Source organism: Hymenobacter cheonanensis (assembly GCF_030581075.1).
Classification (GTDB): Bacteria; Bacteroidota; Bacteroidia; order Cytophagales; family Hymenobacteraceae; genus Hymenobacter.
This window is the reverse complement of the sequence record NZ_JAUQSW010000002.1, coordinates 56,005-171,347: the sequence shown is the minus strand read 5'-3', so window position 1 is coordinate 171,347 and position 115,343 is coordinate 56,005. Positions and strand designations below refer to the sequence as shown.

At 63.9% G+C, this 115,343-nt stretch carries 78 protein-coding genes, 2 tRNA genes and 2 riboswitches (2 of these 82 only partly in view); of the genes, 23 read left to right on the top strand and 57 right to left on the bottom strand.

All coding sequences use genetic code 11. From position 1 onward, the window contains the following. The 3 genes from Q5H89_RS04315 to Q5H89_RS04305 form a co-directional block, all read right to left on the bottom strand. Nucleotides 1-525 carry the 5' portion of an efflux RND transporter periplasmic adaptor subunit gene (locus tag Q5H89_RS04315; protein ID WP_305018072.1) on the bottom strand. Its footprint begins 399 nt before the window's first position, so only the first 525 of its 924 coding nucleotides appear in the window; the start codon lies at nucleotides 523-525; its stop codon lies off the left edge, out of view. A gap of 182 nt (nucleotides 526-707) precedes the next feature. After that, nucleotides 708-2,030 carry a TolC family protein gene (locus Q5H89_RS04310; RefSeq protein WP_305018071.1) on the bottom strand — a complete coding sequence of 441 codons (1,323 nt, stop codon included), beginning with the start codon at nucleotides 2,028-2,030 and terminating at the stop codon, nucleotides 708-710. Nucleotides 2,031-2,117: 87 nt separating this feature from the next. Beyond that, entirely contained in the window at nucleotides 2,118-2,549 is a 432-nt protein-coding gene (locus Q5H89_RS04305; RefSeq protein WP_305018070.1) for a hypothetical protein, read from the bottom strand. A gap of 185 nt (nucleotides 2,550-2,734) precedes the next feature. Between Q5H89_RS04305 and Q5H89_RS04300 the strand changes: the two genes are divergently transcribed. Both Q5H89_RS04300 and Q5H89_RS04295 read left to right on the top strand, forming a co-directional pair. Next, nucleotides 2,735-3,502 carry a COG4705 family protein gene (locus tag Q5H89_RS04300; protein ID WP_305018069.1) on the top strand — a complete coding sequence of 256 codons (768 nt, stop codon included), beginning with the start codon at nucleotides 2,735-2,737 and terminating at the stop codon, nucleotides 3,500-3,502. A 20-nt stretch (nucleotides 3,503-3,522) separates the two neighbouring features. Next, nucleotides 3,523-4,551: a YncE family protein gene (locus Q5H89_RS04295; protein ID WP_305018068.1), complete on the top strand. Its 1,029-nt coding sequence runs from the start codon at nucleotides 3,523-3,525 to the stop codon at nucleotides 4,549-4,551. A gap of 32 nt (nucleotides 4,552-4,583) precedes the next feature. On the opposite strand, the gene Q5H89_RS04290 is transcribed toward Q5H89_RS04295, so the two are convergent. Together Q5H89_RS04290 and Q5H89_RS23235 are read right to left on the bottom strand one after the other, a co-directional pair. After that, nucleotides 4,584-4,784: a hypothetical protein gene (locus tag Q5H89_RS04290; RefSeq protein ID WP_305018067.1), complete on the bottom strand. Its 201-nt coding sequence runs from the start codon at nucleotides 4,782-4,784 to the stop codon at nucleotides 4,584-4,586. A 37-nt stretch (nucleotides 4,785-4,821) separates the two neighbouring features. Beyond that, nucleotides 4,822-5,196, bottom strand: coding sequence for a transposase (locus Q5H89_RS23235; protein ID WP_369810642.1), 375 nt, complete (start codon nucleotides 5,194-5,196; stop codon nucleotides 4,822-4,824). Between the two features lie 248 nt (nucleotides 5,197-5,444). On the opposite strand from Q5H89_RS23235, the gene Q5H89_RS04285 reads away from it, so the two are divergent. After that, complete coding sequence (locus Q5H89_RS04285) at nucleotides 5,445-8,186, top strand: bifunctional YncE family protein/alkaline phosphatase family protein (protein WP_305018066.1); 2,742 nt, start codon at nucleotides 5,445-5,447, stop codon at nucleotides 8,184-8,186. A gap of 110 nt (nucleotides 8,187-8,296) precedes the next feature. On the opposite strand, the gene Q5H89_RS04280 is transcribed toward Q5H89_RS04285, so the two are convergent. The 7 genes from Q5H89_RS04280 to Q5H89_RS04250 all read right to left on the bottom strand — a co-directional run bounded on the left by Q5H89_RS04280 (nucleotide 8,297) and on the right by Q5H89_RS04250 (nucleotide 27,156). Next, nucleotides 8,297-8,722 (bottom strand): energy transducer TonB, encoded by a 426-nt coding sequence (locus Q5H89_RS04280; protein WP_305018065.1) that lies wholly within the window; start codon nucleotides 8,720-8,722, stop codon nucleotides 8,297-8,299. 93 nt (nucleotides 8,723-8,815) lie between these two features. After that, the gene (locus Q5H89_RS04275) at nucleotides 8,816-9,646 is read right to left on the bottom strand and encodes a tyrosine-protein phosphatase (RefSeq protein ID WP_305018064.1); all 831 of its coding nucleotides are present in this window, start codon (nucleotides 9,644-9,646) and stop codon (nucleotides 8,816-8,818) included. A gap of 82 nt (nucleotides 9,647-9,728) precedes the next feature. Continuing rightward, the gene (locus Q5H89_RS04270; protein WP_305018063.1) at nucleotides 9,729-11,312 is read right to left on the bottom strand and encodes a SusD/RagB family nutrient-binding outer membrane lipoprotein; all 1,584 of its coding nucleotides are present in this window, start codon (nucleotides 11,310-11,312) and stop codon (nucleotides 9,729-9,731) included. Then, the gene (locus Q5H89_RS04265; RefSeq protein ID WP_305018062.1) at nucleotides 11,313-14,657 is read right to left on the bottom strand and encodes a SusC/RagA family TonB-linked outer membrane protein; all 3,345 of its coding nucleotides are present in this window, start codon (nucleotides 14,655-14,657) and stop codon (nucleotides 11,313-11,315) included. A gap of 1,170 nt (nucleotides 14,658-15,827) precedes the next feature. Continuing rightward, entirely contained in the window at nucleotides 15,828-22,883 is a 7,056-nt protein-coding gene (locus tag Q5H89_RS04260) for an IPT/TIG domain-containing protein (RefSeq protein ID WP_305018061.1), read from the bottom strand. A 307-nt stretch (nucleotides 22,884-23,190) separates the two neighbouring features. Then, nucleotides 23,191-26,412 (bottom strand): ATP-binding protein, encoded by a 3,222-nt coding sequence (locus Q5H89_RS04255; RefSeq protein WP_305018060.1) that lies wholly within the window; start codon nucleotides 26,410-26,412, stop codon nucleotides 23,191-23,193. Nucleotides 26,413-27,081: 669 nt separating this feature from the next. Further along, nucleotides 27,082-27,156 (bottom strand) — tRNA-Val (locus Q5H89_RS04250). Nucleotides 27,157-27,433: 277 nt separating this feature from the next. Here Q5H89_RS04250 and Q5H89_RS04245 point away from each other — a divergent pair. Beyond that, nucleotides 27,434-28,345 carry a TerB family tellurite resistance protein gene (locus tag Q5H89_RS04245; RefSeq protein WP_305018059.1) on the top strand — a complete coding sequence of 304 codons (912 nt, stop codon included), beginning with the start codon at nucleotides 27,434-27,436 and terminating at the stop codon, nucleotides 28,343-28,345. 132 nt (nucleotides 28,346-28,477) lie between these two features. Here Q5H89_RS04245 and ribD read toward each other — a convergent pair whose 3' ends face one another. From ribD to Q5H89_RS04230, 3 genes are all read right to left on the bottom strand, one after another. Continuing rightward, nucleotides 28,478-29,539 carry a bifunctional diaminohydroxyphosphoribosylaminopyrimidine deaminase/5-amino-6-(5-phosphoribosylamino)uracil reductase RibD gene (ribD, locus tag Q5H89_RS04240; protein ID WP_305018058.1) on the bottom strand — a complete coding sequence of 354 codons (1,062 nt, stop codon included), beginning with the start codon at nucleotides 29,537-29,539 and terminating at the stop codon, nucleotides 28,478-28,480. Nucleotides 29,540-29,705: 166 nt separating this feature from the next. Then, nucleotides 29,706-30,293, bottom strand: coding sequence for a hypothetical protein (locus Q5H89_RS04235; RefSeq protein ID WP_305018057.1), 588 nt, complete (start codon nucleotides 30,291-30,293; stop codon nucleotides 29,706-29,708). Between the two features lie 251 nt (nucleotides 30,294-30,544). Beyond that, nucleotides 30,545-31,669, bottom strand: coding sequence for a DUF3103 family protein (locus Q5H89_RS04230; protein WP_305018056.1), 1,125 nt, complete (start codon nucleotides 31,667-31,669; stop codon nucleotides 30,545-30,547). Between the two features lie 278 nt (nucleotides 31,670-31,947). Between Q5H89_RS04230 and prmC the strand changes: the two genes are divergently transcribed. The 3 genes from prmC (at nucleotide 31,948) to Q5H89_RS04215 (ending at nucleotide 35,337) form a co-directional block, all read left to right on the top strand. Further along, complete coding sequence (gene prmC, locus Q5H89_RS04225; protein WP_305018055.1) at nucleotides 31,948-32,805, top strand: peptide chain release factor N(5)-glutamine methyltransferase; 858 nt, start codon at nucleotides 31,948-31,950, stop codon at nucleotides 32,803-32,805. Between the two features lie 224 nt (nucleotides 32,806-33,029). Beyond that, complete coding sequence (locus Q5H89_RS04220; protein WP_305018054.1) at nucleotides 33,030-34,127, top strand: alkene reductase; 1,098 nt, start codon at nucleotides 33,030-33,032, stop codon at nucleotides 34,125-34,127. Between the two features lie 214 nt (nucleotides 34,128-34,341). Beyond that, nucleotides 34,342-35,337 (top strand): hypothetical protein, encoded by a 996-nt coding sequence (locus tag Q5H89_RS04215; RefSeq protein WP_305018053.1) that lies wholly within the window; start codon nucleotides 34,342-34,344, stop codon nucleotides 35,335-35,337. Between the two features lie 93 nt (nucleotides 35,338-35,430). On the opposite strand, the gene Q5H89_RS04210 is transcribed toward Q5H89_RS04215, so the two are convergent. Together Q5H89_RS04210 and Q5H89_RS04205 are read right to left on the bottom strand one after the other, a co-directional pair. Continuing rightward, a complete protein-coding gene (locus Q5H89_RS04210; RefSeq protein WP_305018052.1) occupies nucleotides 35,431-37,101 on the bottom strand; it encodes an OmpP1/FadL family transporter in 1,671 nt (556 codons plus the stop codon). A gap of 90 nt (nucleotides 37,102-37,191) precedes the next feature. After that, nucleotides 37,192-38,550 carry a hypothetical protein gene (locus Q5H89_RS04205; RefSeq protein ID WP_305018051.1) on the bottom strand — a complete coding sequence of 453 codons (1,359 nt, stop codon included), beginning with the start codon at nucleotides 38,548-38,550 and terminating at the stop codon, nucleotides 37,192-37,194. 264 nt (nucleotides 38,551-38,814) lie between these two features. On the opposite strand from Q5H89_RS04205, the gene proS reads away from it, so the two are divergent. Beyond that, nucleotides 38,815-40,290 (top strand): proline--tRNA ligase, encoded by a 1,476-nt coding sequence (proS, locus tag Q5H89_RS04200; protein WP_305018050.1) that lies wholly within the window; start codon nucleotides 38,815-38,817, stop codon nucleotides 40,288-40,290. A 115-nt stretch (nucleotides 40,291-40,405) separates the two neighbouring features. On the opposite strand, the gene Q5H89_RS04195 is transcribed toward proS, so the two are convergent. From Q5H89_RS04195 to Q5H89_RS04155, 9 genes are all read right to left on the bottom strand, one after another. Continuing rightward, nucleotides 40,406-41,341 (bottom strand): hypothetical protein, encoded by a 936-nt coding sequence (locus Q5H89_RS04195; protein ID WP_305018049.1) that lies wholly within the window; start codon nucleotides 41,339-41,341, stop codon nucleotides 40,406-40,408. A gap of 72 nt (nucleotides 41,342-41,413) precedes the next feature. Then, a complete protein-coding gene (locus tag Q5H89_RS04190; RefSeq protein ID WP_305018048.1) occupies nucleotides 41,414-42,157 on the bottom strand; it encodes a hypothetical protein in 744 nt (247 codons plus the stop codon). A 1,058-nt stretch (nucleotides 42,158-43,215) separates the two neighbouring features. Next, nucleotides 43,216-43,794: an RNA polymerase sigma factor gene (locus Q5H89_RS04185; RefSeq protein WP_305018047.1), complete on the bottom strand. Its 579-nt coding sequence runs from the start codon at nucleotides 43,792-43,794 to the stop codon at nucleotides 43,216-43,218. Between the two features lie 142 nt (nucleotides 43,795-43,936). After that, the gene (locus Q5H89_RS04180) at nucleotides 43,937-45,688 is read right to left on the bottom strand and encodes a hypothetical protein (protein ID WP_305018046.1); all 1,752 of its coding nucleotides are present in this window, start codon (nucleotides 45,686-45,688) and stop codon (nucleotides 43,937-43,939) included. A gap of 132 nt (nucleotides 45,689-45,820) precedes the next feature. Next, nucleotides 45,821-48,088, bottom strand: coding sequence for a DUF4175 family protein (locus Q5H89_RS04175; RefSeq protein WP_305018045.1), 2,268 nt, complete (start codon nucleotides 48,086-48,088; stop codon nucleotides 45,821-45,823). Next, complete coding sequence (locus tag Q5H89_RS04170) at nucleotides 48,085-49,671, bottom strand: BatA domain-containing protein (RefSeq protein WP_305018044.1); 1,587 nt, start codon at nucleotides 49,669-49,671, stop codon at nucleotides 48,085-48,087. Before Q5H89_RS04170 ends, Q5H89_RS04175 begins: the two co-directional genes overlap by 4 nt. A gap of 184 nt (nucleotides 49,672-49,855) precedes the next feature. Further along, nucleotides 49,856-50,731 (bottom strand): DUF58 domain-containing protein, encoded by an 876-nt coding sequence (locus tag Q5H89_RS04165; protein WP_305018043.1) that lies wholly within the window; start codon nucleotides 50,729-50,731, stop codon nucleotides 49,856-49,858. A 78-nt stretch (nucleotides 50,732-50,809) separates the two neighbouring features. Beyond that, the gene (locus tag Q5H89_RS04160; RefSeq protein ID WP_305018042.1) at nucleotides 50,810-51,787 is read right to left on the bottom strand and encodes an AAA family ATPase; all 978 of its coding nucleotides are present in this window, start codon (nucleotides 51,785-51,787) and stop codon (nucleotides 50,810-50,812) included. Between the two features lie 78 nt (nucleotides 51,788-51,865). Continuing rightward, nucleotides 51,866-52,486, bottom strand: a complete 621-nt coding sequence (locus Q5H89_RS04155) for a DUF4159 domain-containing protein (RefSeq protein WP_305018041.1) — start codon at nucleotides 52,484-52,486, stop codon at nucleotides 51,866-51,868. A 206-nt stretch (nucleotides 52,487-52,692) separates the two neighbouring features. Here Q5H89_RS04155 and Q5H89_RS04150 point away from each other — a divergent pair, with 206 nt between their 5' ends. After that, nucleotides 52,693-53,319: a porin family protein gene (locus Q5H89_RS04150; RefSeq protein WP_305018040.1), complete on the top strand. Its 627-nt coding sequence runs from the start codon at nucleotides 52,693-52,695 to the stop codon at nucleotides 53,317-53,319. 156 nt (nucleotides 53,320-53,475) lie between these two features. On the opposite strand, the gene Q5H89_RS04145 is transcribed toward Q5H89_RS04150, so the two are convergent. The 5 genes from Q5H89_RS04145 to Q5H89_RS04125 form a co-directional block, all read right to left on the bottom strand. Then, a complete protein-coding gene (locus Q5H89_RS04145) occupies nucleotides 53,476-54,801 on the bottom strand; it encodes a TldD/PmbA family protein (protein ID WP_305018039.1) in 1,326 nt (441 codons plus the stop codon). Nucleotides 54,802-54,833: 32 nt separating this feature from the next. Then, nucleotides 54,834-56,483 carry a TldD/PmbA family protein gene (locus Q5H89_RS04140; RefSeq protein ID WP_305018038.1) on the bottom strand — a complete coding sequence of 550 codons (1,650 nt, stop codon included), beginning with the start codon at nucleotides 56,481-56,483 and terminating at the stop codon, nucleotides 54,834-54,836. A gap of 188 nt (nucleotides 56,484-56,671) precedes the next feature. Next, nucleotides 56,672-58,006 carry a TldD/PmbA family protein gene (locus Q5H89_RS04135; RefSeq protein ID WP_305018037.1) on the bottom strand — a complete coding sequence of 445 codons (1,335 nt, stop codon included), beginning with the start codon at nucleotides 58,004-58,006 and terminating at the stop codon, nucleotides 56,672-56,674. Nucleotides 58,007-58,029: 23 nt separating this feature from the next. Continuing rightward, complete coding sequence (locus tag Q5H89_RS04130; protein WP_305018036.1) at nucleotides 58,030-59,682, bottom strand: TldD/PmbA family protein; 1,653 nt, start codon at nucleotides 59,680-59,682, stop codon at nucleotides 58,030-58,032. A 228-nt stretch (nucleotides 59,683-59,910) separates the two neighbouring features. Further along, nucleotides 59,911-61,563, bottom strand: coding sequence for a TldD/PmbA family protein (locus Q5H89_RS04125; protein WP_305018035.1), 1,653 nt, complete (start codon nucleotides 61,561-61,563; stop codon nucleotides 59,911-59,913). A gap of 348 nt (nucleotides 61,564-61,911) precedes the next feature. Here Q5H89_RS04125 and Q5H89_RS04120 point away from each other — a divergent pair, with 348 nt between their 5' ends. Continuing rightward, nucleotides 61,912-62,409: a hypothetical protein gene (locus Q5H89_RS04120; RefSeq protein WP_305018034.1), complete on the top strand. Its 498-nt coding sequence runs from the start codon at nucleotides 61,912-61,914 to the stop codon at nucleotides 62,407-62,409. 62 nt (nucleotides 62,410-62,471) lie between these two features. Here the strand turns inward: Q5H89_RS04120 and Q5H89_RS04115 are convergent, their stop codons facing one another. The 3 genes from Q5H89_RS04115 to Q5H89_RS04105 all read right to left on the bottom strand — a co-directional run bounded on the left by Q5H89_RS04115 (nucleotide 62,472) and on the right by Q5H89_RS04105 (nucleotide 70,945). Continuing rightward, nucleotides 62,472-65,795 carry a S41 family peptidase gene (locus tag Q5H89_RS04115; RefSeq protein ID WP_305018033.1) on the bottom strand — a complete coding sequence of 1,108 codons (3,324 nt, stop codon included), beginning with the start codon at nucleotides 65,793-65,795 and terminating at the stop codon, nucleotides 62,472-62,474. A gap of 154 nt (nucleotides 65,796-65,949) precedes the next feature. Beyond that, nucleotides 65,950-66,165 carry a PID-CTERM protein-sorting domain-containing protein gene (locus Q5H89_RS04110; protein ID WP_305018032.1) on the bottom strand — a complete coding sequence of 72 codons (216 nt, stop codon included), beginning with the start codon at nucleotides 66,163-66,165 and terminating at the stop codon, nucleotides 65,950-65,952. A 79-nt stretch (nucleotides 66,166-66,244) separates the two neighbouring features. Continuing rightward, nucleotides 66,245-70,945: a T9SS-dependent choice-of-anchor J family protein gene (locus Q5H89_RS04105; RefSeq protein WP_305018031.1), complete on the bottom strand. Its 4,701-nt coding sequence runs from the start codon at nucleotides 70,943-70,945 to the stop codon at nucleotides 66,245-66,247. A 261-nt stretch (nucleotides 70,946-71,206) separates the two neighbouring features. On the opposite strand from Q5H89_RS04105, the gene Q5H89_RS04100 reads away from it, so the two are divergent. The 4 genes from Q5H89_RS04100 to metF all read left to right on the top strand — a co-directional run bounded on the left by Q5H89_RS04100 (nucleotide 71,207) and on the right by metF (nucleotide 79,080). Then, nucleotides 71,207-72,481, top strand: coding sequence for an OmpP1/FadL family transporter (locus tag Q5H89_RS04100; protein ID WP_305018030.1), 1,275 nt, complete (start codon nucleotides 71,207-71,209; stop codon nucleotides 72,479-72,481). Between the two features lie 22 nt (nucleotides 72,482-72,503). Next, the gene (locus Q5H89_RS04095; protein ID WP_305018029.1) at nucleotides 72,504-73,874 is read left to right on the top strand and encodes an SGNH/GDSL hydrolase family protein; all 1,371 of its coding nucleotides are present in this window, start codon (nucleotides 72,504-72,506) and stop codon (nucleotides 73,872-73,874) included. 83 nt (nucleotides 73,875-73,957) lie between these two features. Further along, a riboswitch (SAM riboswitch) is annotated at nucleotides 73,958-74,066 on the top strand. A gap of 77 nt (nucleotides 74,067-74,143) precedes the next feature. After that, entirely contained in the window at nucleotides 74,144-77,956 is a 3,813-nt protein-coding gene (metH, locus tag Q5H89_RS04090) for a methionine synthase (RefSeq protein WP_305018028.1), read from the top strand. Nucleotides 77,957-78,102: 146 nt separating this feature from the next. Beyond that, complete coding sequence (gene metF / locus Q5H89_RS04085; RefSeq protein ID WP_305018027.1) at nucleotides 78,103-79,080, top strand: methylenetetrahydrofolate reductase [NAD(P)H]; 978 nt, start codon at nucleotides 78,103-78,105, stop codon at nucleotides 79,078-79,080. Nucleotides 79,081-79,218: 138 nt separating this feature from the next. Here metF and Q5H89_RS04080 read toward each other — a convergent pair whose 3' ends face one another. Next, on the bottom strand, nucleotides 79,219-79,968 hold the full coding sequence (locus Q5H89_RS04080; protein WP_305018026.1) for a hypothetical protein: 750 nt from the start codon (nucleotides 79,966-79,968) through the stop codon (nucleotides 79,219-79,221). Nucleotides 79,969-80,415: 447 nt separating this feature from the next. Between Q5H89_RS04080 and Q5H89_RS04075 the strand changes: the two genes are divergently transcribed. Then, entirely contained in the window at nucleotides 80,416-82,128 is a 1,713-nt protein-coding gene (locus Q5H89_RS04075; protein WP_305018025.1) for a class I adenylate-forming enzyme family protein, read from the top strand. Then, a complete protein-coding gene (locus tag Q5H89_RS04070) occupies nucleotides 82,121-83,236 on the top strand; it encodes an acyltransferase family protein (RefSeq protein ID WP_305018024.1) in 1,116 nt (371 codons plus the stop codon). The genes Q5H89_RS04075 and Q5H89_RS04070 overlap by 8 nt, the downstream gene beginning before the upstream one ends. A 66-nt stretch (nucleotides 83,237-83,302) precedes the next feature. Here Q5H89_RS04070 and Q5H89_RS04065 read toward each other — a convergent pair whose 3' ends face one another. Continuing rightward, entirely contained in the window at nucleotides 83,303-83,638 is a 336-nt protein-coding gene (locus Q5H89_RS04065; RefSeq protein ID WP_305018023.1) for an ASCH/PUA domain-containing protein, read from the bottom strand. A gap of 135 nt (nucleotides 83,639-83,773) precedes the next feature. Here Q5H89_RS04065 and Q5H89_RS04060 point away from each other — a divergent pair, with 135 nt between their 5' ends. Beyond that, the gene (locus Q5H89_RS04060) at nucleotides 83,774-84,667 is read left to right on the top strand and encodes an alpha/beta hydrolase (RefSeq protein WP_305018022.1); all 894 of its coding nucleotides are present in this window, start codon (nucleotides 83,774-83,776) and stop codon (nucleotides 84,665-84,667) included. A gap of 6 nt (nucleotides 84,668-84,673) precedes the next feature. On the opposite strand, the gene Q5H89_RS04055 is transcribed toward Q5H89_RS04060, so the two are convergent. The 6 genes from Q5H89_RS04055 to Q5H89_RS04030 all read right to left on the bottom strand — a co-directional run bounded on the left by Q5H89_RS04055 (nucleotide 84,674) and on the right by Q5H89_RS04030 (nucleotide 90,764). Continuing rightward, entirely contained in the window at nucleotides 84,674-85,432 is a 759-nt protein-coding gene (locus Q5H89_RS04055) for an energy transducer TonB (RefSeq protein WP_305018021.1), read from the bottom strand. A gap of 90 nt (nucleotides 85,433-85,522) precedes the next feature. Further along, the gene (locus Q5H89_RS04050) at nucleotides 85,523-87,649 is read right to left on the bottom strand and encodes a prolyl oligopeptidase family serine peptidase (RefSeq protein WP_305018020.1); all 2,127 of its coding nucleotides are present in this window, start codon (nucleotides 87,647-87,649) and stop codon (nucleotides 85,523-85,525) included. Between the two features lie 74 nt (nucleotides 87,650-87,723). Beyond that, on the bottom strand, nucleotides 87,724-88,215 hold the full coding sequence (locus Q5H89_RS04045; protein WP_305018019.1) for a methylated-DNA--[protein]-cysteine S-methyltransferase: 492 nt from the start codon (nucleotides 88,213-88,215) through the stop codon (nucleotides 87,724-87,726). 177 nt (nucleotides 88,216-88,392) lie between these two features. Beyond that, nucleotides 88,393-89,604: an amine oxidase gene (locus tag Q5H89_RS04040; protein WP_305018018.1), complete on the bottom strand. Its 1,212-nt coding sequence runs from the start codon at nucleotides 89,602-89,604 to the stop codon at nucleotides 88,393-88,395. Between the two features lie 48 nt (nucleotides 89,605-89,652). Then, nucleotides 89,653-90,576, bottom strand: coding sequence for a cation diffusion facilitator family transporter (locus tag Q5H89_RS04035; protein ID WP_305018017.1), 924 nt, complete (start codon nucleotides 90,574-90,576; stop codon nucleotides 89,653-89,655). A gap of 115 nt (nucleotides 90,577-90,691) precedes the next feature. Then, nucleotides 90,692-90,764, bottom strand: a tRNA-Thr gene (locus tag Q5H89_RS04030). Nucleotides 90,765-90,898: 134 nt separating this feature from the next. On the opposite strand from Q5H89_RS04030, the gene Q5H89_RS04025 reads away from it, so the two are divergent. Next, the gene (locus Q5H89_RS04025; RefSeq protein WP_305018016.1) at nucleotides 90,899-91,342 is read left to right on the top strand and encodes a hypothetical protein; all 444 of its coding nucleotides are present in this window, start codon (nucleotides 90,899-90,901) and stop codon (nucleotides 91,340-91,342) included. 30 nt (nucleotides 91,343-91,372) lie between these two features. Here Q5H89_RS04025 and Q5H89_RS04020 read toward each other — a convergent pair whose 3' ends face one another. After that, entirely contained in the window at nucleotides 91,373-92,275 is a 903-nt protein-coding gene (locus Q5H89_RS04020) for a S66 peptidase family protein (RefSeq protein ID WP_305018015.1), read from the bottom strand. Between the two features lie 145 nt (nucleotides 92,276-92,420). Between Q5H89_RS04020 and Q5H89_RS04015 the strand changes: the two genes are divergently transcribed. After that, entirely contained in the window at nucleotides 92,421-93,662 is a 1,242-nt protein-coding gene (locus Q5H89_RS04015) for an alpha/beta hydrolase (RefSeq protein ID WP_305018014.1), read from the top strand. Nucleotides 93,663-93,948: 286 nt separating this feature from the next. Here Q5H89_RS04015 and Q5H89_RS04010 read toward each other — a convergent pair whose 3' ends face one another. The 6 genes from Q5H89_RS04010 to Q5H89_RS03985 form a co-directional block, all read right to left on the bottom strand. Further along, entirely contained in the window at nucleotides 93,949-94,683 is a 735-nt protein-coding gene (locus tag Q5H89_RS04010; protein WP_305018013.1) for an ABC transporter ATP-binding protein, read from the bottom strand. Nucleotides 94,684-94,854: 171 nt separating this feature from the next. Continuing rightward, nucleotides 94,855-95,709: an ABC transporter permease gene (locus tag Q5H89_RS04005; protein WP_305018012.1), complete on the bottom strand. Its 855-nt coding sequence runs from the start codon at nucleotides 95,707-95,709 to the stop codon at nucleotides 94,855-94,857. Between the two features lie 2 nt (nucleotides 95,710-95,711). After that, nucleotides 95,712-96,725: an aliphatic sulfonate ABC transporter substrate-binding protein gene (locus tag Q5H89_RS04000; protein ID WP_305018011.1), complete on the bottom strand. Its 1,014-nt coding sequence runs from the start codon at nucleotides 96,723-96,725 to the stop codon at nucleotides 95,712-95,714. A 76-nt stretch (nucleotides 96,726-96,801) separates the two neighbouring features. After that, complete coding sequence (locus Q5H89_RS03995; protein ID WP_305018010.1) at nucleotides 96,802-97,830, bottom strand: homoserine O-acetyltransferase family protein; 1,029 nt, start codon at nucleotides 97,828-97,830, stop codon at nucleotides 96,802-96,804. Nucleotides 97,831-97,965: 135 nt separating this feature from the next. Beyond that, entirely contained in the window at nucleotides 97,966-99,351 is a 1,386-nt protein-coding gene (locus Q5H89_RS03990) for an O-acetylhomoserine aminocarboxypropyltransferase/cysteine synthase family protein (RefSeq protein ID WP_305018009.1), read from the bottom strand. Nucleotides 99,352-99,812: 461 nt separating this feature from the next. Then, nucleotides 99,813-99,930: riboswitch (SAM riboswitch) on the bottom strand. A gap of 200 nt (nucleotides 99,931-100,130) precedes the next feature. Beyond that, on the bottom strand, nucleotides 100,131-100,421 hold the full coding sequence (locus Q5H89_RS03985; protein ID WP_305018008.1) for a LysM peptidoglycan-binding domain-containing protein: 291 nt from the start codon (nucleotides 100,419-100,421) through the stop codon (nucleotides 100,131-100,133). Nucleotides 100,422-100,598: 177 nt separating this feature from the next. Between Q5H89_RS03985 and Q5H89_RS03980 the strand changes: the two genes are divergently transcribed. Beyond that, on the top strand, nucleotides 100,599-101,009 hold the full coding sequence (locus Q5H89_RS03980) for a hypothetical protein (protein ID WP_305018007.1): 411 nt from the start codon (nucleotides 100,599-100,601) through the stop codon (nucleotides 101,007-101,009). Between the two features lie 29 nt (nucleotides 101,010-101,038). Here Q5H89_RS03980 and Q5H89_RS03975 read toward each other — a convergent pair whose 3' ends face one another. Both Q5H89_RS03975 and Q5H89_RS03970 read right to left on the bottom strand, forming a co-directional pair. Beyond that, nucleotides 101,039-102,148: a lysylphosphatidylglycerol synthase transmembrane domain-containing protein gene (locus tag Q5H89_RS03975; protein WP_305018006.1), complete on the bottom strand. Its 1,110-nt coding sequence runs from the start codon at nucleotides 102,146-102,148 to the stop codon at nucleotides 101,039-101,041. A 148-nt stretch (nucleotides 102,149-102,296) separates the two neighbouring features. Beyond that, nucleotides 102,297-105,380: a TonB-dependent receptor domain-containing protein gene (locus Q5H89_RS03970; RefSeq protein ID WP_305018005.1), complete on the bottom strand. Its 3,084-nt coding sequence runs from the start codon at nucleotides 105,378-105,380 to the stop codon at nucleotides 102,297-102,299. 261 nt (nucleotides 105,381-105,641) lie between these two features. Here Q5H89_RS03970 and dxs point away from each other — a divergent pair, with 261 nt between their 5' ends. Next, on the top strand, nucleotides 105,642-107,582 hold the full coding sequence (gene dxs, locus Q5H89_RS03965; RefSeq protein WP_305018004.1) for a 1-deoxy-D-xylulose-5-phosphate synthase: 1,941 nt from the start codon (nucleotides 105,642-105,644) through the stop codon (nucleotides 107,580-107,582). Between the two features lie 110 nt (nucleotides 107,583-107,692). After that, complete coding sequence (locus Q5H89_RS03960; protein WP_305018002.1) at nucleotides 107,693-108,544, top strand: aldo/keto reductase; 852 nt, start codon at nucleotides 107,693-107,695, stop codon at nucleotides 108,542-108,544. A 102-nt stretch (nucleotides 108,545-108,646) separates the two neighbouring features. Here Q5H89_RS03960 and Q5H89_RS03955 read toward each other — a convergent pair whose 3' ends face one another. Beyond that, a complete protein-coding gene (locus Q5H89_RS03955) occupies nucleotides 108,647-108,955 on the bottom strand; it encodes a hypothetical protein (RefSeq protein WP_305018001.1) in 309 nt (102 codons plus the stop codon). 356 nt (nucleotides 108,956-109,311) lie between these two features. On the opposite strand from Q5H89_RS03955, the gene Q5H89_RS03950 reads away from it, so the two are divergent. After that, nucleotides 109,312-109,878 carry a DUF4136 domain-containing protein gene (locus Q5H89_RS03950; protein WP_305018000.1) on the top strand — a complete coding sequence of 189 codons (567 nt, stop codon included), beginning with the start codon at nucleotides 109,312-109,314 and terminating at the stop codon, nucleotides 109,876-109,878. Here Q5H89_RS03950 and Q5H89_RS03945 read toward each other — a convergent pair. The 5 genes from Q5H89_RS03945 to Q5H89_RS03925 form a co-directional block, all read right to left on the bottom strand. Further along, a complete protein-coding gene (locus Q5H89_RS03945) occupies nucleotides 109,875-111,038 on the bottom strand; it encodes a Gfo/Idh/MocA family protein (protein ID WP_305017999.1) in 1,164 nt (387 codons plus the stop codon). The two genes, Q5H89_RS03950 and Q5H89_RS03945, sit on opposite strands and share 4 nt — an antisense overlap. A gap of 80 nt (nucleotides 111,039-111,118) precedes the next feature. Continuing rightward, nucleotides 111,119-112,000 (bottom strand): pirin family protein, encoded by an 882-nt coding sequence (locus tag Q5H89_RS03940; RefSeq protein WP_305017998.1) that lies wholly within the window; start codon nucleotides 111,998-112,000, stop codon nucleotides 111,119-111,121. Nucleotides 112,001-112,630: 630 nt separating this feature from the next. After that, a complete protein-coding gene (locus Q5H89_RS03935; RefSeq protein WP_305017997.1) occupies nucleotides 112,631-113,914 on the bottom strand; it encodes an AAA family ATPase in 1,284 nt (427 codons plus the stop codon). Between the two features lie 24 nt (nucleotides 113,915-113,938). After that, nucleotides 113,939-114,838 (bottom strand): fatty acid desaturase, encoded by a 900-nt coding sequence (locus tag Q5H89_RS03930; protein WP_305017996.1) that lies wholly within the window; start codon nucleotides 114,836-114,838, stop codon nucleotides 113,939-113,941. Between the two features lie 307 nt (nucleotides 114,839-115,145). After that, a protein-coding gene (locus tag Q5H89_RS03925; RefSeq protein ID WP_305017995.1) for a c-type cytochrome crosses the window boundary here: on the bottom strand, nucleotides 115,146-115,343 show its final stretch. It continues 309 nt past the right edge of the window; the window shows 198 of its 507 coding nt (coding positions 310-507); its start codon lies off the right edge, out of view; it ends in the stop codon at nucleotides 115,146-115,148.

The window sequence follows — 115,343 nt, the reverse complement described above, 5'->3', positions numbered from 1 at the left end:
GCAGCTGGGGTTGCCCTGCGCCAGCGCGTGGTACTCGTAGGGCAGGTTGAGCTGAAACACGAGCTGGCTGCTCTCGGCCACGGTGCACAGCGGCGAGCCTTCGAGCAGATAATCCCCCGATTGCTGAATATTGAGCACGCTGACAATGCCGCTGGCCGGCGCCGTCACCGACACCAGGCCGAAACCTTTCAGGCTAGGGTCGATGCGCTGCGCGTCGTTGCCGAGGGCGCGGCGCTCCTTGGTTTCGAGCGAAAACAGCACTTGCCCAGCCCGCACCTGGTCGCCGAGCTTCACGCGCACGGCCGTGACGTAGGCCGCCACCGGCGCTGTCACGGTGCTTTTGCGCGGGTAGGTCGAGGTGGCCGGAAAGGTGCGGTACTGCGTCAGATTCTGCGTGCTCACCGTGACGGCCTGCACCTGGGCGCGGGGTGGCGGGCCGGCGGCTTCCTCGTCGGCCGTGGCACCGGAGTGGCAGGCGGCGAGGGCTAGCAGCAGCACTAGAGGGAAATAAGACTGTGAAGGCATACGTAGTTGGTTAATCATGCGGTGCAGCCCCACCCCCGGCCCCTCCCCTGCGGGGGAGGGGAGCCACGACGGCGCAGTCCTAAATTATCAGGCTCCCCTCCCCCGCAGGGGAGGGGCCGGGGGTGGGGCTGCACGGGGAGGGGCCGGGGGTGGGGCTGCACGGGGAGGGGCCGGGGGTGGGGCTACCACGTCCAGTAGTTATAAGCGTTAATCAGCAGCAGCCGGTTGTTCTCCAGCAGCACGAGGTCGCGGGCGGCGGTGGCGTAGTTTTTAAGCACCTGTACGTAGTTCACTACCGAGAGCTGGCCGGCAATCACCTCGCGCTTGTACGAGTCGAGCACCTGGCGGTAGCTGGCAATCTGCTGGCGGGCCAGGCGCTGGCGCTCGTCGAGCTGGCGCACTTCGTAGAGTAGGCGCTGCTGGCGCACGGGGTTGATAGTGGCAAAGTTTTGCTGGTAGGCGCGGGTGGTTTCGAGCAGCACCTGGGTGCGGTCGCGGCTGGTCTGGCGCTGGTGCCCATCAAATAAGTACACGCTAAACTGCAAGCCCGCGCTCACGCCAAAGCGCTGCGGAATATCGGCTAGGGTTACCGCCTCCAGCCCGCCATTGGCAAAGGCATTGACCACCGGCTTGTAGCGCAGCTCAAACACGCGCTGGTTGGCAGCCAGCGTGAGGCTGTCGAGCCGGTAGCGGGTGGTGAAACCCGACAAGCCCGGCGTGGGGCCGGTGCGGCGCAGCGGCAAATCGGGCGGGGCTAGCTGCACCTCCGTGGTGTCGCCCAGCCCACACAGCACGTTCAAATCGAGCAAATCGCGGTGGTAGGCCGTGCGGTAGGTATTGAGAAAGAGCTGTTGGGTTTCGACCTCGATGTTGAGTAGGGCGTAGTCCGACTGCTTCAACAGGCTCGCCTCCACCAGCTTGCGCACCAGCAGCCGTTGCTTGTCCAGAATGCCCAGCAGCTCGCGCACGTAGCTGAGCTGGTCTAAATCCTGCCGGCACAGGATGTATTGGTCGCCCACCAGCTTCTCCAAATCGTGCAGCGAAAGCTGCGACAGGTTTTGCTGGCTCCGGGCCAGCCCCTGCGCCTGCTGGGCGTAGGCCTCGAAGCGCTTTTGGTTGAAGAGCGGCTGCGTGAGCTGGGCGTAGCCCTGGTAGAGCGCGCCGTTGCTCAGGGCCACGTCGTAGCCCACGTAGTTGGTGCTGTTGTCGGCCGAGTAGCTGAGGCGGATGCGGCCGTTGTCGCGGGTCAGCACCGGCACGGCGGTGTAGTTGCCCACCAGCGTACCGTTGGCCTTGGTGTAAAAGGCGCGCAGGCGCTCGGTTTCGAGTTGCACGGCGCGGCCCTGGTTGCGCACGTCGGCGCTCAGCGGGCTGTTTTGCCGGGCCTGGGTCAGGTAAAAGGCCAGGTCGCGGGTAGGGGAGGTAGCCGGCACTTGGGCGCGCGCCGGCAGCCCTAGCCCAACCCAGCTCACCAGCAGCCACGCCCAAAATCGGACTGTTAACATGCTTTTAATCATAGTGCTTCCTGTCTCATGGTAATCTTCCCGGCACCGCTGCCCGCCCGTAGCCAACGGGCTGATTTGCAATCGGGGCTAGGGCGTCACTACCCGGCCATCGGCGGTGAAAAGCACGTCCTGCTTCCGGCCCCCTTTGGCCACTTCGGCTTCGTACACGGTGCTGCCGTCGGTCCTGACGATGGTAGCCGCCTCGGCCACCTTGTAGGCTTTGTAGTCGCGGGCCAGGGTGGCGCGCACGGCGGCGGGCAGCTGGGCGGGCATTATGTCGGTTTCGGTTTCCTGAAGCGCGCCGGCGGGCGTGAGGACGGCCGACATTGTTTTGCCATTCAGCTTAAAGCCGGCTTCGAAGTTGGCGCCTTCCTTTTCCCACGCTACCGATTTCACCGCCGGAAACTTAGCCCGGAACGTGGCTTTGGCGGCAGCCGGCACCTGGCCGGGGGCTACTTTCTGGGCGTGAGCGGCGCTAGCCAGCAGGGTGGCGCCGAGCAGTAACAACAGGCTTTTCATGGGTAAATGAGAAATGTTTATCCAAACCTACCGGCCGAATCTGGCGCTAATCTGACAGGCCAATGCTCGGTTGGGCTAGCCCACCGAGCCGGCTACCTGGCTGCCAAGTTTCCGCCAGAATCAGCCGCTAGGTTTGCCGGCATGCTGCTCCCTGGCCAGCAGTTGTGGCCGCTTATCGCTTGTTTATGAAAAAGATACCTGAAGTTACCTTGCTGTTCTGGGTGATGAAGATTTGCGCCACCACGCTGGGCGAAACCGGCGGCGACCTGCTGGCCCAAACCCTGAACGTGGGCTACGCCGTCAGCTCGCTGCTGTTCATCGGCTTCTTTCTGGTCACGCTGGCCGGGCAGCTGGCCGCCCGGCGCTACATCCCGGCGCTGTACTGGGCCGTGATTCTGGCCACCAGCACGGCCGGCACCACCATGTCCGACTACATGGACCGCACCCTGGGCCTGGGCTACGCCACCGGCACGACCATCCTGGTATCCATCCTGATAGTAGTGCTAGGCCTGTGGCGCCTCACCGAAAAGTCGCTTTCCGTGACGGAGATAACGACCCGCCGGGGCGAGCTTTTTTACTGGACGGCCATCCTGTTTTCGAATACGCTGGGCACGGCGCTGGGCGATTTTCTGGCCGACGACTCGGGCCTGGGCTTTGGCGGCGGGGCCTTGCTCATCGGCAGCCTGCTGGCGCTGGTGGTGCTGGCCCACTACTTCACCCGCATTTCGAGCGTGCTGCTGTTCTGGATTGCCTTCGTGCTCACGCGGCCCTTCGGCGCCACGTTCGGCGACTTGCTCACCAAGTCGCCCGAGAAGCACGGCCTGGGGTTCGGCACCAAAGGCTCGTCGCTCATCCTGCTAGGGCTGCTGCTGGCCCTGGTGGTCTACACCACGCTGCGCCCGCAGCCCGCCGAGCCGGTGGCCGCCAAAGAGCCCGGCCAGCCCCGCGCCTAACCACTTATCGCTTTTAACTTATGAAAACTATGCGTTTTGCCACCCTGGCCGCGCTCTCCCTGCTGGGGCTGGCTAGCCCTGCCGCCGCCCAAACGGCCCCGTACCGCCTGCTGCACACCATCTCGGTGGGCGGCGAAGGCGGCTGGGACTACCTCTACGTGGACCCCGCCGGCGAGCGCCTCTACGTGTCGCACGGCACCCAAACCGAAGTTGTCGACCTGAAAACCCGCAAGCTTCTCGGCACGGTGCCCAACACGCCGGGCGTGCACGGCATCGCGGTGGTGCCCAGCGCCGGCCGGGGCTACATCACCTGCGGCCGCTCCAATGCCTGCGTGGCATTTGACCTGAAAACGCTGCAAGGGGTAGAAACTATTCCTACCGGCCCCAAGCCCGATGCGATACTGTACGACACCTACTCGCAGCGGGTGTTTGCCTTCAGCAATGCCGGCGGCAAAAGCACGGTACTCGACGCCGCTACTGGCAAGGTGCTAGGCACCGCCGAGCTGGGCGGCGACGTAGAAGAGCCCGCCACCGATGGCAAAGGCCATATTTTCGTCAATATCGAAGATAAAAGTGAGGTCATCGAGTTCGATGCCAAGTCTTTGAATGTGCTGCACCGCTACCCGCTAGCCCCCGGCGCCGAGCCCACCGGCCTGGCCTACGACCCCAAAAACAACCGCCTGTTCAGCGCCTGCGCCAACGAGAAGCTGGTGGTGACCGACAGCCGCACCGGCAAGCAGGTGGCCGTGCTGCCCATCGGCAAAGGGGCCGACGGCGCAACGTTCGACCCGAGCACCGGCAACATCGTGACCAGCAACGGCGAGGGCACGCTCACCGTTATCCACCAGGACACACCTGCCAAGTACACCGTAGTGGCCACTATTGCCACCGCCAGGGGTGCCCGCACCCTGGCCCAGGACCCCACCACGCACCACCTCTTCACCTGCACTGCCGACCTGGGCCCGGCACCCGCCGCCACTACCGCCAACCCGCGCCCCCGGCCCAGCATCGTGCCCGGCACGTTCCGGGTATTGGAGTTTGGCCGGTAAGGAGCGGCGTCGGGGCTCGTCATCTTTGCGGACTATGCCCAAGCCACGCCCTTCTGCTCGCAGGCGGCGGGTGCCGTAGCGCTGGGCATGGCGCGAAAAGGTGGCGCTGGCCGCCGGCTCCCAGCCCAGCGGCGCCACGGATAATAGCCGGCGGCGCTGACCTGTAGCACGCGGCAGAGCACCTGCACCGGCTCAGTAGCAGCACCCTGCTCGATAAACCGGTAACGGCTCATGAGTGCGGCGGCTGCGCAAAGATGGACCCGACTTTTTTTAACATGTCGCGCGCCTGCTCCACGCGTTTGAGCCCGGCGCGCAGGTGCTTAAGCTCTTCGCGCTCTGCACTGCCGCGGCCTCGGCTAATGCCTGGCGCTGCCAGCGGCCAAGCAAAGCGGGCGAGAGGCCCTGGGCGCGAGCCCCAGCGGCTACTTGGCGCACACACTCGGCTTTAAAAGCCGGCGTGTATTTTTGCGGGGCAGCGGCGCGCCGCTCGGAATCGGAAGGGGTTTGTCGGGCATGAGCAGTGGAAGGTAAGACTTGCCACTGTCTGTTTTTACCCGACCACCTCCGTGTTGCTGTCCCTGGCCCAGGTACTACAAGTGCCCCTACGCGACTTAGTGGATGCGCCTGGCATCGCCCCGCAGGAATAAAGCCCGAATTGGGGCATGTAGCAGCAAGAAAACAGGTGGGCCACCGGCAACCGACGCCCCCCCTTTCTTCCAGCTAAAGCCCGTAGAGCTGAATAATTTGTGCCTTAACACTTCCTGGGGTGCAAAGCGGCAGGCTATACACTTATTGTTTGGCAATTCCCTAACACTGGCATAACCGACGACGGCCATCGCGCCCGTTTCTTTTGTGGCTTTCGCTCACACTAAAAAAGCTGAGCGTAGCCCACCATGAAGCTTCTTCTCTCGGTTGTCCTTCTTTTAGGTATTGGCAGTGGCCTGCTAGGCTGTTCGGTGCCCGAAACCCGCCAGACTACTACCAGCCTGGAGCAGGCTGATATGCATCAGGCCTACGACGACAGTACCTTACACAACGGCGTGTTGCCCGTGCTGCTTCCCTACAACCGCCTCATCGCGCCGGCCGGCCGCGTGGTGCGCTACGGCGACCCTAGCCTCGAAAACCACAGCCTCGATGCGCAACTGGTGCCCCACACGCCGCTGCTGGCCGTGGAAGACCGCTACGGAGTGGCCCTGCTCGATACCGCCCGGCGCGCCATGCTGGCCCGCTGGAGCTACGCCGACGATGCCCGCTACAAGGGTGCCATGAGCACCTATTCGGGCCTGAAAGCGCAGCGCGAGGCCGACGGCGAAATACACCTCTTCTGGAGCGCGGCCAACGGCCAGAACCGGCAGTCGTATGTGCTCGATGCGGTGTGCGCGGAGGGCAAAATCCGGGTGCAACGAGCGTTTCCATTTGCGGCGGTGAGGGCCCCCCTGGCCTTGCCCAACGCTATTGCCCTAGCCACCGAAGCCGGCCGCAACTACCTCTACGTAGTCCTCAACGGCAATAACCAGGTAGTGAAGCTCGACCGCGCCACCGGCCAAACCGTGTGGACGCGCCCCACCGGCGTGGCGCCCTACGGCCTGGCCCTGGCGGCCGGCCAGGTCTTCATCAGCAACTGGGGCGGGCCGCTGCCCACCGATACGCTGCACCGCGAAGTGGCCGGCGTGCCCCGCGCCTACGGCCGTACCTACACCGTGCCTGCCACCGGCGCCACCGCCCAGGGCACCGTGCTGGTGCTGAGCCCGGCGGCCGGCGAGGTCATCAAGGAAGTGCCCGTGGGCCTGCACCCTACGGCGCTGCTGGCTAGCCCCGACGCGCGCTTCGTGTACGTGGCCAACGGCAACAGCGACGAGGTAACGGCCCTCGAAACCACCAGCCTGCAAGTGAGCGAGCACATTGGAGTGGAGCTTCAGCCGGGCCGGCAGAGCTTTGCCGGCGATAGCCCCAACGCGCTGGCCCTCAACGCGGCCGGTACTACGCTGTACGTGGCCAACGGCCTCGACAATGCCGTGGCCGTGGTGCAGCTGGGCCGGGCGGCAGCCCTGGCCGGCGCGGCCGGCTCTAGCCAGGTGCTGGGCTTTATCCCCACCGAGGCTTACCCCGGCGGGCTAGCCTTGGGCGAGCACCAGCTCTTCGTAACCAATCTCGAAGGCGAAGGCGCCCGCGTGAGCGCCCGCGACATGCAACAGGCGGGCGGCGAGCTGGAGGCCGTGGTACGCAAGGGCCCGGCGGCCTACAACGCGCACCACCAGCTCGCCACCGTGTCGCTCATTGCGCTGCCCACCGGCCCGCAGCTGGCGCGCTACTCCGAGCAGGTCGAGCAACTCAATTTTACCTTTCGCCGCGAGATTGCCCGGCGCCTGCCCCGGCCCAATGTGCTGCCCCGCCCCATGCCCGAGCGCATTGGGGAGCCGTCGGTGTTCAAGCACGTGGTCTACATTATCAAGGAAAACCGCACCTATGACCAGGTGCTCGGCGATGTGCCGGCCGGCCGGGGCGAGAAGTCGCTCTGCGTGTTTGGCGATAGCGTGACGCCCAACCAGCACCAGCTGGCCCGCGATTTTGTGCTGCTCGATAATTACTATGTGTCGGGCAAGTCGTCGGCCGAAGGCCACCAGTGGGCCGATGCTGCTATGGTGACCGACTACGTGGAGAAGAACGTGCGCGCCTGGTTTCGCTCTTACCCCCACGTGCAGGAAGATGCCCTGGTGTATGGCAAGCAAGGCTTTATCTGGAACAACGCCGCCGACCACGGCAAAACCGTGCGCATCTACGGCGAGGCCTGCAAGCCGCACTACGATACCAGGCTGAGCTGGAGCGACATCTACGCGGGGTACCAGGCCGGCCGGCCGTTCAACTTCACCAATACCAGCACTATTGCGCGGGTGCGGCCCCTGCTCTCGCCCCACTACCCCGGCTCCGACGAGCTGCGCATCACCGACCAGCTGCGGGCCTCGGCTTTCATCAAGGAGCTGGCCGAGTTTGAGCAGCAGCCCGGCGAGGCCCTGCCCGAGCTTTCGGTGATTGCCCTCTCCGCCGACCATACGGTGGGCACGCGCCCCGGTATGCCCACGCCCAGGGCTATGGTGGCCGACAACGACCTGGCCCTGGGCCGGATGCTGGCCGCGCTCAGTAAGAGCCGCTTTTGGAAGAATACGGTGGTATTCGTGACCGAAGATGACTCGCAGGCGGGCTGGGACCACATTTCGGCCTACCGTACCACTGGCTTCGTGGTGAGCCCCTACAGCCGGCTGCACCGCACCGTGAGCAAAAATTACAACCAGACCTGCATGGTGCGCTCCATCGAGCAGATTCTGGGTTTGCCGCCCATGAACGCCGTCGACGCCACGGCCCTGCCCATGTTCGAGTGCTTCGGCGCCCGGCCCAATGCCCGGCCCTTTGCCAGCGTGCCCAACCGTGTGCCGCTCAACACAATGAACCTGCCGCTGAGCAAGCTCACCGGGGCGGCTCGACGGTTTGGCCGCCTCTCGCAGCAGCCCGAGTTTGACCACCTTGACGGCGGGCGCGATGACGTGATGAACCGCATCATCTGGTTTGCCACCAAGGGCCGGCAGCCGTACCCCACTGCCCTGGCCGGCAAAGCTGATGACGACGACGATGATGACTAGCACCCACTAGCTGGTTTGGCTAGTGCGCTTGTGCAAAAAGCCCCGCACGGTGCCGTGCGGGGCTTTTTGCGTGAAGAAAAGGTGGCGTCAGTAGGTTAATTAATTTGCCCTTAACGCTTGAAAGTGAAGGTGATGGGCAGCGTGCAGCGCACCCGCACGGCCTGCCCGTGCTCCCGGCCGGGCGCCCAGCGGGGCATGAGCCAGGCCAGCCGCCGGGCCTCGTCGTTAAATGCTGCGTTCGTGGTTTTTACCACCATCGGGTCGAGCACGCGGCCTTGCTCGTCTACCACAAACTGCACCACCACCTGGCCCGATAAGCCGCGCCGCATGGCATCGGGCGGATACGTGATGTGCGAGGCCAGGTAGCGGTGCAGCGCCACCTCGCCACCCGGAAAGGCGGGCATCTGCTCGGCATAGTTCAGCACCGGGGGGCTGGCTCCGGCCGGGCCCAGCGGCTCGGTGGCCTGGAAAGGCTGCGCCTGCCCCACCAATGCGACGCGGGTAAAACCAAGCAATAAGGGTAAATAACGGGGCATATGGCAGCAAAATGGCACTAGGGCAAAGCTCCGGCAGCAGCTTTGCCCTAGTGCCACGCCCAGGTTATGCTTTCGTGAAAGCTGCCCGGTAGCCTACTGCAAGTACTTGGCGCGCAGCGCCGCCTGCTTCTGCGGCGTCAGGCCCATCTCGGTGGCCAGGTACTTGTCGAGCGAGCCGTACTGCCTGTCAATGGCGGCGAAGGTGCCGGCCAGGTAGGCCGGGTTGGCCGCGAGCAGGGGGCGCACCGCTGCCACTGCCTCGGCCGACAGGCCGGCCTGGGTCATGCGCTGCACGCTCTGCGCACGGCCCACCTGCCAGTACACGTCAGTGGCGGCGTAGTCTTTCAGAATCGTCTGGCGGTCCACGCCCAGCGCCGCGAGCACCAGTGCCGCCCCGATGCCCGTGCGGTCCTTGCCGGCCGTGCAGTGGAAAAGTAGTGCCTCGTTGCCGGGTAGCGCCAGCAGCTCGTCAAACAAGGGCTTGTACTTGGCCCGAAAAAAGCTGGTGTTGGTGTACACGGCCCGCATCAGCGAATCGCGGTTCACGTTTTTAGCACCACCCATCAGCAGGCGCGGGTCGATGTTCTCGCTGCCGGCGGGTAGCTCCAGGCGCCGGGCGCCGGGGGGTAGGCGGTCGGGCGCCTGGGCCACTTCCTGGGGGCCGCGCAGGTCGCACACCAACGCTACGTGGCGGCTTTGCAGGGCTAGCAAGTCACTGTCGGTCAGTTTGCTAATATCAGCCGAGCGGTAGAGGTGGCCCCATTTCACGTGCTTGCCGCCAGCCGCCGGGTAGCCGCCCAGGTCGCGGAAATTACTGGCACCTTCGAGCGTTACGGCGCGCCGGGCGTTAAAAACGACGGTGTCGGCGGGCGTTTGGGCCAGGGCTGGGCTAGCGAAGAGAAGTAAAAGAAGGAGCTTTTTCATACGAATGAGTTTAGAAGCTACTAGGGTTCGCCCCGATGGCATGGGGCGCCGCCCCATGCCATCGGGGCGAACCCTGGTAGCCTTACTTCGTCAGCCAGGTGTCCTGGTTGAGGTCGTCGGTGCCGCCAAACTGGCTCTGGAGGGCGCTGCGGTAGTTGTCGGCGTTGTAGGTCTGCTCATCTACCGGGTACTGCCAGCGGCGCGGAATCTTGCCGCTGGCGTTGATGCCGCCGCCGGTGCTTACGAAGGTGCGCGGCAGGCCCGTGCGCCGCCAGTTGTAGAACGCCTCGTAGCCCGAGTTCTGGAAGAAAGCCACGTACTTCTGGTTCAGAATCTGTTCTAACCCATTGGCATTGTCACCCTTGTACGCCACGTTGGGGTTAGCCAGAAACGCGCTGCGCGACACCGTGGCCGTGCCCACCGGCTTGCCCGACACGTTGCCGATGGTGAGCACTTGCCCCTCGGCTAGCCCGTAAAAATCGAGCGAAGCGTTGATGCCTTTGAGGTAGTAAGCCGCCGCCGAAGCGCCCGGCACCCAGCCCCGGTTGATGCCCTCGGCGATGTTAAAATTCAGCTCCGGATAGCCCAGGATGATGTAGGGCTCGGGGCCGGCCACCGACGAGTAGTAGCGCAGGTAGTTAGTAAACGAATACTGGCCGGCGTTCGAGCCCGTCATCAGGTCGCTCAGGCCGGTGGCGGGGCTGCTGCCCACGTAAGCTGAGAAGTCATTGGCTGCCTTACCGGCCGCCAGCTGGGCCGGGGCGGGCGTGGCCGTGATGAACGTGCGCGGGTCCTGGGTAGCGGTGGTCAGGCTCAGGTAGGCCGCCCCAGCGTTCTGGTACTGGTTGTTGCCGTCGTTGGGGGTGTGGGGGTAGGTGTTATAAGCCGAGTTGAACACGAAGCTCCAGTTGTCGGCATTGCTGGTGAGCACCGGGTACTGGGCCGGGTTGTTCACGATGGCCGCGAACTGCTGCGGAATCTGCAGGTCGGGGTTGTCGGCGGCCCGCCGGCTCAGGCTGATGAGTACCCGCAGCTTGTAGCTATTAATGAGCTTGCGCCACTTGCTCAGGTCGTTGTTGTAGTAAATATCGCCGCTGATGGCGGCCGGCAGCGCCGACGAGCCGGCTAGCCCCGCCAGCATGGTATTGGCCGAGTCGAGCAGGGCCAGGCTGCGGGCATACACCGCCTTCTGGGTGTCGTAGGCGGGTGTGAGGTTGTCGAGGCCCTGGCCAGCCTGCGCGGCGGGCGTATCGCCCACGCGCTGGGCCTGCCACACGAAAACGTAGGCCCGGTAAAACTTGGCCAGCGCCGCGTAGGCACTCGTGCGGGTGCCGAGCTGCTTGGCCGCCAGCACATCCATTTGGTTTGCGTTTTTCAGCACTCCGTAGAGGCTGGCCGTGGTGGTCCAGTTATATTGGTTCTGGCCGCCGTAGTAGAGGTTGTTGGAAATCGTGTACTGGTTCCAGCGCTGCACCTGGCTAAAGGGGCCGCCGTCGCCGCTGTTGTAGAGGTCAAACTCGATGCGGGGCAGCAGCAGCGAGGGCGGCACGGCGCTGCTGACGGTGGGCACGTTGGGGTTGGGCAGCTGCTCGTCCATCGACTTGCAGCCGCTGGCTGCCAGCCCGAGCCCGAGGGCCAGGCTAGCCAGGGTAAAAATCCGGTTCATCTAGAAAGTCAGGTTAATGTTGACGCCCATCGAGCGCGTGGTGGCCGATTGCAGGCTGGGGTTTTTGAGGGTGCTCTGCGACGAGGCGCTGTAGCCCTGGGCGTACTGGTCGAGGTCGAAATCCTTGCGCTGCGCGAAATAGAGCAGGTTGCGCCCCACCAGCGAGATGTTGGCGCCCTTGATGAAGCGGCTGGCCAGCAGGCTGCTGGGGAAAGAGTAGCCGATAATGACTTCGCGCAGCTTGGCGTAGGTCTTGCTCACCATGTAGGGCTCCTCGATGCCGCTGTTGTAGATGCCCTGGGCGTAGGTCTGCACCGTCACGGCCTTGGTATTGGGGGTAAATTCGAGGCTGCTCAGGTTCGAGATGTTGCCGTTGGCGTCGAACTGCACGGTGCCGCCGTTGGCCACTACCACGCCGGGGCCCACGTAGGCCGGGGTAGGCGCCTTGGTGCCGAGGTTGGTGCTCTGCCACTCCTGGAGGCGGGCCGCGCCGAGGGCGCCCTGCACCAGCTCGGGCTGGTTGCCCGAGTTCATGGCGTAGGCATACACCTGGTCGCGAATCACGCCGCCCACCCGGCCGTCAAACTGAAAGCTGAAGTTGAAGTTCTTGTACGAGAAGCGGTTGGTCACGCCCCACACCCAGTCGGGGTTGGTGTAGCCCAGCAGCTGCTGGGTGTTGGTGCCCGAGGGCCGCGTCAGCGGCGTGCCGGTCGAGGACTGGATAATCTGCCCGTCGGGGGCGCGCAAAAAGTTGTAGCTGTAGTAGCCATCGAGCCGGTCGCCGATGGTGAAGACGTGGTTCGGGCCGGCCAGGTAGATGCTCTGCTCGTTGCCGTAAATCTCCTTCAGCGTCTCCTTGTAGGTGCTCCAGTTGGCTAGCACGTCCCAGCTCAGGCCGGTGGGGTTGGCCAGCACGGCGCCGGTCAGGGCCACTTCCCAGCCGTTTTTCTGGGTCGTCACGGCGTTGGCCACCTGGCTGCTGTAGCCCGACGACGAGGCCACCGGCAGCGGGAAAATCTGCGGCCCGTTGGTGGAGGTGAAGTGCGTCACGTCGAGCCCCAGGCGGTTGCCCAAAAACTTGGCGTCCATCCCGTACTCGTAGGAAGTCACCGAAAAGCTGCGCAGATTGGGATTGGCCAGGCTGCTGGTGTAGCTAGCGGCCGGCTGGTTGTTGTAGGGCTTGGTGATGGTGTAGCTATTCTGGTTCACGTAGCTAGGGCCGTCGTAGGGCGTGGTGACCTCCGAGCCGTAGCCAATCAGGCTCGATACGGAATTACCCGTCACGGCCTGGTAGGCCGAGCCGATGGTTGACTGCGTGTTGCCGCCCTTCACGTTGGCAAACGAGCCGCGCAGCTTGATAAACGAGATGGCTTCGGGCAGCGGCAGGTAGTCATTGAGCACCGTGCTCAGCGATACCGAGGGGTAGAAAATCGTGCGGCTTTTGGCCGGCAGCGTCGAGAGCTTATCGAAGCGGCCGGTCAGGCCTAGCGAGGCGATGTTCTTCCACGTCAGGTCGGTGGTGGCGTAGGCACTCAGCACCGTCATGTCGGAGCTGAAGTCGTAGGCCTGGGCCGGGTTCTTCGAGTTGCTGAAGTTGTACACGCCCGGCACGATGAGGAAGTCCGTCGTGGCCCAGCTCGCATTGTAGTTGAACAGGCGGGCGTTGGCCCCGGCCACCGCACTCAGACTGAAGTGCTGGCCCAGGTCCTGGTTGTAGGTCAGGAGCAGGTCGGTGTTGTTTTCCAGCAGGTTGCGGCGGTCCTCGCGGTAGTCGCCCTGGCGCAGGTCGGGCGTTTTATAGGTGATGGCCGAGTAGGGCACCTTCTCGGTGCGCAGCTGGTTCCAGGTCGTCACCTGCGAGCGCAGGGCCAGGTTGAGGTGGTCGCTGAGCTTATAGCTGAGGCGGCCGTAGCCGTAGAGGTCGGTTTTCTTGTGCCCATACAGCCACTCGTAGGCCACGAAGTAGGGGTTGTTGCCACGCCCGTATTCAGCGTAGTACTGCTGCACGCCGGGCACGCCCTGCGGGCCCTTGTAGTAGTCGCGCATGTCGCTCAGCGCCCAGCTGGCCGAGCCGTACACCTGGAAAATGTAGGTTTCGCTTTCCGGCCCCGAGCTGGTTTGCGGAATGTTGGGCGAGTTCTGCAGGCTCAGGTTCAGCGCCCCGTCAAACCTGAGACGGGTGTTGAAGTGCACGCCCGTGCTCAGGTTGAAGTTGGTGATGTTCAGGCCCGTATTGGGCACGAGGCCCTTTTGGTAGTTGTTCGACACCGACAGGCGCACATCGTAGTTGTCGCCGCTCGACGACACCGATACGTTGTTGGCCGAGAGCACACCCACGCCCATAAAATCGCGAAAGTTGTTGGCCCCACGTGCCAGCCAGGGCGTGCCCTGCCGCACGCCATTCACCACTGGCGAGTCGTACTGCGGCACCGGCTGGCCCTCGAAGCGCGGCCCCCAGATGTTGGCCCGGCGGTTCACGTTGCCCAGGTCGTAGAGGTCGTTGGTGTAGGCATACTGGTAGTTCGAGCCGAAGCCATACTCGTTCTGCCGCTCCGGAATAGCCAGGAAGCTGGGCTGAATCTGGGTGCTGGAGTTGAACTCCACCGCCACCTTGCGCTTGTCGCCGGTGCCGCGCTTGGTGGTTATCATAATGGCCCCGTTCTGGCCCCGGAAGCCGTAGAGCGCCGCCGCATTGGGCCCTTTCAGCACGGTGTAGGTTTCAATGTCGTCGGGGCTGATGTTCCAGGTATCCGAATTAATCGGCACGCCATCCACCACGAAGAGCAAGTCGGAGTTGCCGCGCAGGATGAGCTGCGGGCGGCCCAGCAGCTCGGCGCTGGGCGCCACCGTGAGGCCCGCAATTTTGCCGGTCAGCGCGTTTACCGGGTTGGGCTCGCGCGCTTTAACCAGTTGCGCACCCGCAATCTCCTGCGTAGTGTAGCCGATAGTGCGGGCTTCTTTCCTAATGCCTAGCGCGGTCACCACCACCTCGTCCAGCTGCTTGGTATCTTCGCCCAGCGTCACATTGATAGCCGTTTGGTTGCCCACCACCACGTCCTGCGGCTTGTAGCCCACAAACGAGAACGTGAGCGTGACCACGGCCGCATTGCCAGGCACGGCCAGCGAGTAGCTGCCCTCGGCATTGGTAGTCGTGCCCACCGAGGTGCCCTTCACCACGACGTTGACGCCCGGCAGGCCGTCGCCGCCGGCCGCCGTCACGCGGCCGCTCACGGCCTGGGTTTGGGCCAGGGCCGACGCCGCTAGCACGGTCAGCACCAGGGTTGGGGCAAGGCTCCGCCGGAAGCACTCCAGCCGGGTGCTGACATTAGTAGAAAATTGTTTCATCAGGAAGGAAAGAGTGGTAGCAAAAGCCGATTACTAGCTGCGTAGCCGCTGCGACTGTTAAGTCCGCCAAACCAGGTGAGCTTAGGAGCTTAGCTAGAGGTAGGGGCCTTATTTGTCGGCACAAAATTCCTTCTTGGTTATTTCGTAAATATTACATGAATAATACTTTATCCACTAAAGCTGATGAGGGTTAGATAGCCCTCATTATTAGTTTATTACCTGTGTGGGATGGCCGATAACGCCCGCGAAACAAGGGCCGGCCTCGCCATGGTGAAGTATGGCCTCCTTATTCGATAAGGCGACTGCCAGCCGCTGGCTAGTACAGCATCACCTTGCTGGTGGTGGCATCGGGGGGGCGCAGCACCTACCCGCCGGCGGCGAGGCTGTCGGTGGCGCTGAACAGGCGCCCAGTCCGGCCCATGAGTTCGCAGAGCCCGCCCGATGTGGAGCAACTCAGGCGCATCGTGCTGCCCTGGCTGTAGGTGAGTGGCATGGGTGTCTCGCAGGTTGAAAAGGTCGAAAAAAGGGCAATCGGCCCAGTGCCGGTTGGCCCCCGGCTAAATGTCTGAGGTTTACTCAAACTGGGAGGTTTAGGGCTGAGTTTCTCGCGCCCTGGGGGCTCCTGAGAGCGATGCGGAGGGAGGCAAAGTCAAAAGAAACGCGATTTTCAGACCCGGTACCCTCTCAAACATGCATGTTTATTTCTTTTCAAAACGACGCAGGAGTCACTTTCAAGGCAGTGCGAGGAGGAATGAAAACCGGCTTTGAGCTAAGCGGCCATTCTTGATAAGAATATCCCAAAGTTTGCCTGCTGCCCAGAATCGGCCTTTTCGGCCGTATAAAGTACGCTAGTGCGCACGTTGTCCGACATGCACTATGTCAGTGCCATCTAACCCGCGTACCCGAACGAGGCAACTGCTACCCAGAAGATAGGGGGAGAAAAGCTGGGTGCGTCTTATGCACATGCACGCGCCAAGGCGCTAAGCAAAATGAGCCCCTAACAATTGTGTAAAAAATGGGCTTGCCGATGTCACCTTTCTGGCTGAAATTATCCCCTACCTGAGTAGGCTGTTATCCTGTATTTTGCTCGGGCTTCATGAGGTCCTGCTGATAGCGCCTCTCCCAGCGTTTAGTTTGGAGTAAACTGGCAGACGGGACTCGATATTGGATTTAATTGACTACCAGGCGCAGGGCGGCAGTGCCCGTGCGCACCACGTATACCCCCGTCACTACATCGCGCGGCAGCTCCAGCACAGCCTTGCCGGTGGCATCGGCCGCTAGGGTCAGCACCTCCCGGCCCAGGGCGTCGTACACGTGCACCGGGGCGCCCGGCACTGCCCCGGTGAGGGTGGCGCCGCGGGCGCTCGTCGTTGGGTTCGGGAACAGAGCCAGGCTAGCCGACTTCGTTACCGCCACCGTCCGCACGGGCGAGTAGCTGAATTTGGCATCCTGGTCTACTTGCCGCAGGCGGTAGTAGAGCAGCGTAGCGCCGGCCGGCACTTGGGCATCCAGTAGCTCATAGTTGCGGGGCGTGGTGCTGCTACCAGCGGCAGCCACCTGGCCGATGCGGGTGAAGCTGCTGCCATCGAGGCTGCGCTCTACTTCAAACCGGGCACTGTTTTTCTCCGAAGCCGTGCGCCAGCTCAGCTGCACGGTTTGGCCCTTTGCCTGCGCCGTAAAGTCGACTAGCTCCACGGGCAGCGGTACGCTGCTGCCGGTAAGGTAAAACTCAGAAAAGTGGTCGGCCACGGCCAGCGACGACACGAAGTAGCTAGTGCCGCTGGGCGAGCTGGCCGGGGCAGGCAGCACGCGGCGCTCGCCGCTCGGGTCGTCGTTGGCCAGCTGGCAGTCCTCGTTGGCGCCGCTGTACTGGGTGGCTTTCAGGTTGGTGAGCGTGGCGGTGGGGTCGGCTACTTGCAGGCGCGCCTGCTCGGTGTTGAGGCCGTAGAGGCGCAGGCCCACCGTGCGGCCGTCGAAGCGGCCAGCGCTGTTGGTCAGGTGCCAGTTGCGGCCCAGGTAGTAGTGGCCATTGCCATCCTGGCGCACGGGCTGGCTAGGGTCGGCCAGCAGCACGTCGATGGAGAGGTCGCCCAGCGAGGCGCCAGTGTAATTGTAGGCTGCTACCACTTGCCCGCCGCTACTCAGCAAGTAGTGCCAGGCGCCATCGTTGATACTGGTGGTAGCAGGCACGGCCGTGAGGCAGGTGCCTAGCGTGGCGCCATCGTACACGGCCAGCACGGTGAAGGGCGGGGCGCTGGCGCTGCTGCCAAGCCCAGGAGCCGTCACGACCACCACGCTGCTGCCTGGCGTGGCGCCGGCCGGCACCACGGCCGTGATGGAAGTAGCCGAATTCACCGTGACGCTGCTAGCCCCTATCCCGCCAAATGAGACGGTGCTGCCCGCCGCGAAGCCCGTGCCGGTGAGCGTGATGGGCATGCCCGGCAGCTCGGCCGCGGCGCTCAAGGCCGTGACGGTGGGCGCGGTGGTGCAGGGCGTGAGCACGACCGCGTTAGAGGCCGCCGACGTGGCACCGTTGAGGCTAGCCACCACCGAATAGGTGCCGGCTGCGCTGGCAACGAGCGGATTAGTGGTCGTGCTGCCCGGCGAGAACGTGAACGTGGCCCCGCTCACGGGCGTAGGCGCGGTGTTCGGGCTACCGTTAGGGTTGAGGCGAATGAGCCTGGGGGCAGGAGCGCCATTATAGGTCGTGAATTGGCCGCCGGCTACCAACAGGTTGCCGTCGGACTGTACCAGCACCCGCCGCGCCCCTTTGTCGAAGCCCGAACCACCAGCGTTGAAGGTGCCATCCAGACTGCCAGTGGCATTGAGCCGCGCGATGTTGTTAACAGGACTGGCAGTAGTGTTGAAGGTGCCGACTACCAGTATCTTACCATCGGCCTGCAACGCCAGGTAGTTCACCGTGCTGGTTATGGCAGACCCGGGGGTGAAGGTAGCGTCGGGGCTGCCGTCGGGGTTGAGTCGGGCGATATATTGCGAAAAGCCTCCGCCCACCAGCACTTTGCCGTCGGCTTGCAGGGCCAGCGCATTCACTGTACTGTTAAAGCTGCTACCGGTGGCAAAGCTGGCGTCGCGGCTGCCGTCGGCGTTGAGCCGGATGAGGCGGGTGGCCGTAACGCCCTGGTAGGTGGTGAAGTCGCCACCCAGCAGCACTTTGCCGTCGGGCTGCACTACAATACTGTTCACCACAGTATTGTTCACCACGCCACTCAAGCCCGCGCCGGTGTTGAAGGTGGCGTCGGGGCTGCCGTCGGGGTTAAGTCGAATTAGCCCATTGGCCGGCGCGCCCTGGTAGGTGGTGAAGTCGCCGCCCAGCAGAATTTTGCCATCGGGCTGCACCACCAGGCTGTTCACGCCCACCTTGCCGCCGGTAAAACCCGCGCCGGTGTTGAAGGTGGCGTCGGGGCTGCCATCGGGGTTGAGCCGAATTAGCCCATTGGCCGGCGCGCCCTGGTAGGTGGTGAAGAAACCGCCCACCAGCAGCTTGCCATCGGCTTGTAGCGCGGCGCTGTTCACCGTGTTATTGAAGCCTGCGGTAGCACCCGTGCCGGTGCTGAAGGTAGCATCGGGGCTGCCGTCGGGGTTGAGTTGAATCAGGTGGTTGGCCGTAGCGCCCTGGTAGGTGGTGAAGTTACCGCCCAGCAGCAGCTTGCCATTGGGCTGCTCCATTGCCACGAAGACACCAGCATCAACGCCGGTCCCGGCGGCAAATACCGGGCTAGCGGCCGTGGCCGTGAGCGTGCGCGGGGTGCACACATCGAGCGGGCCGGCCGTGGTCAACGTAGCCACCAGGCCTAGGGGGCGGGGCGTATAGGTAAAGGCCGTGGCCGTGGGCACGCTAACGCCCTGCGCGGAGGTGAGGGTAATGACGCCGCTGGCTGCTCGCACCGGCACCAGCACCGTGAGGCTGGTGGCCGTTTGCGCCGTGATGGGGGCTAGCTCAGTGCTGGCGCCAAAGCGCACGCCGCGCACCTGGGTCAGGTTGGTGCCGGTGAACGTGACGGGCGTGCCCGCCGGCCCGCTCTGCGGCGAAAAGGCGGCGATGGTGGGCGGCAGGGCCGTGTTGAAGCGGAGGTAAAGCGCCGACGCCGCAGCGCCGGCCGATGCGTAGGTGCCCGTATGCCCCGTGGCCAGGTCGAGGGTGCCGTCGCCGTCGAGGTCGCCCAGTGCCACGCAGGCCTGGGACCCCCCGGTGGCAAAGTCGGAGCCACCGCTAAAGGTGCCGTTGCCGCTATTGAAGCGTATAGCCGCCAGTCCCGATGAGGTCGCGATGGTGGACCCGAACCCATTGCCGGTCACCAGGTCGAGGTCGCCATCGCCGTCGAGGTCGCCCAGCGTCAGGAAGCCCGGCGTGAAGCTCACCGGATAGTCGGCGCCGCCCCCGAAGGTACCGTTGCCGAGGTTGAGCCGCACGCTCAGCGAATTTGACGCCCTACAGCTCGTCGCAAAATCCAGGTAGCCGTCGCCGTTCACGTCGCCCACCACCAGCTTGGTGGTTACGCCGACCACGGGCACGTCAGTGCCGCCGCCGAAAACGCCGCTGCCGTTGTTGAGCCGCACGCTCACGACGTTGTAGTTGGCTATCAGGGCATCCAGGTCGCCGTCGCCGTCCACGTCGGCCAGGGCTGCGTCGTACACCCCGTAGGGAGTGGGGACGGTAATGGCGGGATTTCTGCTGCTGGCGACATCGTTGGCATCAGTGAAGGTGCCACTGCCGTTGTTGAAGCTCACGGACGCCTTATTGGCGGCTATCAGCATATCCAGGTCGCCGTCGCCGTCCACGTCGCCCAGCACCGCGTGGGTAGGGTTATTGTACACGCTTATGGACTTGCTAGCGGAGGTGGGGAATTGGCCTTGCCCATCGTTCAGCAGGATATTCACTTGATAGCCAGGGCCGCCGCGGGGGCCGGGGTCGGTGGTAGAAACCACCGCAATGTCCAGGTCACCGTCGCCGTCCACATCACCCAGCGAAATGTCGCCGGGAGTAGACGCACCATAATAGGTGTAGGCCGTACTACTAAACCGGCCGCCCCCCACACCCAGCCGCACCACCACCCCCGGGTACTGGTTGGGGTCACTGGTCACACCCGTGCCGTCGTAATCACTCGTTGCCAGGTCCAGCAGCCCATCGCCGTTCAGGTCGCCCAGCGCTATCGCCGCCGACATTCTCCCCATGGTCAGCGACGTCGGCGTATTCGGGAACGTGCCGGTGGCCGGGACCGTTGCGGCCGTAAATTCATGCACCCGGGCTAGCGTATTGTAGCCGGCCGTGCTCTGCACCGTGGCCGGCACCGTCACCATCACCCGCTCGCCGGGCGCAAACGGGCGGGCCGGGTCCACGGTAATGGTGTTGCCGCTGGCGGTGGCATTGCCGCCGCGCACCAGCTGGCCGCCGCGCTGCGCGCCAAACACGCGCACGTTGCCCGCCGTGCTGGCGGCCATTGGCTGCGAGAAGGTGAGCACCACATTGGCACCTGGCGGAGCGGTGGGTAGGTTGCGCGCCGGCGATACCGCCGTGAGCAAGGGTATCTGGCTCGAGCCGGTGACGAAATTGCTGGCGCTGGTGGCCGTGCCGACGCCGTTGGTGACGGTGATGAAGCCGCTAAGCGTGCCCGCCGCCACGCTGGCCGTAATCTGGGTATCGGAATTGACCACGAAACTGGCTGCCGCCGTGGCGTTGAACGCCACGGCCGTGGTGCCGGTGAAATTGGCCCCCGTAATCACCACGCTCGTGCCCGCTGTGCCGCTGGTGGGCGAGAAGCTGCTGATGGCGGGCGCCAGCACCGTGAAGCTGGTGGCACTGGTAGCCGTGCCGCTAGGGGTCGTCACCGTGATAGGACCAGTGCTGGCTCCAGCCGGCACGTTCACGGTGATTTGAGTGTCGGAATTAACCACGTAGCCCGGGGCCAGTGCCCCGTTGAAGCGCACGGCCGTGGCGCCGGTGAAATTGACGCCCGTAATCGTCACGGACACGCTTTGCCCCCCGCTGGTGGGCGTGAAGCTGCTGATGGCGGGCGACAGCACCGTAAAGCTGGTGGCGCTGGTGCCCGTGCCGCTAGGGGTCGTCACGCTGATAGGGCCGTTGGTGGCCCCGGCCGGCACCGGCACCGTGATTTGGGTGTCGGAGTTGACCACGAAGCCCGAAGCCGCCGTGCCGTTGAAGCGCACCGCCGTGGCCCCGGTAAAGTAGGTGCCCGTGATGATGACGCTCGTACCCGTGGTGCCGCTGGTGGGCGAGAAGCTGCTGATGGCAGGCGCCAGCACCGTGAAGCTGCTGGCGCTGGTGCCCGTGCCGGTGGGGGTCGTCACGCTGAGGAGGCCAGTGCTGGCCCCAGCCGGCACGTTCACGTTGATTTGGGTGTCGGAGGTCACGGTAAAGCCCGAAGCCGCCGTGCCGTTGAAGCGCACGGCCGTGGCGCCGGTGAAATTGGTGCCCGTAATCACCACCCCGCTACCCACCAACCCGCTGGCGGGCGAGAAGCTGCTAATGGTGGGCGCCAGCACCATGAAGCTGCTGGTGCTGGTGCCCGTGCCGCTAGGGGTCGTCACGCTGATGGAGCCGGTGGTAGCGCCGGCCGGCACGTTCACCGTGATTTGGGTGTCCGAATTAACCACAAAGCCCGAAGCCGCCGTGCCGTTGAAGCGCACCGCCGACGTCTGCAAGAAGCTGGTGCCCGTAATTACCACGCTGGCGCCCACCAATCCGCTAGCGGGCGAGAAGCTGCTGATGACGGGCGGCGCCAGGACGAAGTTGGTGGTGCTGGTGCCCGTGCCGCTAGGGGTCGTCACGCTGATAGGGCCGGTGGTAGCGCCGGCCGGCACCGTTGCCGTAATCTGGGTGTTGGAATTGACTGAGAAAACGGCCGAAGCGCCATTAAAGCGCACGGCCGTGGCGCCGCTGAAGTTCAGACCCGTGATGGTCACGCTCGTGCCCGCCGCCCCCGTGGTGGGCGTGAAGCTATCGATGGTGAGCGGCAGCACCGTGAAGCTGCTGGTGCTGGTGCCCGTGCCACTAGGGGTCGTCACGCTGATGGAGCCGGTGGTAGCGCCGGCCGGCACCGTTGCCGTAATCTGGGTGCCGGAATTGACTGAGAAAACGGCCGAAGCGCCGTTGAAGGCCACGGCCGTGGCCCCGGTGAAGTTCAGGCCCGTGATGGTCACGCTCGTGCCCCTTGTGCCGCTGGTGGGCGAGAAGCTGCTGATGGTGAGCGGCTGCACCACGAAGCTACTAGCGCTGCGCCCCGTAGCGAGGGCATTGGTGACGGTGATGGGGCCGGTGGTAGCGCCGGCCGGCACGCTCACCGTGAGTTGCGTGTTGGAATTGACTGTGAAAGGGGCCGCCACGCCGTTGAAGGCCACGGCTGTGGTGCCGTTGAAGTTCAGGCCCGTGATGGTCACGCTTGTGCCCGCCGCCCCGTTGTCGGGCGAGAAGCTGCTGATGATGGGCAAGCCGGCCACGCAGGCAATAGTGGCGGCAAAGCCGGGGCGGGCGTCGGTATTGGCAGTAATGAAATTGACTAAGCGTATCGTAAGCTGGCCAGCAGCGTTGGTGGCCGTTACAACCCCGGGACTATTGGTCCCTTTATACTGACCAATGACCGGGGCATTGACATCCGGGCCGTCGTAGATAATAAAGACGGCAGTAACGAGGTCGATGTCAAATTGCGTGAAGGAGAGTCTTATCTTGCTCCCAGCCGTGGCGGGGCTGATGGTAGTCGAATAGTCCTGATTGTAGCGGTAGTTGGCGTTCGGTCCGCCGTCGTCGTAGATGTTGCCCGAGCAAACGGTAATTCCCTGCGAGCCAATGAGGTAATTATCGGTTGTGAAGGTGGCGGTGGTAAGCGTTGTGACGACGCCGGCGGCGGAGACGCAGGTGACGGTGATGGCCCCGGTGATGGCCCCGGCCGGCACGCTCGTGCTGATTTGGGTGCCGGCGCTATTGACCGTAAAGGTCGCGTTAATGGGAAAGCCATATGGGCCAACGAACGCCACGCTGGAGGTGTTGGTGCCGCCTAAATTCGCCCCCGTGATGATAACGCTGGTGCCGGTGCTGCCGCTGGTAGGCGATAGGCTAGTGAGGTAGGGCGTCGGCTGCGCCTGGCCCAGCAGCGGCGCCAGCAGCAGCAGTACCGCCAGCAACCCGGCTAGCCACGAGGCCGCAAACCGGCGGGCGGCGAGCAATGAAGACAACGAGAAGAAGTGTGTCATAGCAAAAGAAGTGCAGGGTAGAATAAGCGGGGCTAGGGTAGAGCGAGCAGTAGTAGAATAGAGGAGTAGTGCGGGCGCGGTGTACCGCCGCACCTGGCTGTGCCACTCGCAGTGGGGCGGCGTGGCACGGGGCTAGCCGGTCCTAAAAGGCCGGTGTCCGAAAACCCAAGCTGGTGAGTGGACATACCCGGGAGTAAAACTAAAATCCAGTTTTAAGGAACCTGGCCAAAAAGCTGCCATTCTGCTCCGCACTCGCGATTTCAGTTGTTGGCAGGATTTTGTCCTGTTCCAACTGCTTATAGACCAATTATTTGGCTGGTAAGTAGTCGTTAGGCCGCCGGCCAAAGCGCTCGGCGTAGCACGTGCTGAAATACTTGGCCGAAGCAAAGCCCACCGCATCGGCCACCTGGGCCACCGAGCCAAAACCGCCGGCTTCGAGCAGGTGCCGGGCTTGATTCAGGCGCAGCTCGCGCAGCCAGGCGGCGGGCGTGAGGCCCGCCAGCTCGCCCAGCCGCCGGTAGAGCGTGCGCTCGCTCAAACCCAGTAGGCGGGCTAGCTCGGCCGTACTGAGTTTCTCGTTGGCCAGGTGCGCCGCCACCTGCGCCTGCCACTGCGCCAGTTGCGCTACTGCCGGTAGGGCCGCTGCCACTTCCAGCTCAACTTCCGCGCTCGGGGTCGTCGGGGCAAGTAGCTCCCCGGCTGGCTCGCCAACCAGCTCGGCCGCCGTCTCGGCTGGCAACGTGGCGAAGTGGCGCCGCACCTGCTGGCGCGCCAGCAGCACCTGCACGCGCGTCAGCAGCTCGGCCGCCCCAAAGGGCTTGGTCAGGTAGTCATCGACGCCCACGGTGAGGGCTAGCTGGCGGTGCGCCTCATCGGCGCGAGCCGTGAGCATAAGTACCGGCACGCCGGCCAGGGCAGGGCTAGCCTTGAGGCGGACCAGTAGTTCGGTGCCGCTCAGCCCCGGCATCATGGCATCGGTGGTAATCAGGTCGACCGGGGCCTCGTGGGCCAGCAGCTCCAGCGCCGCCAGGCCGCTGGCGGCGGTCAGCACTTCGTGGGTGGGGCTGAGCAGCTCGCGCAAGTACTCGCGCAGGTCGGGCTCATCTTCTACCACCAGCACCCGGGGGCGAGCACCCGGGCTAGCTAGCGTGGAGGGAGCGAGGGCTAGCGACTGGTCGGGCGGGAGTACCGGGCTTTCCGCCGGCTCTTCTGCCAATACGTTCCCGGCTGGCGCCACTGGCTCGGCGGCAAACGTGAGGGTAAAAGCCGCGCCCACGCCCGGCTGGCTGGCCAGCGTAAGCGTGCCCCCCAGCAAGGTGGCTAGCTCGCGGCTCAGGGCCAAGCCGAGCCCAGTACCTCCTTGGGGCTGGTGCTGCGGGCTTTGGTAGAAGCGTTCGAACACCCGCTCGTGCTCGGCCGCTGCAATGCCGGGCCCGGTGTCGCGCACGGTCAGGGCGTAGCGCCCATCGGGACCGGGCAACGCCGCCTCCACGATTACCGTGCCGCCGGCGGGCGTGTGTTTCAGCGCGTTGCTGAGTAGGTTGGCCAGAATCTGCTCCAGCTTGTCGGCATCTACCAGCAGGTGGAGCGCCTCGGGCAGCGCAGCGGGACCTAGCAGACGCACCCCCCGCTCAGTGGCTAGCCCCTCAAACTGCGCTATTACCCGGCGCAGCCACGGCGCCAGCGCGGTGGGGGTGGGCGTCACGGGCAGGCGCCCGGCCTGCAGCTTGGTCAGGTCCAGAATGCGGTCGACCAGCTCGCGAAGGCGCTGAGCCTGGCGGTAGGCGAGGGCCACGGGCGCGTGCCCGGCCGCCAGCAGCGTCTGCGTGGGGTTGGCAAGCAGCGTTTCGAGCGGGGCCAGCACCAGCGTGAGGGGGGTGCGCAACTCGTGGCTGGCGTTGGCAAAAAACTGATTTTTGGCCGCATCCAGCTCGCCGAGGCGCTCGGCCTGGGCTTGCAGCTGGGTGGCCTGCGCAGTCAATTGCCCGTTGAGGCGGCGGGTGGTACGCAGGGCCAGCAGAATGGCCAGCGCCAGTAGCGCCAGCAGCCCGGCCCCGGCCCCGGCCAGGCGCACCAGGCGGGCCTGCTGGCGCTCGTGCTCGGTGAGGTGGGCAATCTGGGCAGCCTGCTCGCGGGTGCGAAACCGGGTTTCGGTAGCGGCCAGCGCCGCAAACTGCTGGGCTTGGCGCAGGGTGTCGGTGAGGCGCTGGGTGCGGCGGGCGTAGGTGTAGGCGCTGTCGTAGCGGCCGGCCTGGGCGTAGGCCTGGGTGAGCAATTCGGTGAGCTGGCTCAGGGGTAGCAGGCTGCCCGACTGCTGGTAGCCGCGCTGCAGGGGCCGCAGCAAGGCCAGCGCTACGGCCGGCTCGCCCATGGCCAGAGCCACACCGGCCAGGGTTTGGCGGGGCTTGGGCTGGGGGGCCGTGCGGGGGTAGCGGGTGAGCAGGGCCTCAGCCTCGGCTAGCAGCCGACGGGCCCGCGCGGGGTGGGTGGGCTGCTGCTGCCAGGCAGTCAGGCCCAGGGTTAAGGCTTTCACCTCGGCGTAGGGCTGGTTGCGGGCGGGCCAGCCGGCCACCGTAGTGTCGGGGGCCCCGTAGCGCAGCCAGGTGCGGGCGCGGCCCAGCCAGGGGGCCGCCTCGGCGGGCCGGCCGCCTAGCAGCGCCACCTGGGCCGGCACCAGGTTCAGGCGCGTGAGCAGCAGCGCGTTGTCGGGGGCGGCACGCATCAAAGCGGTGGCTTCGGCGGCCAGGGTGCTGGCGTAGGCAGGCGGCTGGTGGCTATGGCCCTCCAGCAGCAGCGGCAGGTAGTAGTTTAGCAGCACATCGGCCAGGTCACTCCCGACCGAGCGTCGGGTGGCGGCCGGCTGGCCGTAGCGGTGGTAGGTGACCAGCGCCTGCTCATATGCCCGCTCGGCCTGGGGGTAGTTGCCCTGGGCGGCGTACGCTTCGCCTATCAGGCACTGCGTCCAGCCGATACCACCCAGGTTGCCCTGCTGTTGGTAGAGGCTCCGGGCCCGCTCGTAGTAGCGCAGGGCCAGGGGCAGGCGGCCCAGGACGCGACAGACCGAGCCGGCATTGGCCAGGATACCGGCCAGCGACAGGCCGGGCGACCGGCGCAAGTCGGCGGGCCGGGTGGTAGCCGGGTCGAGCGCTAGGCTGCTGTCGGGGCCCACCACCCGAAACTGCCGGGCCGCCTGCTGGTAGTAGTAGAGCGTGCTGTCGTAGTTGCCCCGGACGTAGTGCTGCCCGGCCAGCTCGTTGGCCAGCGCTATCACGGCGGCCGGTCGCTGCTGCCCTTGTCGTGCCCCAGCCAGCCGCCAGGCCCGCCCCAGGTAGTAGGCGGCAGAGTCGGGGCGGTGCAGGTCTTGAATAGCGTGCGCCAGCCGCACGTAGGCCAGCAGCCGACCCAGCGAGTCGGCGGGCCACTGGGGGCGGCCGGCTCGCTGGCGGGTCAGGTCGACGGCTTGGGGTAGCCAAGAGGACGAGGTGCGGGGTAGCGGGCGCAGGGTGTCAGCGGGCTGCGTGGCCAGCACCGGCCGTAGCGCGTCGTGCTTAGCGTCCCAGTAATAGTAGTCGAATCGTATGGCTCGTTGCCAACGCTGATAGTCAGCAAGTTGGGCCGTACAGGATAAAGCCGGGCTGGCAAATGCCAGCCCTGATGGTAGCAGCAGCAACCCAAGTACCCCCCCCGCCAACTGCCTGCCCCAATGATAGCTAGGAGCTAGCCATCGAAATAGCGCAAGAAGGCAGGGCATAACTACTTAGAAATGAAGGCTGCGCCTGGGAGCAGAAGTGGGCAAAAGTAGTCAGCGCCATCTTAATCAGCACTGCTAGTATAAGTACTTTGATGGTGCGTACACGGAAGTAAAAGACCAGCGCCGCCCTGCCGAGGACGAGGTGACGCTGAAGTTCTATTTCCTCGAACAGATTAACCAATGCTCAATTTGATTAAGCGTGGGCGAACCGTCGAGCGTCTGAGGGGAATAAGGAGGTTTTTTGTGCCTTCGGCGGCACTACGCCGGGCGCCATAGCAGTATTTCTCAGGCGAGGTATATTAGCTCATTATGGAGCAGGTGGAGACAAAGCAGCCGCAGCGTAAATTCTTCGTACCTCATAGGGATGCGAGGGCTTATGTAAACCACCGTGGGCACCAAAAGCAAAACAGCCACTCAGTATTGCTACTAAGTGGCTGTTTATCAACGTGGGAGATACTGGGTTCGAACCAGTGACCCTCTGCTTGTAAGGCAGATGCTCTGAACCAGCTGAGCTAATCTCCCTTTTGCCGAGCGGCTATTGCCGTTTTGGTGATACAAAGATGGGGGCATTTTTCGGAATAGCCAAACGGGGCGTTAAAAAAGTGGGCTGGCAGCCTGGCAGAAAGGGGTAAAAAATTAGCAGTCAGCCATAAAAATTTCATAAAAAAGCAACGGTGCCCGGCGCTACGGCTAGTGGTGGCAACGCTAACGGCGCACAGCCGTTAGCAGGCGCAGCTTGGCGGGCAGCCGGCAGGCCCGCCTTTTTCTCTTTTCTACCCACTCCTTTTACGTCTCTTTCATGGAAACGCAGTTGCTTCAAAACTATTCGGAGGCCGAAAAAACGGCTTATCTCAGCGCTATTGCGGCCCTGGCCACTGCCGACCGCCAGGCTTCGGCCCCCGAGGCGGAGTTTTTGCAGCGCCTAGCCCAGCAGGCGGGCCTCTCGGACGCCGCCACCCGCCAGGTGCTGGCCGCCGCCGACAGCGCCGATAACAGCACGGTGCAGCAGAGCCTCGACCAGCTCAAAAGCAGCGACCTGCGCTACTCGCTCGTAACTGACCTCATCAGCCTGGCCCGTGCCGACGGCACGTACTCGGCTGGCGAGGAGGAGATGGTGGGCAAAATGGCCGCCTACCTCGGCATCAACCCCGAGCAGAAGCAAACCCTCGAAAGCGTGGTAGACCAGGCCGCTAGCGTGCCCCACGACCCGCAAGACCCTGGCAAGCAAGGCTTTTTGAGCAGTATCGGCGACAAGCTCAGCAACGTGGGCATTCCGAAAGGCGCCCTCATGGCGGGCTTGCTCGGCGTGGTAGCCCCCATGGTGATTTCGCGCGTGATGGGCGGCGGCAATAGCAATAGCAACAGCGGCTATGGCCAGCCCCAGAGCCAGAGCGGCTCGCTGGGCGGCCTGCTGAGCGGCGCTATGGGCAGCATGGGCGGCGGCAGCGGGTTGGGCGGCCTGCTGGGTGGGCTGCTCGGCGGCGGCCTGCTGAGCGGGGTGCTGGGTGGCGGCGGCCAGCAGCAGCAAACAGTAGACACCAGCCAGTACCCGCAACAGGGCTCGATGGGCGGCAGCGGCCTGGGCTCTATTATGTCGGTGCTGGGTGGCCTGGGCGGGCGCCCCAACTCGCAGCCGGCCAGCGCGGGCGGCGGCGGCATTATGGGCAGCGGCCTGGGCGGCTTGCTAGGCGGCCTGTTTGGGGGCCGCTAGGCCCGCGCCCGGCCTGAAGCACAGCAGTAAAAAGGGCTTCCCACTTAGTGGGAAGCCCTTTTTGGTGTTAAAGCTACTTGCCTGCGGGCTGCATACCCAACGTTGTGTTGGGCGACTGCCTACACAGCTTCGTTAACTGTTGCGGTAAATGAACAGGTCGTCGGCCCCTACTTTTTCGTGGCTTTGCCAGCCGCGCAGGCCTAGCCGGGGGGCGGCAATGCCGCGCTCGAGCCGCCTGGCGCTGCGAAACACGCGAATCTCATCCCACACATTGGTGTTAATGAGAGCATTGAGCACGGTGGGGCCGCCTTCTACCAGCACCGACTGCATGTGGCGGGCGTGCAAATCGGCGAGCACGGCGGGCAGCAGGTCGGGCGAGGGGGGGGCGCCGGCCGGGGCAAAGGGCAGCGTTACGTAGTCGAGGTTGGGGCGGCTGGCCCGCTCGCGGTGCGTGTAGATGATGGTGGGCTGCGAGCCATCAAGCACGTGGTGGCTAGGGGGCAGGGCCAGGTTTTTGTCGATGACGAGGCGCGTGGGCTGGGGGCCGGGCCACTCGCGGGCATTCAGGCGGGGGTTGTCGTGCAGGGCCGTGCGGGTGCCCACCAGGATGGCCGCCTCATCGGTGCGCCACTGGTGGGTGAGGAGCTGGGCCTGCGGCCCGCTTATCTGCACCTGCTGGAAGTGCGGCCCGGCCAGAAACCCGTCGGCCGACTCGGCCCATTTCAACACTAGATAAGGGCGGTTTTTTTCCTGAAAGGTGAAAAAGCGCCGGTTGAGCTGGCGGCCTTCCCCGGCCAGCAGGCCGGTGCTTACTTTGATGCCCGCCGCGCGCAGCTTGGCTAGGCCCTGGCCGGCCACCAGGGGGTTGGGGTCGTCGTTGCACACTATTACTTCGGGCACGCCCTTGGCGATGAGCAGGTCGGCGCAGGGCGGCGTTTTGCCGTGGTGGGCGCAGGGCTCCAGCGTCACAAATACGCGGCTCTGGCGCAGTAGTTCTTGGTCGGCTACGCTGGCCAGGGCATTGACCTCGGCGTGGGGGCCACCGTACTGCTGGTGGTAGCCCTCGCCGATAATGTCGCCTGCCGGGCCCACTACCACGCAGCCCACCAGGGGGTTGGGGCGGGTGCGGCCCCGGCCCAGCAGGGCCAGGTCGAGGGCGCGGCGCATGAAAAACGAGTCGTCGAGCAGGGACATAGAGCGGGGGAGATGTGCAGCACAAAGATTAGGTGTAAAGCTATTTGCCAGGGGCGGAATAGTACCAGCTGCCGCTTCCGGCAACGAGAAACCAGCCCACAAAAATGCCCTGCTTCGACAAGAGGCAGGGCATTTTTGTGGGCTGGTTTCTCGTTGCCCGTACAGGCTAGGGCCTTGCTGCGACTTGGTGTGCGCGGCGCTTGTAGAGTAGGAAGCCCGCCGTGAACAGTCCCTGCCGGATTTGCTGCTCGTAGCCATAACTATTGCCTTCAAAGGTTCCGCGCCGGGTGTAAGGCGTTAAACTTTGTTCCAAGCGCAGGTTGAAATCGAAGCGGCGGAAGGTTACACCTACACCGGCCTGTACTAGCAGTTGTATAGGTTCGACAGTCTGAAAAAGACTATTGTACACGGCAGCTACGCTGCCCGAGGGTGCGGCAAGTTGAGCTTGCTGCTGGTTTAAAGCCAAAACCGGACCCACTAGCACGTAGGTATGGTGGCTAGTGTGCCTGCCCAACAGCATGGCCAGCTCCTCGCGGTGAATGCGATGAGAGAAGGTATCGCCGTCAGGAAATTGGGGCACCCGGTAATAGCTGATGATATAGCTCTGGCCGCGCGTGTTAGTAAACGCCACCTCCGGTTGAGCAAAAAATCCAGCGCTTCCCAGCTTCCAACGAGCTGCCAGCGCCAGCCGGTAGCCGATATCATCGTAACGGTTCCGGTCCTCGTTGGTGAGTAGGGTATAGGTCGGCCCCATTGGGATAACGGAAGCCGTTGCTCTGGTTTGAGTAACATTGAGGCTAGTAGAAGCGAATATAGCTTCTAAATGCTGGGCATGGGCTGGTAGAAATAGCGCAAAAATCGCCGAATAAGCTACTATGACCCTACTAACTGCAGCAACAACTACATTCCGCCGCATCTGTGGTACACTAGAAGCCGTTACCCTCAATCGTTGCATATACAACATAGCTTTAACGATTAAGGACGGTTATCGAGCTGCCAACGAAACTATCCTCCCTCGGCGCTCAGCGAATAATAACCTATCGACGGACAGAAGTCAAAATTCATGGCTTTGTATCCAATCTCATCATCGTCGCTGCCAATTGGGAAGCTAAGGCCGGTAGTGCCCTTTACACCCGAGGCAGTGGTATATTCTAGTCCGAATGTGACAGTGCCTATCGTTCCTCCATCCTGCTCCAGCCAATAATACAATACTGCGTCAGCGGTGACTGAGGTGTCCCAATAATACAATTGGGCATTAGGAAAGTAGGTATCCTCTATATCACTCCGTGAAGGGGTAAAAATTGAGCTGTACAAATAGGTGACTCCGTTTCCGCCGAGAGCCCCCTTAATCTGAAGCTTGATTTCGGGGTCGCCCAGAAACCAGGATTCGTATACGCTTACGTCCTCCATGTGCCTACTGCGCAAATATTCGGTCTGCTTATCGGTGCGGCAGGTGCTGGCTGTTGTCTTATAGGGCGAAGGCGCGGGCGCGGGCGAGGTAGTGCCACCTCCATCACCCTCCTCTGGCACGCGGATGTTTGCCGGCTGATTGCCTTCGGCGATACTCAGAGGTTTAAGTGCTGCCAACGTAGAGCCAGCCTTTATAACGGCGTCGACCGATGCTACGCGCTCGCTGGGCCCTACCACCACCACCGGAAAGGCGGGTGCTTTTTTGGCGTCCAGCCAATGCTCATTGCCCTCCTGGTCGAAGGCTTTTACCCGCGTGGCCGTGCGCTCGCTGTAGCCCGCCGGAATAAAAATAACCAAAGGCGCGTAATTAGCAGCATCCCACTTGTCGATGTTGACGGGCACGGAAATATTGAGCATTGGGATGCGCCCTAGCAGCGCGGGCATCGTCAGCCCGGCCGGGTCGGCGCTGGCTACGGCACTGGCCACGCGCTGCCCAAAATCGCTGTGCTCGGCCACAAAAGGTTGGTAGAGCACATCATAGTCACCATCAAATTTTTGGAGTGCGGCCGCTTTCAACTGTTGGCGCGTAGCCGCGTCGGTCCCCAGCGTGCGGGCCAGCGCTTTGGCCAAGGCCGCTAGCTCTTGGTTGGCCTGGGTTTGCAGGGCGGTTTCGGTAGGCTGGGGCAATTCCTGCGCAATTTTGTCGCGGTTACAGCCCATGAGGCTGGTGACAAGGGTCAGCGTTAATGCCCCCCCTTACTAGTAAGCGTACTTTTGTGGTCATAAAATGTGAAAAAGATTGTGGGAGAATGAATTAGGTAAGTTGATTGCCCGCAAACGTTTGGGGCTAATAATTATATGGCAAGGTATTGAAATATTATAAAAATCAGATGGTTAAGAAGTAAAAAATAGTATTTATAGTATAATGGATTGATTTTCAGATAAAATACTTTTGTCCTAACCTGGGCGGGCTTATGGCCCACCCCACCACTTGCCGCATGACGACCCAGCAACTCACCGCCAGTCTGGCCACCGCCCTGGCGGCCATTTACCCCGCCCCCGAAGCCCAGGCCGTGGCCGCGCTGGTAGCCGAGCACTTACTGGGCCTGAGCCCATTGCAGCGCCGCATGCAGGCCGCGGCGCCCGTGCCGGTTGCCGCGCTGGCGCAGCTGCCCGCCGTGCAGGCCCGCCTGCTGGCCCACGAGCCGGTGCAGTACGTGCTGGGGACGGCGCACTTTGCCGGGCTGGAGCTGGAAGTAACGCCCGCCACGCTCATTCCGCGCCCCGAAACTGAGGAGCTGGTGCAGCTCATTGCCCGCGCCCACGCCGGCCGGCCGGGCCTGCGCCTGCTCGATGTGGGCACCGGCAGCGGCTGCCTGGCCATTGCGCTAGCCCTTGAGCTGCCGGGCAGCCAGGTGCTGGCCGTAGATATTTCGGCCGAGGCGCTGGCCGTGGCCCGGCGCAACGCGGCCCGCTACGCGCCGGGCGTGCAGTTCGAGCAGGTGAACATGCTGCGGCAGGAGCCAGCCGGTGCGGCGCCCGCCAGCCTCGACATTCTGGTGAGCAACCCGCCCTACGTGCGCGAAAGCGAGCGGGCGCTGATGCGCGAAAATGTGCTGGCCTGGGAGCCCGCCACCGCCCTGTTTGTGCCCGACGATGACCCGCTGCTCTTTTATCGGCGGCTAGGGGCGGTGGGGCGCCGGCTGCTGCGGCCGGGCGGCGCGCTGTACTTCGAAATCAACGAAGCTTTTAGCGAAGAAACGCAGGCGCTGCTGCGCGGGCAGGGCTACGAGGCAGTGCAGGGCGTGGCCGATATGTTTGGCCGGCCGCGCATGGTGCGGGCCACCGCGCCCTAGGGCCGGAAGTGGCCTAGCCGCCCGCAAACCCCACCCCCGGCCCCTCCCCAAAGAAGGAGGGGAGCCTCGCGTCAGGATACGTAAGCAGTCGTCTGGCTCCCCTGCCTTTTGGGGAGGGGCCAGAAGCGGGGTTTGCGCCTAGCCAAAACAAAACGTGTACCTACAGGCTTTTCAAGCGCTTCCCAACCGGAAGCCTTTGATTCTGTATTTTACTTCCTTTTGCAATGGCTGAGCAACCGCTCCTGACCCCTTATAGCAGTGATAAGCTGACTTTGAAAAACCGCGTGGTGATGGCCCCCATGACGCGCAGCCGCGCCGACAACCCCGGCGCCGTGCCCAACGACCTGATGGTGGAGTACTACACCCAACGCGCCTCGGCGGGCCTCCTCATCACGGAAGGCACTTACGTGAGCACCGAGGCGGCGGGCTACATCAACGTGCCGGGCATTTATACCAGCGAGCAGGTGGCTGGCTGGCAGAAAGTTACCGAGGCCATTCACCAGCACGGGGGCAAAATATTTGTGCAGCTCTGGCACGTGGGCCGCATGTCGCACCCCGATTTGCTGGGCGGCAATCTGCCGCTGTCGGCCTCGGCCCTCAACCCGCACAGCCAGGTATACACGCCCACCGGCTTCAAGGAAACGGTGGCGCCGGCCGAAATGACGGTGGCCCAAATCAAGAAAACCGTGGCCGATTTTGTGCTAGGCGCCCAAAACGCGCTGAAGGCGGGCTTCGACGGCATGGAGATTCACTCCTCAAACGGCTACCTGTTTCACCAGTTTTTCAACGGCACCAGCAACCACCGCACCGATGAGTACGGCGGCTCGATGGAGAACCGCGCCCGGTTTTTCTTCGAAGTGCTCGACGCCATCAAGGCGGCCGGCGTGGATATGGGCAAGGTGGGCGCCCGCCTCAACCCCTCGCTCGACGGCCTGTTTGGCATGACCCTCGACGCCGAAACCATCCCCACGTTCGACTACATCATCAAACGCCTCAACGACTATGGGCTAGCCTACCTGCACCTGTCGGAGCCTTTCACCGACGTGAGCCAGAACAAATTGGCCGAGCCGCACATTGCCAAGCGCTACCGCCCGCTCTATACGGGCACGCTCATCATCAACGGCGGCTTCGACGAGGAAAAAGGCAATAAAGTACTCGCCGACGGCGACGCCGACCTCGTGGCCTACGGCACGCTCTACATCTCGAACCCCGACCTGGTGGCGCGCTTTGCCCAGCACGTGCCCTTGGCTGAAGGCGATAAGAATACCTTTTACACGCCCGGCCCCAAGGGCTATACCGATTACCCGGCTGCTACCAAGTAGTAGTTGGTTCTTGGTTGGCAAATAAGTAGTTAGCGCGCTTGTGGCCTCGGCCGCAGGCGCGCTTTGGCATTAGGGCCGGGGCTAGCTGCTGCCCAAGTTTGGCCCGCCAGGGAATAAGCGGGCGCGGCCCGGCGTTGGGGTGGGGGCGGGGGGCTAGCCCGTGGGCGGGCGCGCCTGCCGACCTTTGTGGGACTTTACTTTTTTGCTGTTGCGTATGCGTTTGTTGCTTAGGGTGCTGAGTGGGTGGTTGCTGGTGGGGCTGCTGGCGGGCTGTGGGGCCAAGACCAACGGCCCGCTGTCGCTGAATTTCGTAGGGTCTTCGCGCTTTACCACCGGCAACCGCACCGTGGGCGCGGCCGATACGCTGGCCACCAACCTCTACGCCTTCACCGATACCGCAACGGACAAATCCAATCACCTCACGCGCTTCACGGCCACGGTGCGCTACACGCCGCAGCGGGCGCCGTTTGCCTACCCTAGCCCGCTAAACCTGTTTATCAACAACGTGCCGGCCGATTCGCTGGTCACGTTCATGGATTCGACGCTCACGCACGGCGACTTTTTGTACACGCCCGTGTTTGGGGCGCGCACCACCTCGGGCACCGAGCGCTGGACGTTTACGGCCACCGACCGCAACGGCAACTCGTCGGCGCGCTCGTTTGTGCTGGCCGTGCGCCGCTCTGACTCGGCGGCCGTGTACCACAACTACGTGCTCAACCTGCGGGTGCCGGCCACCACTAAGGCGGCGCGGCGCTTCATCGACCTCAAATCGGGGCTGGCCCTGCCGGCCTACACCGTGCTGGGCAGCGCGCCCAGCGTGGAGCTGCAGCAGCTCACCGACCTGATAGTGCTGCCCGATGGCCTGCGCCTGGCCTCGCCCGATACGCTGGGCGCAATCGCGCCCCTCAGCACCACGCGCTGGCTCACCACCAACCGCCGCCGCACGCGCTTCCGGCTCACCACGCTGCTGCCCGCCGGCTTTGCCAGCGTGCAGGATACGGTGGCCATCCACAACCTGTTTACGGGCACGGGCCGGGCGTATCTGCCCGCGCTGGCCACCGGCCAGGTGTATGCGTTCCGGGCCACGAGCACTTCGACTATCAAGGGCAAAGGCTCGGTTTACGGCCTGCTGCTGGTCGAGAGCGTGCCCAACGGCAGCACCACCACCGGCCTGCGGCTGCAAGTGCGCCTAGCCAAGCAGCCGCGCTAGCCTGCCTATCCGCCAAAAGCCTCCCCACCCACAGCCCAAAGGCAGCGCGGGTGGGGAGGCTTTTGGCGGGTAAATGCCCTGGCTGGCAATGACTTAAAATAACAGTCCGCCGGTGAGGCTGGTGGTGAAGCGATTGTTGGTGAGGTTGACGGTGGGCGGCGCCACGTAGGCCAGCGCGTAGGGCTGGTACTGCTCTTTGCCGGTGAGGTACACCCCGGCCAGGTCCAGGAAGAAGCTCTTGGTGCGCACGCCCGCCCCTAGCGAAAAATAGTTCTGGCTGCGGTTGTAGTCGCTGGCGTCGGTCTTGTAGGGCGAGGCATAGTAGGCATAGCCGGCGCGCAGGCGGAAGGCAGCAAGGCGGGCCTCGGCGCCAAAGCGCAGGTTTACCACGCTGCGGTAGTTGCTGCTGATGTTGGCATTGCCGTCGTTCAGGCCCTGGTCGCTGGTGCCGTCGATGGTATTGAACTTGGCCTGCGAATAGCCCACGTACTCGACATCGCCGGTGATGAAGCCGGCCTTGCCCAGCAGCACCGTGGCCCCGCCGTTGGCCCGGAAAGGCGTCGTAACGCTGTACTCAAACGTGCCCGGCGCCGTTGCGAGCGAGCTAACGGTGCCCGTGGTGGCGTACTTGGTATTGGCCGTGAGCGTGGTGCTGTACTCCTCGCTGAGGCGGATGTAGGTAGGCGTTTGCACCGAGGCGCCGAGGCGCACGGCATCGTTGGCCTTCACAATGATGCCTAGCCGGCCGTTGATGCCGGTGCCGGTGGTTTTGAGGTAGTCGGTCGATACAAAATCCTGCTCACCTCCCGAGCTTTCGCTGAAGGTGCTGTTGCGCGTGCGGTTGAGCGATACAATGCCGATGCCGCCACCGATGTAGAGCCGGTCGCGGTAGTTGCCGCCGTAGCCCAGGTCAAACTGCGAGAGCGAGCCCTTGGTCAGGATGGTTTCGTTTTGGGTGATGGCGCCCACGCGGGCCCTTTTCAGGGCCGCCGGGGCACTGGCATAGTTTGGGTCGGCGGGGTTGAGGGGCGCGGGCGTGCCCACCCGAAAAATAGTTTTGCCCTGCGCCGTGCCCGTGCCGGGGTTAGCCACCTCTACCTGGTCGGTGAGGCCGGTGCCGTAGGCTAGGCCGTCGATGTTCTGGTACTGGCTGGTGCTGGCGTTGTTGGAGCTAAGATATTGGTTGTAAATATCATCCACGTTGTTCTGGTAGCTGGCGCTGGTATAGTCGCCGTTGTTATACGGCTCGCGCAAGCGCTGAAAAAACGAGTGGTTGTCATCGGTCGTGTTCTGGTAGCTGATGCCCTGGTTGAAGTCGGCCAGCCGGGTAAAGCCCAGGGCGAGGGCGCCGCCGCGCCAGTCGCTGGTATTGTCGCTATCGGGCCGGCGGCTGGCAAACACAAGGCCCGCGCTGGCAATGTGAAAGCTGTTAGCCGTTTGCGATACAGTTGGGAAGCTGCTGCCCACGGCCGCCGCATTGCTGGCCTGCACGGCGTTGCTGGTGCCAAAGCCCACGCCCGGCGTCAGGCTTATCTCCGATTTGGTGAAGAAGCCCAGGCCGGCCGGGTTGCTGGTAAGGTTGCCAAAATCAGCCCCTAGCGAGGAGCCGGCCCCCGCCAGGCCCAGGGTGCGCGCCGTGCCGCTCGGGTTTTGGCGCATGTACAGCAAGGCATCGTTGGCGTAGCCGCCCTGCGCCCGGGCCGCCTGGCTAACCATCAGAAAACCGCCCAGCGTCATAGCCAGGCCCATAAATGCGTGCTTCATAAGAAAAAAGTATGGGCAAAAAAGAGCCGGTCCCTGAGACCGGCCCGGGTAAAATCAAGCGGTAAAGTGTATTAGCTGAAGCCGAAAGGCCTAGCGGCGACCACGACCACCGCCGCCGCCACCACCCCCGCCGAAGCTGCCACCGCCGCCGAAGCTACCGCCGCCAAACGAGCGGCTGGGGCTGGGCTGGCTGTAGGTAGGCTGGCTGTAGCTGCGCTGCGGCTGGCTGTAGGTGCCTTGCTGCATAGACTGCTGGCCCTGGCCATAGTTGGTGTAGGCCCGCTGGCGGCTGCCACCGTAATTGCCCGAGCTGGCAGGCTGGCCCGTTGTAGCCGGCTGGCCGGCCGTGGTGTTGGCACCATTGCCGAAGAACCCACCGAAGAAGCCCCGGCGGCCCGGCGAAGTGGGCGTAGAGGTCGGCGCGGCATTCACCTGGGTGCCCGGCGTCGAGTAGCTGGGTTGGCCGGTGGCCTCGCCAAAGCTGACAGCGCGCCCCCCCCGGCCCGTGGGGCCAGCTGCCGGTGCCCCGCCGCCACTGCCTGGAATGGCCGTGGCATTGCCAGTGTACGAGCCGGCGCTAGGCCGCCCGCCCAGGTTCACGGCGTTCGGGTTGCCGGTGGCGTTCATCACGGCGCCGCCGCGGTTATTGCGCGAGCCGTATAGCACCGCACCCGTGCCCGGCGAGCTTACGCCAGCCCCGCGGGTGTAGATAACGTGGCGCGCATAGTCGCCGCTGCCCACGTACCCATATCCCGAGCCATAACCATAGCCGTACGGCGAGTAGCCGTAGCCGAAAGGTGAATAGCCATACCCATAAGGCGAGCCAAACCCACCAAACCCGCCGTAGCCAAACCCAATGCTTAGGCCCGAGCCGTAGCCATAGCCAAACGGCGAGTAGAAAGGGTCATAAAAGCCACCGTAAGGGTAGCCGTAGCCGAAGGGCGAATACCCGTAGCTCATGAAGGGCGAGTAGCCAAAGCCAAACGGCGAATAGCCATACCCAAAGGCGCTGCTGTAGCCAAACGGCGAGCCGTAGTACGAAGGTGAACCCCCGTAGACTGGGGCATAATTGTAGGAGCTTACGCCCGGCCCGGTGTAGGGCTGGCCAAAGCCGCTCGGGTTGTAGTAGCTCAGGCCGTTGTTGTAGCTGTTGCTGTAGTAATCGGTGCCCGTGCCGTAGCCCTGCGAGGTGCCGCCCTGATAGTCGGGGTTGGCATCGTCGGTGGTAGCGGCGGCCACCGGCGTGGTGTCATCGAGTGCCCGGGCCGGAATGGTGCCCGTGTTGCCGTAGGCACCCGGCAAGGGGCTAGCCACGGTCGTGGTGTGGTCGCTGGAAGAGTAATACACACCGTCGTTCTCCGTAGAGGTCGTCAGCGCTCCAGAGGTGGCGCACCCGCCCAAAGCGAGCAGCGCCAACGCCGGCAAAGTAGCGGCGAGCAGGTTTTTCATGACTGAAAAAAATGAGAAATCAGCGAAGCGCTGAGTGGGTTAGTAAAGTAATTGCGGAGCAAATGGAGGCTAGGTGAAAAACCCGGCGCCAGGGCCAGGCTCAAAAAGAACTGCTCAAGCGGGAGGCCTCCGCACGCGTGCGCCCTACTATAACGTAATTTCGCCGCAAAACGGTGCCTTTCGACTAAAGATACTGACACAAAACCCATACCATAATCGGCAGGCCCAGCGCCTATGCCGATATAGTGGTTTCAGATGCCTGTTATGAGCAAAAAGTTGCCTACCCGCCAGGAAGATTATTCGGCCTGGTACAACGAGCTGGTGAAGCGGGCCGGCCTGGCCGAGAACTCCGCCGTGCGCGGCTGCATGGTCATCAAGCCCTATGGCTACGCCATTTGGGAGAAGATGCAGCGCCAGCTCGACGACATGTTTAAGCGCACCGGCCACGAGAATGCCTACTTCCCGCTCTTCGTGCCCAAAAGCCTGTTTGAGGCCGAAGAAAAGAACGCCGAAGGCTTCGCCAAGGAGTGCGCCGTGGTAACCCACTACCGCCTCCAAAACGACCCCGACCGCCCGGGCAAGCTGCGCGTAGACCCCAACGCCAAGCTCGAAGAAGAGCTGATTGTGCGCCCCACCTCGGAAGCCATTATCTGGAGCACCTACAAAAACTGGATTCAGAGCTACCGCGACCTGCCGCTGCTCATCAACCAGTGGGCCAACGTGGTGCGCTGGGAAATGCGCACGCGCTTGTTTTTGCGCACCGCCGAGTTTCTGTGGCAGGAGGGCCACACGGCCCACGCCACCGCCACCGAGGCCGTGGCCGAAACCCGCCAGATGCTCGACGTGTACGCCGAGTTTGCCGAAGAGCACATTGCCCTGCCGGTGGTGAAGGGCGTGAAAACCCCCAACGAGCGCTTTGCCGGCGCCGAGGATACCTATTGCATCGAGGCCCTGATGCAGGATGGCAAGGCCCTGCAAGCGGGCACCAGCCACTTCCTGGGCCAGAACTTTGCCAAGGCGTTTGATGTGCAGTTCCAAACCAAGGAAGGCGGCCTGGAGCACGTGTGGGGCACGAGCTGGGGCGTGAGCACCCGCCTGATGGGTGCGCTCATCATGGCCCACTCCGACGACGAGGGGCTAGTGCTGCCGCCCAAGCTGGCGCCGATTCAGGTCGTGATTGTGCCGATTTATAAAACCGGCGAGCTTGATGCGCTGCTCGAGCGCATCCGGCCCATTCAGCAGGGGCTGGCCCAGCGCGGCATTTCCGTGAAGGTGGACAGCCGCGACACTGAGCGCCCGGGCTTCAAGTTTGCCGAGTGGGAGATGAAGGGCGTGCCCGTGCGCCTGGCCATCGGCGCCCGCGACCTCGACGCCGGCACCGTGGAAGCGGCCCGCCGCGACACCAAGCAGAAGCTGCAATTGCCCCTGTCCGACGTGGTAGACAGCGTAGATAAGCTGCTGAACGACATTCAGCTCAGCATCTACAATAAGGCCAAGCACTACCGCGACACCCACACCACCCGCGTGGATACCTACGACGAGTTTAAGGCGGTGCTCGATGGCCCCGGCGGCTTTGTGGTGGCCCACTACGATGGCACTTCCGAAACCGAAGAACTCATCAAGGAGCAAACCAAAGCCACCGTGCGCTGCCTGCCCCTCAACGAGCCCGACGAGGATGGCGTGTGCATCGTGACCGGCCGGCCCAGCCAGCGCCGCGCCTGGTTTGCTAGGGCTTACTAGCAGGTTTTTATATTGTCAAAAGAGCCCTCCGTGCCAGCACGGAGGGCTTTTTTATGGGACATAAGTTTTAGCAGAAGCCCCCTGGCCAGCCACGTGTGCGCGTTGCGCTAGCGCCTCAGAGTTGCCGAATAAGCCGCACAGCCTCGGCCTCGCTAACGGCGGTTACGACCGGGCTGATAGTGAGGCCGCTGCTGGTGGTAAGCCGCTGGGTGCCGAAATAGAGCTGACCGTTAAGCGATTGCAAAACGACGGCTACCAGCTCGGCGCCGATGGGCACCTCCCGTTGCCAATCGGTGCCCGCCGTGGTGGCGGGCCATAGCTTCATGAGGCCGTTGTAGCCCACGGGCCGCAGGTACACGCGGGTTTCGCCGGCGGCCGTGGCGGTGGTTTTCACCGTTATTCGGGCCGTGCTGGCCGAGTAGTAGGCGTGCCAGAACTGGTCGAGGTTCCACCAGCCGATAGAGTCGAGGGGTAGCGAGGCGCGGTAAAGGCCCGGCAGGGCTTGCACCCGCTGCGCGCTGGCTAGCTGCCAGCCCGCGCTGTCGCTGGCCATCACGGCCGTGGGCTGCTGCCACACGTATTGGCGGGTAGTATCCTGGGCCGTGGGCACCGGCGACTGCAAGGCTACGGCCTGGCCCACAGCCAAACGCAGGCGAGCAGCATTTTGCCAAATCTGGATGTTGAACTCGCCCCCCGAAACCAGCATGTTGCCCTGGCGCACGATATCGGTGGGCATGTTGGCCAGCACCATGTCGGGCACGGTATACAGCTCGCGCAGGCGCACCTGGGCCGTGCCGGTGGCCGGGCTGCCCGTGGGCAGTAGCAGGCTATTGGCCGGAAAAGTGAGGGTCGCGCCCCCGGCGGTCGTAATCGTTTGGCTAGCCCCCAGCGCTAGCGTAAAGGTTTGAGTCGCTGCGCTATTGCGGCCCGAAAAATTCTTCAGGCTAAGTGAAGAAGACACAGTGGGGGTACAGCTTATTACATCATCCTTGCGGCAGCCGGCCGCCAGCAGCAGCCCGGCCGCGCCGAGCAAAGTCAAATAGCGAATCATGGTAAAAAAGTAAAAGCAATGAAAAAATGGGCGTAGCGTAGAGCGAAGCTGCCGGCCGGCCAGCTTCAGACCCTAGCGGATATCCCAGGAAAACCCCGTGAACAAGCCCAGGCTAAAAGGCTGGCGGGGCGAAAAACCTGCCGCGGCAGGCTTCACAAAGGGCGTGAGCACGTAGCGCCCGGTGGGCTGCACCAGCCACTGCCAGCGCGAGGCCGGGCCGCCGAGGCGGTAGCGCAGGTCGAGGCCCAGGCTCAGGGCTAGGGTATGGGCCGAGTACAGGCTGTCGGTGGCAGCTGCGGTGTAGGCCTGCTGCCGGCAGCCGCAGTCGCTGCCCTCGGTGCTGCGCCCACCGCGGTACCAGCCCACCTCGGCCCCTAGCAGCAGGGCCTTAGCCAGGCGGCCGCGCGGCGCGCCCAGCGCGTAGCTGAGCTGCACCGGCACCGTAAGCAATTGGTAGGTATCGCGCAGGCCGAAGTGCGTGGTGCGCCCCGAATCTACCTGTTGCAAGGCCAGGTGAGTAGCATACTCCTGATAGCCTAGGCCCACGGCCAGGGCCCAGCGGCCCGCCAGCACCCGGCGCACTTGCACCTGCGCCCCCAGCCCCACGGCTGGTCGCTCCAGGTGGGCAAAATCGGGGCGGGTGCCCAGCGCGGCCGGCGCGGCGCCAAGGGTGCGGTAGCTCAGCGTGGGGCCGGCCGTGGCCAGCAGCGCCCAGCGCCGCACGGGCCGCGCCGGCGGGCTCGAATCGGGGCGGGCCACTAGGTTGCCCGGCAGCGCGCCGGGCGCGAGTAGTAACAGGCTAGCGCGGCGCAGCACCAAGCTAGCTAGCCCCGCAGCCTCGGGGCTGGTGGCGTGCTGCCCAAGAGAGCGAGCAGGTAAGAAGGTGTCCTCCGTTGCTGCGGTATAAGCTGTTGGGGCGGCAACCCCGTTGCCACGCTGCTTCTGGTAAGTAGCCAAGCCAGTACGCTGCTGGGAGCGCCGTGCCCCTGGCAGCCGGTAGCCGCGTAAAGTTGCTGGCGGCACCCGGTGCCGCCGGGCAGCATCGGCCCACCGGTGGCTAGCCTGCGCACGCTCCTGGTCAACTGCTTCTGCTAAAGGCCGAGTGGTTAGCTTGTGTGCTTCCTTCAACTGTCTTTTAATCAAAAAATTAGCTGGTAAGTGCGCTAGCCCTACTGGTGAGTGCTGGCGGTGTAACTGGCTTGTAGGAGCAGTAGCGCTGGCGCGCCCTGCCAGGCGCGTGGTAGCGGAGCGGCTAACAGCTGCTTGTTGCCCAACAGGGCTATTGCGTAGTGATTGAGGTGCAAATGACCGAGCAGCAGCCCGCGGCGTGGCCCGCGCCAACCGCCGGTAATCGGCAGCAGCGGCCACTAAGGGCGCTGCCTTGGCCACTGCCGAAAGTGGGGCGCCGGCTATAGAAGTACTACCGGTGAATGGCGTAGCAGTTGTGGGCGACGCGGAGCCAGGGCGTGCCTTCGGTAGGGCAGTACTAGCGCTGGGCGTAGGGGCGAGTATTGATTCGGGGTGCAGGTGGCTGCCTGAAGTCGCTACTGGTTCATGGTCAAGTGTTTCGAGGGCAGGTAAGCTCCGCGTGGGTGCCCCGCTAGGGTGGCTCGCCAGCGGCAAGGTTGGCCGGCCCCCGAGCTGGCCCCTTCGGTTGAGCAGGTAGCCCGTCAGGGCTACGGAAAGCAGGAGCGCCAGCAGAGGCAGCAGGCGGCGGGGCCGGCGCCACCACGGCGGCACCGGGGCCGGCAAGCGCTGCCGAATGCCGGCCCACGCCCCAGGCGGCGGGGGCACACCGTAGCTGCCCAAGCGCGCTTGTAGCGCATCCAACAGCTGGTCGCGGGCATCGTCGGGAGGAAGATTGGCCGGTTCGTTCATGATTGACAAAGCTTGGGTTTGGCCAGGCATAGGCGCTGGGCCAGTAGCTGGCGGGCGCGCGCCAGCTGCGACTTGCTGGTGCCTTCGGCAATACCCAGCAGCTGCGCGATTTCGGGGTGCGAATAGCCTTCGATGGCGTAGAGATTGAGCACGGCGCGGTAGCCGGGCGGCAGGGCTGCGAGGTGGTGAAGCAGGTCGGCGGCGGCCAGCTCATCGAGGGCCGAGGGCTCGGGGCTGGGCAGGTCGGTGGCCAGGTCGTCGGGGTCGGCATCGCCATAGCCACCGGGGTGGCGCAGGCGATGCTGGGCCAGCGCGTGCAGCGAGGTACGCACCGCCACGCGTCGGGCCCAGGCCTCAAAAGGCCCCTCGGCCCGGTATTGGTCGAGGCGGGTAAAGAGCTTCACAAACGTGTTTTGGAGCGCATCCTCAGCCTCGGCCCGGCTAGGGCAGTAGCGCAGGCACACGCCCATAAGCTGGTGCGAAAGCAACTGGTACAGCTGAAACTGGGCCGCCTCTTCGCCCCGGCGACACGCGGCCAGCAGGGCGTCGGAAACGGCAGAAGCAGAAGTAGCCATACACAAAATGTAGTAGCGCCAGGAGCTGGTTTCCGGCAGTTGGGGGCTTGACCGGCGCGCCCGGCCAACCGTTGCGTGGGTGCAAAAAAAAGACTGCCTACTTCCCGCGAGTAGGCAGTCTAAGCTAAAGGCAGCTAGCAAATCAGAGCTTTTCCTCCAGCCACATAAAGCCCGCCGCCAGCAAAAACAGCCCAAAAAACCACCCGGCGGTCCAGGGCTGCTGCACGGTGGTAGTTTCGGCCGCCGGGCCGGAGCTGGCTAGGGTGGCGCGCGCCGCCAGTGCCTGCTGCCGGGCTTGCAGCTCGGGGCCCCGCCAGGCCGCCGAGTCGTACACGTAGAAGCTGTGCACCGTGCGGCCCGGGCCGCGCACCTGGTGCCAGCCGGCCGTGGCGGGCCAGTACTGGGCGGTGCTCCATTCGGGCAGGCGGGTATCCTGGGCCAGGGCTAGCTGCACGGCGGGGCCGCCCGCCAGCGGCTGCACGGTGGGCAGGCTGGCCGGCCGGGCGCCCGCCAGCCGCAGCGTAAGCGGCTGCTGCGGGTGCGGCCAGCGGCTCAGGGCCAGCCAGGTGGCCGCCGGGGCAGGCGGCGGAGTAGCGGCCGTCAGCAGCTGGCTCCAGAAGGAAGCGTAGGCCGCGGCCTGCCCTTGCAAAGCCCAGCGGAAGGTTTCGGGCACTACCGATACCACGGTGGCCCCTAGCCCCACGCGCCGGCTGGCGGCCACCAGGGCCCCACCGGGCGCCGTGATGAGGGGTTGCAGCGCGCCACTAGGCCGTAGCCGAGCCGGCAGCAGCGCCCGCACCGCGCCCGGCGCATCGGGCCAGGTGAGGGGCTGGGCCACGGCCCCGGCCGTAGGCAGCGCCTGCACCACAAAATCGGCGCGGGCGGGTGCGGCAGCGGGCAGGGCCAAAGCCTCGGCCAGCAGCACTAGGCCCAGGCGGCCCTGCTGCACGGCGGCGCGCAGGGATTGGGCTTCGCCACCGGGCAGGGCGGCTAGCGTGGCGGCATCGGCCACCACTACGGCGTAGCGGGCCAGCAGGGTGGGCGTGAGGTGGTCGAGCGGCTGGGCCGCTTGGTTGAGAAACTCCGTTTGCACCAGGCCCCGGCTCACGGTGGTGCGCAGGGCCACGGCTCGGCCCGCGGCGGCCAGGCTGTTTTTCAAAAACTTAAACTCGAAGCCCGGCACGGCGGCCAGCAGCAGCACCGGCGGCAGTGTAGTGGGGGCTATTTCCAGGGGCAAGGGCTCGGTGGTGGCGGGCTGCCCCTGGCGGCGCAGCCGCAGGGCGTAGCGCGCCAGGCCAGCCACTTTGGGCTGGTAGCTCAGCCGGAAAGGCCCGGTGCCGGCGGGCAGCCGCACCGAGTCGCGGGCCGCGCCTTCGGCTTGCAGACTCACCCAGCCAGGGCCCGCGCCGGCCACGTTGCCCTCCACCTCAAAGCGCTGCCCCAAGGTGAGGTGCTGCGGCCAGCCCGCCGCCCGAATGCCCGCGTAGGGGGCCGCCGCGTGGGGCACCACCGCCAGCGGACCCAGCGCCGGCAGCTCGGCAGTGGGCAGGCCCTCGCCCAGCACGTGCACCCGGCGCAGGGCCGGGCGCTGGTCCGTTAGCTTTAGCAGGCTGCCCAGCGCCTTGGCGCGGGCGGGCGGGCGGGTACCGTAGGCCCACACGGGTGTGCCGGCGCCCAGGCGGCGCAGCAGCTGGCGCAGCGTATCGGATTGGTAGCCAGGCGTAAGCACAATAGCCTCGGCCCGGGCGGCGGGCACGGCGCGCAGCGGCGGGTAGGCGGTGTACCACAGCGCCAGCGGGGCCAGCAGGCTAGCCAGCAGGCGCAGCGCCAACCGGCGGCGGTCGGGCCGGCGCCAGGCGGCTACCAGCAGCCCCAGGGCCAGGGCAGCAAGCAAAGAGATAAGAGCGATAACCAAGGCGGTAAGAATAAGCTGGCAGGATTTTGCGCGGTGTTGCGGGGTATTAATGCGCCGCGTTTTACAGGTTGAGTTAGCTTGCCAGGTATTGAAAATTGATTGGCAGCCGGGCTAGCGGCTCAGCTCCTCAAAGTAGCGCCGGGCCAGGCGGTCGGGGGCGGGGACCGGGGCGGCGGTAGGCACGGGCGCGGGTAGCAGGTCGGCCAGCGCCCGTTGGGCGGGGGCCAGGCAGGTGGCGCAGGGCACGCGGCTGGCCCGGACATCGGCCGCCAGCTGGCGCAGGGCGCGCAGGGCCGGCAGGTACAGGCCGGGCTTTTGCAGAGCCGCCTGGGCCAGGGCGGTGCCGGCTTGCTCCAGGGCCAGGGCATCGGCGGGGCGGGCAGGCTGGCCGCTTTGGGTGGCTAGCCAGCGCAGGGCGGCGCGCACGGTGGGCTGGGTGGCGGGGGCAGGCAACGTGGCTTGCAGGCGCGGCGCGGCGGCCCCTTTCAGCTCGCCGGTGAGGCGCAGCGTGGCCTCCGGAAAAGGCGTGGGCGTGAAGCCGGCCTTCTTGACGTAGGCGCGGGTTTGCTGCTGCACCTGCTTGAGCAGGCGCAGGGCGCGGTACTCGAAGGGGCGGGCCGCGGCGGGCTGGCCGGTGCGCAGGCGCAGCTCGGCGGCCCACATTTCGTCGAGCACGGCGTGCAGCTTGGCCTTCACGGCGGGCTCCAGGAAGTCGGCGGTTTCGGCGTCGTCGTGCTTGTGCATGTAGGGGTCCATCAGCGCGTCGGTAGCGGCGGTGGCCGAGGCGTTGCGGCCGGCCGGCGCTTCGGGGTGGTCGTCGTCGGCCTCGGCGGGTTTGGGGGCGGTGGGCTTTTCGTCGGCCGTGGGGGCGTCGGCGGTGGGCGAGGCGGGTTCGTCGGCGGTGGGCGGGCCGGCCGTCACGCCGAGGCCCTTCTCGGCTTCTTCGCCCAAAAACTTGCCGTAGCGCAGGCGTAGCGACTGCTGGTCGAAGCCCAGCGCATTGGCCCGGTTGCTAAACTCGGCGGCCGTGAGCTTCGGCTTTTCGGCAATCAGCTTTTCGGTGTCGATAATAATCTGGCGCTCACTGCGGAAGTACGCCGGCGCGGTGTTCACGCCCATGCCCATGTCGAGGGCGCTGGTGACGGCGGCCGTGTCCTGCCACTGCACCAAAAAGGCGTCGGAGCGGGCGGCGTGGCCATTATTGTCGCGGGCCTGCACGTAGAAATACAGCTCATCGCCGTAGGTCATGCCGAGCTTGGGCAAATTCAGGAGGCTAGCTACGGCGGCCTCGCCCGGCTGGCCGCCCAGGCCGGCGCTCAGGTCGCGGCGCACTTCATGAAATTTCACCGCCTCGCCCTGCCCTTGGGCCACGGTGATAACCAGCTCGGCGCGGCTCAGGCCATAATCATCGCGCAGGGTAGCTTTTATCGGTACCTCGGGCCGGGTGCCCCTAGCCGCAATAAGCGTGTAAGGCTTAGGAGTTTGCAGGCGAATAGTGGGCGCCAAATCGGGTCGCACCTCAATGGCGTAGTCGTCCGAAGTCTGCCCCGCAAAGCGCAGCCGGTACAGCGCCGAGGCGTTCAGCACCTGCGTAGCCTCAAACTGATTGGCTAGGCCCGCCGCGGGCCGCAGCGTCAGTTTCTGGCTGCCGATTTCCAGCGTGGGCGCCGCGCCGGCGGCCCGGCTCACGTGTACCAGCCACCGCACCCGCGCCCCCTGCGGGCACTGGAACGAGGCAGCGGCCGGCGCAAACGCCGCACGCCGGGTGTAGGCCGGCGGCGTCACCAGCAGCTCTACTTTGGTAATGCGCGGCGCCGTGGCCGGCACGGCCTGGGCCACATCGGGCGAAAAGTGCACCGCCACCGCCGCCGGAGCCAGCGCCGCTGGCTGCCGAGCAGGCAGCCACCAGGCCAGCGCGCTGCCAAGCAGCAGCAAGGCACTGATGATGAAGGAGTTTTGGAAGAAAGTCGGCAGCAGCGGGGCCTGCGTCGTAGCCAGCTCGGCGAGCCGCTGCCCTACCCGCTGCTGCTGCAGCTGCCCCAAAAACGGCAGCTGCGCGGGGTCTTGCAACAGCAGGCCCGCGCTGTCTTCCAGCTCCGGAAAAAGCCGGTCGAGCTGCCGGGCCACGGCCGGCGGCCCCAGCCGGCGCAGCGGCCACAGCTGCCACGCGGCCAGGGCCAGCACGGCCACCAGGCCCGCCAGCAGCGCCGGGCGGCCACCGGGCCAGCGCGCCGCCAGTACTCCTAGCAGCAGCAAGCCGGCCAGCGTGGGCAGCCCCACGGCCACCAGCCGCCGCCCGGCATAGCTGCGCCCGGCGGCTTGCAGCAGGGGCCGGGCAGGAGCTAGGTCCGGGTTGGTTTTCGTGGTTACCTGACTCATAACGAAGGAATTGCTAAGAGAGGAGAGGCCGCCCGCCGCTGCGCCAGCCAGCGCTCCAGCCCCAGCAGCAGGGCCGCCAGCAGCACCAGCCAGGGCCGCAGGTCGGTGAAGCGGTAGGCCGTGGGCGCTGCGGCCCTGCTACCGGCCAGCCGCACTGGGCGCGTGGGCAGCTGGGCCGGGTCGAGGCGGCGCTGGTCGTAAGCGGTCAGCAGCGAATCGGTACCTAGCTGCGGGTTGGTCGCTAGCAGGTCGAGCAACAGCGCTGGCAATGCAGGGCTGGCGGACAGCGTGCTCCAAGTGGGTTGCAAGCGCGTAGCTAGTAGGTAGCTAGCGCCTTGGCCTTGCCTTGTTTCGGCCAGTACGGCCTGGCCCCGGCCATCGGCCCAGCGCGGGTAGCTGCCCGCCGGCAGGGCTAGCCGGCCCCGGCGCGTGAGCACGATAGGCGCATCGGCGGCCGTTTCGGCCGTGGCCAGGGTGGCGGTATCGGGCAGGCCGGCGCCGGCGGCTTCCTGCCACAGGTGCAGGCCGCGCGGCACCCGGGCGCGCCAGGCGGCAGGCACCGGGCTATCGCCCAGCCAAAAAAGCCAGTCGGGCGCGCCGGCCGGGTCAGGTTCCGTAGTGCTTATGGTGAGGGCTAGCGGCGCGGGCAGGCCCACAGCCGCCGCCCGCAGGGCAGCACGCAGGTAGCGCGCCTCCTCGGCCGCGCCGGCCGGGGCGAAAACCACCACCCGCAAGGCCCCGGTGCGCACCGGCACCGCTAGCGATACCTGCGCCGAATCGGCGGCTACCGGCCGCAGCTGCGGTTGGCCGGCCGTGGTTTCGTAGCGCAACGGCGGTAGGCCGGCCACCGCCAGCGTGGTGCCCGGCTGGGGCCGCGCCACGCGCACCACCCGGTAAGTAGTCTGCTTTTCGTTGCTTTGGCCCAGCAGCAGGCGCAGGCTGTCGGCGCTGGCGGCAGCGGCTTGCAGCCAGGTAGTGGCCGCGCGCGCCGGAATGGTTTGCCAGGTGAGGCTGGCGGGCAGCGCCGGGTGCGCCCCGCCCAGGGCGCGCAGCGAGGCCGGCGTTACGGCGTATAGCGGCTGGCCCGGGTAGGCATCGGCCGCTTGCTGAATGCGCGCCCAGTACCTATTGTCGGTCAAGGAGTTGCCTTTGGCGTTTTTGCGTCCTAGCGAGTCGGCCTGCCATTCGGCGGGCGTGATAGCCGGCAACCCGGCCGCCAGCCAGCGCAACTGGTAGCCGCGCCGCCGCAGCGAGTCAAGCGCCGGGCGCACAGCGGCCAGGCTGCTGCCATCGGCCAGCTCGCGGCTCACCAGCACCTGGCCCCGGCCGGCGGGCTGCGGCTGGCGCCACTGCGGCCCGGCCAGCGCCACGGCCAGCGCGGCCAGCAGGGCGGCGCGCAGCAGCAGCAGCCCCACCTGCTCGAGGCGCAGGTTGCGCAGGCGGCGGTTGGCCCCGGCGGCCAGCCAGCGCAGGCTGCCCACCGCCACCTCGCGGCCCGGCCGGCGGTTCCAGAGGTGGATGGCCAGCGGCACCAGGAGGCCGAGCAGGGCAAGCAGCGCAGAAGGGTTGGCGAGGGTGAGCAAATTGTAAATGAGAGCTTTGAATGACGTCTGTCCTTGCGAGTGCAACGTAGCGGAGCGCGGCAATCTTTCCTTCACAATGGGAGTAGGTATCGAGCGCTGAGGACGACAAGGAAGGATTGTCGCGCTCCACTGCGCCTTTGCTTGATGCGCAACATGCTCGCAAAGACAAGCAGTTTTGCTTTGGCTAGCCCATCGACTGTCGGCGTTTCAAAAACTCGCGCAGGGCGCCATCGAGCGGGGCGGCGGTGCTGAGCTGGTGGTAATCGAGGCCCTGCTGGCGGGCGGCCTGGGCGGTGTCGCGCAGCCACTGGCGCAGCTGCTGCTGGTAGCCGGCGCGCTGCTGGTCGGCATCAAGCTGGATGGTCTGGCCGGTTTCGAGGTCGCGAAACGTGACCGGGCCTTTGTGGCTAAAGTTTAGCTCGTTGCCCGCCACCAAGTGCAGCAGCAGCACGTCGCCGCTGGTGGCGCGCAGGCGGGCTAGCAGGTGGTTTATCTCGCCGGCTTCTTCATATAAGTCGCTCACGCACACCGTGAGGGCGCGCTGGCGCCGGGCCGTGAGGGGGGCTAGCGTGGCGGTGTCGGGGAAAGTGCCGGTGGCCTCGGCCTTTTCCAAGGCGTGGTAGAGGCGCGGCAGCTGGCGCGTATCGGCGCGGGCCGGAAAGTGCTGCAAGCCGCCAGGGCTGAGAATAGAGAGGCCCACGGCATCGCCCTGTTTCTGAGCCAGGTAGGCTAGTGCGGCCAGCAGCAGCCTAGCATAATCGAGCTTGGTGAGGCCGTTGTCGTCGCGGTGGTTCATGCTGGCGCTGGCGTCCAGCACGAGGTTCACCGTCAGGCTGGTATCAACCTCCGACTCGCGCAGGTAGTACCGGTCCGAGCGGGCGGCCAGGCGCCAGTCGAGCCGCCGCAGGTCGTCGCCGGGCTGGTAAGGCCGGTACTGGCTGAACTCCATGCCCGCGCCGTGGCGGCGGCTGGCGTGCGCACCCGCCAAAAACCCCTCGGCCGCCTGGCGGGCGGCCAGCGGCAGGTTGCGCAGGGCGTAAAGGAGTTCGGGGCTGAGCATAGAGTAGCGCGGACTTTGTAGTCCGCGTTTTGAGAAAAACGTACTTAACCGTTGCAGGCGCGGACTACAAAGTCCGCGCTACACCGCCACGGCTTTCAGCAGCTCGCGCACGGCATCGTCGGGCGTGAGGTTTTCGGCTTCGGCGTTGAAATTCAAGAGCACGCGGTGGCGTAGCACGGGCGGGGCCAGGGCCTTAATATCTTCCAGCGTAGCGGCAAAGCGGCCTTGCAGCAGCGCCCGCGCCTTGGCGCACAAAATGAGCGCCTGGCCGGCGCGCGGGCCGGCGCCCCAGCGGCCGTAGTCTTTGATGAATTTCACCTCCGACGTAGCCGGGCGGGTGGCACGCACCAGCCGGTTCACGAAGGCTAGCAGCTCGGGGCTGAGGCTGACCTGGCGCACCAGCTGCTGCAGCTGCCGGATGTCGTCGCCGCCCAAAATGGGCTGCACCTCGGCGCGGGCTGTGCCGGTGGTACCGCTCAGCACCGCCATTTCCTCCTGCTCGGTGGGGTAGCCGATGCGCACGTATAGCAAAAAGCGGTCGAGTTGCGCCTCGGGCAGCGGGTAAGTACCGCTCTGCTCAATCGGGTTTTGGGTGGCTAGTAGGAAAAACGGCTTGGGCAGCGCGTGCTCCTGGCCGGCGTAGGTCACGTGGCCTTCCTGCATGGCTTCGAGCAGGGCGGCCTGGGTTTTGGGCGGCGTGCGGTTTATCTCATCGGCCAAAACCAGGCTGGCGAAAATGGGGCCGGGGTTGAACTTAAACGAGCGCTTGCCGGTGCCGTGGTCTTCCTCCAGCACCTCGGTGCCGAGGATGTCGGTCGGCATGAGGTCGGGCGTGAACTGGATGCGGCGAAACGGCAAATCGGTGGCCTGGGCCAGCGTGCGCACGAGCAGGGTTTTGGCTAGCCCCGGCACGCCCTCCAGCAGGGCGTGGCCGCCGGCCAGCAGCGCCACCAGCACCTCATCGAGCACCTGGCTTTGGCCCACGATGACCTTGCCGATTTCGGCTTTTAGCTGCGGCAGCTTGGCGAGGAGCGTTTTTACGTCTTGTTCGGTCATGAGAGTAGTTTTTCGTTCGGCGTCGGGTGGTAAGTTCCCGCTGCGCACCTCAGCGGGAACTTACCGCTAGGGTCAGGATTAAGAAAGCGCATACAGCAGAATATTGACCCCAAACTTGGTGTTATCCTCAGCCAGAAAGCGCTTGTTGCGAAAGTCGTAGTCCCACTCGCAGCCATAGTCTTTGTTGGAATAGAGCACCCCTAGCCGGTTGTTGATGGTGATGCCCTTGAGGTAGTCGTGCACCAGGTCGTCGCCCCAGCCATTAAGCTCGAAGCCGGTATTGGGTGGGCCATCCTTGAACTTAAAGAACTGGGTGTAAATGGGATGCGTCTTCGGAATTTTCTGCAAGGCGCTGGCTCCGAAGCACACCCGCATCTGCTCCTCGAAGGAGCGGGCAAACAGGCCGTCGATGTCGTGGTTGCAGTCGTCCACAAACACAAAGCCGCCGTTGCGCACGTACTGCGTAAAATTCTTCTTTTCGGCCGCTGAAAACTGTACCAGCCGGTGGCCGCTAAGGTAGCAAAACGGGTAATTGAAGAGTTCGGGGCTATCCAGGGCCACTACTTTCTCTTTGGTTTCGACGGGCACCGTGGTGTACTGCACCAGCGAGTGCAGCAGGTTGGCGGGCATGCGCTCGTCCACGGCATCCCAGTCGCCGGAGTGGTAGCTGAGGCGCACGAAGGTGAAAGGGGCTGGCATAGTGCTGAAAAAGGCGGCAAGCGAAGCGGCAAGGTTGCACCCAAAAGCTGTTCACACCGCATTCACAGCATTTGTTGCAAACTTTGTGGCTGCAACCATTGCGCACCCCAAAAGCCCCTTCTTGTGCGTTAGGCACTGGCGGGCCACTACCGCTAGCCTACTAAATAGAATTCCCGGCTCTTATAAACTACTCACAATCACTACCCATGAAGCACTTTATCCTGGCAGCTTTCTGCCTTCTCCTGGCTAGCCAGGCCCACGCGCAGTTTGGCATCAAAGGCGGCATCAACGAGGCCGTGCTCACGGGCCGCGTGGGCGAAGACGCGACCTACAAAACTTATTTTCACGCCGGGCTTTTCTACGAGCAGAAGCTCATCGGGCCGCTTTCCATTCAGCCCGAGCTGCTGTATTCGCTGCAAGGCTCGCAGCTGAAGGGCGCCACCACGGTTACCAACTACACCACGCAGCTCAACTACATTCAGGTGCCGGTGCTGCTGAAGCTGACCTTCGGGCCGGTGTACGTGGAGGGTGGGCCGCAGTTTGGCTACCTCGTGGCGGCCAATGAGGATGGCATGGTGCAGGTGCGCAACTCCAGTGGCAACGTGGCATTTGCGAGCGTCGACCAGGCTTCGACCGGCAACTACAAGCGCGGCGATTTTGCCCTCTGTGCCGGCGTGGGCCTCAAGCTTGGCTCGGTGGTGCGCGTGGGCGGCCGCTTCGTGGCGGGCCTCAACGACATCAACAACCTGCAATACCTGCAAGGCGTGAACGACCCGCAGCTCCAAAACCGGGTGTTTCAATTCTACGCCGCCTTCCAGCTGCCCAAGCTGTAGGTATTTCGGCGCTAGATAGTTAGCTAGTAAAAGCCAAAACGTCCGTCATGCTGAGCTTGCCGAAGCATCTTTACCGAGTGGCTCCCTAGCGGTGCGGTAGAGATGCTTCGGCAAGCTCAGCATGACGGACGTTTTAATGGTCGCCCACGGTCAAATTTAAATGGCGTCCGACAGACTCGTGAACGTGAAATCCCGGATTTTCAGGGGTGGCACCAGGCAGCCGGCCAGCCGCACCGGGCGGCCGATGGCCTCAATATTATTGAGCATAATAATGGGGCTTTCGTTGAAGCGCAGGTTCTTAATCGGGAATTTGATGGCCCCGTTTTCGATGTAGAACGTGCCGTCGCGGGTGAGGCCGGTGTAGAGCAGCGTTTGCGGGTCGACCTCGCGGATGTACCACAGGCGCGTGACCAGAATACCCTTGGCCGTGCCCTTGATGAGGTCGGCGGTGCTTTGGGTGCCGCCCGTCATGATGAAGCCGTTGGGGTAGGCCGTGGGCGCCACCTTGTTTTTCTCGGCCCAGTAGCGCGAGTAGTACATGTTCTTGACCACGCCCTTCTCGACCCAGCTCATGCGCTGGGTGGGCAGGCCGTCGCCGTCGAAGGCATTGCCGGGCACCTCAGCATTGAGCGGGTCGGAGTAGATGTTGATGCGCTCGTCGAAGAGCTTTTCGCCCTTGCGATTGCCGCCGCCCTTCTTGGTCATGAAGCTGCGCCCCTCGTCGGCCGAGCGCGCGTCGAGGCCGCCCACTAGCCCGCCCAGCAGCGAAAGGTCGTCGCTGGCCACGAGCGCGGCCGGCTCCAGTATCACGGTATACTTGCCCGGCTCAATGGCCTTGGCATTGACCGAGCCGGTAGCCTTATCGGCGGCGCGCTGGGTCAGCGCCTTGGTGTTGAGCTTGGCGGGGTCCGTTACGTCGGCAATGGCGTAGCCCGAGCCGCGCCCGTCAGCGGTACGCACCGTCACCGAAAATTCGGTGTTGGTTGATTGCTGATAGGCTTCCAACCCCTTCGAGTTGCGCATGGCCCGGAAGCTCGTGCCGCCATCCAGGAAGCCCGCCGAGGTAAGGTTTTTGGCCGCGCACAGGTTCATGCTGTCGGCGGCGGCCTGGGCGCGCAGGGCTGGCGTGAGGGTGGTAGTGGCCGCCGAGGGCGGGCTCAGGTAGGTTTGGGGGCCTAGCAGGGGCACGTACTCGGGGCTTTCGGGGGCCAGCCGGGCTATTTCCTCGGCGCGCTGCACGCAGCGGCGCAGGGTGGCCTCGTCAAACTCGTTGCAGGTGGCAATGCCGCTGCGCTTGCCAAAGCGTGCTTCCACGGCCAGCGACACGCTGTCCTGGGCGCCGGCCGTGCTCACGCTGTTGCGGGCGTAGCGGATGTTGCCGCTGGTGCGCCCGCGCAGCGAGGCCTCGCACTCATCGGCGGTGGTGTAGGTGAGGACTTTTTTGAGTAAAGCCTGGGCTTCGTCTTTGGAGAGAATAGCCATGATGGTTGTGCTAAGTAGAGGAGTGGCTAGGGCTAAACTTTGCGGGCCGTGTTAATCACGTTCACACCGTTGAAGCGCGTGGTGGCCGAGCCGTGGCTCACCGACGATACCTGCGCCGGCTGGCCCTTGCCGTCGAAGAAGGTGCCAAACAGGCGGTAGTCTGAAGCATCGCACGAGCCCTGGCAGGCGCCCCAGAATTCCTGGGTGTTCGACTGGTAGGCCACGTCTTCGAGCGGCTCCGTGATTTTGCCTTTCTCGATGGCGAAGAATAATTGCCCGCCAAACTGAAAGTTAAAGCGCTGCTGGTCAATGCTGAACGAGCCCGCGCCGGCGATGTAAATACCCTTGTCCACCTTGCTCACCATCTCGTCCACGCTCAGCTTGCCAGGGCCGGGCTTGAGGCTGATGTTGGCCATGCGCTGAAACTGCACGTCTTCCCACGACTGGGCGTAGCAGCAGCCGTCGCTGGCCTTCTGGCCCACAATGTGCGCCTGGTCGCGGATTTTCTGGTAGTCCACGAGCTTGCCGGCCCGGATGATGTCCCACTCCTTGGTTTTCACGCCCTCGTCGTCCCAGCCCACGTTGCCGACCGAGCCGGGCTGCGTTTTATCGGCCACGATGTTGACTTGCGGCGAGCCGTAGGGCAGGTTCTTGGCCTTCCATTCCAGCGTCGCAAACGAGGTGCCCGCGTAGTTGGCCTCGTAGCCCAGCACGCGGTCAAGTTCGGTGGGGTGGCCCACACTTTCGTGGATGGTGAGGCCCAGGTGGCCGGGGTCGAGCACGAGGTCGTACTTGCCGGGCGTCACCGATTTCATGGTTAATTTAGCCTTAGCTTGCTTGCCGGCCAGGGCGGCGTCGGCCAGGATGTCGTAGCGCAGCTTATAGCCTACGGTATCAGTGCCCTGCGGGCCGCGCACCTGCTCGGCGGCGCTGGGCGTGAGGTACTCGTAGCCCAGCCCCACGGGCGCGCTCAGGGCCTCGCGCGAGCGGAACTTACCCGATTTGGTATCCACGGCCGTGACGTTGAAGGTGGGCCAGAGGCGGTGAATATCCTGGTCGATGTACGAGCCATCGGTGCTGGCAAAATACTTCTGCTCATTCACCTGGAAGAGGGCCGAGTTGATGTAGTTGGCCCCGGCATCCATCGCGGCCGCGTTGGCGGCCAGCAACAGGTCGGCCTTTTGCTTCACCGGCACCTCAAAAGCGCTCTGCACGATGGGCGTTTTCCAGCTTACCTCGCCGTAGCCCTGCTGCGGGGCTAGCTGCACGGGCTCCTTCAGTACCAGCTTGTTGGCCTTGGCAATGTCGGCGGCCAGGCGGGCGGTAGCGGCCAGGCTAGCCTCGGTTACCACGCTCGTGGAGGCAAAGCCCCAGCAGCCATTCACCAGCACCCGAATGCCTACGCCGTAGCTCTCGGTGCTCACGATGTTCTGCACCTGCTTTTCGCGGGCAAACACGTATTGGTTGAGCGAGCGCCCGATGCGCACGTCGGCGTAGCTGGCGCCCGCGCTTTTGGCGGCATTGAGTGCTGCGTCGGCGAGGCGCTTTTTCAGGATAGTGTCGGCGCCGGGCTCCAGCAGCCGGCTGGGGTCCACGCGTTTGGCCCCGAAGCCGGGTAGGCTCGGCAGCAGCAGGGCCGTGGCGCCCAGGCCGGTGAGGCCCACAAAGTCACGTCTGTTCATGGCAGAAAAAAGGTGTAAAAGGTTGACTGAAAGAAGTTGGCTGCGGCAAGCTAGTTCCGGCAGATGCAAAAAAGAGCGGCTCAGTTGCCCGGCCGCTCTTTTGCGTGGCTAGCCCGCTTCGGAATCAGAAGCGGCCTGCGTGGCCCGAGCGCCCGGCACCGCCAGGTATCGCGCCAAACCCGAAAACGTTACACGGCATCCGACAGGCTCGTGAAGGTGAAGTCCCGAATTTTAAGCGGCGGCACCAAATTGCCGGCTAGCCGCACCGGGCGGCCGATGGCCTCCAGGTTATTGAGCATGATAATGGGGCTCTCGTTGAAGCGGAAGTTCTTGACCGGAAACTTGATAGCGCCGTTCTCGATGTAGAACGTTCCGTCGCGGGTGAGGCCCGTGAACAACAGCGTTTGCGGGTCGACGGGGCGGATGTACCACAGGCGCGTCACCAAGATGCCCTTGGCCGTGCCCTTGATGAGGTCGGCGGTGCTCTGCGTGCCACCTTCCATAATGAAGCCGCCGGGACCGGGCAGCGACGGTACGCCGGTCTTCTCGGCCCAGTAGCGCGAGGCGTAGAGGTTTTTCACCACGCCCTTTTCAATCCAGGTGGTGCGCTGCTGCGGGCGGCCATCACCCGAGAACGTGAGGTCGGGCACCTCGGCGTTGGTGGGGTCCGAGTAAATCGTAACGCGCTCATCGAACAGCTTTTCGCCCTTGCGGTTGCCGCCGCCCTTCTTGCTGAGGAAGCTGCGCCCCTCGTCGGCCGAGCGCGCGTCGAACGAGCGCATCAGCGCCCCTAGCAGCGAGGCATCGGAGCCCGACACCAGCGCATTCGGCTCCAGAATAACGGTGTACTTGCCCGGCTCAATCGCCTTGGCCCCCACCGACGACGAGGCCTTGCTGGCCGCTACCGCCGTGAGGCGCGCCGCGTCGAAGTTCTTGATGTCGGTAAAATCGGTAGCCGCGTAGCCCGAGCCCATGCCATCGAGGGTGCGCACTGTGATGCTGAAGTCGAGGTTGGTCGTGCGCTGATAGGCTTCGAGGCCCTTGGAGTTGCGCTTGGCCACGAAGCCCGCCTGGTCGTTCAGAAAGCCGGCCGACGACAGTTTTTTCTGGTCGCAGTACTGCATGCTGGCCGCCATCTGGCTAGCCCGGTAGTCGGGGGTGATGCCCGCCGTGCTGGCCGCAAACGACTGGGGCGACGACAGATACGTCTGCGGCCCGAGCAGCGGCATGTACTCGGGGCTCTCGGGGGCTAGCCGGGCTATTTCCTCGGCGCGCTGCACGCAGCGACGCAGCGTAGCCTCATCGAACTGATTACACGTAGCGGTGCCCGAGCGCTTGCCGAAGTACGACGTCACGGCCAAGGACACGTTGTCGACGGCGCCGGCCGTGCTGATGGAGTTGCGCGCCGAGCGCACGTTGCCTTCGAGGCTGCCGTTGAGCGTCGCGTCGCACTCATCGGCGGTGCTGAAGCTGATGACCTTCTTGAGAATGTCCTGCGCTTCGGTTTGGGAGAGAATTGCCATTGTAGGTACTTGATTGCGAATTATTAGCCTATTTTGCGGGCCGTATTAATTACGTTCACGCCGTTGAAGCGCGTGGTGGCCGAGCCGTGGCTCACGGCCGAGCTTTGCGAGGGCTGGCCCTTGCCGTCGTTGAAAAAGCCCGCAAAGCGGTAGTCGGAGGCGTCGCACGAGCCCTGGCAGGCCCCCCAGAATTCGAGGGTGTTGGTCTGGTAGGCCACGTCTTCAAGCATTTCCGTAATTTTGCCTTTCTCGATGGCGTAAAATACCTGGCCGCCAAACTGCGAGTTATAGCGCTGCTGGTCAATCGAAAACGAGCCGTTGCCGGCAATGTAGATGCCCTTGTCCACGCCGCTCACCAGCTCATCCACGCTGCGTTTGGTGGCGCTGGGGCGCAGGCTGATGTTGGCCATGCGCTGAAACTGCACATCGCGCCACGACTGCGAGTAGCAGCAGCCATCCGAGGCGCTCTGGCCCACAATGGCGGCCTGGTCGCGGATTTTCTGGTAGTCGATGAGCTTGCCCTGGTCGATGATGGTCCACTCCTTGGTTTTCACGCCCTCGTCGTCGTAGCCCACCGCCCCCAGCGAATTGGGCTGCAGCTTATCGGCCACGATGGTCACGTTTTTCGAGCCGTAGGGAATGTTCTTCTTGCGCCACTCCAGGGTGGCAAACGAGGTGCCCGCAAAGTTGGCCTCGTAGCCCAGCACGCGGTCGAGTTCGGTGGGGTGGCCCACACTTTCGTGGATAGTCAGGCCCAGGTGGTGGGGGTCCAGAATGAGGTCGTATTTGCCCGGCACCACGCTCTTGCAGGTCAGCTTCTGCTTGGTTTGCTTGGCGGCGCGAGCGGCGTCTTCCAGAATGTCGTAGCTGTTTTTGTAGCCAATTACGTCCGAGCCGGTAGGGCCAGCCACCTTGTCGGCCGCCTTGGGCGTGAGGTACTCGTAGCCCATGCCCATGGGCGAGCTTAAGCTCTGGCGCGAGCGGAACTTGCCGCTGGCCCGGTCCACCACCGTCACCCCAAATGTGGGGTAGATGCGGTGAATATCCTGGTCGATATACGAGCCGTCGGTGCTGGCAAAGTACTTCTGCTCATTCACTTGAAAGAGGGCCGAGTTCACGAACGATGCGCCGTTGGCGAGGGCCGTGGCGTTGGCAGCCAGCAGCAAATCGGCCTTTTCCTTGATGGGCACCTCGAAGGCATTTTTCTCAATCGGCGTCTTCCAGGCCACGTCGCCGTAGCCCCTTTGGGGGGCTAGCTTCACGGGCTCCTTCTGCACCTTCGAGTTGGCCTTGGCAATGGCCACGGCCTGCTGGGCAGTTTTGGCAATGCCCGCATCGGTCACGTTGTTGGTCGAGGCAAAGCCCCAGGTGCCGTTGGCAATCACCCGGATGCCCACCCCCAGGCTCTCGATGCTGGCAATGCCCTGCACCTGCTTTTCGCGGGTAAAAACGCTCTGGTTGAGCGTGCGCTGAATACGAATGTCGGCGTAGGTAGCGCCGGCGGCCTTGGCCGCGTTCAGGGCCACGTCGGCTAGCCGCTTCTTGGCGGCCACGTCGAGGCCGGGCTCCAGCAACTGCGCCGGGTCCACGAGGTTGCCGGCCAGGCTCGGAAAGTTGGGGAGCCAGAGGGCTCCGGTGGCGAGGCCGGTGAGGCCTACAAAGTCGCGTCTGTTCAAGGGAGAAGGAAGGTAAAGGTTTGAGAGATAGAGAAAATGATTAGAGAAAATACCCTGGCGTGGGCCCCACCCCCGGCCCCTCCCCTGCGGGGGAGGGGAGCTGAACGTTTGCTAACGTCTGTTGACGTTTGGCTCCTCTGCGGGGGAGGGGAGCCGAACGTTTGCTAATGTCTGTTGACGAATGGCTCCCCTCCCCCGCAGGGGAGGGGCCGGGGGTGGGGCCGTTCGTTACCCAAGTTTGCGCCCGGTATTAATCACGTTCACCGCATTAAAGCGCGAGGTGGCCGAACCGTGGCTCACGGCCGACACCTGCGAGGGCTGGCCCTTGCCGTCGAAGAACGAGCCGAACAGGCGGTAATCGCTCTGGTCGCACACCGCCGCGCACGAATTCCAAAACTCCTGGGTATTAGCCTGGTAGGCCACGTCGTCGAGCATGCCGGCGATTTTGCCCTTTTCGATGGCGTAGAATACCTGGCCGCCAAACTGGAAGTTATAGCGCTGCTGGTCAATTGAGTAGGAGCCGCGCCCGGCAATGTAGATGCCCTTGTCGACCTTGCTTATCAGGTCGTCCACGCTCAGCTTGGCGGTGCCGGGGCGCAGGCTCACGTTGGGCATCCGCTGGAACTGCACCGCGCCCCACGAGTCGGCGTAGCAGCAGCCGTCCGATTCCTTCTGGCCCACGATGTGCGCCTGGTCGCGAATCTTCTCGTAGTCAACAAGTTTGCCCTGGTCGATAAGCGTCCACTCCTTGGTTTTTACGCCCTCGTCGTCGTAGCCCACCGCCCCCAGTGAGCCGGGTTGCAGCTTGTCGGCCACGATGGTCACGTTCTTCGAGCCGTAGGGAATATTTTTCTTGCGCCACTCCAGGGTAGCGAAGCTGGTGCCCGCGTAGTTGGCCTCGTAGCCCAGCACGCGGTCGAGTTCCAGCGGGTGGCCAATGCTCTCGTGAATGGTGAGCCCCAGATGGTTAGGGTCGAGCACAAGGTCGTACTTGCCGGCTAGCACCGAGGTAGCCGTGAGCTTGGCCTTGGCTTGGCGGGCGGCCAGGGCGGCGTCTTCCAGAATGTCGTAGCTGTTGCGGTAGCCCACCAGGCCGGTGCCGCTGGGGCCGGCCACCTTATCGGCGGCCTGGGGCGAGAGGTACTCGTAGCCCAGGCCCATGGGCGAGCTGAGCGCGTCGCGGGTTTTGAACTTACCGCTAGCCCGGTCGATGGCCGTGACCGAGAAGGTGGGCCAGATGCGGTGCACGTCCTGGTCGATATACGAGCCGTCGGTGCTGGCAAAGTACTTCTGCTCGTTTATCTGAAACAGGCTGGAATTGACGAAGTTGGCACCGTTGGCGAGGGCAGCGGCATTGGCAGCCAGCAGCAGCTCGGCCTTCTGCGCCACCGGCACTTCGAAGGCATTTTGCTTGATGGGCGTCTTCCAGCTCACCTGGCCATAGCCTTGCTGGGCGGCCAGGTTCACGGGCTCTTTCTGGGTTTTGGCGTTGGCTTTGGCCATGGCCACGGCCAGCCGGGCGGCCTGGGCCAGCCCGGCCTCGCTCACGTTGTTAGTGGCCGCGAAGCCCCAGCTGCCGCTGGCAATCACGCGCACGCCGGCCCCAAAGCTCTCGCCGCTGGCAATATTCTGCACCTGCTTTTCGCGGGTGAAAATGCTCTGGTTGAGGTAGCGGCCAATGCGCACGTCGGCGTAGCTGGCGCCGGCGCTTTTGGCGGCGTTCAGGGCCACGTCGGCCAGGCGCTTTTTCTGGGCCACGTCGAGGCCGGGCTCCAGCAGGCGGGCGGGGTCTACGAGGGTGCCGCCCATACCCGGAAAATGAGGCAGCAGCAAGGCGCCGGTAGCAAGGCCGGTGAGGCCCACAAAATCACGTCGTTTCAAGGCAGAAGGAAATTAGCGGCCGCTAGGCCCAAACCGGCTGGCAAGATGCAGCTTTTTCAAGAAAAAGACATGCCTGCCCGCCCGGCGTTGCAGCGCCGGCCACCCTTTTCCGGGAATGAGGTTGAAAAATACTGCGCAGGCAGGTGCGGTGGCAACAGTTTAGGCGGGGCTACCGGGGGCGTAGCCAATGGCTAGGGGGATATAGGCAAAAAAAACGCAGCCAGCGGCGGGGCGCCCACAAAGCAAGCCGGCAGTGGCCCGGCGCGGCGCCGGGGAGCTTGGATATCGCCCGCCGGGCGCTATATTTCTTGCCCGCTCTCCTTTTCCCACCCGAGTACCCTGGTTTCTATGAATATACGTCGACCCTTGGCGTTGGCCGCGCTCAGCTTGCTGGCCATGAGCAACAGCTGCAAAAAAGAAGACGTGGCGCCCTGCAATGCCTCGGCCGATGTGACCCTAACGCCGCTGGCCGGCCTCAAAGGCACCATTACCGAGCCCGTGCCCTACGTGGGCCAAACCAACGAGTACGTTATCAACTCGGCCGCTGAATACCAGGAGCTGTTTGCGGGCAAGAAGCTGCCGCCCGTCGATTTTACCACCCACACCCTGCTGGCCGGCAAAACCCGCACCGCCAGCAGCTACCACCTGCTGGCCCAGCAGGTAATACAAACCTGCGCCGGCTATACCTACGCCGTGCAGCTAGCCCCCGACGCGGCGCCCAGGGCGGCCAGCGTGGTGTATTACGTGCTGGTGCCCAAGCTGCCCGCCACGGCCAAGGTAACCTTTGAGGTGCAGCTGCTGGCCACCGGCAGCAGCGCGGAAGCCTCGACGCTGGTGAGTAAGTAGCTGGCTGCCTTGCGGGTAGCCCCGGCCCGCTGGGGAGGAGAGCCGGGGCTACCCGCCCCAACTCATTTGCCCGTTTGCCCCAGCAGCTCCTTCACGGCGGCGTCGAGCTGGGCGTCGTGGGTAGTGTAGCTCTCGCCAATGGGGCGCGTCACGGGGATATCGACCGGGCGCGGGTTCATTTCCATTACCTGGCCATCGCGGGTCGAGCGAATGGTGCTGGTGGGCAGGCGCAGGCTGGAGCCGTCGAGCAGGCTGGTGCCCGAGGTGAAGATAATCCAGCCGCCGGTGGGCTCGCCCACTATCTTGCCTAGGTGGCTAGCCCGGTAGCCCTCGCTAAAGTCTTCGGCATCAGAGAGTGAGTGCTGGTTGGTGACGAGCACCGTAGGCACCTCCAGGCTGCGCTGGCCCAGGGCGGTGCGGGCGGGCACCGGCGCCGCCATGCCCCGGCTCATCATGCTGAGGTAGCTGCGGCGGGCCAGCACGTCGATGGCGTACACGTTCACGAAGCCGCCGTTGTTGTTGCGCACATCCACCACCACGCCGTCGCGGGTCATGTTTTCGGCGTCGAGGTCGATGTAGAGCTGGGCCAGCGAGGCCGCGCTCATGTCAAACATGTGCACGTAGCCTAGCCGGCCGCCGCTGGCCTGGGCCACGTAGGCGCGGCGCTCCTCCACCCACTGGCGGTAGTCGAGGCCCTTCTCGGTTTCGCGGCTGAGGGGGCGCACGACTACTTCGCGCTCCTTATTATCAGACAAAACGCGCAGCGTGGTGCGGCGGCCCACCTTGTATTGCAGCAGCTCATCGAGGTTGGTGCTGCCGTTGAGGGGGCGGCCATCCACGGCCAGCAGCACGTCGCCGGGCCTGAGGCCGGCCAGCGCGGCGGCGCCCAGCGGCAGCACCGTAGTGAGGCGCAGGCGGCCGTTCTGCTCGTACTCGGCGGGGTCGAAGCGCACCCCTAGCCGGCCGGTGGCGGGGGCCACGGTGCCGGTGGGCGGGGCAGCCGGGCCCATGCCCGAGTGCGAGGCGTTCAGTTCACCAATCATCAGATTGACCAGGCGGCGCACCTCGTCGGGGGTGCGGGCCCCGGCGATGTAGGGCGCAAATTTTTCGTGCTGCGCGGGCCAGTCAACGCCGTTGAAGGTGGGGTCGTTGAAGAAGTCGCGCAGGTAGCTCCAGGCTTCGTCGAAGACCACCATTTTCTCCTGCTCGAAGTCTACGTCCAGCTCGGCGGCCACCGCCACGGCGTGGGCGGCGGGGCCCTTGCCCACCTCTACCGGCACCACCTGAATGCGGCCCTGGTCGAGGTAGTAGACCTCCTTGCTATCGGGCGAAAACTGCGCCTCGCGCTTAGGGCCGGCCGTGGAGGTAAGCTGCCGGGCTGTGGGCGCGTCCTTGCTCAGCTCGTCGAGCGGGTAAAGGTAGAGGTTGGTTTGGTTCGACACGGTGGCCGTGAGCAGCAGCCACTTGCCATCGGGGCTGATGCGCTGGCTGCGCACATCCACGCCCACCGGCACCAGGCTCAGGCGCCGCCGAATGTCGTCGAAGTTGATGTTGACCGGCGGCCTGGCCGGCGTAGTGGGCACCACTACCGCGCCCTTTTTGCCCTTGGCGGGCCTAGCCGCCACGCGGGGTTTGGCGCGGGCCGAGTCGGCGGCGGCCACGGGTAGCGGCGCGGGGCTAGCGGGCTTGGCCGGCTGCTGGGGCGGGTTCTGGTTTTTATCGGGTGAGAGGGGCCCGGGCCCCGGCATGGTTTCTTTGAACAAGTCGCGGAACTGGTCCTCACGGAAGCGCGGCGTGCGTAGCTGCAAGTCGATGCGCGCCACCTGGGCATCCTCGGTGCGCTGGCCGGTATCGAAAAGCAGGTACTTGCCATCGGGGCTCCACGAGAGCGAGTTGCTGTTTGAGTTCGCCAAAAAGCTCACCGGCCTGGCCGGGCCGCCCGCCGTGGGCACCACCTGCACGTTGGTAAAGCCCCGGGCCCCGGCCGGCGAAAAAGCCAGCCAGCGCCCGTCGGGCGACCACACAAACGAGCGCTCGGCCGCCAGCGGCGGCCGGCCAAAGCGCCCGGTGCCCGCCACGCGCTCCTGCCGGGTGGCCAGGTCCAGGATGCGTAATTCTTTGGCATCACGCTGAAAAGCCAGCAGCTTGCCATCGGGCGAGAAGCGCGGCTGCGCGTCGCTGAGCGCCGAGTTGGTGAGGCGCGTTTCCTGGCCCGTGGCGAAGGTGTAGCTGTAGAGGTGCTTGGCCCCGTCGCGGGCCGAGGCGTAGATGAGCCGGCGGCTATCGGGCGCCCAGGTCAGGTCGCTCTCGGCCGGCACGGTGCTGGTGAGGCGGGTGGCGTCGCCGCCATCGGTGGCCGAGGCGGCAAATACTTCGCCGTGCACGATGAAGGCCACCTTCTTGCCATCGGGCGAGAGGGCCAGCTCCTGCAGGCGGTCGGTGAAGCGCTGGCGCTCCACGGTGGGGCTGGCCGGCGCGCCGCGCCGCACAATGCGTACGGGCTGCGCCTGGCCGTTCTCGGTGTTCAGGGTCCAGATGCCAAAATCGCGCTCAAACACGATAAGCCGGCCATCGGCCGAAGCGCTGGGCCACAGCACGCGGCCGTCCTTGAAATTGGTGACTTGCTGGGGCGTGCCTTTCGCCAGGCCGGTGGTCCAGATGTTCTCGGCCCCACCCTGGTCTGAGGTGTAAAACAGCTTCTGGCCGCCCGGCCCCCACATAGGCCACAGCGCCTTGGCGCCGCCGCTGGTGAGGCTGGTGTAGCCAGGGCCGGGTTTGCCTTCCTGGCGCAGCCAGATTTCCGACTCATCCAAGTGGCTGTGGCCGTGGCGCCACCATTGGCCCGAGGCCACGCCGCGCGCCGCAAAGGCCAGCGTGCGGCCATCGGGGCTAGGGGCAGCGAAGAACTCGTTGGCGTAGCGGTCGGCCGAGACGGCGGTGGGCGTGCCGCCCCCCACGGGCACGCGGTAGATGTCGTTCATGCCCGAGATGTCGCGGCTGGTGCTCGAATAGTAGAGGTACTTGCCATCGGCGCTCCAGCCGTCGAGTTGGTCGAGCCCATCGTCGAAGGTCAGCCGCTTCAGCTCGCCGGTGGCGAAGGTGAGCAGGTAGATATCGCCGTTGCCGGTGCGGGTGGAGATGAAGGCCAGTGACTTGCCGTCGGGTGCGTAGAGCGGGCGGCTTTCGGTGGCGGGGTGGGCGATGAGCAGGCGCGCCTCGCCGCCGGCCACGGGCACCGTCCACACATCACCGCCCGAGACGAAGGCGATTTCCTGGCGGTCGGGCGCCACGGCGGGCTCCGAAAAAGAGGGGAGGGCGGCCGGTGGCGCAGCTAGCGCGGGCAGTGTAGCCGCCAGCAGCGGCAGGGCCAGGTAGGGTTTTAGCAAAGCAGGAAGGGCTAAGAGTGTGAATAATATAGCGTAACGCAAGGTAGGAATGGGGCTGCCCCACGTTGCACGGTGGGCGGGGCAGGCCACAAAAAAGCGCCCGCCAGCCGAAGCCAGCGGGCGCTTACTGCGCTTGGTTGCGACGTGGCGCGGGCTAGGCCCGGCGCCGGGCGCGCAGCTTTTTCAGGCCCAGGGCCACGCCGCCGGCCAGCAGCAGCGAGGCGCCGCCGTCGAGGGGCACCTGGGTGGGGTCGGCCGAAGGCGTAGGGCCGGTGGTGGTGGGCGTGCCGCTTTGGGCCAGGGCCGCGCCCACTGGGGCCAGGGCTACGAGCAAGGCCAGCAGGCCAAGTTTGCGGGCAATAATTTTCATCAAGTTGGGTAAGGCTAAAGCGAGGAGGAAACAGGATGCGGCACCCCGGCCGCCAAGTGGGCCGGGGTGCCGCAGCTGCTTAGTTGAGGGTGAGGCGGCGGGTAGCCTGCTCGGTACCAGCCTGCACGCGCACAATGTACACGCCGGCCGGCAGGCCCGCGAGCTTCAGGGTGGTGTTGCCACCGGCCGTGAGCGCCTGCTGGCGCACGAGGCGGCCTAGGGCGTCGAGCACCTGCACCTGGCCAGCGGCCGTGCCGGTGGGCACGAGCAGCGTAGCCTGGCCATCGTGGCTAGGGTTGGGGTAGAGGGTGAGGGCGGTTTGCAGCGCGCCGGCCTGGGTGGCGAGCGGGCTGGCCGAGCTTAGGTTCAGCCAGAAGCGGCCATCGGCGCTGGCGCCGGCGGCTACCGAGAAGCTGTAGGCCGCGCCCGCAGCAGCCAGCGGGGTGCGCTGGCCGGTGAGGGCATCTTCGAGCACTACCGTGGTGCTAGCGGGCAGGTTCAGCAGCTCGGCGGCGGCCAGGGTGTAGGTGCCGGCGGCGGGCGTTTGCACGCGCAGGGCCACGCGGCCCGTGAGGGCGGCCAGGGCCTGAATGCTCAGCGGCTGGCCATCGGTAGTGAGGGCGGCCAGGTTCAGGCCGTTGGTGTTGGGCAGCTTGGCGGCATCCTGCTGGGCGTCGAAGCCCGCCGTAGCGCCGGCTTCGGCATACACGTACAGGCCGTCGAGGCTGCCGCCAGGGGTGCCCAGCGTCAGGTTAAGGCGGGGGCGGGTTTCGGCGGCGGTGCGCAGCACGCTCACCTGGGTGGCGTAGCTGGCTACGCGCTGGCTGTTGCGCAGCGTGAGGCTAGCGGTGCCGGTACCCTGCGTAATGCGGGCGAAGAAACCCTGGCCCACGGGTAGTACCGGGTTGCCAACGCCATTGATGTAGCTGCGGTAGGTGCCGGCGTACTGGCCGGTGCTCTGGCTCACGTACACGGCCCCATCGAGGCCGGAGCGGTCGGCGGTGGCTACCTGGCTCCAGTCGAGCGGGGCGGGGTAGGGGTTGCCCAGCAGCTGCCAGCCGCCGTCGTTGGTCTGGTTCTGGCGGGTCAGGCTCTGCGGATAGTCACCGTTGTTGAGGGTGCCTACGAAGTCTACCACCTGGCTAGCGGCCAGGTTCACGGTGTAGCCTTTGCCCACGGTGAGGGCAGCGGAGGTGCTGGCGGGCGAGAACCAACCCTTGTCGAAGGCGGGCAGATTATTGGTCGTGGTCGAGAGGCGGCTTTCGTCGTAGCCATATACCGTGGGGTAGGGCCGCACGGTGCCGGGGGTGGCGCTGGTGTTGTAGCCAGGGTTTATAACCGGCGCGAAGCTGGCGGTGGTTAGGTCGGCTACGGTCGAGCCGCTTACCGGGGCCGCCAGCTGGCGATAGCCCAGGCCGGCGTTCAGGCTGCCATCGAGGTAGCGCTGCACGGCCGCCGTGGCGCCGGTTACGGCGCCGGTGCTGCTGTTCACCACCAGGGCCGTGCCCGAAGCGGTAGAGAGCAGGGTCAGGGCCTGGCTGTTGAGGGCCAGGTTGCCGCTGCCGGCCACCGTCAGGGTCTGGGCCACGGCCAGGGGCTGGGTCAGGGTCAGGGTGTTGGCGTTGGTCGTGGTGAGGGCCAGCACCTGGCTGGGCAGGCCGGCGCCGGTTACCTGGGCCGCCGTGCCGTTGTACACGTAGCTAGCGGCGGGCGAGAACGAGCGGGTGCCCGATACCTGCACCGCGCCGGTGTTGCCGGTAGTCGCAATGCCGGCCGCGTCGCAGATGCCAAACGTAGCGCCGTCAGCCACCGTGAACGTGCCGTTGCCGGTGATGGGCTGGCAGTTGGTATCGAGGCGGCCGTTGGCTTGTATAATCAGCGTGCCATTCACTACGAGCGGGCCTTGCAGCGTGCCCGAGCCGGTGCCAGTCACGGTTACGTTGTTATAAGTGCCGCCGGCTACCGTCTGGTTGGCGGTGTATATAGTGAGGTCGGGGGCGTCAAACGAGTAGCGCGTCAGTACCGGGTAGTGGTCCGAGGTAGTGTTGCCGTAGTTGGGCACGGTGGCCGCAATGCTGGTCTGCACCTCCGTAGTGCCCTTGATGTAGTAGCTGTAGAACGACTTGGTGGTCACTACGTGGTCAATCACGTCGCTGTAGCTCACCGTCGATTTTTTGCCGGTCAGGCTCAGCTCCTGCAACGTGGGCGAGGGGTAGTTGGCCGCGTCGTTGGTAAAGGCGCTGTACGAAGTAACCGTGGTGGCCAGGCCCGTGGTAATGGTCTGGTCCAGGTCGTCGTTGAAGTCGCCCAGCACAATCACGTTGGTGCCGGCGTAGTTGGCATCCAGGTAAGCTTTCAGCTCATCGGCCGAGTTCTTGCGGCGGTCGTAGGCCGTGGCGGTGGGGCTGGTGTTGGCCTTGGCATGAATGGCCACAAAGGTTACGGGCTTGGTCACGCCGTTCAGCGTCACGTCGGCCGTCATCTGGAAGGGGAAGCGGCCCGACGACCAGTAGGTGAAATCGGCTTTGCCATCGGCCTGGGCCGAGCGGAAGGGCACCGAGAACTTCGGGTTGCTCACCACGCTGGTGCGGTACACGAAGGCCAGCTTCTGCGCCCCGGCGTAGTCAGGGTCCTGGCGGTTGTCGGCATACGAGCCGAAGTCGCCCACGCGGTAGGCGTAGCCCGGCATACCGGCCACAATGTTGCGAAGGCGCATGGTGTCCACCACTTCTACCAGGGCATACACGTCGGCCTTCAGGGCGTTGATAATCTTGGTGGCGTTGGCGTTCTGCAGGTCCTTGTCCTTCGGCCCCAGGCCCGAAGCCGGGTCCGAGCCAAACCACTCCATGTTCCAGTTCACCACTTCCAGGGTATTGGCCACATCGTAGCTGTTGCCGCTCAGGCTCACCGTGATGGGCGTCACGCTGGGCGAGCTGATGCTCAGCGAAGAGTTGTAGGTAGTAGAAGCCGTGGTGGGCAAAAAGCGCACCTGCGGCGTCACGGTGTTGCCGCTAGCCTCGGCCGCGGTGTAGGCAATGGAGCTGCCGAAGGTCGTGCCGTCTTTCGAGAGCTGGAACACGCCGGCCGAAGCCGTCAGCGTCAGGTCGCCAGTCAGGTTGGTGCCCGTCACGTTCAGCGACTGCACGGCGGCCGTGCCCACCGGCTGGTAGCCAAAGCTCACGTCGGTGTTGCTGGTGCGCACGGCCGGCGGGGCCGGCGTGGCCGAGTTGGTCAGCACCACATCGTCAATGGTCCAGCGCGCGCCGTCGTCAATGGTCGATTTGTACACAAACGCCACGTACACACGGCTCGGCTTGTAGCCGGTCAGGTCGATGTTGCTCGTCTGGGTCCAGCGGTCCGAGCCCTGGGCCGGGAAGGTGGCGTTCAGGTCGGTCCAGGTTACGCCGGGGGCGTTAGGGTCGCCGGTGCCCGAGTAGTTGGTCGAAATCAGCAGGCGCAGCGGGTCGCCGTTGAAGGCGGTGCGGCTCCAGAACGAGAACAGCGGGTAGGTGGTGCCGGCCAGGTTAAGGCTGGGCGAAATCAGCCAGTCCTCGTTCGTGTTATTCACGCTATTGGCGTAGCCGTTCATCTGCACGCCGTTGGGGGCCGAGGCCACGCCCGAGGCGTCGGTTTTGTCGTGCCCGAAGGCGGTGCAGGCCCATACCTGCGCCCCGGTCACGTTGTACTGCTTCCAGCCATCCGACAGCTCGGCGGTGCCGGTGCAGTTGTCGAAGCTGAAGTTGGTATTGTTGAGGTCGTAGCCCGTGCCGCTCAGGCTTACCGTTTTAGTAGCGGCTGCGGCGTTGCTGTTGGCAATGCTGCCCGTGGCCGGGCCTACGGTGGTGGGCACAAACTGCACGTACACGGTAGCGGCCGAGGTCAGCTCGCTAGCCTGGTACACGAGCGACTTGCTGTAGGCCGTGCCGTCCTTGGAGATAAGAAAGTCCCCGGTCACGGTCAGCGTAGTGGGCGAGGTGATGTTGAACGCGTTCAGGCTGTACGTCTTGGCGTCCGAAACATTCCCGATGGCCGTGCTGCTAAAAGCCAGCGCGCTGGGCACCGGCGTGAGCAGCGGCGTCGTGCTCTGGTTCCAGCTCAGCGTAAAGTCGTCGATGGCCGAGCTGGCGCGGTTGCCCGAGCCCGAGCTGGCATCCAGCGCCGTAATGCGGATGGTAATGGGGTCGCTGCTGTTGTTGAGGCCTAGCCCAAAGTCAGCCGTGATGCTATTGTTGGCGAAGAAGGCGCCCGTGGTGCCGGTAGCCACCGGCGTAAAGGTGGTGCTGTTGCCCACCGCATAGTCTACCGTCCAGGTAGTGGTGCGGCCCGAGGAGGCATCCAGCGATTGCAGCTTGAAGGCCAGCGAAAAGCCAATGCGGCCGGTGGTGTTGGCCGCCTTAAATACGAACGAGGCGCCCGGGTCGTAGCCGGTAGCGCTGGTTTGGCGCACGCCCAGGGCGCGGTTGGTAGCGGCGGCTTGGGCCGTGGTGCTGGTGCCACTGCCCACGGCGGCCGAGGCAAAGTTTTTGAAGCCGGCGCCGGTGCTGGCCCAGGTGGTGGTAGCACCGGGTGTTAAGATAGGCGTTGCCGCCGTGCCCAGGCTGGTGCTGCTAGCCGCCGTGTACACGCCAAAGCCGGTGGGCAGGCCACTACTGCCTAGCGCATCAAAATTCTGGCTGTAGCTGGTGCCGGTGCCCAGCGCCACCGGAGTTTGGGCATGGGCGCCCAAGGAGGCGAGCGCCAGAATACTTGCCCAACCCAATGAGAGGAGTCGTTTTGTCATGCGGGAAACTGCTAGGAAAACTGGAAGGAAAGGAGAAGAAATGGCATTGAAAGACAAAAATAACCCCAACCGCTCCGAAAGCAAGGTTACGTTAATGTTTCTAAATGAAGTGGTTTCGTGCCGGGAGGTGGGGCCAGCACCAAGGACCAGCAAATGCCGGCCGGGTTGCGCCCGGGCAAGTAGTAGGCTAGCCTACTATCTTATTTAAAAATTGGCCTTACATTTAGCCCCTCAATCTTCCCCACCTAATTTTTGCATTTTATGCAAGTCAAATCTATACTCCTCGCGGGTGGAGCACTGCTGGCGGCCACGTCGGGGGCCCAGGCCAGCGGTTTTCAGGTTGGCCTCACCGGCGCGAAGAACGTTGGTATGGGCGGCACGGGCACCGGCCTCTATCTCGACCAGGCTTCGCAGTTTTTCAACCCGGGCGCATTTGCCTTCGCGCCCACCGGCTTTCAGGTGGGCGGCAACATGGCCATTCCGCGCATCTCGTTTCGCCCCGCCGATGCCGACCAGGGCCAGCGTACCTTGCAGAATACCAACGTGTTCCCATTTAGCGGCTTCATCGGCTTCGGGCCCAAGGAGGGCAAGTGGCGCCTGGGCCTGGGCGTATACACGCCCTTCGGCAGCGAGCTGCACTATCAGCAGGGCTGGGAAGGCCGCTACGCCCTCACCGACATCAACCTGCGCTCGGTAACGGCCCAGGCTACGGTGGCCTACGCCATCACGCCGCAGTTCAGCATTGGCGCTGGCGTTACCTCGCTCGTGTATGGCGACGTGGACTTGCAGCGCGATATTCCGGTGCAGGCCCAGGGCAGCACCAGCCCCGCGCACGCCCAGCTCACGGGCAAGGCCGACCACAAGGTGGGCTACAACCTGGGCGTCATGTTCAAGCCTTCGGATAAGCTGAGCGTGGGCCTCAGCTACCGCTCGGCGGTGGATGCGCACGTGGGCGACGGCGATATCAAGATTACGGGGTTGCCGGCGTCGGCGGCCGGCAGCTTCACGGCCACCAAGTTCGACGTGACCCTGCCGCTGCCCGATGTGTACAGCTTCGGCATTGGGGTGCGCCCTAGCGACAAGCTGCTGCTGGCCTTCGACGCCAACCTCGTGGGCTGGAGCCGCTACCAGTCGCTGGATTTCCGCTATACCAACGGCGTGCTGGGCGGTGCCACAACTACCTCGTCGTCGTCCAAGCGCCAGTACCAGGATGCGCTGGCCTTCCGCGTGGGCGGCCAGTATAAGGTGACCGACAATTTCACGGTGCGCGCCGGCACGTTCTACGACTTCTCGGCCGTGCGCGACGGCTTCGTGACCCCCGAAACGCCCGATGCCGACCGCATCGGTTTCACGGCTGGCCTGAGCTACGAGTTTGCCCAGCGCTTCGGCATCGATGCCTCCTTCCTGTTCGAGGATTTTATGAAGCGCAGCCAGAGCCAGGATGACCTCATCAGCAACGGCACCACCGACCGCGTGGCCGGCACCTACAAAACGACCATCGCCGTGCCCGGCGTGCAGCTGTACGTGAAGTTCTAACCCTGCCTTTTCTCCTACCCAGATGACGACTTTATTCTCTGCTAAAACTGCCCGCCCGGCGCTGGCGCTGCTGGGGCTAGGCCTCGGAATGGCCGGCTGCCAGCCCAACCTCGACGCGGCCAACCCCTCGCCGTCGGCCAATGGCCTCGATTTCACGAGCTACGTGGCGGTGGGCAACTCGCTCACCTCGGGCTATACCGATGGCGGCCTCTTCAACGAAGGGCAGGCTACCTCTTACCCCGCGCTGCTAGCCCAGCAGTTTGCCAAAACCGGCAAGGGCCCGGCCAGCTTTGTGCAGCCCGCTTTTTCGAGCGCCAAAAAGGATGGCTCGGGCTACATCAAGCTGCAAGTAGTAAACGGGACCCTGGCGCCGGTGCAGCCCACGGCGGCCAACAACTACCTGGGCGAGCAGCTGGCCGTAACGGGCGTTTCGCTGCCCGGCGGCCCGCAGCTGGAAGCCTACTCGGGCAACCAGCCCGACAACCTGGGCGTGCCGGGCATTTCGGTGCTGAGCAGCGTGTCGTCGCTCACCGGCGGGCTAGCCCCCTACGGGGCCATCAACCCCTTCTATGAGCGCCTGCTCACCACGGCCGAAAAAACCACCAAAGACTACGTTACCTACATCGGCCAGAAAACGCCTACCTTCTTTACCTGCTGGATGGGCAACAACGACGTGCTGGCCTATGCCACGGCCGGCGGGGTAGTAGCCGCCACCAACCCATTCGGCGGCCTCACCGATACCACGCGCTTTGGTATTGGCTACCGCGCTATTCTGCAAACCATTTCCAAAGGCGGTACGGTGAAAGGGGCCGTAGCCAATATCCCGAACGTGACCAGCGTGCCGTATTTTAACACGGTGACGGTGGCGGCAGTAGTAGCGGCCTACCAGGCGGCGGGTGCCCCCATTACAACCATTTATGTGCAGGCCCTTAACGCGGCCGGCACGGCCACTGCGGCCCGTGCCGCTACCTCGGCCGACTTACTGACGCTGACGGCCCAGCCCTACATCGCCACGCACCCCGGCGTGGGCACCACACCTACCAATGCCCTGCCCAGCGACTATGTGCTGGACCCGGTAGAGGCAGCCAACGTAACGGCGCGCACGACCCAGCTGAACGCCATCATTGCCAAAACGGCCCTGCGCTTTAAGGTGCCCGTAGTGGACGCCAACGCGTTCCTGACCCGGCTGGCTACCAGCGGCATTGCCACCAACGGCGTAAATAATACGGCCACGTTTGCCAGCGGCAATTCTTTCGGCCTCGATGGCGTGCACCCCACGCCCCGCGGCTACGCCATCATTGCCAACGAGTGGATTAGGGTTATCAACAGCTACTACGGCTCAACTGTGCCGCAGGTAGACCCCAACCTGTACCGCGGCGTGCTGCTGCCCTAGCCAGCCCGGCCGTTTCAAGCAAAAGCGCCTTCCTTGCCGGGAAGGCGCTTTTTTTGGGCCTGGCCGTTGTATCTTCGCTTCTGCTGCTATCCAGAAAGACCGAGGGACCAGGCCCGATGACGTCTTGGCAACCTACCCCGAGTAGGTGCCAACTCCTGTTCGGCCAACGTGTTAGGTCGAAGAAGATATCAGCCGGAACCTGCGCCGCTTGGCGCGGCTTTCTTTCTGGATAGAAGCTGCCTGCTTCCGCCTTCGCTTTCCAGCTAGATATGTCCGCTGCCCCCTCGCTCGTCGCCCCCGACCCCGCCTGTATTTCGCCCCTGCCCGCGCTTCTGCGCCAGCGCCTGCTCATTCTAGACGGCGCTATGGGCACCATGATTCAGCGCTATCCGCTGGAAGAAGAGGACTTTAGGGGGCCCCGCTTTGCCGACCACCCGCGCCCGCTGCGCGGCAACAACGACCTGCTGAGCCTGACGCGGCCCGACATCATCCGGGCCATTCACGCCGAGTATTTCGCGGCCGGGGCCGACATGGTCGAAACCAATACCTTCTCGGGTACCACCATCGCGCAGGCCGACTACGCCCTGGAGCACGTGGTGTATGAGCTGAACTACGAGTCGGCCAGGCTGGCCCGCGAAGTGGCCGACGAGTTTACGGCCCAGAACCCGGCGCAGCCGCGCTTCGTGGCCGGCGCCATCGGGCCCACCAACCGCACGGCCTCGCTCTCGCCCGACGTCAACCGCCCCGGTTTTCGCGCCGTCACGTTTGATGAGCTGGCCACCGCCTATTTGGAGCAGACGCGCGGCCTCGTGGACGGCGGCGTCGATGCCCTGCTCATCGAAACCATCTTCGACACCCTCAATGCCAAGGCCGCGCTTTTCGCGGTGCAGCAGTTTTTCAACGAGGGCGGGCGCGTGGTGCCGGTCATGATTTCGGGCACCATCACCGACGCCTCGGGCCGCACCCTGAGCGGCCAGACGGTGGAAGCCTTTTGGCACAGCATCAAGCATTTGCCTTTGCTGAGCGTGGGCCTCAACTGCGCGCTGGGGGCCGACCAGCTCCGCACCTACGTGCGCGAGCTGGCCAGGCTTGCCGACGTGCCCGTGTCGGCCTACCCCAACGCCGGCCTGCCCAACGCCTTCGGCGGCTACGACGAGAGCGCCCAGGAATTTGCCGCGCTGGTCGAAGACTACCTCAAAGAAGGCCTGCTCAACGTGGTGGGCGGCTGCTGCGGCACCACGCCCCAGCACATTGCCGAGCTTAAGAAGCTGGCCGACAGCTACGGCCCGCGCGAAGTGCACGCCGCGCAGCTGCACCCGCTAGCCCCGGCCGCCGCGCAGCTGGCCGACGATGAGCAGGCCTCCGTAGCCTCGCTGGCCCTCGGGGGGGGCGGCGAGCGCCTGGCGAAAGGCACTACGCACCTGGCTGGCCTGGAGCCGTTTAACATTACGCCCGAAAGCCTGTTCGTCAACATCGGTGAGCGGTGCAACGTGACGGGCTCGCGGGCCTTTGCTCGCCTCATTCGCTCGGGCGACTACGAGGCGGCCCTGGCCGTGGCCCGCGCTCAGGTGGAGGGCGGCGCGCAGGTGCTCGACATCAACATGGACGAGGGCATGCTCGACTCGGAGGCCGTGATGACGACCTTCCTGCACCTCATCGCCTCGGAGCCCGACATTGCCAGGCTCCCGATAATGATAGACTCCTCGAAGTGGAGCGTGCTCGAAGCCGGCCTGAAGTGCGTGCAGGGCAAGAGCATCGTCAACTCCATTTCGCTGAAAGAGGGCGAGGATGCCTTCCGCCGCCACGCCCGGCTGGTGCGCCAGTACGGCGCCGCCGTGGTGGTAATGGCCTTCGACGAAGACGGCCAGGCCGACAGCTACGAGCGCCGCATTGCCATCTGCCAGCGCTCGTATGATATTCTGGTAAAGGAAGTTGGCTTCCCGGCCGAGGACATCATCTTCGACCCCAACATCCTCACCGTGGGCACCGGCCTGGAGGAGCACCGCAACTACGCGCTCGACTTCATCGCGGCCGTGAAGTGGATAAAGGAGCACCTGCCCGGCTGCCGCACCAGCGGCGGCGTGAGCAACATCTCGTTCTCGTTCCGCGGCAACGACGTGGTGCGCGAGGCCATGCACGCGGCCTTCCTGTACCATGCCATCCGGGCCGGGCTGGATATGGGTATCGTGAACGCCGGCCAGCTGGCGGTGTACGACGAAATTCCGAAAGACCTGCTCGAACTCTGTGAGGACGTGCTGCTTAACCGCCGCCCCGACGCCACCGAGCGCCTCGTAGACTTTGCCGAAACGGTGAAGCAAAAAGGCAAGGTGGAAGTAGTGGCCGACGCCTGGCGCAGCCTGCCCGTGGCCGAGCGCCTGCAACACGCCCTGGTGCGCGGCCTCACCGAGTTTATCGACCAGGATACCGAGGAAGTGCGCCAGCAGGTGGGCCGCCCGCTCGACGTGATTGAAGGCCCGCTGATGGCCGGCATGAACGTGGTCGGCGACCTCTTCGGGGCCGGCAAAATGTTCCTGCCCCAGGTGGTAAAGTCGGCTAGGGTCATGAAGAAGGCCGTGGCCTACTTGCAGCCTTTTTTGGAAGCCGAAAAGGCCGGCGCCGCCCGCCAAACGGCCGGTAAAATATTGCTAGCCACCGTGAAGGGTGACGTGCACGACATCGGCAAAAACATCGTGGGCGTGGTGCTGGCCTGCAACAACTTCGAAATCGTGGACCTCGGCGTGATGGTGCCGCTGGAGCGCATTCTGGACGAGGCCCAGAAGCAGGGCGCCGACATTATCGGCCTCAGCGGCCTCATCACGCCCTCGCTCGACGAGATGGTGTACGTGGCCCGCGAGATGGAAAAGCGCCGGCTGCAAGTGCCGCTGCTCATCGGCGGCGCTACTACCTCGCGCCTGCACACGGCCGTGAAAATCGCGCCTGCCTACTCGGGTTCAGCGGTTTACGTGAACGATGCCTCGCGCTCGGTGGGCGTGGCGGCTAGCCTGCTTGGCTCGGGTAAGGCGGCCTACACCGCCACTATTGCCGCCGAATACGAGGCGCTGCGCGCGGACCACGCCAGCCGCCAGCGCGACAAAAGCTACCTGCCCATCGGGGCGGCCCGCGCCAATGGCTATCACGCCGACTGGGAAACTGCGCCTATTACCAGGCCCCGCTTCCTGGGCACGCAAGTGCTTGATAACTACCCGCTTGATGAGCTGGCGCGCTACATCGACTGGACGCCCTTCTTCCACACCTGGGAGCTGAAGGGCCGCTACCCGCGCATCCTGGAAGACGACAACCTGGGCGAGGCCGCCCGCAAGCTCTTTGAAGATGCGCAGCGGATGCTAGCCGAAGTCATTGCCGATAAGAGCCTTACCGCCAGGGCCGTGCTGGGCTTCTGGCCGGCCAATACCAAGGACCACGACACCATCGAAATCTACGAAGACGACACCCGCCAGCGGGTGCGCGACGAGTTTTTCACCCTGCGCCAGCAGGGCGAAAAAGGCCCCGGCGTGCCCAACGTGGCCTTTTCCGACTACGTAGCCCCTCGCGAAACCGGCCGCGCCGACTACCTCGGCGGCTTTGCCGTGACGGCCGGGCTAGGTATCGAAAAGCTCATCGAGCGCTACGAGGCCGACCACGATGACTATTCCAGCATCATGATAAAGGCGCTGGCCGACCGCCTTGCCGAGGCCTTTGCCGAGCGCCTGCACCAGCGCGTGCGCGAGGAGTTCTGGGGCTACGCGCCCAACGAAAACCTGAGCGGCGAGGAATTGATAAAGGAGGAATACCGCGGCATCCGCCCCGCGCCCGGCTACCCCGGCTGCCCCGACCACACCGAGAAAATCACGCTCTTCCGCCTGCTGGATGCGGAGAAGCAGACGGGTATCATCCTCACCGAAAACCTGGCCATGTACCCCACGGCGGCCGTGAGCGGCCTCTACTACGCCCACCCGGCCGCCAAGTACTTCGGCCTGGGCAAAATAGGCAAAGACCAGGTGGCTGACATTGCCGAGCGCAAGCACATGCCCCTGGCCGAGCTGGAGCGCTGGCTGATGCCTAATCTGAACTATGACGTGTAAGCCCGTGCGGGAAGTTACCGCTGAGGTGCGCCGAGGTAAATCCGCTGAGGTACGCTGAGCGCAGACGTTAAAACTCCGCGTACCTCAGCGCTTTACCTCGGCGCACCTCAGCGGTAACTTCCCGCACGAGCAGCCAATAACCTACCATGAAAGTAACCGAACACCTACGCCGCGCCGAGGGCAAAACGCTGTTTTCCTTTGAGGTGCTGCCCCCGCGCAAGGGCGAAAATATCCACAGCCTGTTCTCGAATATCGAGCCGCTGATGGAGTTCAAGCCCCCGTTTATCGACGTTACCTACCACCGCGAGGAGTTTGTGCTGCGCGAGCGGCCGGGCGGCCTCTTGCAGCGCAAGGCTGTGCGCAAGCGGCCGGGCACGGTGGGCATTTGCGCGGCCATCAAAAACCGCTTCGATGTGGACACCGTGCCGCACCTCATCTGCGGCGGCTTTGCCAAGGAAGAAACCGAGAACGCGCTGATTGACTTACACTTCCTGGGCATCGACAACGTGCTGGCCCTGCGCGGCGACCCCATCAAGAGCGAAGGCCAGTTTCAGCCGCACCCCGACGGCCACCGCTACGCCTGCGACCTTATCGGGCAGGTGGCCGACCTCAACCACGGCCGCTACCACGACCACGACGAGCAGTACCAGCCCGAAGGCGCCGAGCCCGTGCTCTGCACCGACTTCTGCATCGGCACCGCCGGCTATCCCGAAAAGCATTTCGAAGCCCCCAACCACGGCTCCGATATCCGCTTTCTGAAGCAGAAAATCGACCGGGGCGCCGACTACATCGTGACCCAGATGTTTTTCGACAATGAGGAGTTTTTCAAATTCGAGAAGCGCTGCCGCGACGCGGGTATTACCGTGCCCATCATTCCGGGCCTGAAGCCGCTGACTACCAAGGCGCAGCTGAGCGGCTTGCCCCGGGCCTTCTTTCTCAGCATCCCCGAGGCCCTGGCCGAGGCCATACACGAAACCAAAGACAATGCCGCGGCCCGCGAGGTCGGCATCGAGTGGTGCCTCAACCAGAGCCGCGAGCTGATGGCCCACGGCGTGCCCTGCCTGCACTATTACTCAATGGGCAAGTCGGAGAGCATTCGCCGCGTAGCGGCTGGGTTGTTTTAGCGCTAAGAATTATTGCTAAAAAAACGTCATGCTGATGGCAGGAAGCATCTCATTCGCGCCGCTAGGGGGGCTAAACCTAGCGATTCGAGCAAGATGCTTCCTGCCGTCAGCATGACGTTCTTTATGGAGCAGTTTGGTTTACTTAAACTTTCCTTCCGGGTCGGGCATTTTGGCCATCAGCTCGGTGAGGAACTGAAAGTCGAGGCTGGTGAGGCTGAGGTTCTGACCTTTGCGCACGTCCTTCCAGGCTTCGGCGTAGTTCTCTTGGTAGTAGTGAATGCGCGCCTGGGTTTGCCAGGCATTGGCGTTGGTGCTGTCGGCCAGCAGGGCGCGCTGGGTGTAGTCGCTGGCCTGCTGGAGGTCCTTTTTCTTTTTGCTCTGCTCGTAGCGGGCCAGGGTAAGGTTGGCCACGTCGATAAGCAGGGGCCCGTTGGTGGGGGCCACGGCCAGGCCTTGTAGCGCCAGCGCCTGAATGGCCTCGGGCGAGGCATCGGGGCGGCGGCTCAGCAGCACGGCTAGCCCCCGGTAAGGCTCGGGGTTTTGGGGGTTGAGCGCCCAGGCCAGGTTAAAGCGCACGGTAGCCGTATCGGGCTGATTTTCCTGCAGATACTCGAAGCCCTTGTTGCTGAAGAACTTGCTGGCCTCGGGCCGCGAAGGAAAGCTGCGGTCGATATCGGCCAGCACAGCGGGGCCTACTACCTGCTGCGCCTGGGCAGGCGTGAGGCCGCCGTACAGCGGCTGCAGGCGCTGGGGCCCGGTGGCGGCCGGCAGCGGGGCACTTTTACCCTTTTTTTGAGCCAGGGCAGGCTGGGTGCAGGCCAGGCCCAGGGCTAGCAGCAGCAGGGCGCCGCGCTCGCGCCGGGCCAGGAAAGTCAACGGAGAAAACACGTTCAGAAACAAAGCTAAAGGTTGCCAGATGGGCTGATTTACAAAAATAAGTCAGGCGCCGGTTTGGGTGGTGCCCCGTGCCCGCCCAGCCCAGGCCGCCGGGCAGGCCTGGGGAGCCAGCCTACCAGGGCCGGCACCGTGGCCAGCCCACTCGCCTTGGTAGGCTGGGGCTGGTCAAAGCTAGGCCGTAGGCAGTTGCTAAAGCCACGGAAAGCAGTTGGTTGCTGCCTTTGGTGGCGTGCGGCGCGCAATACTGGCTGGTTCGCCAGGCAATGCGCGCGAAAGTTCATGTTGCCTGGCAACAGCCAGCCTATCTTGCAGAATTTCTCAAACATACGATGCTTGCCAAGCGCTCGAAACGGCTAGGGTGTCGGTGCGAGACAGGCCCATATGGTCCGCATTTTCCAGCTACGAACAACATTTCCTTCGCTAATCCTCCCTCGTTTAATGCTCACCAGTACTGACTTTAGCCCCCAAACGCTACCTGCCCTGCTCTGCTACCGGGCCACGCACACGCCAAATGCCGTTGCCTACCGATTTCCGGAGCTGGAACAAGTGATTACCTGGGCGCAGCTCTGGGAGCAGGTGCAGCAGCTGGCCGCCGGGCTGGCCCGGCAGGGCATCCGGCCCGGCGACCGGGTAGCCCTGCTGCTCGAAGGCCGCCTGGAGCTGGTGGCCGCGCTGCTGGGCACCGTAGCCCTGGGCGCCGTGGCCGTGCCCCTGAACACGTATTGCACCCTGGCCGAGCTGCGGCAATACTTGGCAGATGCCCGGCCGGCGGCGCTTTTGATTAGCACCTCGGGCGTGCGCGTGCCTTATCAGGCGCTGGCTACGGCGGGGGTGCCGCCCCTGGTGTTTGTGTTGGGCGCAGCCAGCGCGCTGCCCGCGCCCCTGCGCCCGTTTGCTGACCTGCTGGGCGCGCTGCCCACCGAGGCCGAGATGCGGGCGCTGGGCACGGCGGCCACGGCCAGCGGCCCGGCCCTGCTGGTATACACGGCGGGCAGCACCGGCCAGCCCAAAGGAGTAGTGCGCTCCATCGCCTCGTTTATCGGGGCGGCGGGGGTTCCGCGGCCGGCCGGGCGTATAAAGGCCGCCGGCCAGCGCCTGCGCGACCGGCTAATGCAGCGGGTTGGATTTCTTAACCTGCTGCCGCTCTACCACCAGGGCGGGCTGGCCACCCTGCTGGTGCTGCTAGCCTCGCGCAACATGCCCATTACCATGCTCACGCATTTCAACCCGCTCACGGCCTTGCGCGTGGCCGGGCAGGTGCGCCCCCGCATGCTGATAGCCACGCCCCATATGCTGCAAGCTATGCTCACGGCCCAGCCCGGCACGCCGCCCCAGCTGCAAAGCCTGTGGAGCGTAGCCCTGGGCGCGGCGGCCATCACGCCGCCGCTGCTGAACATGATGCTCACCAAGCTGCCGGGCCTCTACCTGCTGTCGATGGGCTACGGCTCGTCGGAAGTTGGGACGGTGGCTTCGGGCACCTGCTTTCTGACGCACAATAAGAGTTCCGTGATGGCCCGGCTGGTAGCCGGCATGCGCCACCTGTACCTGCTCACGACCGAGGTGCCCTTCTCGCTGTTTCAGCAAACTGCCGCCAGCGTGTGCGGCCGGCTGCACAAGGATGTGGAGGTGCGCACCCTCGACCCCCAGACCGGCGAGCCGCTGCCCGCCGGGCAGCCCGGCGAGCTAGCCGTGCGCAGCCGCTACGTGATGCCCTACGCCAGCGACGACCCGGCCACCTGGTCGGCCGAAAACTGGTTTCGCACCGGCGACATTGGCTACGTTACGCCCGACAATATTGTCATCCTGACCGACCGCCTCAAGCGGCTGATTTCGCGCGGGGGCGAGAAGATTTCGCCCACCGAAGTCGAGGGCGCCATCCGGCGGCACCCGGCCGTGGCCGATGCCTACGTAGTGGGCGTGCCCGACGCGCTCTACGGCGAGCAGGTGTGCGCCGTGGTGGTAGAGCAGACCGGCACCCACCTGGATGTGGCAGACCTGCGCACCCAGCTGGCCCGGGAGTTGTCGCAATTCAAGGTGCCGCAGTACGTGGTGCGCGTGCCGGCGCTGCCGCTGCTGGGCAGCGGCAAGGTGGCCGGCGAAGAAATTCGGCAGGAGGCCATTCATCGCATCAGCAGCCGGGCGTATGCGTAAGTACTACCCGGGCATTACGTTATTCAAGCTGCTGGGGGCCCTGCTGGTACTGCTAGGGCACGTAGCCATTCCCAGGCTGTTTTTTCTGTACGGCCGGGTGCCAGGGCTACAGCAGGCGACAGCGGCCATTGTGCCGTGCTTTTACATTATTTCCGGCTTTCTGGCTTACCGGGGCTGGACGGGCGCCGCCCGGCCCGCGGCCTACGTCAGGCGCTACCTGGGTGGTTTGGCCCTGGTTTACGCGGTGATGTGTGGGGTGGCGGTAATAACCGGAAACGGCACGCCCGTAGTTTATTACGCCCCCGGTGCGTGGCACAACGCGGTGCTGCCCCTGGTGCAGACCTACCTGGTGTACGGGCCGTATGGGGCGCTCTGGTTTATTCCCCCCTTGCTGTTTGGCGTCACTTTCTGCTACTACTTCGAGCGCCGCGGCTGGCTGCGCTGGGCTGTGGTGCTGGCCGGGGTGGGGTTCTTGGCCGCGCAGGCAGTGTCAGGCACCCTGCGCGTACTGCTGGAGGCCGGTGCGGGCAACCTGGCGTTCTACCACTGGCACTATGCCACACTGCTAACCCAGGCAGTAACCCGCAACCTGGGCTGGGGCGTGCCCTTTGTGCTGGCTGGGGTGCTGGTGGCCCGGCACGAAGCGGCCTTTATGGCACTTGCGGGGTGGCGGCTGGCCTTCCTCACGCTGGGGGGCCTGGCGCTGGAAATTTTAGTGCTCCGCCAGTTTGTGCGGGGCACCTATACCTGGCTTACCCATCCCCTGATATTAGCGCTACCGCTGGTAGGCTTATGGTTGTTCTACGGCGTGCTGCACCTGCCCGAAATGGGGCTGCGTCGCTATCAGGCGGCCAGCAATCGGTTTAGCGCGCTGCTCTATTTTTTGCACCAGCCGCTGCTAGCCCTCAACCTATCGCTCAGCGGCTGGGCGGTAACCGACATGTGGAATAGCAAGCTAACCACTGGCCAGATAACCCAGGTGATGGCGCTGACGATAATGCAGGCCGGGCTGCTCACCTGGGGCGTCGGCCGGCTGTTGGCCCGCCGGCCAGCCCCGCGCAGCCACCCGCCAGCCGACCTGGCACAGCCAGGCCAGCTGGTAGGGTAAAAGATAGCCGGCTACCGGCCAGAAGGCGCGGGCAGTAGCTACGCGAGCTACGCGGCGGCGCGGCGGCTACCAGAGGCGCGTATCGGTGATGCCGGCGGGCAGCGGGGCCACGTTGCCCAGGCCCAGCACGCACCAGCCGGCCTCCACGCCAAAGGCGCCGCCGGGCATTACGTAGCTCACCCAGCGCAGCAGCGTTTGGCCGCTGTAGGTACTGGTATCGGGGTCGTATTCTCTAATGAGGAGCGCGTCGCCGACCTGAAAGTCATGGTCGTTTTCGCGCACGTCGAAGGGCTTGAGGCCAGCGGCTACGGCCGTGAAGCAGGGCGTCCAGAGCTGCAGCTCGTGGGTGCGGGTGCGGGCAGTCGTAACGGTCGAGGCGGGGGAGGCAGTGTAGTGTTGCATAGGGATAATTGGCCGCTAAGGCGGGCCGGATTAATGTAAATTACGTAGAAAACGCGACAGCCACCATTATCGTGCCGTTAAGTATCAGCCCACTACCTCGGGCTGCCCGGCCATCGGCGCTGTAAGCTCCTCATTATGATGCGTATTCTCCGCTGGTTGGCTCTGCCGCCGCTAGGCTTGCTGCTGGCTGCGGCGGCCGTATTGCTGGCCAATGAGTGGGCCGTGGCCCGCGCCAGCCGCCGTGTGGCCAACGTGCCCTACGTGGCCGCCTCGGCCCCCGATTTTGATGCCAAGCGGCACCGGCTCGACATCTACCAGCCCACCGCCAAGGCCGCCACGCCGCGCCCGGTGGTGCTCTTCATCCACGGGGGCAGTTGGGACAGCGGCAGCAAAGATGACCTGCTATATAAGGCCATTGGCCGGCGGCTGGCCAAAAATGGCTTCGTGGGCGTGGTAATTAGCTACCGGCTGGCGCCGCAGGTGCTGGTGCCCCAGCAGGCCGACGACTGCGCCCGCGCCCTGGCCTGGACGGTGGCGCACATTGCCGAGTACGGCGGCGACCCTGAGCGCCTCGTGCTTATGGGCCACTCGGCGGGCGGGGGGCTAGCCGCGCTGCTGGCCACCGGCTCCGACACGCTGCTCGCCAGGCATGGCCTGCCGGCCCGCGCCGTGCACGGCGTGCTGCTCGACGACCCCGCCGGCCTCGACATGCTCGACTACCTCACCAAAATGGAGTACCCCAACGATGCGCAATACCTCGTGCCGTTCAGCAAAGACCCGGCGGTGTGGCGGCAGGCCTCGGCGCTCTACCACGTGCGGGCCGGCGCGCCGCCCATGAGCCTCTACATTGGCGGCGATACCTACCCGAGCATTAAGAATAGCAGCGAGAAATACCGGCAGCGCCTCACGCAGTTGGGCGAGGCGCCCAGGTACACCATCTTGCCCGGCAAAAAGCACGTGGGCATGGTTACGCAGCTGTTTTGGGCTGGCAATGCGCTGTATGACGAGCTGCGCCGGCTAGCCCGGTAACCCGGCTTACTGTAGCTTCAGGGTGATGGGGGCCGTGAAGCTTACCTTCACCGGCTTGCCGTCTTGCTGGCCGGGCGTGAAGCGCCTGAGCCGATACACCGCGCTCACGGCTTCGGCATCGACCAGCGGATGGAGCGGCTGCGTGATTTTAACGTCATCGACCAGGCCCTGCGCCGTCACGCTGAACGTTACCAGCACCCGGCCCTGAATGCCCGCGCGCCGGGCTTCCTTGGTGTAGTTGAAGTTGCGGCCAATGGCGCCTACCAGGGCCGCAAAACCGCCATCGCCCTCCGAGTAGCGCGGCATTATTTCGTATTCGAAGAAGGGCACCGCCGTGCCATCGGGCGCAAAGCACTCGCCGGTGCCGTGCAGGGCATCGGTGTAGCGCTCGCGGCGCTTGAGCTGCCCGCTCGGGTAGTACAGCACCAGCTCGCCGGTGCGCCGGCCGTGGTCAAATTCGGCGTGGGTGCGCAGCTGCCCGCTTTTGTTGAAAAACTCGCTTACGCCGTGCGGCCGGTGGCGCCGGACGTTATCAAGCTCCTCGCGGCTTTGCAGCTGGCCGTTGCTCAAAAAATAGTCGCGCACTACGCCGGCCGTGCTGTCGGTGTATTCCGTTTCGCGGCGGTAGTAGGCGCCGGCCGCCGAGGGCAGCACGTGCCACGTCGAGTCGAGAAACTCCTGCTTCAGCGGCGGAATGACTTGTTGGGCAGCAGCTTGGCCCAGCGGCAGGCTGGCGCAAACTACGGCGCCTAGCAAATATTTCATGCCCAAAAATAAAGCGGGAGTTGAGCCATTAGCTGGCTCAACTCCCGCTTTCAGGAAAAATATATACGCCAGGCAGTGCATGCTAGCCCCTTATTGCCCGGCGGCGTAGGGCACGCCCATGTTGGCAAACAGGAAGGCCCACTTATCGACCTGCTCGCTGATAATCTGGGTCGTGCTTTTGCCTGCCCCGTGGCCGGCCTTGGTTTCGATGCGGATGAGCACCGGGGCCGGGCCCTGCTGGTCTTCTTGCAGGCGCGAGGCAAACTTGAAGGAGTGGGCGGGCACCACGCGGTCGTCGTGGTCGGCGGTGGTTATCATCGTGGCCGGGTAGCTAGCCGGCTTCAGGGCGTGGTAGGGCGAGTACTTGTAGAGGTAGTTGAACATCTCGGGCGAGTCCTGGGCCGTGCCGTAGTCGTAGGCCCAGCCCGCGCCGGCCGTAAACTGGTTGTAGCGCAGCATGTCCATCACGCCCACGGCCGGGAAGGCTACCTTGCAGAGGTCGGGGCGCTGGCTCATGGTGGCGCCCACCAGCAGGCCGCCGTTTGAGCCGCCCTCCAGGGCCAGGTAGTCCTTGGACGTGTAGTTGTTCTTAATCAGGTACTCGGCCGCCGCGATGTAGTCGTCGAATACGTTCTGTTTCTTGAGCTTGGTGCCGGCGTTGTGCCAGCTTTCGCCGTACTCGCCACCGCCACGCAGGTTGGGCACGGCGTAGATGCCGCCCTGCTCCAGCAGAATAATATTGGAAGTGCTGAAGCCCGGCGTCAGGCTGATGTTGAAGCCCCCGTAGGCATAAAGAAGCGTGGGGTTTTTGCCATTCATCACTAGGCCCTTCTTATAGGTGATGAGCATCGGGATGCGCGTGCCATCCTTGGAGTTATAAAACACCTGCTTCGACTCGTACTTGCTCGGGTCAAACTGCACGCCCGCCTTCTTATACACCGTAGAGGTGCCGCTAGCCAGGTTGTACTTGAAAATGGTAGGCGGGTAGGTGTACGAGGTGAACGTGTAGTACGTGTCCTTGTCCAGCTTTTTGCCCCCAAAACCGCCGGCCGAGCCCACGCCCGGCAGCGCGATGGTGCGCAGCTTTTTGCCGCTCAGGTCGTATTCCTCCACCAGCGAGGTGGCATCTTTGAGGTAGGTGGCGAAGATGTGGCCGCCCACCGTGTTGATGTCCAGCACGTTCTTGGTTTCCGGAATCAGGTCCTTCCAGTTGGCCTGCGTGGGCGCGGCGGCGTCCACGGTCACGAGGCGGTGGTTGGGAGCGTTGTAGTTGGTTTCGATGTAGAGCTTGCTGCCCACGTTATCCACCACATTGCTGATGCTTTTTTCATCGGGCACAATCGTCACGATGGGGCTGCCGGGCTTGCTCAAATCCTGCAGATAGAGCTTGTTGCCGGTGGTAGTATTGGCGCCCGAGATGATGAGGTAGCGCTCGTCCTCCGTCACGCTGGCCCCGACGTAGCGGTTGGGGTCTTTTTCGCCGCCGAAGACGAGCTTATCGGTGCGCTGGGGCGTGCCCAGCTGGTGGTAGTAGAGCTTGTGAAGCTGCGTTTTGCCGGCCAGCTGGCTGCCCGCCGTGGGCTTGTCGTAGCTGCTGTAGTAAAAGCCCTGATTGCCCTTCCAGGCCAGCCCCGAAAACTTGACGTTCTTCAGCGTATCGCCCACAATGGCCCTGGTGGCCGTGTTGAGCACAATCACCTTGCGCCAGTCGGAGCCGCCTTCCGAAATCTGATAGGCCGCCAGGCTGCCATCCTGCGTGAAATTGATGCCCGCCAGCGAGGTCGTGCCGTCCTTCGAGAAGGTGTTGGGGTCCAGAAATACCTCCGGCGTGCCGGTGCCCAGTTGCCGATACAGCACGTACTGGCTTTGCAGGCCGGTATTTTTCGAGAAATAGGTGTACTTGCCTTCTTTGCGGGGCGCCGAATACTTCTCGTAGTTCCAGAGCTTGGTGAGGCGCTGGCGGATGGCCTCGCGGTAGGGAATCTTGCTCAGGTAGTCCTGGGTCACTTTGTTTTCTTCCTGCACCCAGGCTTTGGTATCGCTAGCCTGGTCGTTTTCGAGCCAGCGGTAGGGGTCGGCTACTTTGGTGCCGAAGTAGGTGGTCACGGTATCGACCTTGCGGGTGCTGGGGTAGGGCAGGGGCTTGATGGAGGCCAGGGTTTGCGCGCCAGCCGGCCCGGCCGCCAGCAGGGCTAGCAGAATAGAAAGGTTTTTCATGAGAAAATGAAGAGGTAAGCGCCGCAAAGTAAGAAAGCCGGGACGTTCAGCCCAGCCCCGAGGCTTGCAACTATTTACCCAAAGAGTGAGCCCTGGCGCTCGGGCTGCTCGAAGGCCAGCAGCCACCGCTTGCGCAGCAGCCCGCCGGCGTAGCCCGTGAGCGAGCCATCGGCGCCCACCACGCGGTGGCAGGGCCACACAATGGCTAGCGGGTTCTGGCCATTGGCGGCGCCCACGGCCCGCACCGATTTGGGATTGTTCAGCAGCCTGGCTACGTCGAGGTACGAGGCCGTGCGGCCGTGGCCGATGCCCCCCAGCGCCGCCCACACCTGCCGCTGAAAATCAGTGCCTACCAGCGGCGCGCACACCAGCTTAAAGTCGCGCAGCTCGCGGCTGAAATACGCTTGCAGCTGGCGGTAAGGCTCTTGCAGGCACGCGGCCACGTCGGCCGGGGCCGTGGGCGGCGGCATATCGTGGTCGAGAAACTGCACGGCGTGCAGCCCGGCGTCGGAGCCGCGCAGGGCCAGCATCCCGATGGGCGAGTACAAATGGGCGAGGGCTGCCATAAGTGGCGGGGCTAGGGTGGCTACTACCCGCAAGGTACTGGCAACGCAAAAAAAGAACGTTGGGCCGGCCGCCAGCAAACATCGCACGCCGGCTGTTGGGTTCGAAAGCCAACGAGGCAGAATGTTTGCCGGCGGCCGGCCCAACGCTCTGGCGCTATGGCCAGCCCCTGGGGAGGGCTAGCTAACCAGTATGCCGCCGCGCTGGCGCTTCTGCTTGGGCTGCGTGGCCTGGGCCGCCTGCACCATCGCCTGCGCGTCGCGCAGGGCTACGGCGCTGGGCTCGTGCAAGATGCGCCGGGGCGGGCCATCGGGCCGCAGCTCGGCATCCCAGAGGCCCGAGCGGTGCCACTGGTCGAGGTGGTCCCAGTCGGGGCGGTCCACTATGGGGTAGATGCACGACCCGAGCAGCGGCAGGCCCATTTGCAGGGTTTTGGCGCACTCGCGGCCTATCATGTGCCACCACAGCGGCCGGTCTACGCCCGGGTGGCTGGTTTCGGTCACCACAAAGGGGCGCTTGTAGCGCTTGTGGGCCTGGGCCAGCAGCTCGCTCAAAGGCACCCAGCGCGGGTCCATCACCGGGTCGTTCCAGCCCAGGTGGCGGTGCGGGTGTAGCTGCCACTGGTTGTCGTAGTAGTAGTTGAAGCCCACAATGTCGAGCAGGCTTTCGTGGCCGCCCAGCTCGGGGCACAGGCGGCCCGAGAGGATGTCGGTAGCCTGAAACTGGTTGGTATGCGCGCGCTTGGCTTCGCGGGCGTGGCTTACCCAGGGGTTGGGCGGCGGCACAATGTTGATGAGCGGCTCGGTGCTGAGAAAGCGGATGCCGGGGTCGGCCTCGCGCAGCGCCCAGCTGCCCTCAATGTAGGCGCGCATCAGGCCCAGCTTCACTTCCCAGCCCTGGCCCACGCAGTAGGGCGAGGTGCCGCGCACATCGCCCCCCAGCCACGACATAAAGCTGACCTCGTTGATGGGCGTGACGATAAGCGTGCCCTCGGACCGCACCGAGCGGTAAAAATCGACAAAGGCGCGGCACAGGGCCGCAAAGCGCCGGGCAAACATGGGGTGCAGCGGCGTCAGGTCGTCGGGGTAGCCAAAGTGGCACAGGTCCCAGATTTGCTGAATGCCGTGGCGCTCGCCCGCGTCGAGCATCGTGCGCACCGTGCTCCAGTCGTACTGGTAGGGCATTTTCTCAATCATCGCCCAGCGAATGCCCTCGCGCACCGTCTTCACGCCGAACTGGCCGAGGTCGGCGTAGTCGGCATCGAGCAGGGGCAGGTGGCCGGTAAGGGGCAGAAAATCGACCCGGTTGCCGAACGCATTAAGCTGGTCGGTGCATTCGTAGCCCCCCCACCAAAAAGAAGCGAAGGGGTTGTCTGTCAAGGTAGGTTGCATAAGAACTAGGGGTTACGGTGGTCGTCGGGGCCTGGCGGCCGGGGCACGCTACGCGCGGCCGGCCAGCGACTTAGCCTCGATGAAAATGCGTTTAAACTCGGGATGGCCGGCGCGGATGCGATTTTGCACGGCCACCACGGCCTCCTCTACCTGCGTGGCCGTGAGGTGGTCGTCGAAGTCCACGTCGAGGGCCAGCATCACGTCGTCGGGGGCCAGGTACATGGTTAGGGGCGGGCGCACGGTCGTGACGCCCGGTATCTGGCGGGCCAGGGTTTGCAGCTCGGCCAGGGTTTCGTCGCTCACGCCTTCGCCCACCAGTAGCGCCCTGGTGCGCGACACCAGCAATACGGCCACGCCCATCAGGAGCAGGCCGATGATGATGGAGGCGCCGCCGTCGAAGAGCGGGTTATTAAGCAGGTGCCCAAAATACACGCCTAGCAGGGCAATGAGCAGGCCCGCCACGGCGGCGGCGTTTTCGAGCACCGAGGCAAAAACGGCCGGGTCGCGGCTCGTGCGCAGGGTGGTCCAGAAGCTACTGCCGGGGGCCTGCTTTTCGAGCAAGGCGCGCAGGGCCAGCACCAGCGCGGCGCCCTCAAACAGGATGGAAACCCCTAGCACGATGTAGTTCCACTTGGCGTCTTCGAGCGGCTCGGGATGCTCCAGGTGCTTGATGCCTTCGTAAAAGGACATGCCGCCGCCGATGGCAAAAATCAGCACGGCTACTATCAACGCCCAGAAATACAGCTCTTTGCCGTGGCCAAACGGGTGTTGCGCATCGGCCGGGCGCTGGCTGCGGCTCAGGCCGTAGAGCAGCAGGCCGCCGTTGCCGGTGTCAACCAGCGAGTGAATACCCTCGGAGAGCATGGCCGACGAGCCGGTGAGGTAGGCGGCCACAAATTTGGAGGCCGCAATGGCTACGTTGGCGGCAATGCCGCCGTAGAGGGAGAGCTTGGAGGAGGAGTTTGCAGACATAGGCAACGTGCGTGTACGCGCCCAGCGGGGCGGGGTTGGCCTGGCTAGCCCGGGCCGGAATGCAAAAGCCCCGCAAGCGCCAAGGTGCTTGCGGGGCTTTTGTGCTCCTGAAGGGAGCCGATTATTGGACTCGAACCAACGACCTGCTCATTACGAATGAGCTGCTCTACCAGCTGAGCTAAATCGGCCTTTCCCCGCCGGCCAGTTGCCGTAGGGGCTGCAAATATACGGAGCCGCACGGCAGCCGCGCAACCCTTCGCAAAATTTTGCGCAACCCCGGGGCCTGGCCTGCGTCTGAGAGCGGGTACTGACTTACTGGCTTATGAAACTGCTGCCTTCCCTGGCCGCCGGCTTTGCCGGGGCCGTGGCCCTCACCGCCCTGCACGAAACGGCCCGCCGCCTGCGCCCCCACGATGCCCCCCGCATGGACGTGCTGGGCGAGCGCGGCCTGCGCAAAATTCTGCGCCTGGCCGACCTGCCCCAGCCCGCCGAGGGCGTGGCCTACACGGCTACCATGCTGGGCGATATCCTCAGCAATGGCTTGTACTACACGCTGGTAGGCAGCGGCAAGCACAGCCTGCCACGTGGGTTGCTGCTGGGGGCCGTGGCCGGCGCGGGCGGCGTGCTGCTGCCCGGCCCCCTGGGCCTGGGCGAGGCCCCTAGCAACCGCACCCCCCAAACCCAGGCCATGACCGTGGCCTGGTACACCGTGGGCGGGCTGGTGGCCGGTGCGGTGGCGCGGGCACTGCGCCAGCGCCGCCCGTAGGTTTTCAACTTACAACGCGCTCGGAGTAGTTTACTGGCTTAGCTGGCTGCCGCTGGGCGCGACAACTAGCGTGGTGGGCCGGCCTACCACAAGCGCCTGGTTGCTGGCCTCGTGGCCGACCGGCAAGCCGTAACCCACCGGAAAGCCGTAGCGCTGCGCATAGTAGTCGATAATCTCGTAAGCTGTTTGGCCGAAGGGCACGGCGTTGTCGCGCATCTGCGAAAAGTGGCCCACCGCCAGCCCCGCCAGCCCGGCCAGTTGCCCGCTGCGGTGCAGGTGCAGCAGCATCCGGTCGATGTGGTAGAGGTACTCATCCAGGTCTTCCAAAAACAGGATGCGCCCCGCAAAGCTGGCCTGCGAGCTGGTGCCGGTGATGGTGTGCAGCAAGCTCAGGTTGCCGCCCACCAGCTCGCCGGTGGCCGTGCCGGGGCGGTTGAGCGGGTGGGTGGGCGCCTCGCAGCGCAGGGGTTCGCCAAACAGCGCGTGGTGCAGGCTGGCCAGGGCGGCCTCGCCGTTTTCCTGGCCAAAAAGCACCGGCATCACGCCGTGAATGCTTTGGTAGCCCAGCCGCAGCAAGTGGCTGTTCAGCACCGTAATATCGGAAAAGCCGGCTACCCACTTGGGGTTTTCGGCTAAGGCGCTGAAGTCCAGCTCATCGACCAGGCGGGCGGTGCCGTAGCCGCCGCGCGCGCACAGAATGGCCCGGATGCCGGGGGCGTCGAGCTGGCGCTGAAAGTCGCGGCGGCGCAGTGTATCCTCGCCGGCAAACTGATGGTGCGCGGCGTCGATGCTTTCGCCCAGCACTACCTCCAAGCCCCAGGCTTGCAGGGTTTGGCGGGCAAACTCCACCTCGGCCGTGCTGATTTTGCGGGCGGGCGCCACGATGGCCACGCGCTGGCCGGCTTGCAGAAAAGGAGGGGCGATAGCGGACATACTACTAAGGAAGAAAAAGCGGGCTAGTGAGCGAAAGGCTGCAAAGAAACCACCTGCCGCCCATTAACCTTGTACGCCTGGCCTGCGTTGGTAAAAAGTCTCCTTTTCCTTAACTTATTGGGGCTTAATAGCCTGCTGCTAACTTATGCGCCTACTTTTCCGCCTCCTCACTAGTTGCTGCCTGCTGGCCGGGGCTGTGCCCGCGCTGGCCCAGCTAGCCCCCGTCGACACCACGGGCGGGCGCTACTACCAGCCGGTTTTTGCGGCCGTGAGCACCACCAGCGGCGTGGCCTACGCCACCGCTACCACCTACCTGGGCGTGGCCCAAACCCTGACGATGGACATCTACCAGCCGGCCGGCGACACGGTGAAGCGCCGGCCGCTCCTCATTTTTGCCCACCAGGGCGGCTTCGTCGGGGGCTCCAAAACCGACCCGTACATGGTGGCCATCTGCACCCGCATGGCGCAGCTGGGCTACGTGGCGGCCAGCATCGACTACCGGCTGGGCTTTCCGCTCACGGGCTTTGCGCAGCCCGCCGATACGCCGGGCGTGGCGCAGGCCGCCATCCGGGGTATGCAGGACATGCGGGCCGCCGTGCGCTTTTTCCGCAACGACGCGGCTACGGCCAAAGCCTACCGCGTGCACAGCAACTATATCGTGGTGGGCGGTTCTTCAGCCGGGGCCTTTATGGCCCTGGAAGCCGGGTACTTGGACAAGGCCAGTGAGGTGCCGGCCTACGTGGGGCTGGCCGCGCTGGGGGGCCTGGAGGGCACCGGCGGCAATGCCGCCTACAGCAGCGCCGTGGCCGCCGTGCTCAACCTGAGCGGTGCCACCGAAAGCCCCGCCATTATTGAGGCGGGCAATGCGCCGCTGTGCAGCGTGCACGGCACCGCCGATGCCACCGTGCCCTACCTACAGGGCCGGGTGGGCTCGCTGCTGCCGCCCAAGTATGTGTATGGCAGCGGCCGCCTCAACCCGCGCGCTACGGCCGTAGGGGTGCGCAACACGCTGCGCCGGCTCAGCCGGGCGGGGCACATTCCGTTTGAGAGCAGTACGCGGTATGCCGACACTACTTTTTGGACCATTCGCGACTTTTTGCGGCCCGTGCTGCGGCTGGCAGGCACCCCGCTGGCCGCCCGCCCGGCCAGTGCGGCTAGCCCCACTACCCTGGCCTACCCCCTGCCGGCCCACGACTACGTAGACCTGACGCTGCCTGCCAACTGGCGCGACCTGGGCGACGCCCGGCTGCTCGACCTCACGGGCCGCGTGGTGCGCCAACTCACGCCCCAGGCCCGGCAAACGCGGGTGCTGCGGGCCGGCCTGGCCTCTGGTAGCTACTTCTGGCAGTTGGCTGGCCAGCCTGCCGTAAGGGTAGTGTTCGATTGACGGGATGATTAGGTAGTTTAGAGTAATTATTTTCATTGATACCCTATCATTTTCAGGGAGTAAGAAAAAAATTAAGGTAACGCCTTCACCGGCACCTCGACGGGCGGCACCCTCACGCCCAATACCAACCCGCAAACGCCCAACCAACTGCGCTTCTTCCTCCTCATCACCCTGGAAGGCGGCACGCAGATTATCATCACCGAAGTGGAGGTGCGCCTGCTGTAGAGCCCAGTTGAGTTAATTAAAAAGGGCCCTGGCACTAGTGCCAGGGCCCTTTTTTTTAGGGCTAGGCCACTGCTTCGACCTCCAGGGCGTCGAGCACGCGCTGCTTCCAGGCCTGAAACTCGGGGCTGGTGCGGCGGCGCGGCCGGGGCAGGTCCACGGTGAGCGCCTGGCTGAGGCGGCCGGGGTGGCCGTGCAGCACTACCACGCGGTCGCTGAGCACGAGGGCTTCCTCCACATCGTGGGTCACGAGCAGCAGCGTAGGCCGGCTATCGGCCCAAATGTCGAGCAAATGCGCGTGCATGCTGGCTTTGGTAAACGGGTCGAGGGCGCTAAAGGGCTCGTCGAGCAGCAGCAGCGCCGGCCGGGTTACCAGGGCCCGCGCAATGGCTACGCGCTGCGCCATGCCGCCCGACAGCTGCCGGGGCAGCGCCTCGGCAAACGCGCTGAGGCCCACCCGCGCCAGCACGGCGTCGGTGCGGGCAGCCTGCTCGGCGGCCGGCAGCTGCGCCAGGCCAAAGCGCACGTTGTCGCGCACCGTGAGCCAGGGCATGAGCCGGGGTTCCTGAAAGATGACGCCTACGGCCGGGCTGGGGGCCGTGAGCGGCTTGCCGGCTAGCGTTACGCGGCCGGTGCTAGGGTGCTCCAGCCCCGCCACAATGCGCAGCAGGGTGCTTTTGCCGCAGCCGCTGGCGCCCACCAGCGTCACGATTTCGCCGGCCCGCAAGTGCAGGCTAATAGCCTGAAGCGCCACCACGCCCGTGTCGAACTGCTTGCCGATGTGGTCGAGTTGGAGCATTGGTAAAATGATAAATAATGCAGTCGGTGGTCATGCAGAGCATTCTGCGCATCAAGCAGAGACGAAGCATCTCGCATGCGGCACTATTCTCTTACGTTAGCAACGATGCGAGCGAGATGCTTCGTCTCTGCTTGATGCGCAGAATGCTCTGCATGACCTTGTTCCTACTATTCACTGGTAATTGCCAGCTGTGCCGTGCGTATCCTGCCAGTGCAGCAGGCGGCGGCCTAGCAGCGCCAGCAGCGAATCGGTGCAGCGGCCAAGCACCGCAAAGAGCAGGATGCTGGCCAAAATGGTCTGGGGGCGGCCGGTCATCTGGCCGTCTATCAGCAGGAAGCCCAGACCTTTATTGGCGCCCATAATCTCGGCAGCTACTACAAACATCCAGCCCAGACCCAGGCCGTTGCGCAGGCCCACGAAGTAGGCGGGCAGCGTGGCCGGTAAAAATACCCGTCGCATCAGGGCCAGCCCCGCCAGCCCATACACGCGGCCCACCTCCACCAGCTTGCGGTCTACCTGCTGAATGCCCGTCATCACCCCCAAATACACCGGGAAAAACACGCCCACGGCAATTAGCACCACCTTCGAGGTTTCGTAAATGCCGAGCCAGAGGATGAACAGCGGCACCCAGGCCAGCGACGGGATATTGCGCAGCCCTTGCAGCAGTGGGTCGAGCAGCCGGCGCACCAGCGGCAGGTAGCCCGTGAGCGCCCCTAGCCCCGTGCCCAGCGCCGCGCCCAGCCCAAAGCCGGCCGCCACCCGGCCCAGCGTGCGGCCCAGGTGTGGCCACAGCTCGCCGGTGCGCGCCAGCTCGGCTATGGTGGCCAGCACCCGCGAGGGCGCGGGCAGCAGGTTGGGCGGCAGCACGCCGGCGCGGGCCAGCGCTTCCCAGAGCGCCAGCAGCGCCACCGGCAGCACCGCGCCCAGCGGCCACTGCCGGCGGCCCGGCGGCTTGCGGTCCGTGCGGGCCGTGCTGGGCGCCGCCGCGGGTGCTAGCAGCGGCGCGGGTAGGGTAGAGGCCGCCATGCTTACTTAAGGGCTACCGGCGCGGCCCCTAGCTTGGCGGCGTACTGCGGGTCAATAAGCTCATTCACTGTTTTTTGCACGTCTACGCTGGCCTCAATGGTGCCGCTGCGCTTGAGTACATCGCCGGCGGCGGCAATGGTAGCGCGCTGCTGGGGACCAAACTGCACGATGCTGAAATCGGTGCGGCTGAGCTGCCTGGCGGCCACGGCGGGGCTAAGCTTGGCCTCGGTGGCGAGAGCCTGCTGCAGCTCGGCGGGGTGCTGCTGGGCCCAGGCGCGGGCGTGCTCGTAGGCAGCCAGCACCTCCTGCACCAGGGCGGGGTGCTGGCGGGCAAACTCCTCGCGCACATTGAGCACGCCGTAGCTGTTGAAGTCGGGGTTGCGATAGAAAAGCTTAGCGCCCGATTCCAGCTCGGCCTTGGCCATGTGGGGGTCGAGGCCAGCCCAGGCATCTACGTCGCCGGTGGCGAGGGCGGCGCGGCCGTCGGCGTGCTGCAAGGGTATCAGCTCAATATCTTTCTCGCTCAGCTTCGCCTGGTCGAGGGCCCGCAGCAGAAAGATGTACGGGTCAGTGCCTTTGGTAGCGGCCACGCGCTTGCCCTTGAGGTCGGCCACGGTCTTGATAGGCGAGTTGGCGCCCGTGACGAGGGCCGTCCACTCGGGCTTCGAGTAGATGTAGATGGCCTTGAGCGGGTTGCCATTGGCCCGGCCAATGAGCGCTGCCGCACCCGCCGTCGAGCCAAAGTCAATGCTTTTGCCGTTCAAAAATTCCAGCGCCTTGTTGCTGCCCTGGCTCAGCACCCACTCTACCTGCACGTGCTGCCTGGCCAGGTCTTTTTCTAGCCAGCCCTGCTGCTTCAGCACGAGGCTCAGCGGGTTGTAGTAGGCATAGTCGAGCCGGAGGGTGGTGGGGGCCTCGGCCGTGGCCCCGCCGCCTGCGCTATTGCAGTTCGCCAGCAGGCCTATTAGTGCCAGAGGCAGAGCAACCCAAATTTTTGCAGCAGCGAAATAACGCATAAGTGAGGCGTAAGTCATAGCCAGCTAATAAGTTAACTAAAATAGAAAAGTAAAAGCACCCTGGCCGGTTGCTTCTCTACTCGGCCAGCTCGGCCGCGTAGAAAGCTTCCAGCGCCTGCGTGATTTTGACGGTTTCGAGCAAGAAGCCGTCGTGCCCGAAGCCCGAATCCAGCTCGGCATACACCGCGCCCGGAATGCCCTCGGCAATGGTGTGCTGCTCGCTGAGCGGAAACAGCACATCGGAGGTGATGCCCAGCACCAAGGTGCGCGCCCGAACGCCAGCCAGCGCCGCTGCCACGCCGCCCCGGCCCCGGCCCAGGTTGTGCGAGTCCATGGCCCGCGAGAGCACCACGTAGCTGTAAGCGTCGAAGCGCGCCACGAGCTTGTTGCCCTGGTAGCGCTGGTAGCTGCTAGCCCGGAAATTGCGCAACACGTCGTCGGTTGGCTCGGTTTGGGTGTTGCCGTAGGCCTCGTAGCCACGGTAGCTGAGCAAGGCCACGGCGCGGGCCGCTGCCAGGCCGGCATCGCCGCCGCCGGGCCGGTTTTCATGGTAAGTAGCGTCGGCCTCGATGGCCAGCCGCTGCGCCTCATTAAAGGCAATGCCCCAGGCCGAGTGCCGCGCACTGGTGGCGATAACCACCAAATGGCCAATGACTTCGGGCTGGCTGGCGGCCCACTCCAGCGCCTGCTGCCCGCCCAGCGAGCCGCCGATAAGCGTGTGAATGTAGTCCAGCCCCAGCTCCTGGCGCAGGGCCTCGTGGGCGGCCACCAGGTCGCGGATGGTGAGCAGCGGAAACGCCTGAAAGCGGCCTAGCCCGGTGGCGGGGTCGGCATCGAGTGGGCAGGTGCTGCCGTAGCACGAGCCCAGCACGTTGGCGCACACGATAAACCAGTCGGCCGGGTCAAAAAAGCAGCCTTCTCCAAACAGCCCCGGCCACCAGTCGAGCACATCGGCATTAGCCGTGAGGGCGTGGCACACCCACACCACGTTGTCGCGGGTGGCGTTGAGCTGGCCCCAGGTGCGGTAGGCCACCCGTGCGCCGGCCAGCACCTCGCCGCTTTCCAGCGGAAACGGGTCGGGCAAGGCAAAAACTAGTTCAGGCATAGCAAGCGAGAAGATAAATAGCTAAAAATGAGCGGCTGGCGTAAAAATCTAGCCAGTATGTACTACTTGCTTTAACAACACAAAATGGTGCCCTGGCAAACCGCCAGGGCACCATTCGCTAACTATCTGCTGCGGCTATACTTCCAGCGGCTGCGCGTGCTCGGCTACCGGCTCCGGAATGGTATCGGTAGCCTCATCCGTGCCCTTGGGCGTGGCCGTGAGGGCGGCGGCCAGGGCCTGCTCCAGGTCGGCTTTGATGTCCTCGAAGTGCTCGATGCCCACCGACAGGCGCAGCAGCGTGGGCGTTACGCCCGAGGCGAGCTGCTCCTGCTCGCTGAGCTGCTGGTGCGTGGTGGCCGAGGGCTGAATGATGAGCGTTTTGGCATCGCCCACGTTGGCCAGGTGGCTGATAAGCTTGAGGTTATCAATGAGTGCCACGGCCGTTTCCTTGGTGCCGTGCAGTGTGAACGAGAGCACACCGCCGAAGCCGCGCTTGAGGTACTTGGCCGCGTTGGCGTGGTGCGGGCTGCTGGCCAGGCCGGGGTAGTTCACGTGCGCCACCTGCGGGTGCTGCTCCAGCCACTGGGCTACTTTGAGGGCGTTTTCTACGGTGCGCTCCACGCGCAGGCTCAGGGTTTCGAGGCCTTGCAGCAGCAGGAACGAGTTGAAGGGGCTGATGCTGGGGCCGAAGTCGCGCAGGCCTTCCACCCGCGCCCGAATGATGAAAGCGATGTTGCCAAACGGCCCGTTTTTGCCGAATACATCGTTGAAAACCAGGCCGTGGTAGCCCTCGCTAGGCTCCGTAAACTGCGGGTACTTGCCGTTGCCGAAGTCGTAGGTGCCGCCGTCTACAATCACGCCGCCCACGCTGGTGCCGTGGCCGCCAATCCACTTGGTGGCCGACTCTACCACGATATCGGCGCCGTGCTTGAGGGGCTGAAACAGGAAGCCGCCCGCGCCGAAGGTATTGTCCACCACCAGCGGCAGGTCGTGCTTTTTGGCCACGGCTGCTACACGCTCAAAATCGGGCACGCTAAAGCTCGGGTTGCCAATGGTTTCGAGGTAGATAGCGCGGGTTTTATCGTCAATCAGCGCCTCAATGCTGTCGGCATCGTCGCCGTCGGCAAAGCGGGCCTCGATGCCCAACCGCTTGAACGCCACCTTAAATTGATTATAAGTGCCGCCGTAGAGGTAAGAGCTTGATACGATATTATCGCCGGGCTGCAAAATGTTATTCAGCGCAATGAACTGCGCCGCCTGGCCCGAGCCCACGGCTAGGGCCGCCACGCCGCCTTCGAGCGCGGCAATGCGCTGCTCAAATACGTCGGTGGTAGGGTTCATCAGGCGGGTGTAGATGTTGCCAAACTCCTTCAGGGCGAAGAGATTGGCACCGTGCTCCGCATTTTTGAACACGTAGCTGGTCGTTTGGTGAATGGGCACCGCGCGCGAGCCGGTGGTGGGGTCGGGCTGCTGGCCGGCGTGGAGTTGCAGCGTTTCGAAGTGCAGGTTTTGAGTGGCCATGAGGCTAGGAGGTTAAAAAGAGTTGTTGCTGAAAATCAGGTTGGAAAAGCAGGCGGGCTGCTGGGGCCGTAGCCCGGCGCCGCGCGGTAAGGGCTAGCGCTAAAAAAAGTAGAAGCTGCGCGAAAAAGCGCTGGTCGAAACGCCGTGCTGTTGGCTTTTTACTTCCTCCTAAAGCGCGTGCCAGATAGGTAAGAATCTGATAAATAGCAACTTGTTTTTAAGCTATTCGCATCAGTTCACCTCATCCAGGGGCTGGGCCGGCTGGCAGAGGCAAGTACCCGCAAAAGGATAAGAAGGGAAAAGGGCCAGGGCTTAGCCTTGGCAACAACAGCACATTCGCATTCGCTGGCACGTGGGGGCCGGGCTGGCCGAAGAGGCTAGCGCAAGGTGTCCGGAACCGCGCACGGCAGTGGCGGAGTAGGAGGGGGCAGCGAAGAAAAACGGATGTGCCATGGGTACTCGGTTTATAGACCCCCGGGCGGCGCGTGGCAGCTGCCGGGGTAGGAATTGGCACCTTTCAGCGGGTGAAGGTTGCCAGCGGGTCAAAGAGCCTAATCTCTCGCCGCTTCTGTATAAAACTTACTAAAACTGCCCCGCCTGCTGCGGGGGAGTACCGGATTGGTGAGCGCAAAGATAGAGCCCGCCCCCAGATGTGCAAGGCCACCCGGGTGAATGCGGAAAATATTTTTTACTGACCTGGCGAAAGCACAGGGCCAACAAGCAAAAAGGCCACCCCAACATTGGAGTGGCTTTTCTCACCTTTTTTCTGCAAAAAGTACCTAGATACTAGGTAGGGTTAACTCCTGACCTACTTCGATGTGGTCGGGGTTACTGCCGATGATGGCCTTGTTGGCCTCGTATATCTGATGCCACTTGGCGGCGTCGCCGTAGTGGTTTTTAGCAATTTTAGAGAGCGAGTCGCCGCTTACTACCGTGTAGGTAGTGCCGGCGGCGTCTGAAGTAGCAGCTTTGTCGCTGTTGCCGAAAAAATCGGTGCCGCCAGCGGCTGGCTGAGCCGGAGCAGCGGGCTTTTTATCACCCTCGTTAGTCAAGAAATCGAGCAAGCCCATGTGACAAGTGCGTTTTAAGTGTGAAAGAAAAGCGGCCGCCGAAAAGCGAGGTGCTTTGTAAGCCTTGTACGCGGCCCCAAAGTGCAGGGTTGCCAAGGATAACCAAAAAAAAAGCAGTGCGTAAGCAGCACCGGGGGCTACCCTGGCCTGCCGTTCACCACTCTTTCTTTTCTCCTTATGAACTTTTCACCAGTATCCTTCCGGTCTTACTTCGCCTCGCTGCTGAGCGTGGTGGCTTTGCTGTTCATCGTGTCGTCGTGCGGCAGCGACAAAGGCAAGGTAGAAGGCGTAAACATGCTGTACGGTACCAGCAGCAAAGCGTGGGTGACCGACAAGCAGACCGACGCCAGCGGCGACAAAGTGAAGCAGGACGATGCGGCCAAAGACCAGGAAATCAGCTTTGCCTCGAATGGCAGCTATTCGGGTTCACAGAGTGGCAAATACGTATTTGACCAGGCTGCCAAAACTATTACGATGACGCCCGATGGCAGCGCTACCAGCAACACCTTTAACATCGAAACCCTGACCGACAACAAGCTTACGCTTGTAGGCACCAGCGGCGCCAAGCTGATGCTGAAAGCCAAATAGCCAAGACTTTAACTAGGGCCTATGCCCGCCTAAAGGCCTCGCTCCGTAACCGGAGCGGGGCTTTTTTTAGGAGCGGCGGGGCCAGCCTGGCCAGCCAGCCAGCGCGGCAGGTAAAGTACGCCCAGGGCCAGGTAGAAGTAGTAGGTAACGATGCGGTAGAGCAGTACCAAGAAGCTCGTCATAGACGCCGAACCCATGAAACGGCCGAAAAAGGTCGGGAACGCGCCTTCGGCAATGCCCGCGCCGCCGGGCGTAATGGCCAGCAGCAGAATGACTTTGTAGGTGATATTGCGGGCGAAGATGAACAGGAACGTGCCCGTGGTCATGGGTGCAAACGCGCCAATGAGGCAGCCGATAACGGCGTAGCGGGCCGTCCACACAAACACGGTGCTGAGGCTAGCGCGCCACCAGTAGGCCGCGCCCGCGCCGCGCAGGTGCGCCGAGGCCAGCACCATTTCCTGGCCCTGGCGGTAGGCTAGCCGCCGAAACCGCCGCAGCACCCGCAGCGAAGCGAGGCGCACCAGCAGGCGGCGCACCGAGCGCGGATTGATAAACAGGGCGTACAGGAGCAGCCCCGAGTAGGCCGAAACTGCCACGTAGCTGAAAATAAAAATGGCCCGTAGCGTTTGCACAAACGCCGATTGCAGGCCGTGCGGGTACAAGCCATCGCCGGCCAGCCACACCACCAGGGGCACCATGAGCACGTAGTACAGGTTGTCGAGAAACGCCGTGACGATGGTGTAGGCAATGGCTTTACCCAGCGGAATACCCTCGCGGGTGAGGATAACCGGGGCCGCCGCCGTGCCGCCCGCCGCCGAAGGCAGTACGCACGAGGCAAACTCCCACACCACAATAACGCCGAAGGCCTGGCGCCAGCTCAGCTCTTTTTCCGAAATGCTGCGAATACGGTAGATGTAGCCCAGGTCGCGGGCCCACAGCACCAGCAGCGTAATAAACAGCCACTGCCATTTGGCGTGCAGCAGCGGGGCGAGGTCGCCGGGCTTGTAAGAGCGCCAGAATAAAAACGCCACCACGCTCAGGCCAATCAGGGCGGGCACCACAATGCGCGAAGGCCGCAGCTGGTGCAGCAGGTCGGCATCGGGGCGGGCCGGAACCGGCGGAGGGGGAGCTATCGGCATAGAAAGTGGAAAAGATAGGACAAAAGTAAGCGTCTCCTTCGGCCCACGCCGCCAACCGTGAATAAGCCATAAAGCAAAAAAGGGGCCTGCCACGACAAACGCGGCAGGCCCCTTTTAATTCAACCAGGCTGGTAGCGGTGCTGGCGGACTAGGGCCGCCCGCCCGGACTGCCGGCCGGCGTGATGCCGCTGGGCGAGGTAGTACCCGGCGAGGGCGGCCCCACCGGCGAGGTCGTGCTGCCGGGCTTCACGGCCGGCGACGCGGCGGGCTTGGTAGCCGAGCTATCAGCAGGCTGCTGGGTGGGCGCGGCCAGGGCCGGGCTAGCCGGCGCGGTGCTACCGGGCGCGGCCGAGGCCGGGGTGCCGGGGTTGCCGGTAGGCTGCGCCGATTGGTTGCGCAGTTGCTGCAGCGAGTCGGCCGGGATGGCGCGGCGTGTCGAGTCGGCCCCGGCCGGGCGAACCCCGGCGGGGCGCTGGCCCGCACCAGGGTAGCCACCGGGGCGCTGGCCACCGGCCGGGCGGGCACCGCCCGCGCCACCAGCGCCGCCGGCACCAGCACCGCCGCCCATTTCGCCGCCGCCAATGCCGCCGCCGGCGTCGCCGCCTTCTTTCAGGTCGTCGTTGTTCACGCCCTTGCCACGGCGGCCAGTGTCGCCAGCCGTGAGCTTGCCGATGCGGTAGCTGAAGTTGATTTTGAAGTTCAGGTTGTGAATAACGTTGCTGCTGTTCTGGCTCAGTACCGGGCCGTTGATGGGCACATTCACGCCGTTGTAGGCGTAGCTGTCCACATAGGGCGTGGCTACGTTGGTGCGAATGTTAATGCTGCCGGTGAAGAAGTTCTCCGCCCCAAAGCCGATGCTGCCGCGCTTCTCGGCAAAGCTCTTTTGCAGGCTCAGGCTGTAGATGCCAAAGCCGCTTTGGGTGCCTTGCAGCTGCACTTGCTGGCCGCGGTAGAAGCCGAAGAGCTGGAGCGAGTAGCTCTTGCCCAGGTCATACGAGCCAAAGGCCCTGGCATTCACCACAAAGCCCTGGTTGCTGGAGTTGTAGAGCTTGCTGTCGTCGTTGTTGCGCAGCACGGCGTAGTACACGTCCACGCTGCCATTGAGCGAAAGCTTGCCCGTGTTGGACCCTGCGAAGAGGCTGCCGCCGTAGGCATTCTCGGTGCCCGCGTTGCGGAAGGTGCTCAGCAAAGCGCCCTGAATGCGGTTGGGGTTGAGCGAGTCGGGCAGCGGCACGCGCACCGTTTGGATGGCGTTGTTGGTGCTGCGCACGAAGGCCGTCAGGTTCAGGTTGACCTTCTGCTTGACGGTGGTGCTGTAGCCTAGCTCAAAATTGTTGGTTTTTTCGGGGCGCAGCTCGGGGTTACCGGCCGAGGCATTCAGCGGGTTGCTAGCCTGCACGTTGGGGTTCAGAAATTGCAGCGACGGGCGCTGAATGCGCAGGTTGTACGACAGCTTCAGCACGTTGCCATTCTCCAGCTTGCGCGAGAGGTTGATGCTCGGTGCCACGATGTAGTAGTTCGGAATATCGGGCTGCGTGTTCACACCGGCGCCGTTGGTGAAATCGGCCGAGATAGAGGTGTATTCGTAGCGCACGCCCGGCTTCACGGTAAAGCCCTTGGGCAGCCCGATGGTGTAGGTGGCGTAGGCGGCCGCCACGTTCTGGCGGTAGCGGAACGAGTTGTTGAGCGATGGCGAGCCGGCAGCCGGCGCCTGCGAAGCATCGTAGAAGTAGCTGTAGTCGCTGTTCACTCGGCGCACAATGTCTTTGGCGCCCAGCTCCAGGAGCTGGTTTTTCACGGTTGGCGTCTGGTAGTCAAGCTGGCCGGTGTATTCCTCGTTGTAGCTGTCGTTGTTGTTGCCGAGCTGGCCCTGGTACTTGCTTTTCGACAAGTCGCTAGGGTCGAAAACGCTGTTGGTGAAGTTGTTCGTCTGGTTGTTGCGGCTAAAGAGCGTCAGCACGCTTAGCTCGCGCTGCTCGGTCTGGTAGGTGTGCGTAAAGTTGAGGCTGGCGTCGACGGTATTCGAGTTGTTGGTTGATACCACGTCGCGCAGCGTGCTAGGCGTCAGCGGGTCGTTTCTGAGAGCGGTGCGGGTCAGCAGGCCATCCTGGTAGTTGTCCGAGTTGCGCACCCCGTAGGCCAGCGAGCCGGCCAGCGAGTTGTGCTTATCGAAGTCGTAGGTCAGGCCTAGCGTGTAGCGCCCAAAGGCATCGTTGCGGCGGGTGTCGGCATTTTGCGCGGTGGTGGTGCGGTCGCCGGCATTTATCGTCCTGGCCGGGGTTGTGCTGGTAGCCGGGATTGTGCTACTGGCCAAGGCCACGCTGGTCTGCGAGTTTTCGAAGCTACCCGGCTGGTTGTAGCTAGCCCGCCCAAAGCCCCCCAGGCTTATCCCAAACTTGTTGTTGCGGTAGTTGCCGTTCAGGCCCAGGTTGGTGCCCCGGTTGCCTACCCCGGTGTTAATACCCAGCGAGCCGCCCTTCAGGTTATTCGTCTTCGTCACGATGTTGATAATACCACCCGAGCCTTCGGCGTCGTACTTAGCCGAGGGCGAGGTAATTACCTCCACCGTCTGAATCTGGTCGGCCGGAATCTGTTTCAAGGCATCGGCCACGCTGCTGGCCGCAATGGTGCTGGGCTTGTTGTTAATCAGCACCCGAATGTTCTGGCTGCCGCGCAAACTCACGTTGCCGTCCAGGTCCACGCTCAGCAGCGGCACGCGCTTGAGCACGTCGGTGGCGTCGCCGCCGGCCGTCGTCTTGTCCACGTCGGCGTTGTAGATGGTGCGGTCCACGCGCTCCTCAATGAGGGGCTTTTTGCCCGTCACCACTACTTCGCCCAGCTTTTGGGCGGCGGCGGCCAGCGCTAGGGTGCCCAGGGCCACGTTGCCCCCGGTGGCGGGCACCGTTACGCCGTTGCGCACCTGCGTGGTGTAGCCGATAAAGCTCACCTCGATGCGGTAGGTGCCGGCCGGCACGGGCAGCACAAACTTGCCGTCGTCGCCGGCCACGCCGCCATTCACGGGGCTGTTGGTGGCCGGGTTGATGACGTTGACGGTGGCGTACGACACGGGCTTGCCCGTGGTCGCGTCGGTTATAGTGCCGCTGATGCGGCCACTGGTGCGCGGCGCGGCGGCCGGGGCAGCGGGGCGGCCCCCCGCCTGCGCCTGGGCCAGTAAGGGGCTAGCGGCAGCCATCGCCAGTAGCAGGGCGGTGGGGAAAGTAGGCTTGTTCATAAAATGCATAACGGCCAAAGTGCGCGAACGGCCCACAATAGTTGCACTGCTAGGCCTGGTTTTTAGCAAATGGTCGGCCGAAGCCTTTCTTCTGCCGACTAAGCCAGCTACAGCGCCGATTGTGCTGGCCCAGCCCGGCGCGTTTTTTGGCGGCGCGGCGCACAACCGCCCAACCGTGGTTGTCGTATCTTTGAGGTCGGCCAGCCAATCTCTTACGCGGGCCCGGCGGTTCGCTACCGCGCTCATTTTCTGCCTGCCCCGATGATAATTGAACCCGGCCCGCTCCTGGCGGCGATAGCCTCGCCCGACGACCTTAAGAAGCTCGCCCCCGAGCAGTTAGTGCAAGTCAGCCAAGAGCTGCGCGAGTTCATTATCGATACGGTGAGCATCTACGGCGGCCACTTCGGCGCCTCGCTAGGGGTCGTGGAGCTATCGGTAGCGCTGCACTACGTCTTCAACACGCCCTACGACCAGCTAGTGTGGGATGTGGGCCACCAGGCCTACGGCCACAAGATATTGACCGGCCGGCGCGACCGCTTTCCCACCAACCGCCGCTACGGCGGCATGTCGGGCTTCCCGAAGCGCAGTGAGAGCCCCTACGATGCCTTTGGCGTGGGCCACAGCAGCACCAGCATCGGGGCGGCGCTGGGCATGGCCGTGGCTTCTGATTACAAGAAAGAGTTTGACCGCCAGCACATTGCCGTAATTGGCGATGGGGCTATGACGGCCGGCATGAGCTTCGAGGCGCTCAACCACGCCGGCGATATTCGTAACAACATGATTGTCGTGCTCAACGACAATTGCATGAGCATCGACCCCAACGTGGGTGCGCTCAAGGAGTACCTAACCGACATCACCACCTCGCGCACCTACAACAAAGTGCGCGACGAGCTGTGGAACGTGCTGGGCAAGCTCTCCAAGTTTGGCCCCAACCCCCAGCAGATTGCCCGCAAAGTAGAGGCCGCTATGAAGGCTACCCTGCTGAAGCAGAGCAACTTATTTGAGGCGTTGAATTTCCGCTACTTCGGCCCCGTCGATGGGCACGACGTGCAGCACCTGGTAGCGGTGCTCAATGACCTGAAATCCATTCCAGGCCCCAAGCTGCTGCACTGCGTGACGGTGAAGGGCAAGGGCTACGCCCTAGCCGAAAAAGACCAGACGCTGTGGCACGCGCCGGGTTTGTTTGACAAGATTACGGGCGAGATTTTCACCAAAGTCCCCTCCACCCCTCAGCCGCCGAAGTACCAGGATGTCTTCGGCCACACGCTGCTGGAGCTGGCCGAGGCCAACGACAAGATAATGGGCGTGACGCCCGCCATGCCCAGCGGCTCGTCCTTGAATATCATGATGGCGGCCATGCCCGAGCGCGCCTTCGACGTGGGCATTGCCGAGCAGCACGCCGTCACGTTTTCGGCGGGGCTGGCCACGCAGGGGTTGGTGCCGTTTTGCAACATCTACTCGTCGTTTATGCAGCGCGGCTACGACCAGGTGGTGCACGATGTGGCGCTGCAAAACCTGCACGTGGTGTTCTGCCTCGACCGCGCCGGCTTTGCCGGGGCCGACGGGCCCACGCACCACGGCAGCTACGACCTGGCCTACATGCGTAGCATCCCCAATGTGGTAGTGAGCGCCCCCATGAACGAACAAGAGCTGCGCAACCTCATGTACACCGCCCAATTGCCTGAAAACGCCGGGCCGTTCAGCATCCGCTACCCGCGCGGCGAGGGGGTGATGCCCGTGTGGCGCACGCCGTTGCAGCGCGTGGCCATCGGCACGGGCCGCGTGGTGCGCGAGGGTGAGGCGGGCGGCGTGGCCGTGCTCAGCATCGGCCACATCGGCAATTACGCCGTGAAAGCCACCGAGGCCCTGGCCGCCGAAGGCCTCAGCGCGGGCCACTACGACATGCGCTTCTGCAAGCCGCTCGATGAGGAAATGCTGCTGGCCGTGGCCCGCCGCTACCGCGCCATTGTGACGGTAGAGGATGGCTGCCTGCCCGGCGGCTTCGGCTCGGCCGTGCTGGAGTTTTTGGCCGACCACGGCCAGCACCTGCCCGTGCGCCGCCTCGGCATCCCCGACCGCGTGGTGGAGCACGGCACCCAGGACCAGCTCTATAAGGAATGCGGCTTCGACGCCGACGGCATTGCCCGGGCCGTGCGCGAATTAAGTGCGCAGGTAACTGCCGCGGCGCTGGCGCTACGCTAGGCCCGCAGCAGCGGGGCCAGCCTCCGAACAAACGCTTTGTTGAATTGTCTTACTGAACGCCACCGGCTAGTTATAGCCGGTGGCGTTCACGCTACTACCTTTTCCACAAAATGGCAACTACCACCTATCCCGCCACCTTCACTATCGGCGGCGACCTTACCGTAAACCGCTTGGGCTACGGCGCCATGCGCATTACCGGCGACGGCATCTGGGGTCCGCCCCAGGACCATGCCGAAAGCATTCGGGTGCTGAAACGCGCCGTAGAGCTGGGCGTCGATTTCATTGATACTGCCGATAGCTACGGCCCCAACGTATCGGAAGAGCTGATTGCCGAGGCGCTGCATCCTTACAACAACGTTGTTATTGCCACCAAAGGCGGCCTGCTGCGCACGGGGCCCAACCAGTGGCCCGTCGATGCCAGCCCCAAGCACCTCGAAGAAGCGCTGCACGGCAGCCTCAAGCGCCTGAAGGTGGAGCAGATTGACCTCTACCAATTGCACCGCATCGACCCGAACGTGCCGGTAGAAGACACCTTCAATTTTCTGAAAAAGGCCCAGCAGGATGGCCTCGTGAAGCACATAGGCCTTTCCGAAGTCGATGTCAACCAGATTAAAAAGGCCCAGGAGTTTTTCCCGGTGGTGTCGGTACAGAATATGTACTCGGTCGATAACCGCAAGTGGGAGGCCGTGCTCGACTATACCCGCGCGCAAAACATGGCCTTCATTCCGTGGTACCCGCTGTCGGGTGGCAACAAGGAGGCCCTGGCCGCCCTCGATACCCTAGCCCAAAAGCATGGCGCCACGCCGCAGCAAATTGCCCTGAGCTGGCTGCTGCACCACTCGCCCAACATCCTGCTCATTCCCGGCACCTCGAAGGTGAAGCACCTGGAGGAGAACATGAAAACGGCCGATATTCAGCTGTCGGCCGAGGATATGGCCTCGCTCGATAAAATCAAGGCCTAGCTAAAAACAGCCTGCGCACCACAGCTGCTGTGCCAGCTTAACCCGCCCCGTTGGCCCCGGCCGGCGGGGCTTTTTGATGGCCGGGCCGCAGCGGCAGCCAGGTTAGCAAGCCAACGGGTTCCAGTGCTGCACCAGCTGCCAGGCGTGTTGCGCCGATGGGCGCTGAAACCGATACTCGTGCTGAATATCGCCGTGCAGCGTCGTCAAAAACGTGGCGAGCGATGCTTTGTCCTGCACGGTTATCGTTACTTCCAGCAGGTCGGTAGAAAGGGCTAGCAGCTGCTGCCAGGCCGCGCTTTCCGTGGGGTGAGGCTGCGCTGAAGGGCGGCGAAGTTTTACCCCTTGCCATTTTTCCGCTATCTGGTACAGAAACTGGCTGAGCGAAGACGACTTGGAATAGGGTTGTGGCAACTGCGTAGTGGTTAGAATGAAGGTTGGATTAGCAATTGAGGAAAATTGCTACTTAAACTTGTTTTTGTTATATATTACCCAGCCAATAGGCCTAGCTACTGTGCAATATTATGAAAAAGTCACATTAATTAGCGGCAATGGCAGCGTTTAATCGGCTAGCGGCTCTTATTTCTAGCTGAACAGTAAGTTTGGGACCATTGAAAGAGCCACTTGTTATCGGCCTCAACAATTGCCCGTTGCCGGGCGTATAGCCAGGTAGCGCACTACGGCGCAGCCGCCCGGCGGCAGTAGGTTCGGGGCTGCTGCATTGGGGCAGCCCACTGCTGATTGTAGCATAGTTCAAACCCGTTTCCGCCATGTTTCCCATCCGCCAGTTGTTGAAAGCCCAGTTGTTTGCGTGCGTGCTGGGGCTAGCCGCCTGCTCTTCGGAGCAGGCTACCACGCGGGTTGACAGCCGCCCGGGCGTGAACCTGACGCGCTACAAAACCTACAATTTCATGGACGAGGCGGCGCGCAACGACTCGGCGTTTATCAACTCGGGCTCCAATATTTTCGACCTCAAGCGGGCCGTGACGCGCGAGCTGGAGGCGCGCGGCTTTCAGAAAGCCGACCAGCCCGACCTGTGGGTGAACCTGGGCCTCGTGACGGAGCAGCGCGTGCAAACCCGGCAGGCCAACTATCAGACCGACGGGGCGCCTTACTACATTGGCCAGCGCAACTACCACTGGCAGGCCGGTGATATTCCGGTGGGCCAGTATCAGGAGGGCACCGTCACCATCGACCTGGTCGATGCCGCCCGCAAAGAGCTGGTGTGGCAGGGCACCACATCCAGTATTTTGTCGCGCACGCCCACCCGCGCCGCCAAGCAGATTGACAAGGGCGTGGCCGAGGTGTTTGCCCGCTTCCCGGTGCCGGCCCGCTAGCGGGCGTTGGTGCGGTCGATAAGCTGCCCGGCATCTTTGGTCGATACAAGCTGGCCGGTTTCGGCGGCGCGGTAAATGGCCGCGAGCAGTTGCACGTCGCGCAGGCCCATCTCGCCGGGCACGCGCGTGGGCTTGTTTTGCAGCACGCACTGGGCAAAATCGTCTAGCTGGGCGGCTTGCTGGTTGATATTGGGCAGGTTGAGCAGGCCGTCATTTTTGCTGGTCTTGCCGGCCAGCCCGCCGTAGCCAAAGGCCGGCTCCAACTCAAACCACCCGCTGGCGGCGTCGGCGCGCAGGCGGCCGGGCATATTTTCGGCGTAGCTGGTGCGGCAGTCGGCCAGGGTGCCGTCGGCAAAGCGCATTTGCCAGCTCAGGCCGGCTTCTACCTCTTTGAAGTAGCCGGTACCCGTTTCGGGCGTAAACTTGGCCGTGACCGAAACCGGCACCTGGCCCTTGGTGTAGAGGCAGCCTTGCAGGCAGTAAATGCCCATGTCCATGAGCGGGCCGCCGCCGCTCAGCTCCTTATTCACCCGCCAAGGGGTGTCGTTGCCAAATTTAAAGCCATTATCGGCCGCTAGGTGGTTGATTTTACCATACGCCTGCGTCTGGCCCAGGCGCATCATGGCCTGGTTGTGCGGCTCGAAGTGCAGGCGGTAGCCCACGCTGAGCTGCTTGCCTGCTTTTTTCATGGCCGCAATCATGTGCTGCGCATCGGCCACGGAGGTAGCCATCGGCTTCTCGCAAATAACGTGCTTGCCGGCTTGCGCCGCCCGCACCACGTACTCGGCGTGCAGGGCATTGGGCAGCACCACGTACACAATGTCAATGGCCGGGTTGTCGATGATGCGGTCGAAGGTCTGGTAGTCGTAGCAGCTTTTGGCCGGAACGCCATACTGCTTTTGCCACTGCGCCGCCTTAGCCGGCGAGCCCGTGACTACGCCGGCCAGCTGGCAAAACCTGGTTTGCTGCAAAGCCGGGGCTAGCTGGCCGGTGCTGTACTTGCCCAGGCCCACCAGCGCCACGCCCAGCTTGCGGCCGGGCGCCAGCCAGCGCAAGGGGCTAGCCAGCGCCGATGAACTCGCCAGGGCTCCACCTGCCCCCAGCGAAAGCGTGCGCATAAACTCGCGGCGCGAAGTGTCAGAAGTCAGCAAGTCGGGCATGTGGAAATGGCGGTTAGCGTGAGGTGGTAAATAGTAGCAATGACAATGTAGCGTGAGCTGAAGCTTACGACACAAACAGCCTACTCGTCCTCCGGAAACTTGCCCATGTTGCCGCTCTCAAAGTCGGCGATGGCCTGCATCAGCTCCTCGTTGGTGTTCATCACGAAGGGGCCGTAGGTGGCGAGCGGCTCCTCAATGGGCGCGCCGGCCAGCACCAGCACTAGGCTGTCTTCGGAGGCCGTGATTTGCACATCGGCCGAGTTCCAGCCCAGCACCACGAGCTGCTGGGTACGGGCGGGGCGGTCGCCGTTCACCAGTACCGCGCCGCGCACCACATACAGGCCCACGTTGTAAGCGGCGGGTAGCGTGAGTACAAAATCAGCACCCTGCTGCAAGTGCAAATCGAGCAGCGTCAGGGGCGAAAACGTGCTGGCCGGGCCAGTAGCCCCGCCGTAGCTGCCCGCGATAACGCGGATACTGCCTTTCCCGTCGGCCAACGGCACGCTCGGGATGCTAACGGCGCGCAGCTCCTGGTACTTGGGCGCCACGAGCTTATCGGCCTTGGGCATATTCACCCAGAGTTGGAGCAATTCCAGGGTGCCACCGCGCCGGGCAAAGTCGCGGTCATACATTTCGGCGTGGCGCAGGCCGGCGCCGGCGGTCATCCATTGCACATCGCCGGGGCCGATGCTGCCATCGTGGCCGGCGGTGTCGCGGTGGGCCAGGTGGCCATCGTACACCACCGTCACGGTTTCAAAGCCCCGGTGGGGGTGGGGCGGTGAGCCTAGCGGCGTGTTGGTGGGCGCAATCTGCATCGGCCCGATATGGTCGATGAGCAGGTAAGGGCTCAGCTGCCGGATGCGCGGCCCCGGCATGGGGCTGGTCACGTCGAAGCCGTCGCCGACGAGCTTCTTGTTGCCATCAATAACCTGGAAAACGCGGCGAAAGGTGGGAGCGGCCATAATGGAGAAATCAAAATGATGTAGGTACAGCCTTCATAAGTCGGGAAGAGGCAAAAGGTTGTACGGCTAGCATATGACAGCACCCGCCCTAGCGAAGAAGAGTTCTCGATTTGCTAACCTTAAACTTGACATTAAGCGTCGGGAAGGCCGTCTTCAACTTGTCTTTCGCCGCTTGCATGGAAATAGTATTAAGCGGACGAATAGGGCGGCGACTCACAAAAGCTATTGCCTCAACCTTGGTTTCCTCTAGAAAAACTCCGTGCCGCTGGAAGCGTCTGATGGTAGGAATAAGTTGATTAAGCGCTTGACCCATGCGTACCGAAACATTAGTCCTTTTGCCAACTGGCATGCCAAGCTTGAACTCGACAAATACTATTGTTTCATTCCAGAAAAAGGCGTAGTCACAGCGTTTGGGTCCTCGGGAGGTGGGGTACAAACATCCATCGACGCTGATAGTGTAAAAATCACGGCCGCTAGGGTTCGCTATTTCAAAGTCGAGGTCAGGGTCGCGAGTACCGGTCCGGTAAAGCGTTAGTTTCCGAATGGGGCAGTCGAAAATGCGCCGCACCGTGCGCGTATGGTGAATGATACACCGCGAGCCGTGGGGATATGCTCGCTCTATGCGAGACTTCATTTCCTGGCAGACTTGGCTTTAGCGGGAGCTTTCTTTTCGGGTACCCGCAAGTCAGTCAGCCGGTCGAATACGTCGGCAAAATGGCCCGATACTTCATCAAGCTGGCTTTCGCTGAGCAGGCCGGTTTTTGTATCAAAAATGGATTTAACACCGCCCCCCGCCACATAGTAGGCGCTGAACTCCTCGGCCTTCAGCCAATACTTCTCGGGAATAATCTTCGCTACTTTCTGGCGCTGATGCGGAAACAGCGTCGCGACTTTGCCCGCATACAAAGCCAGGTTGAGAGCCGACAGCACATAGGGGCTGTGCGTGGTGATGGTCAAGTCATTATCGCCTTGAGTGCATTTCTCCAGTAGCCAGTACACCAAATCGCGCTGGGCGGTAGGATAGAGGTTTAGCTCCGGCTCTTCGATGATGAAGCTTTGCGCCTGCTCAGTGTTGCGGCTCAGGTGCTCTAGCAGCACCAGCAGCGGGGTTACGGATTGGATGCCGCTAGCAGTTTCCAACAACAATAGGGGTTCTTCGCGTCCAGGAATTTTTATACGGTCTCGCCCATCCTGATGTAGGTATTTAATATTTAGAAACGGAATAGCTAATTCAGGTACTTCTTTTTTGGCTTGTAGAAAGCTGTTGGCAAAATGCAATAGAAGTTTTGGTAAGCCTATGTCATCTCTAATCAATCCTGCCCAGGAATACTCTAAAGCTGGAACAAAAACTCTTTCAGAAGTGCAGTACCAAGGGCTTATAGGCGCGACAAATGTAGGGAAGTCTCTTTTTGTCCTTTCTCCCGATTGAAGGTCGCGTAATTCAGCTATCATTTCTGATAATTCACCTACTATTTCTTTCTGAATTTTGTCAAATTCCAATCCTTTTTCTTGCAGTATAATTGCTTCCTTCACTCTTTCATTCAGTATGATTAGTTGTTCTTTTGAAATTATTGGCTTAGTGTTTCGAATGTTATCAAGGGTAATGCCAATGAAATGATTGCCATTCTTGTAATTGATATGAATATAGAATGATTTATAATCGATAAATGTATTGTTAGAAAAGAAATTTAATAAGCCGTGCTCTTGGTATGCTATTTTGGAATCAAATCGAGGGTGGCTAGATTTTTTTGTCTCTCCTACAGTATAGTTTCTGCGATACAGAAAAATATCTTTCAATTTCGCTAGCGTACTCTTGCCCCCGCCCGTTGGCCCGATAAAAATAGTGACGCGCTTAAAGTCCACTGTAGCGTCTTTAATCGGGCCGAAATTCTTGACAATCAATTGTTCGTTCATAGCTCTTAAAATAAGGCTGCAAAGCTAGCCCGCCCAGGGCCAGCGGCGGGTGGGCTGCACCTGGGCCTGGGGCTTCTGGGTATCGGTGCGGCCGGCGGCTTCCACGGCCCAAACTAGGCCTAGTGCCTCCATGCCGCGCACCAGCAGCCAGCCCAGGTCCAGCTCGTACCAGGCGGTGCCCATGCGGGCCGAGCGCGGGTGGGCGTGGTGGGTGTTGTGAAAGCCCTCGCCGAAGCTAAGCACCCCGAGCAGCAGGTTGTTGTAGCCGCTCTCGGCCGCGCCGGCCACGTGGTAGCGGGCGTAGCCCGAGGTGTGCGACACGTAAGTGACGAACCAGTGGCCGAGCATACTCACGACCACGCGCAGGCACACCACGGCGGCCATCGCCTCGAAGCCAAAGGCTAGCCATACCAAGCCGGCCAGGGCCAGCACGTGCAGCACCCAGGTTTTTTCGAGCCACGCCAGCCACGGGTCATGCAGGTCGGCGGGCGGAATGGCGTACACGGTGTCATCGGCCGAGAGCAGAGCTAGGTGATGGTTCCAGTGGTAGTCTTGCCAGATGGGATGGTCGTAGCGGAAGTAGGCGGGGCTAGCGGGTTGGTTCTGCCAGTAGTCGCGGTAATAATGCGATTTCAGCCACGAAATGGGCCCACCCACGCCGGCCTGCACACTCAAATAAGCCAACACGCCGCGCCAGAAGTGCGAAGTCTGGAACGCCCGGTGAATGATGCCTCGGTGCAGCCCCACCGCGTGACCCAGCCCTACCGTGAGCACCGCCAGCCCCAGCGAGGCCAGGCTACGCTGCCAGGTAAGATGCGGCAATCCCCAAACCAGCCCGATGAGCAAATTGCCATAAAGCCAGCAGCCGTGAAACCAGGCGGTGGTGAGGCGGTGCTGAGCCGGCAGCAAAGGGGCGGGGCGCATAAGGCAGGGGCTTATGGTACAGACGGCCTTATAACCGGGCTAGCAAGGGAAAGTATAGGACAAAGGCTAATTTATAGGCAAGTCCTGGGCACGGCTCGCCGCCCGCGTAACCCCACCCCCAGCCCCTCCCCTTTGGGAGAGGGGAGCCACGGCGGGGCTAGCGTGCTCTATCGTCAGGCTCTCCTCTCCCAAAGGGGAGGGGCTGGGGGTGGGGTCTGCGCATGGGGAGCAATAGAATAGTATTATTACAAACAAAAACGCGGCAGCCCCGTTGCCGGAACCGCCGCGTGTAAGTGCTGAAAGGCAATTATCTAGGCAGTGTAGCGCGCACGGCTTTTACCTCGGCTACCTGCACGGCGCTAGCCTTGTTGCCGAAGCTGTTGCGCACGTAGGTAAGCACGTCGGCCACCTGCTGGTCGGTGAGGTAGGCCTGGGCGGGCATGTGCTGCTTGTAGTCGTTGCCGTCGATTTCGATGGGCTCGGCCAGGCCGGCCAGCACAATGTG

Excerpts from the sequence above, each read along its gene's own strand:
- Q5H89_RS04310 (WP_305018071.1), bottom strand. The coding sequence starts at position 2,030 with ATGTTAACAGTCCGATTTTGGGCGTGGCTGCTGGTGAGCTGGGTTGGG.
- Q5H89_RS04305 (WP_305018070.1), bottom strand. The coding sequence starts at position 2,549 with ATGAAAAGCCTGTTGTTACTGCTCGGCGCCACCCTGCTGGCTAGCGCC.
- Q5H89_RS04300 (WP_305018069.1), top strand. The coding sequence starts at position 2,735 with ATGAAAAAGATACCTGAAGTTACCTTGCTGTTCTGGGTGATGAAGATT.
- Q5H89_RS04295 (WP_305018068.1), top strand. The coding sequence starts at position 3,523 with ATGAAAACTATGCGTTTTGCCACCCTGGCCGCGCTCTCCCTGCTGGGG.
- Q5H89_RS04290 (WP_305018067.1), bottom strand. The coding sequence starts at position 4,784 with ATGAGCCGTTACCGGTTTATCGAGCAGGGTGCTGCTACTGAGCCGGTG.
- Q5H89_RS04285 (WP_305018066.1), top strand. The coding sequence starts at position 5,445 with ATGAAGCTTCTTCTCTCGGTTGTCCTTCTTTTAGGTATTGGCAGTGGC.
- Q5H89_RS04280 (WP_305018065.1), bottom strand. The coding sequence starts at position 8,722 with ATGCCCCGTTATTTACCCTTATTGCTTGGTTTTACCCGCGTCGCATTG.
- Q5H89_RS04275 (WP_305018064.1), bottom strand. The coding sequence starts at position 9,646 with ATGAAAAAGCTCCTTCTTTTACTTCTCTTCGCTAGCCCAGCCCTGGCC.
- Q5H89_RS04270 (WP_305018063.1), bottom strand. The coding sequence starts at position 11,312 with ATGAACCGGATTTTTACCCTGGCTAGCCTGGCCCTCGGGCTCGGGCTG.
- Q5H89_RS04265 (WP_305018062.1), bottom strand. The coding sequence starts at position 14,657 with ATGAAACAATTTTCTACTAATGTCAGCACCCGGCTGGAGTGCTTCCGG.
- Q5H89_RS04260 (WP_305018061.1), bottom strand. The coding sequence starts at position 22,883 with ATGACACACTTCTTCTCGTTGTCTTCATTGCTCGCCGCCCGCCGGTTT.
- Q5H89_RS04245 (WP_305018059.1), top strand. The coding sequence starts at position 27,434 with ATGGAAACGCAGTTGCTTCAAAACTATTCGGAGGCCGAAAAAACGGCT.
- ribD (WP_305018058.1), bottom strand. The coding sequence starts at position 29,539 with ATGTCCCTGCTCGACGACTCGTTTTTCATGCGCCGCGCCCTCGACCTG.
- Q5H89_RS04235 (WP_305018057.1), bottom strand. The coding sequence starts at position 30,293 with ATGGGGCCGACCTATACCCTACTCACCAACGAGGACCGGAACCGTTAC.
- Q5H89_RS04230 (WP_305018056.1), bottom strand. The coding sequence starts at position 31,669 with ATGGGCTGTAACCGCGACAAAATTGCGCAGGAATTGCCCCAGCCTACC.
- prmC (WP_305018055.1), top strand. The coding sequence starts at position 31,948 with ATGACGACCCAGCAACTCACCGCCAGTCTGGCCACCGCCCTGGCGGCC.
- Q5H89_RS04220 (WP_305018054.1), top strand. The coding sequence starts at position 33,030 with ATGGCTGAGCAACCGCTCCTGACCCCTTATAGCAGTGATAAGCTGACT.
- Q5H89_RS04215 (WP_305018053.1), top strand. The coding sequence starts at position 34,342 with ATGCGTTTGTTGCTTAGGGTGCTGAGTGGGTGGTTGCTGGTGGGGCTG.
- Q5H89_RS04210 (WP_305018052.1), bottom strand. The coding sequence starts at position 37,101 with ATGAAGCACGCATTTATGGGCCTGGCTATGACGCTGGGCGGTTTTCTG.
- Q5H89_RS04205 (WP_305018051.1), bottom strand. The coding sequence starts at position 38,550 with ATGAAAAACCTGCTCGCCGCTACTTTGCCGGCGTTGGCGCTGCTCGCT.
- proS (WP_305018050.1), top strand. The coding sequence starts at position 38,815 with ATGAGCAAAAAGTTGCCTACCCGCCAGGAAGATTATTCGGCCTGGTAC.
- Q5H89_RS04195 (WP_305018049.1), bottom strand. The coding sequence starts at position 41,341 with ATGATTCGCTATTTGACTTTGCTCGGCGCGGCCGGGCTGCTGCTGGCG.
- Q5H89_RS04185 (WP_305018047.1), bottom strand. The coding sequence starts at position 43,794 with ATGGCTACTTCTGCTTCTGCCGTTTCCGACGCCCTGCTGGCCGCGTGT.
- Q5H89_RS04175 (WP_305018045.1), bottom strand. The coding sequence starts at position 48,088 with ATGAGTCAGGTAACCACGAAAACCAACCCGGACCTAGCTCCTGCCCGG.
- Q5H89_RS04165 (WP_305018043.1), bottom strand. The coding sequence starts at position 50,731 with ATGCTCAGCCCCGAACTCCTTTACGCCCTGCGCAACCTGCCGCTGGCC.
- Q5H89_RS04160 (WP_305018042.1), bottom strand. The coding sequence starts at position 51,787 with ATGACCGAACAAGACGTAAAAACGCTCCTCGCCAAGCTGCCGCAGCTA.
- Q5H89_RS04155 (WP_305018041.1), bottom strand. The coding sequence starts at position 52,486 with ATGCCAGCCCCTTTCACCTTCGTGCGCCTCAGCTACCACTCCGGCGAC.
- Q5H89_RS04150 (WP_305018040.1), top strand. The coding sequence starts at position 52,693 with ATGAAGCACTTTATCCTGGCAGCTTTCTGCCTTCTCCTGGCTAGCCAG.
- Q5H89_RS04145 (WP_305018039.1), bottom strand. The coding sequence starts at position 54,801 with ATGGCTATTCTCTCCAAAGACGAAGCCCAGGCTTTACTCAAAAAAGTC.
- Q5H89_RS04140 (WP_305018038.1), bottom strand. The coding sequence starts at position 56,483 with ATGAACAGACGTGACTTTGTGGGCCTCACCGGCCTGGGCGCCACGGCC.
- Q5H89_RS04135 (WP_305018037.1), bottom strand. The coding sequence starts at position 58,006 with ATGGCAATTCTCTCCCAAACCGAAGCGCAGGACATTCTCAAGAAGGTC.
- Q5H89_RS04120 (WP_305018034.1), top strand. The coding sequence starts at position 61,912 with ATGAATATACGTCGACCCTTGGCGTTGGCCGCGCTCAGCTTGCTGGCC.
- Q5H89_RS04110 (WP_305018032.1), bottom strand. The coding sequence starts at position 66,165 with ATGAAAATTATTGCCCGCAAACTTGGCCTGCTGGCCTTGCTCGTAGCC.
- Q5H89_RS04105 (WP_305018031.1), bottom strand. The coding sequence starts at position 70,945 with ATGACAAAACGACTCCTCTCATTGGGTTGGGCAAGTATTCTGGCGCTC.
- Q5H89_RS04100 (WP_305018030.1), top strand. The coding sequence starts at position 71,207 with ATGCAAGTCAAATCTATACTCCTCGCGGGTGGAGCACTGCTGGCGGCC.
- Q5H89_RS04095 (WP_305018029.1), top strand. The coding sequence starts at position 72,504 with ATGACGACTTTATTCTCTGCTAAAACTGCCCGCCCGGCGCTGGCGCTG.
- metH (WP_305018028.1), top strand. The coding sequence starts at position 74,144 with ATGTCCGCTGCCCCCTCGCTCGTCGCCCCCGACCCCGCCTGTATTTCG.
- metF (WP_305018027.1), top strand. The coding sequence starts at position 78,103 with ATGAAAGTAACCGAACACCTACGCCGCGCCGAGGGCAAAACGCTGTTT.
- Q5H89_RS04075 (WP_305018025.1), top strand. The coding sequence starts at position 80,416 with ATGCTCACCAGTACTGACTTTAGCCCCCAAACGCTACCTGCCCTGCTC.
- Q5H89_RS04070 (WP_305018024.1), top strand. The coding sequence starts at position 82,121 with ATGCGTAAGTACTACCCGGGCATTACGTTATTCAAGCTGCTGGGGGCC.
- Q5H89_RS04065 (WP_305018023.1), bottom strand. The coding sequence starts at position 83,638 with ATGCAACACTACACTGCCTCCCCCGCCTCGACCGTTACGACTGCCCGC.
- Q5H89_RS04060 (WP_305018022.1), top strand. The coding sequence starts at position 83,774 with ATGATGCGTATTCTCCGCTGGTTGGCTCTGCCGCCGCTAGGCTTGCTG.
- Q5H89_RS04055 (WP_305018021.1), bottom strand. The coding sequence starts at position 85,432 with ATGAAATATTTGCTAGGCGCCGTAGTTTGCGCCAGCCTGCCGCTGGGC.
- Q5H89_RS04050 (WP_305018020.1), bottom strand. The coding sequence starts at position 87,649 with ATGAAAAACCTTTCTATTCTGCTAGCCCTGCTGGCGGCCGGGCCGGCT.
- Q5H89_RS04045 (WP_305018019.1), bottom strand. The coding sequence starts at position 88,215 with ATGGCAGCCCTCGCCCATTTGTACTCGCCCATCGGGATGCTGGCCCTG.
- Q5H89_RS04040 (WP_305018018.1), bottom strand. The coding sequence starts at position 89,604 with ATGCAACCTACCTTGACAGACAACCCCTTCGCTTCTTTTTGGTGGGGG.
- Q5H89_RS04035 (WP_305018017.1), bottom strand. The coding sequence starts at position 90,576 with ATGTCTGCAAACTCCTCCTCCAAGCTCTCCCTCTACGGCGGCATTGCC.
- Q5H89_RS04025 (WP_305018016.1), top strand. The coding sequence starts at position 90,899 with ATGAAACTGCTGCCTTCCCTGGCCGCCGGCTTTGCCGGGGCCGTGGCC.
- Q5H89_RS04020 (WP_305018015.1), bottom strand. The coding sequence starts at position 92,275 with ATGTCCGCTATCGCCCCTCCTTTTCTGCAAGCCGGCCAGCGCGTGGCC.
- Q5H89_RS04015 (WP_305018014.1), top strand. The coding sequence starts at position 92,421 with ATGCGCCTACTTTTCCGCCTCCTCACTAGTTGCTGCCTGCTGGCCGGG.
- Q5H89_RS04010 (WP_305018013.1), bottom strand. The coding sequence starts at position 94,683 with ATGCTCCAACTCGACCACATCGGCAAGCAGTTCGACACGGGCGTGGTG.
- Q5H89_RS04005 (WP_305018012.1), bottom strand. The coding sequence starts at position 95,709 with ATGGCGGCCTCTACCCTACCCGCGCCGCTGCTAGCACCCGCGGCGGCG.
- Q5H89_RS04000 (WP_305018011.1), bottom strand. The coding sequence starts at position 96,725 with ATGCGTTATTTCGCTGCTGCAAAAATTTGGGTTGCTCTGCCTCTGGCA.
- Q5H89_RS03995 (WP_305018010.1), bottom strand. The coding sequence starts at position 97,830 with ATGCCTGAACTAGTTTTTGCCTTGCCCGACCCGTTTCCGCTGGAAAGC.
- Q5H89_RS03990 (WP_305018009.1), bottom strand. The coding sequence starts at position 99,351 with ATGGCCACTCAAAACCTGCACTTCGAAACGCTGCAACTCCACGCCGGC.
- Q5H89_RS03985 (WP_305018008.1), bottom strand. The coding sequence starts at position 100,421 with ATGGGCTTGCTCGATTTCTTGACTAACGAGGGTGATAAAAAGCCCGCT.
- Q5H89_RS03980 (WP_305018007.1), top strand. The coding sequence starts at position 100,599 with ATGAACTTTTCACCAGTATCCTTCCGGTCTTACTTCGCCTCGCTGCTG.
- Q5H89_RS03975 (WP_305018006.1), bottom strand. The coding sequence starts at position 102,148 with ATGCCGATAGCTCCCCCTCCGCCGGTTCCGGCCCGCCCCGATGCCGAC.
- Q5H89_RS03970 (WP_305018005.1), bottom strand. The coding sequence starts at position 105,380 with ATGAACAAGCCTACTTTCCCCACCGCCCTGCTACTGGCGATGGCTGCC.
- dxs (WP_305018004.1), top strand. The coding sequence starts at position 105,642 with ATGATAATTGAACCCGGCCCGCTCCTGGCGGCGATAGCCTCGCCCGAC.
- Q5H89_RS03960 (WP_305018002.1), top strand. The coding sequence starts at position 107,693 with ATGGCAACTACCACCTATCCCGCCACCTTCACTATCGGCGGCGACCTT.
- Q5H89_RS03950 (WP_305018000.1), top strand. The coding sequence starts at position 109,312 with ATGTTTCCCATCCGCCAGTTGTTGAAAGCCCAGTTGTTTGCGTGCGTG.
- Q5H89_RS03945 (WP_305017999.1), bottom strand. The coding sequence starts at position 111,038 with ATGCCCGACTTGCTGACTTCTGACACTTCGCGCCGCGAGTTTATGCGC.
- Q5H89_RS03940 (WP_305017998.1), bottom strand. The coding sequence starts at position 112,000 with ATGGCCGCTCCCACCTTTCGCCGCGTTTTCCAGGTTATTGATGGCAAC.
- Q5H89_RS03935 (WP_305017997.1), bottom strand. The coding sequence starts at position 113,914 with ATGAACGAACAATTGATTGTCAAGAATTTCGGCCCGATTAAAGACGCT.
- Q5H89_RS03930 (WP_305017996.1), bottom strand. The coding sequence starts at position 114,838 with ATGCGCCCCGCCCCTTTGCTGCCGGCTCAGCACCGCCTCACCACCGCC.